Below are 112,265 nucleotides of genomic sequence, written 5' to 3'. Positions count from 1 at the left end.
CGCCATGGACGAAACCGGCGACCATGTAGCTGGCGGCCAGGTCGGCGCAGCGTGTGATGGCGCCTTGGAGGAGTTCGACCGGACCACCTTCGCTGCCATGGAGATTGGCGAGGACATAGGCGACCAGCGCTCGCATCGACTCCGCGTCCTTCTCGTACGCCAGCCGCTGGAACACGCCGATGCGGACATGGCTGTGGCTGAGCCGGACCAGCACCGCGGAGCGGGTGGGGGAGGGCTCGTCGCCACGATGGAGCGCTTCGCCGGTTTCGATCAGCGAGAAACTCTTCGAGGTGTTCACGCCGAGTGCCTGAAGCATTTCGGTGGCGAGGATTTCGCGCACGCCGCCTTTCAGGGTCAGGCGGCCATCGCCGAAGCGGCTGTAGGGCGTCTGGCCCGATCCCTTGGTGCCGAAATCCATCAGCCGGCCCGCTTCGTCGCGCATCTGGGCGAACAGGAAGCCGCGGCCGTCGCCGATATCCGGATTGTACGAGCGGAACTGATGACCGTGATAACGCAGCGCCAGTGGGCGGGGCAGGCTGCCCTCGAATGGCTGGAAACGGCCGAAATGCGCGATCCATTGCGCGTCGGTCAGGGTTTCGAGGCCGACCGTCGCCGCCGCGCGGTCATTACGGAAGCGCAGGATCGTCTGGGGAAAATCGGCCGGGGCGACCGGATCGTAAAACGGATCGCCCAGAGTGAGGATCGCCTGTTGCGGAGAGAAGTGCATACAGCGATATGGGGAGCGATGGGCGAACGGCGCAACCTGAATGGCTATTCCGACGGATATTGGTGGTCCAAGGACGGACTGCGGCTGCATTATCGCGACTATCCGGGGCGCGAAGACCGGCCGCCGATAATCTGCTTCCCCGGCCTGACCCGCAACGTGCGCGACTATGAAGGACTGGCCGAGCGGCTGGCGGGCGAGTGGCGCGTGATCCTGGTCGAGTTTCGCGGGCGTGGCGAAAGCGCGTTCGCCAAGGACCCGATGACCTATGTCCCGCTGACCTATCTGCAGGACGTCGACGCGCTGATCGACGAACTGAAGATCGACAAGTTCGTGGCGGTGGGCACCTCGCTGGGCGGGATCGTGACGATGCTGATCGCGGCGACCGACGGCGCGAAGCTGGCGGGGGCGGTGCTCAACGATGTCGGCCCGGATCTGGAACCCGGCGGGCTGGCGCGGATCCGCACCTATGTCGGCAAGGCGGTGCAGCACCCGACCTGGATGCACGCGGCGCGGGGCGTTCAGGAGGGGAATGCGGACGTCTATCCCGGTTTCGGGGTCGAGGACTGGCTGAAGATGGCCAAGCGGCTGTACCGGCTGAACAGCTCGGGCCGGATCGTGCTGGATTACGATATGAAGATCGCCGAGCCATTCCGCGTGCCGGGCAACGAGGCGGGGCCGGACATGTGGCCGACGCTGGACGGGCTGAAGGGCAAGCCGCTGCTGGTCGTCCGCGGCGCGCGATCGGATATCCTGAGCGCGGCGACCGCGGACAAGATGATCGCGCGGGTCCCCGGATCGGCGCTGGTGACGGTAGCGGATACCGGCCACGCGCCGACGCTGGAGGAGCCTGAGGTGGTGAAGGCGATCGACAAGTTGCTGGCCAAGGTGGCGAAACCGAAGACTGTCGCCTAAAGCACCCCGCCACGATGCCCATTCACATCCTTCACCTCCATTCGACCTTCAACCTTGGCGGTAAGGAAGCGCGTGCCGTCCGGCTGATGAACGCGTTCGGCGACCGGGCGCGGCATACCATCGTTTCGGCGATGCCGGACCAGCTTGCCGCGCGCGATGCGATCGACAAGGGTATCAAGTACGAAGTCGCGCAGGATCCGCCGCCGCTGACCGGGCGGCCCTCGGTCAAGCGGTACGAGGATATCGCGCGCTACATGCGGCGCTTCGATCTGGTGCTGACCTATAATTGGGGCGCGATCGACGGGGCGATGGCTGCGCGCGTGTTCGGCAAGGGCGCGCCGCCGATCGTGCATCACGAGGACGGGTTCAACGCCGACGAGGCGACCCGGCTGAACCCGATGCGCAACATGTACCGCAAGATCGCGCTGAAGGCCGCGAACGCGCTGGTGGTGCCCTCGACCGTGCTGGAAGGCATTGCGAAACAGCATTGGGGCATCGGCGCCGACCGGCTGCGGCGCATCCCCAACGGCATCCGCACCGAGCTGTACGCGAAGAAGCCCGACCCCAAGGCGATCCCGGGGTTTGAGAAGAAGCCCGGCGAGACGGTGATCGGCACGCTGGCGGGGCTGCGTCCGGTGAAGGACCTGCCGCTGCTGGTGACGGCGGTGGCCGGCATGAGTTCGCGGATGAAGCTGGTGATCGTCGGCGAGGGGCCGGAGCGGGCCGCCATCGAAGCGACGGTGAAGGCGATGGCATTGGAAGGCAAGGTGCTGATGCCCGGATTCCTGCCCGATCCGCATCGCTATGTCGGGCTGTTCGACATCTTCGCGCTGACTTCGCTGAGCGAGCAGGCGCCGATTTCGGTGATCGAGGCGATGGCGGCGGGGCTGCCGGTGGTTGCCTCCACCGTAGGGGATATTCCGCAGATGGTGGCGGAGGAAAATCGCAAGTATCTTTCGCCCGAGCGCAGCGCCGTGCTGTTCCGCGACCGCATCGAGGTACTGGCGCAGCATCCCGACGGGGCGAAGCATGTCGGCAAGGCGAACCAGGAGCGCGCTCGCGCGTTGTTCGGCGAAGCCGATATGATCCGCGCCTATGCGGCGCTCTATGGCGAGGCGATGGGCAGGCCGGGAATCCTCGGCTGACGTTAAACTGCTCGATTCCCAGCGCCGATGCGTCTAGCGTCGCGCGCGTTTTAGGTTGGAGGAACTGTGTTCAAGGGTCTTAAGCCCATCATGTACGGCGGCCGCGAGGTTTGGCCGCTGGTCGAGGGCGGCAAGGGCGTCGCAGCGACCAACCATGCCAGCGCCGGCGCCTGGGCTGCCGCGGGCGGCATCGGCACGGTCAGCGCGGTCAACGCCGACAGCTATGACGCCGAGGGCAAGATCATCCCGCAGATCTACCACGCGCTCACCCGCCGCGAGCGGCATGAGGAACTGGTCCAGTACGCGATCGAAGGCGCAGTCCAGCAGGTCAAGAAGGCATTCGAGATCGCCAATGGCAAGGGCGCGATCAACATCAACGTGCTGTGGGAAATGGGCGGCGCGCAGCGGGTGCTGCACGGCGTTCTGGAGCGGACGCGCGGGATGGTGACCGGAGTCACCTGCGGCGCGGGCATGCCCTACAAGCTTTCCGAGATCGCGGCGTCGTACAACGTCAACTATCTGCCCATCGTCAGCTCCGGCCGCGCTTTCCGCGCGCTGTGGAAGCGTGCCTATTCGAAGGCTGCGGAATGGCTGGCGGCGGTGGTTTATGAGGATCCGTGGCTGGCAGGCGGGCATAACGGCCTGTCCAATGCCGAGGACCCGCTGAAGCCGCAGGATCCCTATCCGCGCGTCAAGGAACTGCGCGACGTGATGCGCGAAGGCGGCATTCCGGACAGCGTGCCGATCGTGATGGCCGGCGGCGTCTGGTATCTGCGCGACTGGAACGACTGGATCGACAATCCGGAGCTGGGCCAGATCGTCTTCCAGTTTGGCACGCGTCCGCTGCTGACACAGGAAAGCCCGATCCCGAACGGCTGGAAGGACAAGCTGACCCAGATCGAGGAAGGCGAAGTGCTGCTGCACCGTTTCTCGCCGACGGGCTTCTATTCCAGCGCGGTCAAGAACCCGTTCCTGCGCAGCCTGGAAGCGCGCAGCGAACGCCAGATCGCCTATTCGACCGAGCATGCGGGGGATCACACCTTCCAGCTCGACGTGGGCGTGAAGGGCAAGAATTTCTGGGTGACCCGCAACGACCTGCTGCGCGCGCGCGAATGGTATGGCCTGGGCTTCACCACCGCGTTGAAGACGCCGGACAACACGCTGGTGTTCGAGACGCCCAGCGAAGTCGACATCATCCGCAAGGACCAGAAGGACTGCATGGGCTGCCTCAGCCAGTGCGCTTTCTCAAGCTGGGCGGACACCGAGACCAACTCGACCGGTCGCCTGGCCGATCCGCGCAGCTTCTGCATCCAGAAGACGTTGCAGGACATCGCCCATGGCGGCCCGACCGACGAGAATCTGATGTTCGCGGGCCATGCGGCTTACAACTTCAAGCGCGATCCCTTCTATTCGAACGGGTTCGTGCCAACGGTGAAGCAGCTGGTCGACCGCATCCTGACCGGCGACTGATCCCGAACTTCGGAAACGCGCGGCCTCCGCAGGGCGGGGGCCGATCGCGCCATTTCGGCATGGATGCCCGCTAGCCGCCAGCACAGGCGCTGCTATCTTCCGGAGGCTTTTTCCGGGGGATTTCTTATGCCTGCTCCGCAAGGTCCGACGCAGACCAACCTTGCCCACGCGATGGGGCTGGCAATGCAGAATGCGGTCAATCAGCAGAATCAGTCGGCGATACTTTCCCAGGCGGCCACGACCCAGTGCGTGATGTCGATGCTTTCGCTCGACTCCGCGGCGATCGCGCTGGGCGCGGTCAGGAAATGAGGTCGCGGCTGGTTCCGGCGTGAACCTCCAGACAGGGGAGATCGGTTTTATGAGCGACAGCAGCAGCATAGTACCCACCAACGAGTTGCTTGAGGCCGCCATGGCGAATGCGCTGGGGCTGGCGATGTACAATGCCGTCCTTGCCCAGCAGCAGAGCATGGTCGTGCGTCAGGCAGCTACCGCGATGGTATGCAGTGCGATCGTGACGCAGAATGCGACCGCCGGGGCAGTCACCAAGCCGCCGTCTACTCCTGCTGCGCCCGCTCCAACTACCCCGCCGCAAGCGGAGGAGCAGGTTGCGAAGAAGGGCGATCCGGCGGCCGCGGCTCCGAAGTCGCTCGCCGCTGCGATCGACGCGGTCGGCATGCCGCAGGCCGATTTCAACAGCATCAACGGCAAGGCCTATCAGTTCGTGGCGCTGTCGGTTGCGCTCGCGGTGCAGGATGCCGCTGATTATCTGCGCAGCGTCACCACCATCGCTGCCACTGCCAGCGGCGTGGCGCTGGCCAATATCACGAGCGAGGACTTGCTCCCGGAAGGCGAACTGATCGGGGCGGGATATACGCAGGCGGCAGTCGCGGCGGCGATCCTCAACCTGGACATGGTCGGCGGGGCAGCGGCAAATATACTTGAACGCTTCCCGCAATATGACGCGCCGCCCACGGGGGCGTGACTGCGGGCTAGAGCGATTCCAAGGTAGCGCAGACCACGGCCAGCGCGAAGAAGCCGGCGGCAACGATCCAGGTAACCGCCTGGGTTGTCGGGCCGTCCGGCTGGTTTACAGCTGACGGGAGCGATGCGATCGGGGCAGGTTGAGTCCTGTGCTCCTGTGGAGCGCGCACCTGACTGGCTGCGAAGCTGTCGTTTGCGGCTTTCAGCAGCGCGGTGAAGTTCAGCCGCTCGATCAGGCGGACGCCGAACGCCTTGCCATTCACCCAGACGGCGCGGCCGACCAGCACGAGCGAGGCCTTGCGGATCTCGATATAGTCGCCGGGCCTGGGCGGGCTGCTGCCGAGCAGCAGCATGCCATGGGGCGAGATGTTGCGGATGGTGACGTCGGACCAGTGATCGCGGCCGCGCATCTGGGCCATGACGATCACGGGCTGTCTCGATTCACGCGGCTGCATGACGTCACCCCCAGCGGAATTGCTAAGGGGAACTACTGAGCTTCAATTCTTACCGGGTTCTTGCCGGGGGTGGTTAACCGGATCCGAATTTCTCCGATCCGGAGCAGATCTGCGCCGGAATCAACGTAAACGCGTCAGATCCAGCCTTCGAGCACCTGATCGGGTGGGCGATCCCCGCCGGCCCAGACGCGGACGTTCAGGATCACCTTGGCACCCATCGCGTCGCGCGCCTCGAACGTCGCCGAGCCGAGATGGGGGAGGACGATGACATTCTCCAGCGCGGTCAGGCGCGGATCGACCGCGGGTTCGCCGACATAGACGTCGAGCCCGGCGCCCGCGATCCGTCCGCTTTCCAGCGCGTTGGCCAGCGCTTCGGGATCGACGATCTCGCCGCGCGCGGTGTTGATCAGCCAGCCATTAACCCCGAGCAGATCGAGGCGGCGGGCGTCGATCAGATATTCGGTGGCATCGGTATGCGGCGTGTGGATCGTCAGGATATCGACCGTCTCGAGCATCGTGTCGAGATCGGGATGCCAGGTGGCACCGAGCTGGGCCTCCAACACCTCGGGAACGCGGTGGCGGCCGTGATAGTGGATCTGCAGACCGAAGGCGCGCGCGCGGGCGGCTACGGCCTGTCCGATGCGGCCGAGGCCGAGGATGCCCAGCTTCTTCCCGCCGATGCGGTGGCCGCGCATGCCGGTCGGCTTCCAGCCGGTCCATTCGCCCGCGCGGACCAGCTTGTCGCCTTCGACCAGACGGCGCGGCGCGGCTAGGATCAGCGCCATCGCGATGTCCGCGGTATCCTCGCTCAGCACGCCGGGCGTGTTGGTGACGACGATGCCGCGCGCATGCGCCGCCTTCAGGTCGATATGATCGACGCCTGCGCCGTAATTGGCGATCAGCTTCAGCCGCTCGCCGGCACCTGCGATCAGTTCGGCGTCGATCGTGTCGGTTACGGTGGGGACGAACACATCCGTGTCTGCCATGGCCGTGGCCAGCGCCTCGCGGTTCATCGCGACGTCATCGCGGTTCAGCGAAACCTCGAACAGTTCGCTCATCCGCGCCTCGACCGATTCGGGCAAAGCCCGGGTGACGGTGACCTTGGGGTGCGAAGGGCGTGCCGAATGTGCCATTGCGGGCGGATTGGCCTCCTGCGAGGTCGCAGTCAACGGGTTGAAGCTGGCGGTGCGCTCGGGTTAGGGTTGCACTGCAGTATTTTGCGAGGGGGTCGCATGCGTTTGTGGAGCTGGATCATACTCGGCGCGGCTGCGCTGAGCCTGACCGTGCTCGACGCGGGCGAAGCTTGGGCACAGCGCAAGCCTCCCTATTTCGCGTCGATCGCCGCCGGCAAGGCGCGGATGCGCACCGGGCCGGGCCGCAACTATCCGGCAAGCTGGCTTTATCAGCGCGAGGACCTGCCGATCCGCGTGATCGACACCTATGGCGAATGGCGCAAGGTGCAGGATCCGGACGGCACCGAAGGCTGGATGCAGGTGAACCTGCTGAGCGACGCGCGCACCGCGATGGTGGTCGGCCGTATCGCCGAGCTTCGCGCCCAGCCGCAATTCGGCGCGCGGGTAACCTGGCGCGCGGCGCCCGGCGTGGTCGGGCGGATCAGCCGGTGCCGTCAGGGCTGGTGCTATTTCGACGTGCGCGGCCGTGGCGGCTATGTCGAGCAGAGCCATATCTGGGGGACCGACCCCAATGAAGTGGTGCCCTGAGCCTCAGCGGAACTGGTCGGCGAATTCCTTCACGAAGGCGACGCCCTCGGTATAGCTTTCGATTGGCCAGTCCCGGCCTTTGCCGTCGCAGATGACCGGCGCCATCACCCAATCGAGATAGCCGCGATACATCTCGCCCAGCGGGAAGCTGCTGTTGAGCTCTTCGCGATTCCAGTTCCGCATTGCGGAACCCATCTGCGAACTTTTGCGCGCTCCGCAATCGAAGGCGAAGGTCAGGCTCCAGTAATTGCCCGGTTGCCCCTGCCAGGCGATGATCGCGCGATAGGGGCGGGGGTTGCCCGCGCGCGGCTCGCTGACCAGCACGAGGATGTCGCGGTTCTCGCGGTCGGTCGCCATCGTCGGGTACATGGCGGTGACGGCCTGCGCGGCGGCGGGGCTGGTCGAAGCGAGCGTGACAGCGGCAATTGCAACAAAGGCAAGGCGCATCGGCATTTCCCCCGGAATGCTGGTGGTTACACCTCATCTTTAATGCAGATTTGCGTCAGGTCCACTCGGTTGGCCAGCGCATGATTTGCCAAGTGCGGGCGGGGCGCTAAGCCGGGCGCATGACCTTGATCGACATTCTCAAATGGTCTGCCTCGATCAGCGGCGTCACCGCGGCGCTGATGGTGTCGCTCGATCTCGGGCGGCGGGTGACCGGATGGGGGTTCGTGCTGTTCCTCTTTTCCAGCCTGTGCTGGATCGCAGGCGCGATGATGTCGAGCGACGAAGCGCTATGGTCGCAGAACCTGGCGCTGTTCGCGATCAATATGTTCGGCGTCTATCGATATCTGATCCGCAAGAAGAAGCCGAAGCCCGATGGTGCCTGACTGGATCTGGCCGGTCTTCCTCGGCGTGCTCGGCGCGGTGTTCGGCAGCTTTATCGCGACGATCGCGATCCGCTGGCCGCAGGAACGCTCGTCGGCTGGGATGAACCGCTCCGAATGCGATAGCTGCGGGCAGACGTTGCGCGGTTGGGAACTGGTGCCGCTGCTGAGTTTCGCAGCGCTTCGCGGGCGGTGCGCGCGGTGCCGGGCGCCGATCCAGGTGAGCCATGTGATCACCGAATTGCTGGGGCTGAGCATCGGGGTTTCCGCGGGACTGATGGCGCCGGGACCGGAAGGGGCGGCGGGCGCGGTGTTCGGCTGGCTGTTGCTGGCGCTGGGGGCGCTCGATCTGGCGGCCTTCTGGCTGCCCAATCTGTTCACCGGAGCCTTGGCGGCGACGGGGATCATGACCGCGTTCTCCGGCTTCGCGCCGCCGGTCGAGGAGCGGCTGATCGGCGGTATTGCGGGCTTCGCGACGCTGATGGCGGTGGCCGCCGCCTATCGCGGATGGCGCGGGCGCGAGGGGTTGGGCGGGGGCGATCCCAAGCTGTTCGGCGCGATCGGGCTGTGGCTGGGCTGGCAGTCGCTGCCGCTCGTGCTGCTGGCGGCGTGCATGCTGGGTCTGGGCGCGGTCGCCGCTTTGAGGCTTGGCGGAAAGCCGCTGGGCATGCAGGATCGGCTGCCGCTGGGTGTGATGCTGGCAGCGGCGGCATGGGTGACCTGGCTAGCACAGGCATATGAGAGGATGGCTTGATGCGGGATATTCTCGAGCGGCAGCGCAAGGCGTTCATGGCCGAACTGCCCGTGCCGCTGGACGTGCGCCGCGACCGGCTGAAGCGCGCCATTGCGATGGTGAGCGATCACGCCGCACGCTTCTGCGACGCGCTGAGCGAGGATTTCGGGCATCGCAGCCGCGAGCAATCGATGATCACCGATATCGCTGCGTCGGTCGGACCGCTGAAGCATGCGATGAAGCATATGGCACGCTGGGCGAAGGCGGAGCGCAAGCCGCTGATGTTCCCGCTGGGTCTGCTCGGCGCGAAGGGCAGCATCGAATATCAGCCCAAGGGCGTGGTGGGGATCATCGCGCCGTGGAATTTCCCGGTGAACCTGGTGATGAGCCCGCTGGCCGGCGTGTTCGCGGCGGGCAACCGGGCGATGGTGAAGACCAGCGAATATACGCCGGTGGTGGCCGCTCTGTTCGAGGAATTGGCCAGCCATTATTTCGCGGTGGAGGAACTGGCGTTCGTCAGCGGCGGACCGGACGTGGGCAAGGCGTTCGCCGAGCTGCCGTTCGATCACCTGCTGTTCACCGGCGCTACCGGCATCGGCAAGCATATCCTGCATGCCGCGGCCGATAATCTGACGCCGGTGACGCTCGAACTGGGCGGCAAGTCGCCGGTGATCGTCGGGCGCAGCGCCGATATCGCCCAGACGACCGAGCGCGTCGTGCTGGGCAAGATGATGAATGCCGGCCAGATCTGCCTGGCGCCGGACTACATGCTGGTGCCGGCGGAGAAGGAGGACGAGGTGATCGCGGGTCTGAAGGCCGCGGCGTCGACCCTTTATCCCTCGATCCTGGCCAATCCGGATTACACCTCGGTCATCAACGACCGGCATTATCAGCGCCTGACCACGTGGATCGACGATGCCCGCGCGCGCGGCGCGGAAGTGATCGCGGTCAATCCGGCGAACGAGGATTTCACCACCTCCAACTCGCGCAAGATGCCGCTGCACATCATCCGCGGCGCGACCGATGACATGACGGTGATGCAGGAGGAGATTTTCGGGCCGATCCTGCCGGTGCGTCGCTACGACACGGTCGAAAGCGCGGTGGAGGAAGTGAACCGGCGGGATCGTCCGCTGGCGCTCTATTATTTCGGCAAGGATGCGAACGAGCGGCGGCACGTGCTCGACCGGACGATTTCGGGCGGTGTCACCACCGACGATGTGATCTTCCATGTGAGCATGGAGGAACTGCCGTTCGGCGGGATCGGACCGTCGGGCATGGGCGCCTATCATGGCGAGTTCGGGTTCAGGACCTTCAGCCATGCGCGCAGCGTCTATCGCCAGCCGCGAATCGACGTGGCGAAGCTGGCCGGGCTGAAGCCGCCCTATGGCGCAGCGACTCGCAAGGCGATCGCGCGGCAGATGAAGGGCTGATCCTCTCCGGGGAAGTGAGCGCCGGACGGAGACGGGAGAGGGGGATGTCTCACGTCCGGCGCTCCCCGATTCGTCCTCCTATGGGGGAGGTGGAGGACGAAAAAAAATGGCCGCCCCGGAGGGCGGCCTTTGAAAGGTTTAGGAGAGGATGCCTGAAAGGCCCGATCTTTGTGCGCCGCAGCAGATGATTCCGCAATTGCGTAGTGTTACCGGTAGCATTGCAATTTTTGCAATCGTACGTTGCATTCGGTGGATTTCCCTCCGCGCGACTGGGAATTGGTGGATTCCGGGCCGCGCGTTGCATTGCCGTCCGCCCCGTACCACGGTGAAAAAATGACCACGCTGAAGCTCGACCAGTTCCTGCCCTATCGCATGTCGATCGCGTCCAACGCCGTGTCGGACGCCATCGCGACCGCCTATCGCGCGCTGTTCGACCTGAAGATCTCCGAATGGCGGCTGGTGGCGGTGCTGGCCGAAGACGGGGCGATGAGCCAGCAGGCGCTTTGCGGGCGCACGCGGATGGACAAGGTGACGGTCAGCCGCGCGGCGATCGCGCTGGCGGAGCGCGGACTGGTCGAGCGCACCCCCAATCCGGAGGATCAGCGATCGCATCTGCTGGCGCTGAGCAAGCCGGGCTGGTCGCTGTACGAGCAGGTCGCGCCCAAGGCGCTGGAGCTGGAACGGCGGATCTTCGAGGGGATCGACGCTACGGAACTGGCGCGTTTTCGCGACATGCTGGCCAGGATCGAGGCCGGCGTTGTCGCGCTCGATCCCTGAGTTCCGCAAACTATCGCGCCAAATGATGCACTTGGCGCATGATCTGGACCCATTTCCATATTGGATCGTTACGCATGCGGGATGTCCGCTATAGGGGCAGCCGGAGGAGGCACGTGCGGGTCGGTTTGAACGGGGTTGGTGTCAAAGGGGTTTGCGCTGCGCTGCTGGCCGGCGTGGCGTTCGTGCCGGATATGGCCTGTGCCCAGATCGGGCAGCCGGGCCAGCCGGGGCAGGGCGCCCCGATGCCGGCGCCTGCGCCCACGCCTGCTGAAGGAACACCACAGGACGAAACCATCGTTCCCGACACGCTGTTCGAAGCCGCGATGCCGCCCATCGGCGACGATATCGATGCGCCGCTGAACCCGATCACGCCCGTCCCCAATGCCGAGGCACTCGACAAGCTGGCCGCCGGGATCGAGGGCAAGCTGGAAGCGATCAAGCCCGACGAGCCGGAATTCGCCGCGGCATTGCCGCCGCTGTCCGAATTCGCGCTGGCGCCGCCTGCCGAGGTGACCGGCGTGAAGGACGGCAAGACCGTTGTGTTGTTCTACGACTGGGAAGTCGCGGGTCTCGAGGAGATCGGCGCCGAAGCGCGGTTCCGCGAGCTTTCGGCGCTGCGTCGCGGCAAGGGCAAGGCTGCCAACTCCGCGATGGTCTCGGCGCGTGCGAGCGAGGACGAGCGGCTGGCGGTGCGGCTGATGCAGTCGCTCGGCTATTATGATGCGACCGTGATATCGACCATCGAGCAGCGGCCGCAGAATTCGGGCAAGCTGGTGGCGGTGGTGACCGCGACGCCGGGCCCGCTCTACCGGATCGGAACGATCAGCGTGGTCGCCGACCCGACCGTGCCGGCCGACCTGATCCTGAGCGAGCTTCCGCTGAAGACCGGCGATCCGCTGGAGGCGGACCGGGTGCAGGGCGCCGAGGCCAATGTGAGCCTGCGCCTGCCGCAGCGCGGCTATCCGTTCGCGCAGGTGGGCGAGCGCGATATCCTGCTCGATGAGGAAGCGCATACCGGCGATTATACGTTGCCGGTCGATACCGGCCCGCGCGCGAGCTTCCGCGGGTTCCAGACCGAGGGGCGGCGGCCGGTATTCGATACCGATCATATCGCGATCCTTGCGCGCTTCCGCCGCGACCAGCTCTATGACGTCCGCCATGTCGACGATCTGCGCGAGGCGCTGATCGCGACAAGTCTGTTCTCAACCGTGTCGGTCGAACCGGTGCGAACCGGGGAGAAGGGGCCGGATGGCACCGAATATGTCGACCTGCTGGTGCGCCAGACCGCCGGGCGGCCGCGCACCCTTGCGGGCGAGCTGGGCTACAGCACCGGCCAGGGCATCAGGCTGGAAGGCAGCTGGACGCACCGCAACCTGTTCCCGCCCGAAGGCGCGCTGATCGTCAGCGGCGTGGCGGGCACCAGCGAGCAGGGTGCCAGCCTAACCTTCCGCCGCTCCAACTGGAGGCAGCGCGACCGCACGCTGACCCTGGCCCTGTCGGCCAATCGCAGCAATTTCGATGCGTATGAATCCTTCACCGGCGCTTTCTCGGCACGCATCTCGCGCGATTCCACGCCGATCTGGCAGAAGCGCTGGACCTATTATTACGGCTTCGAGATCGTCGGATCGAACGAAGACCGGTTCAACTTCAACCGCAACGCACGCGATCGCGGGACCTATCTGATCGGAGCGCTGCCGGGGTTCGTCGGCTATGACACGTCGGACAATCTGCTGAACCCGACGCGCGGTTTCCGCATCAAGGCCAATGTCAGCCCGGAGGCTTCGGTGCGCGGCGCGGCGCGGCCCTATGCGCGGCTGATGCTGGAAGGCACGGCCTATTATCCGGTGACGCCCAGCATCGTGATCGCGGGCCGGGCGCGGGTGGGGTCGATCCCGGGCATCGCGCGCGACGATCTGGCGCCGTCGCGGCGTTACTATGCCGGCGGCGGCGGATCGGTGCGCGGTTTCGGCTATCAGGAGCTCGGGCCGCGCTCGCCCGACGGCAAGCCGGTGGGTGGTCGCAGCCTGACCGAGTTCGCGATCGAGGCGCGCTATCGGTTCGGCAATTTCGGGATCGTGCCGTTTATCGATGCGGGTCAGGTCTATGAGGGCCTGTATCCGACCGGCAAGAATATGCGCTTCGGTGCGGGTATCGGCGGGCGGTTCTACACCAATTTCGGGCCGCTGCGCGTCGACGTCGCCACGCCGATCAACCGGCAGCCGGGTGAGTCGCGCATCTCGCTCTACATCTCGATCGGGCAGGCCTTCTGATGGTTCCCGATACCCCCGAACAGCCCGTCGAGACCGAAACCGTCACGGTCACCGAACCCGTCCGCGAGCGTGCGCCGGTGTGGCGGCGCGTGGCGAAATGGGCTGCCATCGCGGTGGTCGCGGTCGCAGTGCTGCTCGGGGCGACATTGTTCGCAATCAATACCGGGCCGGGCCGGGCGTTCGTCGCGCGGCAGATCAGCAATTACACGACCGAATCCGGGCTCAATATCCGCGTCGCGCGGATCGAGGGGTCGCTCTACGGCGCGCTGGTGCTGCGCGATGTCGAGGTGCGCGACACCAAGGGTGCGTTTGCCAAGGCGCAGACCATCTCGCTCGACTGGCGGCCGTTCCGCTATCTCTCCAACCATGTCGATATTCGCTCGGTTGCCAGCCCGCTGGTGACGTTCGACCGGATGCCGGCGCTGAAGCCCGTTCCCAGCGATCCCAACGCGCCATGGCTGCCCGATCTCGATATCGACATCGCCAAGCTGGACATCGCGCGGATCGAGATCGGGCCTGCGGTGACCGGCAAGCGGCATATCGCGAAGCTGAGCGGCAAGGCGCATATCGCGGGCGGCCGCGCGCAGGTCGACGCCAATGGCGGCACGCTGAGCGCCGCCGGTATCGCGGGCGGCGATTTGCTGTCGGTGAAGCTCGACGCGGTGCCCGATCAGAACAAGCTCGATTTCGACGTGCGGCTGAACGCGCCCGCCAACGGGCTGGTCGCGGGGCTTTCGGGTGTGGATCAGCCGCTGACCTTCTCGCTTACCGGCGACGGCAGCTGGAAGAGCTGGAAGGGGCAGGCCGTCAGCACGCTGGGTGGCGCCGAACTGGCCGATCTGGCGCTGACCGCGAAGGACGGCACCTTCTCTGCACGCGGGCTGACCAATCCCGGCCTGTACCTGAAGGGGCCGGTCGAGCGGCTGGCTTCGCCACAGCTCGACGTGTCGCTCGATGTCGCCTGGGCGGATCGCAAGGCGGCGACCAAGCTGCACCTGCGATCGAGCGCGCTCGACGTCACCGCGGACGGCCTGCTCGATTTCGCTGCGAGCCGGTTCGGCAATTTCCGCACCGAAGCGATGCTGCTGACGCCCGGCGCCATCGCGCCCAATCTGAACGGCAGCGATGTGCGGTTCGCAATGCTGCTCAACGGGCAGTTCGCGGCGCCGGTGGTCGATTACAAGCTGCAGGCCTCGTCGCTAGGGTTCGGCGAGACGCGGGTCGAGAAATTGTTTGCCGAGGGCAAGGCGCGGGTGGATGCGGATCGTATCCTGGTACCGATCCGGGCCAAGGCCGCGCGGGTCTCCGGACTGAACGCCGCGGCGGGCGGGCTGGTGACCAATCTGACCGTGGAGGGCGATCTCGCCATTTCAGGCGATCAGCTGCTGTCCGACAATCTCAAGCTCAAGTCCGACCGGATCGACGCGACCGCGGTGATCGCGGCGGATCTGGGCAACGGCCATTATGCCGGCGCGCTGAAGGGCCGGGTCAATGATTACGAGATCGACGGCGTGGGCGTGGTCAACCTGACCACCGATGCCGAACTGTATGCGCCGCAGGGCGGGGGCTGGGGCATTCGCGGCCATGTCGCGGGTACCAGCGTGAAGCTGTACAGCGACGGCGTGCGCAATTTCCTGGGCGGCAATGCCAGCGCATCGGCCAAGGTCGGGTTCGATCAGAACGGGATCGTGACCTTCACCGAACTGCGCCTGCTTGCGCCGCAATTCCGTATCACCGGCGGATCGGGCCGTTATGACCCGAGCGGCAGCCTGTTGCTCAATGCCGATGGCGTTTCGACCCAGTACGGGCCGATGACCGCGCGCATCACCGGATCGCTGAGTGCGCCGGTGGTGGCGATCCGCGCGCCGCGGCCGGGCGTGGGCGTCGGGCTGGTCAATCTCGAAGCACTGGTGAAGGGCAGCCCCAGCGGCGCCTATGCGATCGATGCCAAGGGCGACACCGATTACGGGCCGTTCACCGCGAGCGTGCTGGTGCAGACCGGCAGGTCGCTGAGCGTCGATATCCGCACCGCGCGGTTCGCGGGGATGGATATCAACGGGAAGCTCCAGCAGGTTCCGGCGGGACCGTTCGCCGGACGCCTCGAATTCGCCGGATCGGGTGTGACCGGCAGCGCGCAGCTTTCGGCGCAGGGCGATATCCAGCGTGCCGATTTCGATGCGCGGGCCAACAATGCGCAGATCCCTGGCGTGGCCGAAATCACCATCGGACGGGCGGTCGTGAAGGGCATGGTGCTGCTGACCGAGACGCCGCAGGTAGTGGCGGACGCGCAGGTCGCGGCGATGCGCAGCGGCGGCTTCACCATCAAGACCGCGCGCGTGAAGATCGATTACAAGGGCGGCAGCGGCACCGCGCAGGCCTATCTCGACGGATCGTCGGGTGTGCCGTTCAAGGTCGCGGCCAACGCATTGCTGCGCCCTGACCAGTGGCTGGTCGCGGTGGACGGCAAAGGCGGTGGCGTCGGCTTCCGCACGCCCAAGGGATCGCCGGCGCGGATCACCTTCGAGGGCAAGACCTATCGCCTGATGCCCACCCGTATCGCGTTCGATCGCGGCAGCGCGCGGATCGCGGGCACCTATGGTTCGGGCCTGACCTTTCAGACGCGCGTCGATGCACTCGATCTGGCGCTGGTCAACGCGTTCGTGCCGGGGCTTGGCGTCGGCGGATCGGCCACCGGCAGCCTCGACTTCTCCCAGCCCACGCCGAGCAGCTTCCCGCAGGCGAACGGGCGGATCGAGATTGCAAACTTCACCCGATCCAGCCTGTCGCAGGTGTCGGTACCGGTGAACGTGGTGTTCGTCGGCAAGCTGACCCCCGATGGCGGCGATGCGCGCGCGCTGATCAAGCGCGGCGACACCACCATCGGCCGGATGGTGACGACGCTCAGCCCGCTGGGGCCGAATGCCGGAAGCTGGCAGGAGCGACTGCTGGCCGCGCCGCTCTCGGGCGGCATCCGCTATAACGGCCCGGCGGCGGTGATCTTCTCGCTTGCGGGCCTGTCCGGCCAGCATGTCGAGGGGCCGATCGGGATTGCGGCGGACTTTACCGGCCGCGTGCGCTCGCCCGATTTCAGCGGCGTCGTGCGCGCCAGCAACCTGGTCTATGAGAACGAGACTTTTGGCACCCGCCTGTCGAAAATGAGCATCGACGGCACATTCAACGACGACCGGCTGGTGCTGAACAGCCTGAGCGCGGTCGCCGGGTCGGGGACGGTCAAGGCCAAGGGCACGATAGGCCTGTCCTCCGACGCGGGCTTCCCGATCAACATCACCGCCGATCTGGACAATGCCCGGCTGGCGCGCAGCGATGCGCTGTCGGCGACCGCGACGGGGCAACTCACCATCACCAGCGACGCGAATGGCGGCAAGATCAGCGGGCGGCTCGAAATCCCTGACGCGCGCTATGAAGTGATCCGTCAGGGTGCCGCCGACGTGAGCGAACTGAGCGGCGTGCGACGCAAGAGCGACGTGTTCAAGACGTCCGAACAGCGCGCCCAGGCGGCTGCATTCGGGCGGTTCGATCTGGACCTGCGCATCACGGCCGAGAACGAGATGTTCATCAACGGCATGGGGCTGGAGTCCGAATGGCGCGCCAATCTGTTCGTGCGCGGCACCAACACCGATCCGCAGATCACCGGCACCGCCAATCTGGTGCGCGGCACCTATGAGTTTGCGGGCAAGCGTTTCACCGTCAATCGCGGCACGATCCGCTTCGGCGGCGGCAACAGCTACAATCCGGCGATCGACATCAGCGCGACCACCAATGCCGAGGGCGTGACCGCGATCCTGAACATCACCGGCACCGCACAGGCGCCGCGGATCAGCTTCACCTCCACCCCGGCGCTGCCGCAAGAGGAGGTGCTGTCGCGGATCCTGTTCGGCAGCACGGTGACCAATTTGTCGGCGACCGAGGCGATCCAGCTTGCCGCATCGCTGAACGCGTTGCGCGGATCGGGCGGTTTGAACCCGCTGGGTCAGCTGCGCTCGGCGGTGGGTATCGACCGGCTGCGCATCCTTGCCGCCGACGATACCAGCGGACGCGGGACGGCCCTGGCGGCGGGGCAGTACATTACCGACGATATCTATATCGAGGTGATCACCGACGCGCGGGGCTTCACCGCCACCCAGCTGGAGATCGCGCTGAGCCGGGCGCTGTCGATCCTGTCGCAGACCGGGTCGTTCGGCGGGTCGAGCGTCAGCATCCGTTATTCGCGGGATTACTAGTCCCCCTTCCGCTTGCGGGAGGGGTTAGGGGAGGGCATGTCTCGAACGGGGGACGCAAGCCCTCCCCCGACCCCTCCCGCAAGCGGGAGGGGAGAATAGGCTTGGCTCCGCTACTTACATTCGTGTAAGCATGACGGAAAGCGGAGAGGCGAATGACTGAGCATTTCGATGTCGTGGTGGTGGGCGCGGGGCTGTCCGGTGTCGGCGCGGGCTATCATCTGCAGAAGAATTGCCCGGACCGCAGCTATGTGATCCTCGAAGGCCGCGAGCGGCTGGGCGGTACCTGGGATCTGTTCCGCTATCCCGGAATCCGCTCGGATTCGGACATGTACACGCTCGGCTTCTCGTTCAAGCCATGGACCAATGCCAAGGCGATCGCCGACGGTCCGTCGATCCTGAGCTATCTCGAGGAAACCGCCGCCGAGAACGGCATCGACAAGCATATCCGCTATCGCACGAAGGTGAAGAGTGCGGCTTGGTCGACCGCGGACGCCGCATGGGACGTGGTGGCCGAGAGCGAGGGCAGGGAAGTGCGCTTCACCTGCAATTTCCTCTTCATGTGCACCGGCTATTATAATTACGCCCGCGGCTATACGCCCGATTTCGAAGGCGTGGCGGACTTCAACGGCCAGATCGCCCATCCGCAATTCTGGACCGGCGATATCGAATACAAGGACAAGAAGGTCGTCGTGATCGGCAGCGGTGCGACCGCGGTCACGCTGGTTCCCGAAATGGCGAAGCAGGCGGCCAGCGTCACCATGCTGCAGCGTTCGCCGACCTATGTCGTATCGCGGCCGTCGGAAGACGGGATCGCCAACCGCCTGCGCAAGATGCTCCCGGCGATGACCGCCTATGGGATGACCCGCTGGAAGAATGTGCTGCTCCAGCAATTCTTCTTCCGCCTCGCGCGCAAGCGGCCTGAGAAGGTGAAGGAGCGGATGCTCCAGATGGTCCGCGACGAGTTGGGGCCGGACTATGATGTCGGCACCCATTTCACGCCGAGCTACAATCCGTGGGATCAGCGCGTGTGCCTGGTGCCGGACGCCGATCTGTTCCAGTCGATCCGCGAGGGCAAGTCGACCGTGGTGACCGGGCATATCGACCGGTTCGTGCCCGAAGGGATCAAGCTGCAGTCGGGCGAGGTGCTGCCGGCCGATCTGGTCGTGACCGCGACGGGACTCGAGCTTCAACTGATCAGCGATATCCAGCTGAGCGTGGATGGCGCCGCGGTCGATCTGAGCAAGGCGACCACCTACAAGGGCATGATGCTGTCCGACGTGCCCAATCTGGCGCTGTCGTTCGGCTACACCAACGCCTCATGGACGCTTAAGGCGGACTTGACCTGCGAATATATGTGCCGCCTGCTCAACGCGATGAAGAAGCGCGGCATGCGCCAGATCACGCCACGGCTGGCCGGTGCGGTCGAGGAGAAGCCGTTTCTCGATTTCACCTCCGGCTATGTCCAGCGCGCGATGGAGAAGTTCCCGCGTCAAGGCACGCGCAAGCCGTGGATGCTCAACCAGAATTACTCGCGCGACCTGATGGCGCTGCGCTTCGGGTCGCTCGACACCGAAATGGAATTCTCCAATCCGGTGCCGGCAGGCGTGAAGGCGGCTTAGGCGTCGGGTTCGAGCATGCGGTGGAGATGGACCACCACATAGCGCATTTCGGCGTCGTCGACGGTCTTCTGCGCCGCACCCCGCCACGCCTTTTCGGCGCTGGCATAGTCGGGGAAGATGCCGACCACGTCGAGCTTCGACGGATCCTGGAAATCGAGCGTCTGCGGATCGGTGACGCGACCGCCGAAGACGAGATGGAGTTTGCTCATACTGACCTTCCGGGGAGAGGAATTTCACCTCTCCCTTAGCAACTGCAGCATGGCGCTCAACCCCGCATCCGCCGGATATCGACTATCACGCCTTCGCAGCAGCGCCCTTGGTGGCTTCCAGCACATTCTCGATCAACTGGCTGACCTTCTCCTTGGTCGCGTCGCGATTGGGCAGCAGGCCCTCGATCTCGGCCCGGCCGGTTTCCTTGACCGCCTTCACCGTCTCGCTGGTCCGTTCCGCCAGCTTCTTGCCGACCGGGGCCAGCGCGTCGCGTTCGCGCGAGGAACGCGGCAGCAGCGCGCCGACCAGCGCACCCAGCGCCACGCCGCCCGCCAGAAGCGCCAGCGGATTATCCACTGCGACGTCGATCGCGCTCTTGTTCTTCCGGCTGGTCATGATGGCTGTCCTTTCGTCGATTTGCGGCGTCGGGGCTTCAAACCCGCCTGCGGCTTTGGAGTTGCATCGGCCGGTTTCTTCCGCCCGGCCAGAATATCGGAAATCCAGTTGCGCGACATGACCAGCCCGACCGCGCCGGCCACAGCCGCCACGGCAAGCGGGCGCTGCCGCACCGAAGCGGCACCCTTGCGCGCAATGGAAAGGGCACCCTCGGCGGCGCTGCCGATCGCGTCATGGGCGAGGGTAGAGGGCTTCAGCCGCTCCTGCACTTCGCCAAGCGTCCCGGTCAGCCGCTGGCGGGCCGCGATAGCGCGGGCGCGGGCGGCTTCCAGATCGCTCATTTGAGCAGTCCGAAGATGCGCTTGATCGATCGCCATGCGAACGTACCCAATATCCATGACGCGCCGAAGGTAATCGCGACCACGATCAGCGTCGCGAAACCGGGGCCGACCAGCGGCGACAGCGTCAGCACCAGCCCGACAATCAGCGCGATCGACGCGGCCATCATCAGCGATGCGGCCGCGGCGCCCATCCACAGGCTCGACCGCGCCTCGTCGATCTTGGTCTCGGCCAGCGCGCGATAATAATCGAGTTCGGCCTGGCCCAAGCCCTTGGCGTCGTCGATCAGGCGGCCGAACAGCTCGCCATAGCCTTCGTCGGTACCGGTTTCTGGGCCGGTTTCCGGCTCGCGATCCTGTTCAGCCACCCCCGGTTATGCTCCGTCAGGCCTTGGCGGCCGGTTCGTCGTCGTCACCATCGGCAAGGTCGGCCGCGGCGTCGATGCCCGACTTGATCAGCCGTGCCAGCACGAAGCCGATCGCGGCAGCCGCGCCGATCGCGATCACCGGACTCTTCTTCACGAAATCGGTGGCGTCGGCGACCAGATCGTCGACTTCCTTGCCGCGGATCGTGTCGGAGAATTTGGAGATGCCGTCGGCGGCCGAACGGGCATATTTGCCGTACTGCTCGCCCAGCCGCTCATCCACATCGGCAGCGGCGCCGTGCATCAGCTTGGCGACCTCGTCGAGCGCGCCGGTGGCCTTGTCCTTGTTGTCCGCCGCGAAATCGCGTGCCTTGTCGGCTGCTTTGGTGCCGAGCTTGCCGGCTTCCTCGCGGATCGTGTCCGCGGCGGTGCGCTTCGTTTCGGTGGCGGTTTCGGCCGCTTCCTTCACCAGCGTGTCGCCCGTCGTTCCTTCAACCATGCCAAGGACCTTTCATGTGTTTGCAACGACAACCACAGCCGCAATCGCGAGTTCCATGCGAAACGCGATTTGACCCGGATGCGCGTCAGCCTCTAGAGGCTCGCGCGCACCCATCGACCTCCTAAGTAGGGAGACCATTTCGTGACCGCAATCATCGACCTCCACGCCCGCCAGATTCTCGACAGCCGTGGCAATCCCACCGTCGAGGTCGATGTCATGCTCGAAGACGGCAGCTTCGGCCGCGCCGCAGTGCCTTCGGGTGCGTCGACCGGTGCGCACGAAGCGGTCGAGAAGCGCGATGGCGACAAGAGCCGCTGGCTGGGCAAGGGCGTTCAGGGTGCGGTGGACGCCGTGAATGGCGAGATCGCCGATGTGGTGCTGGGTATGGATGCCGAGGATCAGGTCGATCTCGATCACGCGATGATCAATGCCGATGGCACCCCGAACAAGGGCCGGCTGGGCGCGAACGCGATCCTGGGCGTCAGCTTGGCGGCGGCAAAGGCGGCGGCGGATGCGCGCGGCCTGCCGCTCTATCGCTATGTCGGCGGCGTTTCGGCGCATGTCCTGCCGGTGCCGATGATGAACATCATCAATGGCGGCGAGCATGCCGACAATCCGATCGACTTCCAGGAATTCATGATCATGCCGGTCGGCGCGGCGAACATCGTCGAGGCGGTGCGCTGCGGGTCGGAGATCTTCCACACGCTGAAGAAGAAGCTGCACGAAAAGGGTCTGGCGACCGGCGTGGGCGATGAAGGCGGCTTCGCACCGAACCTCAGCTCGACCACCGACGCGCTCGACTTCATCATGAGCAGCATCGAGGCTGCGGGCTACAAGGCCGGTGACGATGTGATGCTGGCGCTCGATTGCGCCTCGACCGAATATTATCGCGACGGCGCGTACAAGATGGTGGGCGAGGGCAAGACCCTGTCCTCGGCCGAGAATGCCGACTTCCTCGCCGAGCTGTGCGCCAAGTATCCGATCATCTCGATCGAGGACGGCATGGCCGAGGACGATTGGGAAGGCTGGAAGATCCTGACCGACAAGCTCGGCGGCAAGGTCCAGCTGGTCGGCGACGATCTGTTCGTGACCAATCCCAAGCGGCTGAAGCAGGGCATCGACGGCGGCTATGCCAATTCGCTGCTGGTGAAGGTCAACCAGATCGGCACGCTGACCGAGACGCTGGAAGCGGTGAACATGGCGCATCGCGCGCGCTACACCGCGGTGATGTCGCACCGTTCGGGCGAGACCGAGGATGCGACCATCGCCGATCTGGCGGTCGCGACCAACTGCGGTCAGATCAAGACCGGTTCGCTGGCGCGTTCGGACCGGCTTGCCAAGTACAACCAGCTGATCCGCATCGAGGAGGAACTGGGCGATGCGGCGGTTTATGCCGGGCGTTCGATCCTTCGCTGAGCTATTCTAGACTCAATTCGCCGCAAAAACGGTAATTTAAGCTGATATTAAGCTGCCCTATGGCTTGATTAACCCTGTTCGTTAGGCAAGAATCGGGTCCATGGGGCGCAAATCGAAATTCTGGACGATGGTTCGCGGCGCGGGTCTTCCCGCCGTGGCCATCGTTACCATGGGCTTTTTCGGCTATAATGCCGTCTTCGGTCCCAACGGCGTGATCGCGCTGAAGGACGTGAAGCAGGAAGTCGCGGTGCGCACCGCCGAATATCAGACGCTCGACAAGCAGCGCGCGGTCCTGAAGAACCGCGTCGACCTGCTCGCCCAGGCCAAGGGTGCCGATCCCGATCTGGTCGAGGAACTGATCCGCAAGCAGCTCAACGCCGCGCGGCCGGACGAGGTTATCGTCAAGTACAAGTGACGCCGGGGTTCGCTGAAATCCCTCCATTGGCGGCATCCTCGCGAAAGCAGGGATGACGAGTTGCAGCGCCTCTTGCTATGGTAAGCGGTGTCATTCGTGAACCTGCTACCCTATTGAAAGTGCGTCCGATGCCGCGTTGACGTTGCGTCCGGGCTAGGTTCGCGCCTATAGGCACCCCCCTGACACCCCCTCCCCGGGAAGAGGATCGACTGATCGTGGCAAAAACGCCGGCGAAGAAAGCCCCAAGCCAACCTGCAGTATCCAACCGCGAACGGCCAAACGAACCGGATAGGTACAAGGCGACCAAGGAAGAGCTGCTTGGTTTCTACAAGCAGATGCTGCTCATCCGCCGCTTCGAGGAGAAGGCGGGCCAGCTCTACGGCCTCGGCTTCATCGGCGGCTTCTGCCACCTCTATATCGGCCAGGAAGCGGTCGCGGTCGGCCTTCAGTCGGCGCTCGACGGCGAGAAGGATTCGGTGATCACCGGCTATCGCGACCATGGCCACATGCTCGCTTACGGCATCGATCCCAATGTGATCATGGCCGAACTGACCGGCCGCGCTGCGGGTATCTCGCGCGGCAAGGGCGGTTCGATGCACATGTTCTCGACCGAGAAGAAGTTCTACGGCGGCCACGGCATCGTCGGCGCGCAGGTCTCGCTCGGCACCGGGCTGGCGTTCGCGCACAAATATAATGAGGATGGCGGCGTCGCCATGGCCTATTTCGGCGATGGCGCGTCGAACCAGGGCCAGGTGTATGAAAGCTTCAACATGGCCGAGCTTTGGAAGCTCCCGATCATCTATGTGATCGAGAACAACCAGTACGCCATGGGCACCAGCGTCAACCGCTCGTCGAGCGAAGACCAGCTGTACAAGCGCGGCGAGAGCTTCCGCATTCCCGGCATCCAGGTCGACGGCATGGACGTGCTGGCGTGCCGTGGCGCTGCCGAGGAAGCGCTGGCATGGGTCCGCAGCGGCAAGGGGCCGATCATCCTTGAGATGAAGACCTACCGCTATCGCGGCCACTCCATGTCCGATCCGGCCAAGTATCGCAGCCGCGAGGAGGTCCAGTCGGTCCGCGACAAGTCCGACCCGATCGAGGCGGTGAAGCGCGAACTCGAAACGCTGGGCGTCAAGGAAGAGGATCTGAAGCCGATCGAGGCCGAGATCCGCAAGCTGGTCAACGAATCCGCGGACTTCGCCGAGTCCGCCCCCGAGCCGGATCCGGCCGAGCTGTATACCGACGTGCTGGTGGAGTCCTACTGAGATGGCGATCGAACTGAAGATGCCGGCGCTGTCGCCCACCATGGAAGAAGGCACGCTCGCCAAGTGGCTCGTCAAGGAAGGCGACACGGTGAAGTCGGGCGACATCCTCGCCGAGATCGAGACCGACAAGGCCACCATGGAATTCGAAGCCGTCGATGAAGGTACGATCGCGTCGATCGTCGTTGCCGAGGGTACAGACAATGTGAAGGTCGGCACCGTGATCGCGACCATCGCCGCCGAGGGCGAAGATGCTGCGGCTCCGGCGCCCACGCCGGCGCCTGCTCCCAAGATCGAGACTCCGGTCGTTCAGGCCGAGGCGCCTGCGCCGAAGCCGGTCGAGGTCAAGGCCACGGTCAGCGATCCGAGCATTCCCGCGGGCACCGAGATGGTGAAGACCACCGTCCGCGAAGCGCTGCGCGACGCGATGGCCGAGGAAATGCGTGCCGATCCGCGCGTGTTCGTGATGGGCGAGGAAGTCGCCGAGTATCAGGGTGCGTACAAGGTGACGCAGGGCCTGCTCGACGAGTTCGGCCCGAAGCGCGTGATCGATACGCCGATCACCGAATATGGCTTTGCCGGCATCGGCACGGGCGCGGCGATGGGCGGGCTGAAGCCGATCGTCGAGTTCATGACGTTCAACTTCGCGATGCAGGCGATCGACCACATCATCAATTCGGCTGCCAAGACCAACTATATGTCGGGCGGCCAGATGCGTTGCCCGATGGTGTTCCGCGGCCCGAACGGCGCGGCCAGCCGCGTCGGCGCGCAGCACTCGCAAAACTATGCCCCCTGGTACGCCAGCGTCCCCGGCCTGATCGTGATCGCGCCCTATGACGCGGCCGACGCCAAGGGCCTGCTGAAGGCCGCGATCCGCAGCGAGGACCCGGTGGTCTTCCTCGAGAACGAGCTGATGTACGGCCGCAGCTTCGACGTGCCCAAGATCGACGATTACGTCCTGCCGATCGGCAAGGCGCGCATCGTCCGCGAAGGCAAGGACGTGACGCTGGTCAGCTATTCGATCGGCGTGGGCATTGCGCTCGACGCGGCTGCGACGCTGGCTGAGGAAGGTATCGACGCCGAAGTGATCGATCTGCGCACGCTGCGCCCGCTCGATACCGCGACGGTGCTGGAGAGCCTGAAGAAGACCAACCGTATGGTGGTGGTCGAGGAAGGCTGGCCGGTCTGCTCGATCGCGTCGGAAATCCAGTCGGTGGCGATGGAGCAGGGCTTCGACGATCTCGACGCCCCGGTGCTGCGCGTCACCAACGAAGACGTACCGCTGCCCTATGCCGCGAACCTCGAAAAGCTCGCGCTGGTCGACGCCGCACGCGTGGTCGCCGCGGTGAAGAAGGTCACCTATCGCTGATCCCGATCCCCGCGCTTGACCGCGCGGGGCGTAGGAGCCAGTTTCGCGCCACCGCAACCGTCCTGGTTGCGGTGGCGCTTTTTTGCGCCGGCTCCTGATGCCGGAATGCGGTTCCGGATATTCCATGGACGATATCGAAGCAGGGATAGCCTCGATCGAGGGCGAGCTGCGACGTCTTGCCCCGCGCTATTTTCAGGGCAGCGGACGGAATTGCGAATTATACTCCACGCTGTTCCTCTATTCCGAGCTGGACCTGGGGCCGTTCGCCTGGCGGTTGCGGAACGACCCGGGCGACTCCCTGGCCCCGCGGTTCATGCTGGCCAAGGCAGGGTGGGAAAGCAGGGTCGCGCCCTATCGCCTCGATCCGGACGGGATTTCGCGATCGCTGCGTCACCTGATCGAGCAATTCGACCGGGTGAACGCGCTGATGCTGGATCAGCTACCCGTTCCGCCGCTGACCTGAGGCGAGGTGCAGCTCGAGATCGCCGCATTCTCGCTATTGTAGATGCGGGTATAGTCGCGTGCGTCGCGGACCATCATCGAAGCGTATTCGGTCATGTTGGCCGAGGGCGCGAGCGACGATTTCACCAGCGGCTGATATTCGTAATAGACTTCGACGAACATCGTGCCGCCGCCTACCGGCGCGATCGACTGGCGCCCGGTCGGGCCCATGCCGTCCATGTTGACCCCGCGATTGGTGCCAGTGGTGACGCCATAGGTACCCCAGGTCGAGGCGTGCGAGGTCAGTGTGCCGCGGCAGCGCTGCCACGTGATCCGGTATTTGCCGCTATTGTTTGGATCCGGCTCGAGGCTGGAGATGAGGACGCGGCCATAGGTGTAGAGGTTCAGTTCGCCCGCCTGCAGCCCGGCGCCGGTCAGCAGATCGTTGATGTCGGTCTCGCTGATCGTCTTGGCGGTCAGCTGTCCGCCCGAACCGATGCGCGCGGCGTTATCGGCCAGCTGCAGCGCGATCTGGCTGACGCGCATGCGGGTGATGATATAGTTGGTCAGCTCCGCGCCGGTCAGGCTCAGGACCAGCAGGATCGGCAGCGAGAAGGCGAATTCGAGCAGCGCGAGGCCGCTCGTGTCGCGGCCCAGCCGCTTGCCGGTGCGCAGCAGTTTCGCGAGCGTCTTCATGATGCGGGGCAATTCCTGACGGTCGGGGCGGCCTGATCGCCATAAGGCTGGTTGCGCAGCACGGTGGACGCGGTGACGGTGGTCGTGTTCGATCCGCCGACGAAGCGGTAGAGCGGGAAGAAGCGCGGATAGCTGACCGACACGGTGTAGACGACCGCGTCCTTGGCGCTGCCCTGGCCGGTATTGCCGCTATTGTCCCAACGGCTGTTGTTGTTGGTGTCCTCGTACGGCTCGCTACGATCGCAGGTGCCGTTGCCGTTGGTGTCGGTATAAGGCTCGTACTGCGCCACCGACGCGGCCGAGAAGGTACGGTAATATTTGCGTGTGATCGTGGTCGTCGCGTTGTTCGCCAGCGCCGAGACCTGATCCTTCACGCGATTGTCGAGCACCAGCTGCTGGTTGCTCTCCAGCCCGCTTTCCAGCGTGGCGTCGCGTGCGGTCTTCTGGACGATGCCCTGCAGCACCGATCGCATGTACAGCGTGTGCGCGACGTCGAACGCGCCGACGAGCATCAGGCACATCACCGGCGCGACGATCGCGAACTCGATGATCGTCGCGCCGCTTTCGTCACCGGCAAGCCGGCGGCGAAAGCGTGCGAACAGATGGGCGGCGCGGCCGATCACCGCGTCAGCCTCAGCTGGCTGATCTGCGATGCGATCGAGCTGAAGGTCTGCTGCAGGTCGGCCGAGTTGCGCGCAGTGAAGAAGCGTCCATCGGTCGCGCAGGTGCGCAGCATCGTCTCGATGGTCGGGTTCGACACGCCGAACCAGATCACCCACAGCGTGATATTCTTGTTCTTGATCGCGGTGCACAGCGCCGCCGCGCGCATGTTGACCTGCTGGGTCAGCGTGCCGGTGGTGGAACAGCCATCGGTCGGCGCGGTGTTGGCGGGCGTCTGACGGCGGTCCCACCAGGCGATGCCATAAGCGGTATAGTTGGTCGTGCCGGTGCAGGCGTCACCGTCAGTCATGAAGATCATGTGGCGGGCGATGTCGCCGCCGCTCGGTGTCGTCGCGTTTTCCGACGCGAAGATGCCTTCGGCCGACATGAAGCGCGCGCCCCAGATCAGGCCGATATCGTGATAGGTGTTGCCGGTCGGCGTCAGGCTGTCGACATAGGTTTCGAAGTTGCTCGCCGAATTCCAGGTCTGCAGCTTGCGCGCCTCGCGCGGGCAATAGGTGCTGGAATAGTTCACATATTCGTCGGTGGTCGTGGTCGCCGCCGTCTGCAGCGAGCCGGTATAGCCCCAGCCGCTATAGCTGACGTTGCGGTTGTAGATGATGTCGGGCAGCACCGGCCCCCACAGCGTGTCGGGATCGGACTGGTTGGGCAGTTCGTCGATGTTGAGATCGTGTGCACCGGAGGGGATCGTGCTGAAGTCGGTCGCGCGCACGGTCGTGCGTTCCTCGATGCACCCGTTCCAGGTGATCGTCTTCATCGCACCCTGGGTACCGACCGCCGACTGGAAGCTGCTGTTCCAGCTGGTGCCGTTCTTCAGGCCGCTGATGTCCTTGTCCATCTTGTCATAGGTGTAGTTGTCGAACACCTCGCGCGACGTGGTCGTGCCAGTCGAGGTGTAGCTGTAATAGCGGTAGTAATAGCCGCTGCTCTCGCGGTCGTAGAAACGGCAGCGGCCGTCGCTCGAGCGATAGTCGCGGAACGAGAATTCCATCCAGCTGGCGCTCTGGCGCGTGTTCCAGGTGGTGGTCTTGGGGTTGGTACCGGTGGTGGCTTCGTCCCGGCGGCCCGATTCCGAACCCGAGAGGGTCATGACGGTGGCCGGCACCTTCGACTGGCAATTGCTCGTGCTGGTCGCGGTGGTCTGGGTGCTGCTCGCGGCATTGTCCCAGCTGCCCCAGCTACCCTGGCTGTTGCTGGTGCCGGTCTGCGTCGTCGCGCTGTCGCTCCACGTGGTCGTGGTTTCGGTGCGGAAGTTCGCCTTGCGCGACTGATAGGGCCAGGTGTTCGCGAAATAGCTGGTGGGGAGCAGCTTTCCGACGTTCACATTGGTCGAATAGGGCATGAAGCCGAAGCGGATCTGAACCGACGCGGCGACGCCGCCGCCGGCAGGCGTGCTGGCGCAGGTCGCGGTGGTGTCGAGATTGGCGACGACTTCGTAGAAGCACTTCACCGACTTCTTCAGCGAGGTGATCTTGTCGTCGGTGTCGGTGGAAACGGCCTTGTCGTCCATCGATCCGGTGACGTCGAGGACGAACATCACGTCGGTGTTGGGCAGGCGCATTTCGGCGTCGCAGGTGACGGTCAGCGTTTCGGTGGTGCGGCCGAAGATGCGCATCAGCGTCATCGGCAGCACGGCCGAGGCCGTGCCGGTCACCTTGCCGCCGCTTTCGCTGTAGGTCTTGGTCAGCGTATCCGCGCCATAGGGGCTGGCCTGGATGTTCGAATCGAAGAATTTCTCGGCCGCGGTGCGCGGGGCATAGTTGCTCTGGCTCCACACGCCGCCGCCCATCGCCTTGCGGCCCGCAAGTGCGCCGGCGTCGCAGGCGTGTTGCAGGCGCGTCTTGACGATGTACATGCGGCTGATGTCCACGCCGCCACCGACCATGCCCGCAAGGGGGATCAGCGCGATCGCCATCATGGCGAGCGTGTTGCCCTTCTTGTCGCTGCGAAGGCGCGACAGGAACGTGGGCACGCGGTGCAGATTGGGATCCCTTGAAGCCGACATGTCTTTGAACCTTCCCCGATCAGGGGCAGCTATGCCCGCAGCAACGTTAATTTCGTCTCAATCCGGGCGGTTAAACCGCGATTACCCGCGGCCTCCGGCGGTGTGCGTAGCGCCATGACGTCACCCGATCCGGAACGCGCGCTTTTGCTTGCTTACGCACCCGAAACGGGGCGCGGGGCACTGGCCGCGCTGCTCGCGCTGGACGATGCGCTGGCACAATTGATTCAGACGACCAGCGAACCGGCGCTCGGACAGATCCGGCTGGCATGGTGGCGCGAACGCATCGAGTCGCTCGACGTGACGGCGCCACCCGCCGAGCCGGTGTTGCAGGGACTGGCGGCCGAATTGCTGCCGCGTGGCGTGGGTGGCGCGGACCTCGTTCCGATCGTCGATGGCTGGGAAGTGCTGATCGAGGACAGCCTGGACGGCATGGCCCTGAAGCGCTTCGGCGAGGGGCGCGGCACGCTGTTCAGGGCAGCCGGGCAGGCGATGGGTGCGCAGGGCGATCCGCTGGCGCAGGCCGGGCAGGGATGGGCGCTGGCCGATCTGTCCCGGCATCTGGGTACGCCGGGCGAGGCCGATGCGGCGCGGACGCTGGCCCGGCCGTTGCTTCAGGCGGCCACGGGTGCGCGGTGGAGCGGCAAGGGCAGGGCGCTGGGGGCGATGGCGCATCTGGCGCTACGCGATCTCGATCTGTCTGCCGGAGAGGCGCCGCCGGTCGGGTCGCCGCGCCGACTTTTGCGTCTGATTTGGCACCGAATGTCTGGCCGCTAGGGCAAGGCCGGGTTAGCCTGCTTGCCACTAGGGAGCGGGAGACGGACCATGTGGCGCTATTTCGCGGGCGGGGCAGGGGCGCTGGTGCTGGCGTTCGCGGCGATGTTCCTGTTCCGGGGCAGCGCCGCGCCGGAGGTGAAAGTGCCGCCCGCGCCGGTCGCGGCAGCCGGCGAGGTGCAGGAGGCGCTGCCGGACGAGGCGCCGCGTGCCGCCGACAAGACCCGCGAGCAGAAACGGTTCGACCGGCTCGACAAGGACAAGAACGACGCGGTTAGCCGCGACGAGTTCCTCAATCTCCGCCGCCGGGCCTTCGCGAAACTCGATACCAATGGTGATGGCAGGCTGAGCTTCGACGAGTGGGCGGTGCGCACCACGACTCGCTTTGCCGGGGCGGATAAGGACAAGTCGGGCACGCTGACCCGCGCTGAGTTCGCGACGACCGCGCCGAAGCGGCGGCCTGCCCAGCCGCGCTGCGCCTGTCCGAAGCCCGCGGCGGCCAAGAAGGCGCCTTCCGCACCGGTCGAGGACGAAGGTGAGGGCGGCGAGGAGTGAACCCTCGATATTCTCCCTCCGGGGGCGGACTTTAGACGACGGCCCAGCCCTTGAACGCTTCGCGCGCCCGGCTGGTGTACATCAGCTTGCGGTCGGCCTTCTTGCTCCGGCCCGGGATCGGGGGGAACAGGCCGAAATTGACGTTCATCGGCTGATAGGTCTCGGCTTCCGCGGCCCCGGTGATGTGGCCGAGCAGTGCCCCCAGCGCGGTCTCGACCGGCGGCGGGGGCAGCGTCTCGCCCTTCAGTTCCGCAGCGGCGAACCGGCCCGCGAGCAGCCCGATCGCCGAGCTTTCGACATAGCCCTCGCATCCGGTGATCTGACCGGCGAAGCGGATATGCGGCGCTGACTTCAGCCGCAGCGTGGGATCGAGCAGTTCGGGCGACTTGATGAAGGTGTTGCGATGCAGCCCGCCCAGCCGCGCGAACTCGGCGTTCTCAAGTCCCGGAATCGTCCGGAACAGAGCGACTTGCTCGGCATATTTGAGCTTGGTCTGGAAACCGACCATGTTCCAGAGCGTCCCCGACGCATTGTCCTGGCGAAGCTGGACACAGGCATAGGGCCAGCGCCCGGTGTCGGGCCGGTCAAGCCCCACGCCCTTCATCGGGCCGAAGCGCAGTGTATCGACCCCGCGTTCCGCCATCACTTCGATGGGCATACAGCCCTCGAAATAGGGGACATTCTCCCATTCGCGAAACTCGGTCTTTTCCCCCGCCATTAGCCCGGCGTGGAAGGCCAGATACTGGTCCTTGTCCATCGCACAGTTGATGTAATCCTTGCCCGTTCCCTTGTTCCAGCGCGACTGAAACCAGGCCTTTTCCATGTCGATGCTCTCGAAATGGACGATCGGTGCGATGGCATCGAAAAAGGCGAGTTGGTCCTTGCCGGTCGCGGTGCCGATGCTGCCGGCCAGGCTCTCGCCGGTCAGCGGGCCGGTGGCGACGATGGTGAGGCCGGATTCGGGCAGCGTATCGATCCGCTCGCGGACGATGGTGATGTTGGGATGGGCCTCCAGTGCCGCCGTGACGCCATCGGCGAACCCATCGCGATCCACCGCCAGCGCGGAGCCGGCGGGCACCTTGTGGATGTCGCCCTGCGCCATGATCAGCGAGCCGAGATCGCGCATTTCCTGATGGAGCAGGCCGACCGCATTGCGCTCGGCATCGTCGCTGCGAAAGCTGTTCGAACAGACGAGTTCGGCAAGCCGATCGCTCTGATGTGCTGGCGTCATGCTGCCGCTGCCGCGCATTTCGGACAGGCGCACCTTGAAGCCTGCATGTGCCAGCTGCCACGCAGCTTCCGATCCGGCGAGGCCGCCGCCGATAATGTGTACTTCGTGAGTCATTGCGCAGGCCGATAGCGAACCGCGCCGCTGCGGGCTATGCTCGTCTGACATGGAGGGGCATCGATGAAGTTGCGCAATGCCGTGCTGATCGCGGCGCTGATCGCCGGGGGCAGTTTCTACCTCACGCATTGGTTCGACGTGATCGAGCCATGGAAGACGGCGTGGAAGGGGCTGGGCGTCGGGTTGCTGGCGGTATGGGCGGCGATGAAGGCGCGTTCGACCGATGGCTGGTTGCTCGCCGCAGTGCTGGCGCTGGGTGCGCTGGGCGATGTGTTGCTGGAGGCGGTAAGCCTCACCGTGGGTGCGGTTGCTTTTCTTGCCGGGCATCTCGTCGCGGTCGGACTGTATCTGCGCAATCGCGAAAAGCCGGTGTGGCCGGCGGCATTGATCGCGGTCGTAGTCGCGGGGATCAGCTATGCGCTGCCCGCCGATCGCGCCGCCGCCCCGGGGATCGCGCTCTATGCGCTCGGGCTCGGCGCGATGGCGGGGACGGGCTGGGCCAGCCGCTTCTCGGCGAATGGCGTTGCGCTGGGCGCGTTGCTGTTTGTGATCTCGGATCTGCTGATCTTCGCTCGCCTCGGCCCCATGGCGGATAGCAGCCTGCCGGGACTGCTGATCTGGCCGACCTATTTTGCCGGACAGGTATTGATTGCGCGCGGGGTCGTCAGAACATCTGAGTAATTTCGAAGATTTCGTATAATGTTCTGCCCGAATCGGGAGATGGGCGATGGACTATCAGCTGAACATTACGATCGATCCCGTTGGTCTGAACATGATTTACGGTGCCAATTTGGCGGTCGTCATGGTGCGGAGTTGGGAATCGGATCCCGATTCTCCGCTGACCATCGCGTGGCAGATGTTCCAACCTTTAGAGATGAATCAGATCGACTGGAGCGACAGTTACCAGGTCTACGCCACCAACACCCAGCCCTTGATCGGCGCCCAGATCGAGATGATGGCGACGGCACCGGCCCAGCTGGGGTGGAGCTATACCTACGCGGATGGCCAGTTCACCGGGAGCGCAGGCGGCAGCGATCCCCAGGGCGTTGAAATCACCAATCAGCAGGACCCGGAATTGGGCCTTGGCCTTGTACAGGCGGCCAGCGTCAACAACGTGCAGGTCGAGTTCCCCACCAGCTTTCTTCGCGTGCTCGGCGGCGAATCGGCGACGATCACGCCGTACGAGACGATAACGATCTTCGTCGCGCCGATGACGAACAGCGGGTCTGTCATCCAGTCACCGCCGCCGAATGCACTGATGGTGGAATTTTCACCGCAGAGCCCGACCGCGCAGATCGGCTTTAACGACGCCACCAACAGCTTTTATCTGCAGCAGCCGAGCTAGGTGGCATAGGGGCAGGTTCCCGAGGGACGAGCGATGATTGCGTGGGGCGTCGTGACGTCGCTTGGCAGGGTGGAGGCGCGGCCATGACCTATCAATTGAACATCGCCTTCGATCCGGCTGGGCTCAAGGCCATCGACGAAGCGAAACAACTGGTTGCGATCTCGAAGATACTGCCCGGCGAAACCCGGATCTGGCTCGTGCTACATCCCTTCGAGATGAACAGCATCTATTGGGTGGACTTCGCGGTCGAGGCCTCAATCGAAAGTACGCCCGTTGCTGTTGGCGGCGGGCAACCGCATCCGCCGGTCCTGCTGCGTTCGGAGATGAGCGGCAGCGGTCCGGCGCTGATGCCGGCCAGTTCGCTCGATACGCCCAGCGGTGATGCGGAACGCGTCGCGATCTTTCTCACCGGTTCGGGCCATGCCGATACGGCGATCCCGGCAGATGCGCTCATGGTCGATATCAGCCCGGACGTGCCGGTGAGCGTTGCCTATCTCGACGCGACCCGCGGCTTCGCGGTGATGTCCTAGCCCGCGACCGGTAGCCGCACCGTGCCATCCGCCTCGCGGTGGATCGGGGAATAGGCCGTCACCGCCGACAGCGGCAGCGGCGCGTAGAGATGGGGGAATAGTTCGCCGCCGCGCGAGACTTCCCATTTCACGGCGTCGCCCAGCGCTTCGAGATCGACTGCGGCGATCCACAAATCCTGCCGCTCGGCGAAATGCTTGTCGACCGTGCCCTGAAGCTGGGTGCAGGTGGAGAGGTGGACATAGCCATCGGCGAGATCGACCGGCGCACCGGCGAACATGCCGTCATGCTCCAGCTTCTCCATCTCGTCGTCGCTCAGGATCTTGTAGGCGGTGGTTTCCATGGGCCTCTCCTAGCGCAACAACCCTTTGGCTTGAAGGAAGGTTTCGCGCACGATAGCTTCAAGAAGAGGCAGGGAGAGGTGTATGAAACCGAAGGCAATTTTGAAGATCGCCGTGGCGGGGGCGGCGTTTCTGGCGGCAGCTCCGGCTTTCGCGCAGGGTACGAATCTCAAATTCTCGCAGAATTCGCGTAACGGCGTTTGCTATTTCAGCGTGCAGGGTCCGAACGCGCCGGGCACCGACAAGCCGATGACCTTCGAACTCAGCTATCGCGTGCGCGACGGCAATATGGGCGTCGGCGTGCTGGTGAACGGCTGGCCCAAGGCGCAGGCGGCCGATCCCGAGGCCAAGCATCCCGTCACCGTGATCTTCGACAGCGGCAAGACCATAGCGTCCCGCTCGGGCGGCTATGCCAGCGGCTTCAACGATCGCGTTTGGGGCGGCTGGGGGGCGGAGAATTCGGCGCCGGTCTTCGCGCTGACGAAGAATGCGAAGACCGCCCGCGTCGAAGTCGACGGCATGAAGCTCGGGCCGTTCGACCTGCAGATGAAGGGGCTGGCCTACACCTCGCTCGACGATTGCGCCAAGCGGGTGCGGGCAGGGGGACAGTAGTCAAAACCCTCTCCCGCGAAAGCGGGAGAGGGGCAAGAAGAGGCTTACTCCGGCGAACCCTCGGCCAGATCCTCGCCGGTATCGGCGTCCGGCGTCGGTTCGCCCGCGACGGCGCCGTCGCCCAGATCCGCTTCGGCTTCGTCTTCGCTTTCCTCGATCCGCGCGGCCGAGACGACATGTTCGTTGTCGGCCACGTCGAACAGGCGCACGCCGGCCGAGCCGCGGCCGATGACGCGGGTGTCGCCCACGCTCATGCGGATCAGCTTGGCCTGATCGGTGACCAGCATCAGCTGTTCGCCATTATGCGCCGGGAAGCTGGCGACGACCGGGCCGTTGCGCTTCAGATTGTCGATATTGGTGATACCCTGGCCGCCGCGATTGGTGCGGCGATATTCGAAGGCCGAGGAACGCTTGCCATAGCCATTGGCGCAGACAGTGAGGATGAACTCCTCCGCTGCGGCAAACCGCGCCATCTCTTCGTCGCTCAGCTTCTGCTCGGGCTCGGGCTGACCTTCGCGCCGTTCCTTCCACGGGGCTGCGCGGAGATAATCCTCGCGCTCCTCGGGCGACGCAGCGAAGCCGCGCAGGACCGACAGCGAGATCACTTCGTCGCCTTCCGCCAGCTTCGCGCCGCGCACGCCGGTCGAATCACGGCTCTGGAACTCGCGCACATCGGTTGCGGCGAAGCGGATCGCCTTGCCCTGACGGGTGGCGAGCAGGACGTCGTCTTCTTCGGTCAGCAGCGAAACGCCGATCAGGCGATCTGCGGATTCATCCTCGAACTTCATCGCGATCTTGCCGCTGGTGCGGATGTTCGCGAAGGCATCCATCGAGTTGCGGCGCACATTGCCCTTTGCCGTGGCAAACATGACGTGGAGCGCACCCCACTCATTTTCGTCCTCGGGCAGCGGGAGCACGGTCGAGATGACTTCGCCCGCCGCCAGCGGCAACAGATTGATCATCGGCCGCCCGCGCGTGGCCGGGCCACCCTCCGGCAGGCGCCACACCTTCATGCGATAGACCTTGCCGTGGTTCGAGAAGAACAGCACCGGCGTGTGCGTCGATGTGACGAACAGGTTGGTGACGACGTCCTCGTCCTTGGTCGCCATGCCGGCGCGGCCCTTGCCGCCGCGGCGCTGGGCACGGAAGGTCTCGAGCGGGGTGCGCTTGATATAGCCTTCCATAGTCACGGTAACGACCATGTCCTCGCGCTCGATCAGGTCCTCGTCCTCGATCCCGTCGGCAGCGGCGGCGATCTCGGTCTTGCGCGGTGTGGCATAGAGGTCGCGGACCTGCGTCAGCTCCTCGACCATCACTTCGTACAGGCGGGCGCGATTGCCGAGGATCTCGAGCAGTTCGGCGATCACCTCGGCCAGCTTGGCCAGTTCCTCGCCGATCTCGTCGCGGCCCAGCGCCGTCAGGCGGTGCAGGCGCAGGTCGAGGATCGCGCGGACCTGAATGTCCGACAGGCGATAGCTGTCACCGGTGATGGCGGTTTCGGTGGCTTCGACCAGCTGGATATAGCCGGCGATCTCCTCGATCGGCCATTCGCGGGCGAGCAGCCGTTCGCGGGCGACGACCGGGCTGGGCGAGCCGCGGATGATCCGCACCACTTCGTCGAGATTGGTGACCGCCACGACCAGGCCGAGCAAGATGTGCGCACGGTCGCGCGCCTTGGCCAGCTCGAACTTCGAACGGCGGGTGATGACCTCCTCGCGGAACTTGACGAAGGCCTCGATGATGTCGCGCAGGTTGAGCAGTTCGGGGCGGCCGCCGCGGATCGCGAGCATGTTCGCCGGGAAGCTCTGCTGCGCCGGGGTGTTCCGCCACAGCTGGTTGAGCACCACGTCGGGCGTGGCGTCGCGCTTCAGGTCGATGACGATGCGCACGCCTTCGCGGCTCGATTCGTCGCGAATGTCGCTGATGCCTTCGATCCGCTTGTCCTTGGCGGCCTCGGCGATCTTCTCGACCAGCGCGTTCTTGCCCTGCTGGAACGGGATTTCGGTCAGCACGATCGAGCGGCGCTCGCCGCGCTGCTCGGTGGTGTGACGGCAGCGGACGAGGATCGAGCCGCGGCCCTGCTGATAGGCCGAGCGGCAGCCCGAACGGCCCAGGATGATCGCGCCGGTCGGGAAATCCGGGCCGGGAACGATTTCCATCAGCTCTTCGACCGAGATGCTGCCATTGGCGATATACGCCAGGCAAGCGTCGATCACTTCGCCCAGATTGTGCGGCGGGATGTTGGTCGCCATGCCGACCGCGATGCCGCCGGCGCCGTTGACCAGCAGATTGGGGAAGCGCGCGGGCAGCACCGCGGGTTCGCTCTCCGACCCGTCATAGTTGGGAATGAAATCGACCGTATCCTTGTCGATATCCTCGATCAGATAGGTCGCGACCTTCGCCAGACGCGCTTCGGTGTAGCGCATCGCGGCCGGCATATCCGGGTCCATCGAACCGAAATTGCCCTGACCGTCGATCAGCGGCACGCGCATCGACCAGTCCTGCGCCATGCGCGCCATGGCCATGTAGATCGAGCTGTCGCCGTGCGGATGGTATTTACCCATCACGTCACCGACCAGGCGGGCAGACTTGCGATAGGGGCGATTCGAAAGGTAACCGCCCTCCTGCGCCGCGTGCAGGATGCGGCGATGGACCGGCTTCAGGCCGTCGCGAACGTCGGGCAGCGCGCGCGCCACGATCACGCTCATCGCGTAATCGAGGTACGAGGTCTTCATCTCGTCGACGATCGAGATCGGGGTAATGTCGGAGGGGTCCGCGAGGACGGTCTCGTCGGTCAAGATAGCTGGTTTCCGATGGTTTGTTTCAGTGTTGTGGCGGCTCTAGCGGGGCTGGAACCACATGCCAACCCTCGCGTGCGCGCGTACGCGTACGCGTGAGACAGGGCGATGACCTACAGGAGCGCGCGGCAGGCGGTGGCGATGGCGAACGGGTCGCCAAGCGCCGCCGACGCGGCGATTTCGCGCGACGTCTTGGCCTGGATCGTCCGCATGTCCCGATAGCCCGCGGGAACGATCCGCTCGCCCCTCAATCGCCCCTGAAACGCGAGTCGCGCGGCCTCGGTAGCGGCGATGTCGGGATCGCCCGGATCCTCCCAGCGGCGGAGCATGCCCGCGAAAAAATTGAGCACGCCGAAGCACATGAAATCGCGGTCCAGCGCATTTGCCGGCAGGGTCGGCCGCGCCGGTCGCGCAAAGCGGCGCTCGCATTGCGGCAGCAACTGGGCGGCGGCTTCCGTATCGGGAAGCGACTGGGCGGTCTCGACGGCGCGGGCGGAGAGCCGCATCATCAAGCCATCGGGCGCGCGCCCGGGTTCCATGGCGATGATCGTGTACAGGCCCATCCGCCCGCTCCACGCGAACCGGTCCTTGCCCGTGGGTATCGAGACCGAAGTCATGGCATAATGCGCTCGCGCACAGGTCATGCCGGCCTTGGCCGAATCGGCCTCTAGCGTGGCGGTCTGGGCGGTCAGGCCGAGCAGGATGGTCGCAAGCATGTCAGGTGTCCCGTTCAGCCCGGATAGGCGGCTTCGCAGGCCTGGAAAATCGCCCGTACATTGCCGTGCTCGAGCGATGCGGTGAGGACCCGTCCGAACTCACGCGGGATATCGTTCGCCGTGCGGATGCCATGTGCGTTGTAATCTGCGTCGCTGATAAGGTCGGCATAGAAGGGCACCCGTCCCTCGACCCGCTTCTTCTCGCTATCGTCGCCTGACACCCGCGCCGATTCGCTGGCTAGGCCGAAATAGGAGCCGCTGACGAAGGTGCACATCGCGCCGCGCTCGTACGCATCGCCGGGCAGCGTGGCCGTCTGCGCGAAAGCCTTCGGGAAACGTTTGCGGCATTCGGCGATCACCGGCTTTGGATCGCCGGTCATGGCCTGAGAGCGGCGGTACATGTCGCCGCTATTCGCGCGCAGCCGGTCCGCGAACGTGCCGTCGCTCTTCTGAACGCTGGTGGCCAGCATCGAGAGGTACATGGCCGGCACCGAAATCTCGGTCGACATCGTAGTCGCAGACTTGCGCAGCGCCGCGCCGCAAGTGAGCGCGGCCTCGCCGGTATCGGCGGACAGGGCAGCGGTTTGCGCCGAAAGCGCGAGCAACAAGGTCAGCATGGTGATTGTCCCCCCGGATCCGGTTCAGTTGCCCGACTGGGCGATGCAGCTCCGCGCGATCGTCTCGAAATTGCCGAGATCGAGCGAAGCCACCACCTGCTTGCCCAGCGCGTCGATCAGCGCGGGTTCGCCGGAAATGCCCGCTTTGCCCAGCACGTCGGGCGACAGCCGCCCGGCATAGGCCTGGAATGCGGGCTGATAGCGCGTGACATCGCTCGAATCGCCGGTGTCTTCCGCCTTGCCCTGCGCTGCGCCCATCAGCACGCCCAGCGCCGCGAAGCACATCAGGTCGCGGTCGATCGGCCTGCCGGGCAGCTTCGGCGCAACGGTCTTGCGGGCGAGGGGGAAGCGGCGGTCGCATTCCACCATCAGCGCCTTGGCCTGTTCCGGCGCGGGAACGGGATCGTTGCGCAGGCTGTCGGTCACTTCGGAGATGCGCGACAGGAACGGCGTGCTGCCGCCCTCGGCCTTTACCGCGTGGCTGACATAATAGAGCAACGTCGAGACTTCAGTCATGTCGTTGCCGGGATCGCCGCGCGTCACGGTGGTCACGGCGACGGCACAGGCGCGGGCGGCCTTTACGGCTTCCGGATCGGGCGCGGGCGCAAGTGTCTGGGCAAGCAAGGCGAGCGGAAGCAACATGGACGATTCCCTTTCGGCGCACCCTATGCCGCAATCCGTGCCGCACGCTAGTGCCGGGGCGGACCCGAATTCGTTCAATGAACGTTAACGGGACGCCTGCCACGCGCAGAGTGCATCGGTGCGCTTGAATGGGGGCGGACAGGCCTTTAGAGGGTGCCCGATCCCTACGAAGCGGCGATCCGTACAGGAGAGAATTTAGATGAAGATGGTTTCGAAGCTGGCGATCGCCTCGGCTGTTGCGCTCGGCATTGTCGCGATGCCCGCGTCCGCGCAGCGCAACAAGAAGGAAGAGCCGGCACAGGGCCAGCCGCCGGTGAAGGTCAGCGAAGAGTTCCGCAAGCATGCCGCTCCCGCGGAAGCTGCACTGAAGGCTGGCGATTGGGCGACGGCTGAGCGTGAACTGACCGCGGCGGAAGCCGTTGCGAAGACCGACGACGAGAAGTTCTTCACCTCGCTGATGCGCATGCCGATCGAGATCCACAAGCAGTCGCGCCCCGGCATCATCGCCGCTGCTGACGTGCTGCTCGCCAGCCCGCGCACCCCGGCCGCCAATCTCGGCCTCTATAATTTCTATCGCGGCCAGGCGACCTTCCAGTCGCTCGAAGCCGGCAAGCGCGCGCCTGCCGAGCCGTTCTTGCTCAAGGCCCGCGAACTGGGTGTCAACGAAGTCGATGTGCCGCTGATGCTGGCGCAGATCTATGACGAGACCAATCGCCGCCCGCAGGGCGTCATCGAAATGGGCAAGGCGATCGAGGCTTCGCGCGCCAAGGGCCAGAAGCCGCCCGAGAGCTGGTACCGCTGGGTTACCTCGCGTCTCGCCGCGGCCGGCGATCGCAGCGCCACTGCCGACTGGCAGATGCGCCACCTGCGCGACTATCCGACCGTGTCGAACTGGCGTCAGGTGATCATCAATTACCGCAACGGCGCCGACAAGCAGAACCCGGATCGCGTCGAGCGCATCAACCTGTACCGCCTGCTGCGCGGCACCGGCGCGCTCGCCGATACCAACGACTATTTCGAATATGCCTCGGCGGCGCAGATCGGCGGCCTGCCCTGGGAAGCGATCTGGGTGATCGAGGACGGCCAGAAGAACGGCAAGGTCTCGAAGGACGATGCCGACTTCAACCGCGTCTACAACGCGTCGAAGACCGCAGCGGCGAACGAAGGTTCGCTCGATTCGCTCGCCAAGGCAGCGAAGACGGGCCGTGACTTCTCGGATGTGGCCGATGCCTATCTCGCCTCGGGCAACTATGCCCGCGCGCTGGAACTGTACGACACCGCACTGAGCAAGGGCGGCGCCAACACCAACGCAGTGAACCTCCATCGCGGCGTCACGCTGGTCAATCTCGGCCGCAAGGACGAAGCCAAGACCGCGTTTCAGGCGGTTACCGGTGCCGGCGCACTGACCGACATCGCGAAGTTCTGGCTGCTGTGGATGGAACTGCCGCCGCTCACCGCCTGAGCCGGCTGACAGTCGAAGAAACGGGAAAGGGCGGCCGCGAGCCGCCCTTTTTCGTGTCAGGCCGAAACCGGCACCCCGGGCAGCGCCTTCGACGTGCGGATCGTGAAGCTGGTCTTCACATGCTCCACATTCGGCGCGGTGGTCAGCCGGGTGGTCAGCATGTTCTGGAACGCCGGCAGGTCGGTCGCGGCGATCTTCAGGATGAAGTCGATCTCGCCGTTGAGCATGTGGCATTCGCGGACTTCGGGAATTTCGGCGACCAGCATCTCGAACGCGCGCAGGTCGTTCTCGGCCTGGCTCTTCAGGCTGACCAGCGCGAACACGGTGAGGTTATAGCCCAGCTGCGCGGGCTCCAGCGCGGCGTGATATCCCTGGATTGCGCCGGCTTCCTCCAGCGCGCGGACGCGTCGCAGGCAGGGCGGCGCGGTCAGCCCGACGCGCTCCGCCAGCTCGACATTGGTCATGCGGCCATTTTCCTGAAGCAGCGCGAGAATACGCATGTCGATCTCGTCAAATCGCATTTCGCGCGCCCACTCCCGGTTTCAATCGTGCTGAGACACCGGGTTAGGCATAAGATTATTACAACGCAACGGATTTGTCCCACATTGCGACGTGCCGAAATGAGGAGGTTCACAACCCCGCCCAACGAGTTAAGGAATCGTTACGGCGCGCGTTTCAGGCGCCAACAGGGGTGGGCCGGTTGCGCTTCGACGATACTCTCGAGACGGTACTTGCGGGGGATCTCGGCACGCCTGTGGGCAAACAGTCTGCCTGGCGCCAACTCGTTGATTTGATTGGACGCGGCCGCGTCTATCCCGATCCCCGTGCGCTCTCCCTGCTGCGTCGCCTGCGTGGCGAAATCCCCGCTTCGGTGCGCGCCGCCAGCGCCCGCGGCCTGGAATATGCGACCCCGCCCGCGCCGCTGGTCCGCCTGTTCGCGCTGGACGAGATCCGGGTGGCGCTGCCGGTGCTGCGCAACGCCCGGCTGACCTCGACCGAATGGGTCCAGTTGCTGCCCGAACTCGCGCCCGCCGCCCGCGCTGTGCTGCGAAATCGCCGCGATCTCAGTCCGATGGTCCGCCGCGCGCTGGAGACTTATGGCCCGATCGATTTCGTCCTGCCCGACGAATCGGTGAAGGAGATCGAGGAAGTCGCGGTCGAAGAGATCGTCGAGGTTCCGTCCGACGATGTGATGCCAGTCGCGCTGCCCGAGCCGGAACCGGTTGTCGAGGAAGTGCCCGCCGAAGTCGCGATTGCCGACGAAATCGCTGTCGAGGAAGCGCCGGTCGCCGAGGCGCCCGAGCCGGAGCAGTTGATCGACTGGACCGATGTGATCGCAGCCCGCCCTGCCGAGCCGGCATCGGTGCCCGCACCGGTGGTCGCAACTCCACTCGTCGAAATCCCGGTCGAAGCCGAGCCGGAACCGGTTGCCGAAGTCGAGGAGACGGTCGAAGAAACGGTCGAACCCGCAGAAATCGAATCCGCTTTGGATATTGCCGAGATCACCGCTCCCGAACCCGTACAGGCGCCGGTCCAATCCGTCGATGCGCTGTTGGCGCGCCTCGAATCGGTGCTGCCGCCGGTCGAGGAAGCGCCGGTTTCCGTGGTTCCCGAACAGGTTGCCGTAGAAGAGGATCTGTCCTTCGTCGCACTGGCCGGAGTCGCGGCTTCGCTGGCCGCTCCGGCGATCGTCGCGGCAATCCCGGCCACTATGGAGTCGGTGCCGATCCAATCCGGGACAGTCGAGGCAGAGACGCCCGAGCAGCCGATTGCGGAAGCCGCCGAACCGGCTCAGGAACCGGCGATGGCTTCCGCCGATACTCTTGAACCCGAAGCGCCGCTGGCCGCAATTCCCGAACAAATTCAGGAATTTGCAGATCTCGATGGCGAGGAGCAGGTCGAAGGACCGTTCCAGATCTCCGAAGTCGTGGCGCGGCTCGATTCCTTCTGGAAGGACCGTGAGGAGGGCACCGAAACGCGCCCCGCACGGCCGATGGCACCTGCCCAGCAGTTCCGCTTCGAAACCGATGCCAAGGGCGTGGTCCGCTGGGTCGACGGCGTCAGCCGCGCACCGATCGTCGGCCTGTCGCTCGACCTGCAGGCGACGCCCGCGGGCGGATCGAGCGTCGATGGTGTGGCCGCGGGCGCGTTCCGCCGCCGCGCGGGCTTCTCCAATGCGCGCATGGCGATCGAGGGCGAATCGGATGCATCGGGCGACTGGCTGATCTCGGCCATTCCGGTGTTCGATCCGGCCAATGGCCGCTTTACCGGTTATCGCGGCACCGCCCGCCGCCCGCGCATCGACGAGCGCGCCGATCCGATTCGGATGGTGCCGCCCGCGACCCCCGCCGATTCGCTGCGCCAGCTCGTCCACGAACTGCGCACGCCGACCAACGCCATCGCCGGCTTTGCCGAGATGATCGAGACGCAGATGCTGGGTCCTGTCTCCGATCCCTATCGCGAGCGGGCAGGGGTGATCCGCGGCCAGGCGCGCGAACTGCTCGGTGCGATCGACGATCTCGATCTCGCCGCGCGGATCGACAGTGCCGCACTGTCGCTGGTGCCCGCGCCGATCAAGCTGCGCCCGGTGCTGGCCGGCATCGCCGACGATCTCGCCCAGCTTGCCGCGCTGCGCGGTTCGGGCATCGCGCTGCCGATCGACGACCTGTCGGTCACCGGAGACCGGCGCGCGGTCGAACGGCTGCTGGCGCGGCTGATGGCCACGCTCGTCTCGGCCAGCGGCCCCGGCGAACGCATCGGCGTGCGCATGGCGCTCGATGCCGACGAGGTCGTGGCGATCACGCTCGACCGGCCCAAGGCGCTGTCCGACTATCCCGGCGATTCGGTGCTCGGCATCGACGACGAAGCTGGCGACGCGACCTTGCTCGGCACCGGTTTCGCGTTGCGGCTCGCCCGCAACCTGTCGCGCGAACTGGGCGGTTCGCTGGTGATCGAGCCGGAAAGCTTGACTTTGCGCCTCCCGGCATCCGTAAACACTCAGGTGGGCCAGGCACATCTGAGCTGATTATGGGGAGCGATACGCCAAGCCGGCCGCAAGGCCGGGCAGGGTATCGCGTGCCCGCGCCGCTGCCTGACGATCTGATCGTATGGCCTGCCGAGTTCGGCACCCGCTTCACCGTGTTCGTCGATACCGAAGAGGAATTCGACTGGACCAAACCGCTCGACCGCGCGGAACGCGGGACCGAGGCGATGAACGCGTTGCCCGATGCGCACCGGCGATTCGCCGAACGCGGCGTGCCGCTCAACTATATGATCGATCACCCCATCGCGACCTGCCCGCGATCGGTGGATATCCTCAAGGCCTGTCTCGCCGATGGCGTCTCGTCGGTCGGCACCCAGCTTCACCCCTGGGTGAACCCGCCGCACGAGGAAACCGTCAGCGGTCCCAACAGCTTCACTGGCAATCTTCCGGTGGCGTTGCAGGCGGAAAAGCTTCGAGTCCTGACCGAAGCGATCGGCACGGCATTCGGCGAGCGACCGCTTGCCTATCGTGCCGGGCGCTACGGCATCGGACCCGACACCGCCGCGCTGCTGGCGGCGGAAGGCTATCGGCTCGATAGCTCGATGCGCTCGGGCTACGACTATTCGTCCGAGCGGGGTCCCGATTTCTCCGCGATCCCGAATCACGCATTCCGGCTGGGCGAGTTGATCGAACTGCCCTTCACCACCGTGAATACCGGCCTGCTCCGCGCTGGCGGGGCGGGGCTCTACCGCGGCCTGAGCGGTATCTCCCATGGCCGCGGCATCGCTTCGCGGCTGGGCCTGTTCTCGCGCGTGTCGCTGACGCCCGAGGACATGCCCCAGCACGAAGCGCTGGAGGCGGTCCGCGTCGCGCTGGGCGAGGGGCTGCGCGTGCTCAACTTCTCGTTCCACTCGCCATCGGTCGATCCCGGCCGCACGCCCTATGTGCGCGACGCGGCGGGCCTGGCGGTGTTCTTCCGCTGGTGGGATGCGGTGTTCGACCTGCTCGATTCGCGCGGCGTGCGTCCCGCATCGCTGGCGGAGGTGCTGGATGCCGCTGGTGGGCCCGGCAGGACTTGAACCCGCAACCTAGCCGTTATGAGCGGCCAGCTCTAACCAATTGAGCTACAGGCCCCCCAGCGAGACGCGGCGATAGCGGATGCGCGGGGCCTGCCGCAAGAGACGCTATGCGCGCCCGATTTTCTGGTCTAAGCGCGCTGTCCGCGTCGGGGAGTGGCGCAGTCCGGTAGCGCGCCTGCTTTGGGAGCAGGATGTCGCAGGTTCGAATCCTGTCTCCCCGACCATTTTCCTTCAGATCAATATCTCGAACCGCGCGCCGCCCAGTGCGTCGTCCTTCAGTTCGATGGTGCCGCCATGCGCGAACACGATCTGGCGGACCAGGTTCAGGCCTACGCCGGTGCCGGTTGCGCGGGTGGTGAAGAAGGGGAGGAACACGTCGCGGCGCAGGGCCTCGGGCACGCCGGGGCCGTTATCGCCGACCGCGATGGCGACTTCGCCGCTCGTCAGCCGGCGCAGTTCCAGCAGCACCTTCGGCGCATCCGAATGGCCAGATGCGGCTTCGCCCGCATTGCGCAGCAGATTGATCAGTGCCTGTGCCAGCAGGTCCGGATCGGCATCCACCGCGAACACCGAGGGTTCGAGGATCAGATCCAGCACCACGTCCGGTCGCTCGGCCTTGAACAGCCGCGCCATTTCGGCCGCGAACGGCGCTGCCTCGAACTTGCGGCGTTCGATCACGGGTTCGCTCGCCACCTTGCGATAGCTGTTGATGAAGCGCGCCAGCCCCTCGGCGCGGCGTTCCAGCGTCGAGACGGCGATCCGCGCATCGTCGAGCCGCGGATCCTCGATCTGCGAGAGCAGGGTCGATGTGGTCGCGGCGAGCGACGTGACGGGGGTCAGCGAGTTGAGGATCTCATGCGTCAGCACCCGCACCAGGTCGGTCTGGGCCGCCATCTCGACTGCGTTGAGCGTTTCCTGGATCGGCTGGACGATCACCACGCGGGCGCGGCCGCTCAGCCGGGTCAGTGCCGCCGAACGCACGATCGCGCGCTTGGCGCGGCCATTCAGCGTCAGGATCAGCACTTCCTCGCGCAGCGGCGCATCCAGATCGAGCCGGCTGGCGAAGGTGGCGCCATAGATGCGGAAATCCTCGGGCGTCATGCCCTGATGTTCGGTGAACAGCCGCCGCGCCGCCTTGTTGGCCAGCGCGATGCGGCCCTCGTCGCCCAGCGTCAGCAGCGGCACCGGCGTGTCGTTGACCAGCGCCTCGAGGAAGCCGAGCTCGTCGCTGGCGGTCCGCCGCTCGTCACGCAGCTTGTGGATCGCCGAATCGAATGCCTGGCCCATCGCTTCGAAGCCCGAACCGGCGCCGCGATCGAAATGCACCGAATAGTCGCCGAAGCGCAGCGCCTCGACGAAGCGGGCGACTTCGAAATTGGTGCGCTGGACATGGCTCCACAACAGCCAGCAGGCGCCTGCCGCGATCATCCCGGCAATGATCCGCGTCGCGCCCAGGCCCGGGGTGGTCAGCGCCCAGGCAAAGCCGATCAGCGCAATCTGCACCAGCACCAGCCGGAGCAGCAGCCGGATGGTGAAGTTATAACCCATGTTTTTCCATGCGGCGGTAGAGCGCGGCGCGCGACAGCCCCAGTTCGTTTGCGGCGAGCGAGATGTTGTAGCCGTGCTTGGTCAGCGCGGCTTCGACCAGCTTCCTCTCCACCCGGTCGAGGTTCAGGTCGTCGCGTTCGGCCGCGACCACGGCTTCCTGCGCCACGCGGGGGCCACCCGCACTCAGCGAGAAATCCTCGGCTTCCAGCACGCCGCCGCGCCCGAGGATCACCGCGCGCTCGACCGCATGCCGCAGCGCGCGGACATTGCCCGGCCAGTCATGCGCGGTCAGCGCCGCCAACGCGGCGGTAGACAGGCGAGGGGTCTCGCGGTCGTAGCGCCGGGCATAATGTTCGAGGAAATGGGTGACCAGTTCGGGCACGTCCTCGCGGCGCTCGCGCAGCGGTGGCAGCACGATCTCTACGGTGTTGAGGCGGAAAAGCAGATCCTGCCGGAAATGGCTCTCGTCGTTCAGCCGGCCGTGCGACAGGTTGGTCGCGGCGATCACGCGGATATCCACTGGCACGGACTTGTTCGCGCCCACCGGCGTCACCCGGCGCTGTTCCAGCACAGTCAGCAATTTGGGCTGGAGGTGCAGCGGTAAATTGCCGACTTCGTCGAGGAACAACGTCCCGCCGTCGGCCGCCTGAACCCGCCCGATCCGGTCGCTGCGCGCATCGGTGAAGGCGCCCTTCACATGGCCGAACAGTTCGGAATCGATCAGGTCCTGCGACACCGCGCCCAGATCGACGGTCAGCATCGGCTTTTCGGCGCGCAGCGAGTGGCGGTGCAGCGCGCGGGCGACCAGTTCCTTGCCGGTGCCGTTCTCGCCCAGGATCAGCACGTTCGCGTCGGTCGGCCCGGCGCGCTCGATCAGCGAATGGACCCGCGCCATCGCCGGCGAATTGCCGAGCAGGGGAGGACCGTCGCCCGGCGCGGCGCTGGCCACCACCAGCTTGGCCCGTTCGGTCGCTACTGCTCCGCGCGAGCGGCGCAGGGTCGCGGCGGTACGGACGGTCGCCAGCAGCCGCTCGTTCGACCAGGGCTTGGCGACGAAATCGGTCGCGCCATGCTTCATCGCCTCGACCGCGATCTGCACCCCGGCATGGGCGGTGATCATCACCACCGCCATGGCCGGATCGCGCGCCAGCAATCGCGCGAGCCAGGCCAGCCCCTCACGTGCATCGGTCGCGCCGCGGGCGAAGTTCGCGTCGAGCAGCACCACGTCGGGCACCCGCCGCCCCATCGCCGCCATCGCCTCGTCGGGCGAACGCGCAGTCAGCACCTCGGCGAACAGCGTCTTCAGCAGCAGGCGCGCCGCCAGAAGGATGTCGTCATCGTCGTCGACGACCACGCATAGATCGAATTCCGGCCCGCTCATGTCCGCTCCCGTACAGACTCTGTCCGTTTCCGGACAATCAAATTGCGTGCCAGACCGGCGCGAACCTCCGGCTTCCCTCCAAAACCGCGTTTGGCACGGCTCCTGCTTTTATCCTTCCCGACAGCATGCAGGTGGCTGCGGAGGAAGACCATGCAGAGCGGACAGAACATCAGAATCTGGGGAAGGACGGTGCTGCTGCTGGCGGCCGCGCTCCTCGCCGCCATGTCGTTCAGCACGCAATCGGCGGGGCTTCAGCTCGCAGTGACCAATCATGGCGTGAAGTTCGAACTGACCGCAGCATTCGTCCGGATCGCGTTCGATATCGGACAGTCCTGTTCGAAATCGGACAGTTGCGGGGGCCTGCTGGCATGAGCGTGCTCAACCTCAAGCGTCAGGCCGAGACGAGCGGCGCGGTGTCCGGCAGCGGCATGGACAAGGTCGTCGCGCGCCGCACGATCCCGCTGACGTGGAAGATCGGTGCGGGCGCGATCCTGATCCTGATGATCGCGGCGGCCTTTTTCTGGTTCGCGCCGGGCAGCGGCAGCCAGACCGTCGATGCACGCCGCATGATCGTGTCCGAGGTCCGTCAGGGCAATTTCGACGATTTCATCCCGCTGCGCGCCCGCGTCACGCCGCTGCTCACCGTTTATATCGATGCCGTCGAAGGCGGCCGGGTCGAGACGATGCTGGTCGAGGACGGCGCCACCGTCGAGAAGGGCCAGCCGATCGCGGTGCTCTCCAACGCCGAGCTTCAGCTCTCCACGCTCGCCCGCCAGACCGAGGTCGAGCAACAGATCAACAATATGCGCAGCCAGGAATTGCTGCTCGCCCAGACGCGCCTCGCCAACGAGCGCGCGATCCTCGAGGCCGAACTCGCGGTGCAGCGCTCGCGCCGCCAGTACGAGCGCGAAAAGCCGCTGGCGCAGCGTGGCTTCGTCTCGGGCAAGCAGTTCGCCGATACCGAGGACGAATATGCCTATCAGCGCCGCCGCCTTGCCGCGCTCCAGCGTGGGCAGGCCAGCGACGAGCGGCTTCAGGGCAGCCAATATTCGCAGCAGCAACAGGCGGCCAAATCGATGCGATCGGGGCTCACCATCGCGCGCGCCAATCTCGATGCGCTCCAGCTGCGCGCCCCGGTTGCGGGCAAGCTCTCGGGCTTCTCGGTGCAGGTCGGCCAGTCGCTTCAGCGTGGCCAGCGCGTCGGCCAGATCGATTCGCCGGGCCGCAACAAGCTGATCGCCGGGGTCGATGAATTCTATCTCGGTCGCGTCCGTGTCGGCCAGCAGGCGCAGGTCGAGTTCGGCGGGAAGAATTATGCGGTGAAGGTCACCAAGATCTATCCGCAGGTGCAGAACGGCCAGTTCGAGGTCGACCTGCAGTTTGTCGGTGAGGAGCCCACGAACCTCCAGCGCGGCCAGACGCTGCAGGCGAAGCTCACGCTGGGCGATCCCGCCCCGGCGCGGCTGATCCCCAATGGCGCCTTCTACAACGAGACCGGCGGCGCCTGGGTGTTCGTCGTCTCGCCCGACGGCCGCAGCGCGGTGAAGCGCCAGGTCCGGCTCGGCCGCCGCAACACCGATTTCATCGAAGTGCTCGACGGGCTCGATCCCGGCGAGCGCGTGATCACCAGCCCCTATACCGGGTTCGCCGACAAGGATCGGCTCGACCTGACCACCAGCTGATCCACGGAGGAAACCAGATGCTTCACATGCGCAATCTCTCGCGGGTCTACCGCACCGACATGGTCGAGACGACGGCGATCGACGCGATCGATCTCGATATCGAGCAGGGCGAATTCGTCGCGATCATGGGGCCTTCGGGCTGCGGCAAATCGACGCTGCTCAACCTGATCGGCATGCTCGATAGCCCGTCCAGCGGCTCTTACGTGTTCAACGGTCAGGAAGTCGCGGGGTTGAGCGAGAGCAAACTCTCGAACACGCGAAAGGCGAATATCGGCTTCATCTTCCAGAGCTTCAATCTGGTCGACGAGCTCTCGGTCCGCGAGAATGTCGAGCTGGCCTTGCTCTATCACGACGTGTCCGCGTCCGAGCGCAAGCGCCGTGCTGACGAGGTGATGGATCGCGTCGGCATCGCCCATCGCGCCAAGCATCGCCCCAGCCAGCTTTCGGGCGGGCAGCAGCAGCGCGTCGCGGTCGCCCGCGCGCTGGTCGCCGAGCCGAAGCTGATCCTTGCCGACGAACCGACCGGCAACCTCGATACCCAGCATGGCGAGGAAGTGATGAAGATGATCCAGCAATTGAACGCGGAGGGATCGACCATCGTGATGGTCACCCACTCGCCGAGCCATGCCGACTACGCGACCCGCGTCGTCAACATGCTCGATGGCCGCATCCTGCAGGAACGCCGCCGCGCGGCTTGAGGCCCGGAAAGAGGCCAAGGTTCAGGGAAGGAATAGACCCATGTTGCGCAATTATCTGGTCGTGGGCGTGCGGGCGCTGATGAAGAACCGCACCTATGCGCTGATCAACATCCTCGGGCTGGCGATCGGCATGGCCGCGTGCCTGATGATCCTGCTCTTCGTCCGCTACGAGTTCAGCTACGACAAGTGGCTGCCGAATGGCGAGAATGTCTACCAGATCCAGAGCTGGTATCAGGGCGAGCAGACCGGCGGCGATCCCGAGCTTCAGATGACGCCCTATCCCACCGGTGCGGCGATGAAGAAGGATTTCCCGCAGATCGAGAACTGGGTCTATGCGATGAACACCACGCCGGTGTTCCGCGACAATGGCCAGGTCGTGACGCTGGAGGACTTCCTCTACACCAATGGCGATTTCCTGAGCGTGGTGCCGCTGCCGCTGCTCCATGGATCGGCGAATGCGCTCAGCCAGCCCAACACGGTGGTTCTGACCCAATCCGAGGCGGTGCGCCGTTTCGGCACCGACAATGTCGTCGGGCGCACGATGAGCGTGATCAGCCGCGGCAAGACGCGCGATTTCCGCATCACCGGCGTGCTGCGCGACATTCCAAAGAACTCGCACCTGAAGATCAACACGATCGCGCGGCTCGATTTCGAAGCCTATTACGCGGATAATCTGCGCAACCTGCAATGCTGGGGCTGCCAGAATGGCTGGATCTGGGCGAAGCTGAAGCCCGGCACCGATACCAAGGCGATGGAGGCCCAGTTCCCCGCCTGGGAGAAGCGCAACATCCCGATCGAGATGAACGGCGATGCGCGGTTCGATGCCGGCCGCGAGCAGGACTGGAAGCTGGTCAATGTGGCCGACATCCATCTGGGCGAGGCGCAGGGCGGGGCGATGACCCCGGGTAACGACAAGCGCACCATCATCACCTTCGCGATCATCGCGCTGCTGATTCTGGGCATGGCGATCGTGAACTTCACCAATCTCGCCACCGCCCGTGCCAGCCAGCGTGCCCGCGAAGTGGCGCTGCGCAAGGTGCTGGGCGCGACGCGGCGCCAGCTGATCTTCCAGTTCATCGGTGAATCGGTGCTGATCTCGGTGATCGCGATGATCATTGCGCTGACCTTCGTCGAATTGCTGATGCCCAGCCTCGCCGCGTTCCTCGAGGCCGATATCCCCGTCTATTATTTCGGCGCGGGCGGGATCCTGTTGCCGGTGATCGGCCTGATGCTCGCGGTTGGCGTGCTCAGCGGCATCTATCCGGCATTCTTCCTCTCGCGCTTCCAGCCGGCGACGGTGCTCAAGGCCAACAAGTCGGCGGCCGAGGCATCGGGCACCGGCGTGCTGCGCAACGTGCTGGTGATCGGCCAGTTCGCGGTGTCGATCGGGCTGATCATCTGCACTGCAGTGATCTTCGGCCAGACCGTCTACGCCCGTACCGCCGATCCCGGGTACAAGCGCGACCACCTGCTTCAGGTGGACGAGTTGAGCCGTTATGTCGTGCTGGGCAAGGGCGAGACGCTGGTTGCGCAGGCCCGCCGTATCCCCGGCGTGAAGGCGGTCGGCCGCACCGATATCGGCATCGCCACGCCCAACAACAATAATACCGGCGTGATGGTGCCCGGCCAGGCCGATCCGGTCTCGATCGGCAATTATGCCGCCGATCCCGGCCTGAAGGACGCGATGGGCCTGGAACTGGTCGCGGGCCGCTGGTTCGACGATCGCCCGGTGGACGACATGACGCGGCCCTATCCGCAGAATCTCGAGGTCGAGCGCGAGCTGCAGAAGCGTGGCGCCAACGTGGTGGTCAATGAGCTGGCGGCCAAGCGGCTTGGCTTCAAGACGCCGCAGGAAGCCGTAGGCAAGACGCTGCGCGCTTCGATGCTCGACAACAGCATCGGCCTGTTGCCGATCACCATTATCGGCGTGACCAAGGATGCCCGCTTCCGCTCGATCCGCGATCCGCTCGATCCGCTGTTCTTCTACTCCACCCGCGACGGGCAGAGCTACATGATGGTCCGCTTCGATGGCGATCCGGCCCAGCTCCGCTCGCGGATGGAGGCCATGTGGAAGGGCGTGGTCAACGACGTGCCGTTCAACGCCAAGTTCAGCGACGACATCATGCTCGAACTCTATCGGGCAGAGGATGCGCGAGCGAAGAGCTTTGCCGGGTTCGCGGTGCTGGCGGTGATCGTTGCCTGTCTCGGCCTGTTCGGTCTCGCTGCCTTCACCGCCGAGCGCCGCACCAAGGAGATCGGTGTGCGCAAGGTGCTGGGCGCACGCACCTCGGACATCGTGAAACTGCTGGTGTGGCAATTCTCGAAGCCGGTGGTGATCGCCAACATCATCGCATGGCCGGTCGCCTGGTGGGTGATGCGCGACTGGCTCAACGGCTTCGATGCGCGGATCGGGCTGGGGCCGGCGCCATTCCTGTTCGCCGGGCTGCTGGCGCTGGCGATCGCGGTCGGCACGATCGGCGCGCATGCCTTCCGCGTGGCACGCGCCAATCCGATCAACGCGCTGCGCTACGAATAACGCTTGAGAAGCCGATGGGCGGGAGGCCCCTATCTCCCGCCCATCGTCCTGCCGTCCGGGATTTGCCGCGCCACCTGCCTCGGTTGGCGAATCCCGGACGGTTTCATTGTGTCACAAACTCCGGACAAACAAAAAGGGCGCCCCCGCGGGGGCGCCCTTCTCGTATCGCTGTTCCGGCCCGGAAGGACCGGAATGCAAAATCAGAGCGTGTTGGCTTCCACCACGTTCGCTTCGACCGGTGCAGCAGCGTTGTCGACAACGGTGTTCGAGGTGACGTCGATATCGACGACGTTCTCGACAACAGTGTTCTCGACGACGGTGGTGTTGTTGGCGGTCGGCTGGCAGGCGGCGAGAGTCATCAGGCCGGCGGCAGCAGCAACAATGAGGACCTTCTTCATTTCATTGCTCCCAATGGAAACGTTCAAGTTTCGCGGCCGGCCCGAATGCCGACGCGAAGATCGATGCAATAACGGTCGTTACGCCTGCGTCAATTGCAATTCGATGGCCGGAATGCGGCGCGCCCTTCGGGTCGTCGCAAACTGGGTCTTCCGCATTGCAAAATAAAGGCTTTCCAACGCAAAAGGGGCGCCCCGAAGGACGCCCCTTGATCGTTCCCGGCGCCAGGCGCGCGGGAAGGAGATTACATCGCGTTCGAGACGTTCTCTTCGACGACGTTCTCGACCGGAAGCTCGGTGTTCTCGACGGTGTTGGTGTAGTCGGAAACGTTGGCTTCGACGGTGGCGTTCTCGGTGGTGTTGGTGGCGCCGCCGCAAGCAGCGAGCGACAGCAGGCCGGCCGAGGCCGCTACGATGAGGATCTTCTTCATTTCATTGCTCCCAATGCAAACCCAGTCACCCCCCCCGAGGCTAAACCCCATGGCGTGACGGGTGATTGCATACCGCACCGCGCCATAGGGTCAATCGTAAATTGAGCCGAACAGGCAGAATTGGACATAATTCTGCCCAAATTGAGACATGAGTCTGCCTTGGAATCCGCCGGACGACCGTCAATCCCCTCTAAAGACCGGGGCGCGGGGGCACCGGTCCGATCTCCTCGGGCGCATTCGCGACGATCGCCAGCATCGCGGTCCAGGCCGCGACATTTTGCCGCAACTGCTCAGGATCGATCTTGTCCAGCGTGTCGTCGGGCGTGTGGTGCAGGTCGAAATAGCGGGTGCCGTCCTGCGCCAGATCGACCGCGGCGACGCCCAGCTTCATGATCGGGCCGACATCGGCGCCGTCGCCGGCAATGTCGCGGCCGCGGGTGATGCCCAGCGGGGCCAGCGCCACCGCCAGCCGGTCCGCGATCGGCGCCGCGCTTGCCGGCAGGTTCACGTCGAACTTCCAGATCCGGTCGGCGCCGAAATCGGATTCGGCGGCCAGCACATGCTTGTCGCCCTTGTGCGCTTCGGCATAGGCCTTGCCGCCGAAGATGCCGACTTCCTCGGCACCGAACCATACGACGCGAATCGTGCGGCGCGGCTGGCCGGAATCCATCACCCGCTTGGCGGCGGCGGCGGTGATCGCCACGCCCGCGGCATCGTCGAACGCACCGGTGCCCAGATCCCAGCTGTCGAGATGGCCGCCGATCAGGATGATGCCCGCATCGGGATCGCTGCCCGGCACTTCGGCGATGACATTGCCCGATTCGCGCTGGCCGACGAACTGCGGGGTGAGCGTCAGGCGGATACGCACCGGCTGGCCGCGCTTCAGCACACGCTCGAGTTGTTCCGAATCAGGGATCGAGAGCGCGGCGGCCGGGATCGGCTTCACGCCCTCGGGCCAGCTGGTGCCGCCGGCATGCGGATTGCGGTGATAGTCGGTGCCGATCGAGCGGATGACGATCGCGACTGCACCCTTTTGTGCCGCGATTCCGGGGCCGGTGCGGCGTGCCTGCCCATAGGGGCCGTAGGACGAACCGTCCTGCGTGGCGTGCATCGAGTGGCTGACGAAGGCGATCTTGCCCTTCAGGCTCCCTTCGGGCGCCGCCTGCAGATCGGCCAGCGTCGGAAAATAGACGATCTCGGCCTCCAGCGGCTTGGCGCCGGTCGATCCCGAATTGCCGAGCGCAGTGAGGATCAGCGGCTGGGGGAAAGGCGAGACGATCTCGGCCTTCTCTTCACCGCGCACCCACACCGGCATCATGTACGTCTCGATCCGGACATTCTGGAAACCCATCGCCTTCAGCTTCTCCACCGCCCAGGCGCGGGCGCGGGCCTCGGCTTCGGTGCCGGCAAGGCGCGGGCCGATCTCGGTGGTCAGCCCTTCGGTGATGTCCCAGGCATAATTGTCCTTCAGCGCGGCATCGCGCAGCTCGGCGGGCGAGGTCTGGGCAAGGGCTGAAGCGGGCAGGGCGAAGGCGGCGATGGCCGCGAGCAGGGGGAGGCTACGCATGGCGGCATGGCTATCCTTCCGGGCCGGATTTGCCAATCGGCATCTGCCGCTTGGCGGCGGCACGCCGAACTGCCACTAGTGCCGCCCATGACGCCGCGCCCCGAAGCCATCGAAGCCCTTCTCGTCCAGGCGCAGGGCAATCCCGCCGCCTTGTACCGTGTTGCCACGCTGATGCGCCGGTCGGGCATGGAGACGCGTGCGGTGGCGCTGTGCGGCGAGGCGATGGCGGGTGCCGATGCCAGGCTGCGCGGCGAAATCCGCCGTTTTCTGGGGGAGGGCGTGCCCGAATGGCATTTCGGCATCGTGCGGGATCATGTGCGCAACGCCGCCTATGACGCCGCGATCCGCCGCGCGGTGAAACCCGGCATGCGCGTGCTCGAAATCGGCACCGGCACCGGCATCCTTGCGATGATGGCGGCGCGGGCAGGGGCCGCGGAAGTCATCACCTGCGAGATGAACCCGGCCATCGCCGAGGCCGCGCGCGAGAATATCGCCCGCAACGGCTATGCCGACCGCATCCGCGTGATCTCGAAGCATTCGGATGCGCTCGATCTCGCCACCGATCTGGGTGGCAACCGCGCCGACCTGCTGGTGTCGGAGATCATCAGCAACGACATGATCGGCCAGATGGTGCTGCCCGCGCACGAACGTGCGGCGCGTGATCTGCTCGTTCCCGGCGCACCGGCGATACCCGCACGCGGCACGATGCGCGTCGCGCTGATGGAAGACATGCAGGATGGCGGGACGAAGCTGGGCGAGATCGACGGGTTCGATCTGTCCGCCTTCAACCGGCTGGCGCCGCAGGTGCGACCGATCCATCCCGGCGCGACCCGCATCGCGCTGCGCAGCGATTCCGCGGACCTGTTCCACTTCGATTTCTCCGGCACCGCGCTCAAGCCCGACGCCGCCTCGGTCGAATGCCGCTCGACCGGCGGACGCGTGACCGGCGTGATCCAGTGGATCGCGCTCGCGATGGATGGCGAGACCGATTACGAGAACGCACCCGCACCGCGTGCCACGGCCTGCTGGTCGCCGCTTTACTATAGCTTCGCGCAAGCGATCGAGACCGCGCCGGGGCAGATCATTCGGGTCCATGGCGATCATGATTGCCGCAATCTGACGATCTGGTCCGACTAGCGGCCTCGTCCGCCGCGCGCGCGTTGCCAACGCGCCGCCCCGTCGCTACATCGCGGCCAAATTCCTGCAGACCATTTTCGTAGAACGGAGCTTCCCGTGGCCGCTCAATACGCCTTCGTCATGAAGGACATGACCAAGACCTTCCCCGGCGCCCCCAAGCCGGTGCTGAGCAACATCAACATCCAGTTCTATCAGGGTGCCAAGATCGGCATCGTCGGGCCGAACGGCGCCGGCAAGTCGACCCTGATGAAGATCATGGCCGGCGTGGACAAGGATTTCACCGGCGAGGCATGGCCCGGCGAGTATATCACCGTCGGCTACCTGGAGCAGGAACCCCAGCTCGATCCGACCAAGACCGTGCTGGAAAACGTCAAGGAAGGCGCGCGCGAGACCGCCGATCTGGTCGATCGCTTCAACGCGATCTCGGCCGAAATGGGCGATCCGAAGGACGACACCGATTTCGACGCCCTGATGGAAGAGATGGGCACGCTCCAGGAAAAGATCGACGCGGTCGATGGCTGGACGCTCGACAACCAGCTCGAAGTGGCGATGGAGGCTCTGCGCTGCCCGCCGGGCGACTGGCCCGTGGAGAATCTTTCGGGCGGTGAAAAGCGCCGCATCGCGCTCACCCGGCTGCTGATCCAGAAGCCGTCGATCCTGCTGCTCGACGAACCGACCAACCATCTCGATGCCGAAAGCGTCGAGTGGCTGGAAAACCATCTGAAGGAATATGCCGGCGCGGTGCTGATGATCACCCACGATCGCTACTTCCTCGATAACGTGGTCGGCTGGATCCTCGAGATCGATCGCGGCAAATATTTCCCGTACGAGGGCAATTACTCGACCTATCTGGAGAAGAAGGCCAAGCGCCTTGAGCAGGAGGACCGCGAGGAATCCGGCCGCGCCAAGGCGATCAAGGACGAGCTGGAATGGATCCGGCAGGGGCCGAAGGGCCGCCAGACCAAGTCCAAGGCGCGTATCGCCAAGTTCGACCAGCTGGTCGAGCAGCAGAAGAACCGTGCGCCGGGCAAGGCCCAGATCGTCATCCAGGTACCCGAGCGTCTGGGCGGCAAGGTGATCGAGGTCGAGAACATCTCCAAGGCCTATGGCGACAAGCTGCTGTTCGAGAATCTCTCGTTCACGCTGCCCGCGGGCGGCATCGTCGGCGTGATCGGCCCGAACGGCGCCGGCAAATCGACTCTGTTCAAGATGATCACCGGTCAGGAAACCCCGGATTCGGGCACCATCGAAATGGGCTCGACCGTGCGTCTGGGCTATGTCGACCAGAGCCGCGATCATCTCGATCCGTCGAAGAATGTCTGGGAGGAAATCTCGGACGGTCTCGATTACATGAAGGTCAACGGCCACGACGCCTCGACCCGCGCCTATGTCGGCGCGTTCAACTTCAAGGGCGCCGACCAGCAGAAGAATGTCGGCAAGCTCTCGGGCGGCGAACGCAACCGCGTGAACATCGCCAAGATGCTGAAGCGCGGCGGCAACGTGCTGCTGCTCGACGAACCGACCAACGATCTCGACGTGGAAACGCTGGGCGCACTCGAAGAAGCCATCGAGAATTTCGCAGGCTGCGCCGTGGTGATCAGCCACGACCGCTTCTTCCTCGATCGCCTGGCGACGCACATCCTGGCGTTCGAAGGCAATTCGCACGTGGAATGGTTCGAGGGGAACTTCGAGGCGTATGAAGAGGACAAGCGGCGCCGTCTGGGTGACGCTGCGGATCGGCCTACTGCGCTTTCGTACAAGAAGCTGACGCGGTGATGACGAACCGGGCGCTTGCGTAATGCCTCGCAAGTCGCCCGGCTTCGGCGAAACGCTCGACCAGTGGCTGGTCGCCGAGGGACTGGTTCCGTCCGACGACAACGGCGCGTCCGCCATCGCCGACGTTCCCCGTGTTCGCGCCATGCTGATCGAGGCCGCGCGCGAACGCCGCGTACTCAGCTATTCCGAAGCGCTGGGCGGGCTGGGTCTGCGCTTCACCCGGCCCAAGATGCGCGCCTTTTGCAAGACTCTCGACAAGATCGACGAGGCGGGCGCCGCCGCGGGCGAACCCGGCCTTGCGGTGCTGGTGGTCCGCGAAAGCGACCGGTTGCCGGGGCAGGGCTGGTGGACCGGCGCGCGCGAAGCCCATGGGTATGAGGGCGAATGGACCGGGCCGGAGGCGGCTGCGCTGGTAGCGCGGTTGCAGGCCGTTGTGTTCGAGCATTGGGCGGGATGAAGACCCGGCTGGCGATACTGGCGCTGGTCGCGCTGATTTTCGCCACGCCCGTTCTGGCGCTGTTGTGGATGACGGCGGTGCCCGGCCGTTCGCATGAAGGGCCGCTTCCGGCGCTGACGCCCGCGCAGGTCCAGCTCTCTACGCGGCTCAGGACCCATGTCGAGGCGATCGCCCGCGAACCGCATAATCTCGGCCATCCCGAAGCGCTCGAACGCGCGGCGACCTATCTCGAAGCGACGCTGGCGGGGATGGGCTATGCTGTGATCCGTCAGCCATTCGACGGCGGCCGCGCCCGCAACCTCGAAGTCGTGATCGATCCGGCCGATCCCAAGGCACCCACGCTCGTGGTCGGCGCGCATTACGACAGCGCGTTCACCGCGCCCGGCGCCAATGACAATGCGACCGGCACCGCCGCCGTGCTGGAACTGGCCCGCACCCTCGCCGATCTGCGCGGCAAGGCCGCGGTCCGCATCCGGCTGGTGCTGTTCGTCAACGAAGAACCGCCCTTCTTCCAGACCGACCGGATGGGCAGTCTGGTCCATGCCAACCGGCTGAAGGCATCGGGCGAGCGGGTGGACGGCATGTTCTCGCTCGAAACGCTCGGCTATTACAGCGACCGGCCCGGCAGCCAGCGTTACCCGTTCCCGCTGAGCCTGCTTTACCCGGACACCGGCAATTTCGTCGCCTTTGTCGGCACGACCGGTTCGCGCAATCTCGTGCGGCGCACCGTCGGCGCCTTTCGCGCGGTCGCACCCTTTCCCAGCGTCGGCGGCACGGCACCGGCCTTCGTACAGGGCATCGACTGGTCGGATCACTGGGCGTTCGAGCAGAACGGCATTCCGGCGCTGATGATCACGGACACCGCGCCATTCCGCTATCCGCACTATCACCGCCGCACCGATACGCCCGACAAGATCGACTATGACCGGCTCGCCCGCGTGGTGACCGGGCTGGAGCAGGTGATCCGGCGCTGGCGCGCTGCGGATTAGGGCTGGACCAGCCCCGTTACGCAGCCGCCTTCGAGCTTCACCGTGCCGACCTGTTCGGGCTGACCGGCGATCTGGGTGCGGATCGTCACGCTGTCCTTTTCCGATGCCGGGGTGGCGTCGATCAGCTTCAGCTGCGCACCCCGTTCGCCGATCATGCCCAGCGTCTCGACCAGGTCGAAATCGATCTGCTGCGACGGGCTGAGATAGCGTGAGCCGGCCTTCACCATCGTGCCCAGCACGGCCTGATCATTGGCATTGATCGCCGCGAAGAACGAGCGGGTGGTCGCTACATCGGTCTTCGCCGGCTGGGCGACGGGTACGCAACTCGCGGTGACGGCAAGCAGGCTGAGCATCAACGGCATCGAATCTCTCCTCGTTTCCGGAAAGGTGGTGGCATTTCCGTGGCTTGTCGAGCCTGCCTGAACGTGCAGCTGCGGCTGGACCCCATATCGCCGGAGACGGAGCCTTCCTCCCATGATAGGAACGGGCAACGAACCCGGAGAGAATGATGCGGAAATTGGCGACGATCTTTGCGCTGGCGGTGCCCCTGTTCGCGGCCGCCCCCGCGGCGGCGCAAGGCTATACCGAATGGAAGGACGGTCCCTGGAACGTCTACCAGATGGAGCCGAACGACTGCTGGATCGCCTATACCCTGCCCGAGGGTGACGACCTGACCTTCCAGGCCACCAGCGCGGATCGCATGATGTATATCTGGGTCGAGCGGCCGGGCTGGACCTTCGCTGCGCCGAACCAGGAATATCCCCTGCGCGTGCGGTTCGGCAATGTCGATCGCCGCGAGACCGGCGGGGGGCTGGATACCGATCCCGGCGTTTCGGCGCTGCTGGACGAGATGCAGCCGCAGGAAGTCGAAGCGCTGCTGACTGCGCCTTCGGTCGTGGTGACCGTGCGCCAGAACGACAATTTCGAAGTCCGCTTCAGCCGCGCCGCGCAGAACGAGTTCCGCAAATGCATCGCCAGCATCGGCGGCGTAGGCGGTAATCCGACGCGCTAACGCCGCGCGGCGGCGCTAGCCTCTCGAACCTTCTCGAACTCGAATCCCGGACGCCAGCGCGGCCATTCGCGACTGTTGGCCAGCCTGCCGCCCATCGCGAGGAACAGGTCGACGTCCTGTGCCGCGGCGGCGAAGTTCCAGCTCGCGTCCCAGGCGTCGCAGGCCTGATGATAGCATTTCATATAGCCATCGAGCCAAGCCTGCCCGGCGGTCAGTCCGCCCTCGCGCAGATCCGGCGCGCCGCCCAGCTGCATCAGCAGCAGCGCGGGCACGCCGCGCCGTGCGACCGGGAAATGATCGGCGCGGAAGAACAGGCCGCGTTCCGAAAAGGTCTCGGGTGCCACCACCCGGTCCTGCGCTTTGGCCGCGTCCGCCAGCAGATCGTCCAGCGTGGAATTGCCGTTGCCGACCAGCACGACATTCTTCGAGAAGCCGCCGGTATTGAGGATATCCAGCGTCAGGTTCGCGACGGTCTTTTCCAGCGGGTAGAGCGGATGGCTGCCATAATATTCGGAGCCGAGCAGTCCGCGCTCCTCGCCCGTCCATAGCGCGAAGACCATCGTCCGCTCGGGCCGCTTGCCCGCCTTGAACAGCCGGGCCAGTTCCAGCACCCCGGCCGTGCCCAGCGCATCGTCGTTCGCACCCGGGCGCACCGTGCCGTCGGCGGCCTTGCCATAGGCATCCCAGTGCGCGCCGAACATCAGCGTCTCCTGCGGATATTTGCTGCCGGTCAGCTTGGCGATCACATTGGCGGTCTGGATGCGCTCGACATTCACCTTCAGATCGGCGGTGAAGCGCACGCCCTTCAGCTCGACCGGTGCGAAATCCGCCTGCCGCGCCTCGATCCGCAGCGCGTCGAGATTGAGGTTGGCCTTGGCGAACACGGCATTGGCCACGTCATGTTCGATCCAGCCCTGCAACGGGATGCGCAGGTCGCCTGCCGCGCGGACAATGTCGTAATTCTCGCCATTATTGGCGACGACGGTAGACCAGCCATAGCCTGCGCCGCCGGTATCATGGACGATCAGCGCCGCCACCGCGCCGCGCCGTGCGGCCTCGTCGAACTTGTAGGTCCAGCGGCCATAATAGGTCATCCGCCGGTCGCCGAACTTCCCCTTGGCGCCATCGTCCGCCGTGGCCTCGAAATCGGGATCGTTGACCAGGAAGACGGCGACCTTGCCCTTCAGATCGACGTCCTTGAAATCGTCCCATCCGGCCTCGGGCGCATGGGTGCCGTAGCCGATGAACACCATCGGCGCGTCCACCGCGATCTTCTCCTTCGCGCCCACCGTAGTGACGCTGATCGTCTTGCCCTGTTCGGCCGCCATGTCGCCGAACGCCATGGTGCCGCCGGTGATCTTGGTGTGCACCATCGGCACGCGCTGGACATAGGTGCCGTCCTCTCCGCCCGGCTCCAGCCCCAGCGCCTTGAAGCGCTCGGTCAGATACGCGACCGTCTTCGTTTCGCCCGGCGTGCCCGGCCCGCGCCCCTCGAACTCGGGAGAGGCGAGGGTCTTCACCATCTCGGACAGCCGTGCCGGGTCGGTCTTGGGCTGCGGCGCGCTGGCCGCGGCCAGCAGCAGCAGGGGGAGGGACAGGGCAACGGACAGGACGGGCAAACGCATTACTTACGCTCCAGCAAACTCACACCGACAATCGCGATCCATGCGGCGACGAAGCCGGGCACGATCTCGTACAATTGCTCGCTCCAGCCGAGCTGGATCCACGCGATCACCACCGCGGCGCCGACGATCATCCCGGCCATCGCGCCGTTCCGCGTCATCCGTTCCCAGGTGAGGCTCAGGATGATGACCGGCCCGAACGCCGCGCCGAACCCGGCCCAGGCATTGGCGACCAGCGACAGCACCGACGAGTTCGGGTCCCATGCCAGCACCAGCGCGATCACCGCGACCAGCATCACCGAAAGCCGCCCGGCGGTCACCAGCTCGCGCTGGCTCGCGTCGCGGCGCAGGAAACGGCGGTAATAATCCTCGGTCAGCGACGCGGATGTCACCAGCAGCTGTGCCGCGATGGTCGACATGATTGCGGCGAGGATCGCGGCATAGAGGAAGCCGGTGATCAGCGGATGGAACAGCAGCTTCGCAAGGATGATGAACACCGTTTCCTTGTCCGCGATCGGGATGCCCTTGATCGCGGCATAGGCGAAGCCGCTCATGCCCACGCCGATCGCGCCGATCAGCGCGACGGTCATCCACACCATGCAGATGTTCCGCGCGATCGGCATTTCCTTGACGTCGCGGATCGCCATGAAGCGGACGATGATGTGCGGCTGGCCGAAATAGCCAAGGCCCCAGGCGAGTGCGGAAACCACGCTCAGCACGCTGGCGCCCGCGAACCAGTCGAGCCGCGCCGGGTCCGCCATGCGGATCGCGTCCGCCGCCGGCCCGATTCCGCCGATCTCGCTCAGCGCGATCACCGGCACCAGGATCATCGCGACGAACATGATGCAGCCCTGCACGAAATCGGTGAGGCTCACCGCGAGGAAGCCGCCGAACACGGTGTAGAGCACCACCACCGCCGCGGTGATGAACAGCCCCGGTGCATAGGCCTGGCCGAACGCGCTTTCGAACAGCTTGCCGCCCGCGACCATGCCGCTGGCGGTGTAGATGGTGAAGAACAGGATGATGACGGTCGACGAGACGAGCCGCAGATTGTCGCCATTGGCCCAGCGCTTGCCCAGATAATCGGGGATGGTGAGGGCGTCGCCCACTTCGACCGTGCGGGTCCGCAGCCGTGGCGCGACGATGATCCAGTTGAGCCAAGCGCCGGCGATCAGGCCCACCGCGATCCACCCGGCCGAGAAACCGGTCGCGTACAACGCGCCGGGCAGGCCCATCATCAGCCAGCCCGACATGTCGGAAGCACCCGCCGCCAGCGCGGTGACCGCCGGGCCGAGCGAACGGCCGCCCAGCATGTACCCGTCGATATCGCTGGTCGATTTGCGCCAGGCATAGACGCCGATGCCCAGCATCAGCGCGAAATAGATGCCCAGGCTGATGATCACGCCGGTTTCCATGTGCGTTCCCCCCTAGTTGATCCGCTTTACGAACATCCGCCCGTCGCGCAGTTCGGACTGGAAGTTCGGCACCTTCTTCATCAGGTCCGAAAGCCGCTTGAAGCCATAATTGCGCACGTCGAAGCTCGAGCGGTTGCCCGCGAGCGATCCGATCTCGGACAGCGCCGCGAAGCCGCGTTCGTCTCGCTTGGCGGCGTTATAGGCGTCGATCAGCAGGGTCAGCAGCGCGGGGTCCACGCCACTCTCGGCCTTGGCTGGTGCGGCGGGCATTTCCGCCTCGTGCGACTTGGTGAGTGCTGCGACATCGATGAAGCGGGTACAGGCTTCGCGAAAGCCCTCCGGCGTCTTCATCGTGCCGAAGCCATAGACTGGGATGCCCTCCTGCCGGATGCGCATCGCCAGCGGCGTGAAATCTGAATCGGACGACATGATGCCGAAACCGGTGACGCGCCCGCCGAACAGCAGGTCCATCGCGTCGATGGTCATCTTCATGTCGGTGGCGTTCTTGCCCTTGGTCAGGTCGAACTGCTGATACGGCTCGATGCCATGGCTCAACGTCTTGTCCGCCCAGGTCTTGAGCGCAGGCTTCTTCCAGTTGCCATAGACGCGGCGGATATTGACCGTACCCAGCTCGGCGAGAACGGTGAGTACCGGATCGAGCGATGCGGGCGAGGCATTGTCCGCGTCGATCAGCAGCGCAATATTGCCCGAAGCCGGTGGGGCTGCTGCCATCGAAACGCTCTCCTCGGCGTCCGGCCGGAAAGCGGCCGGGCGCCCGACACCGCTACTGCGATGCGAGCGCCCGGGGCAAGTTCAATCAGGCTTTTCCGAGCTTTGCGTCGACGCTCAGCGTCCCGCCGCCCGCCGCCGCGAGATACAGGAAGATGAAGCAGTAGAGCAGGATCGTCTCGCCGCCATTGTTGATCGGCAGGAAGTCCTTGGGCGCATGCGCCATGAAATATCCGACCGCGCTCATGCCCGATGCGATGAAGGCCACCGGGCGGGTGAACAGGCCGATCACGATCAGCGCGCCGCCGACCAGCTCGATCACCCCCGCGCCGGTCAGCAGCGGGTTGAGCGGCATGGGGAAGGGCGGAAAACCGAGCAGCTTCGAGGTGCCGTGCTGCATGAAGGCGAGGCCGGACATGATGCGCAGCACGCTGAGCAGCCAGCCGGACCAGCTTGCGGGAATGGGCATGGGAAATCCTTCCATTGTGACGATGGCGAAACGTCACACGGACGGCGGTATCGGTCAATAATACCAAGGGAAACCCAGCGTTTCCCTTCATATGAGCCCTCTCCCATCTTCATGGGAGAGGGTTGGGTGAGGGTCTTCTTCTTCTGCCTTGCCCAGGCCGAAGAAGAAGACCCTCACCGCTGCGACTAGGCAGCAAGCTGCCAAGTCTCGCTGCCTCTCCCGCGAAAGCGGGAGAGGGGGTCTCATCAAATGCTCGCCGTGAACCGCTTGGTGAACCCCTTGCCCGGCTTGTCGGTGTCCGGCACCGCGGAGACGTGATCGACCCGCGCCAGCGGCGGGCCTTCGCGGCATGCATCGACCAGTTGGCCGATCGCCTCATCTTCTCCATCCGCCAGTATTTCGACCCTGCCGTCGCTCAGATTACGCACCCAGCCGACCAGGCCGAGCTTCTTCGCGGTGCGGATCGTCCAGTCCCGATAGGTTACGCCCTGCACACGACCCGACACGATGATACGCTGTGTCGCCATCTTCCCCTCGCTATACGCTCCCGCCGGAATACGCCCCGGCCGGATCACGCTAGCAGGACGGGCGAATAAGACAGCCAGGCAGGGCCGCGACTTACCGCAAACCCGCCATTTTCCGGCGCTTTTCAAGGATAAGTGACGGTCATCACCTCATATTCACGCTCGCCCGCAGGCAGCATCACGCGGCGCAGATCGCCCACCGCGGCCCCGCGCAGGGCCCGCGCCAGCGGCGAATTCCACCCGACCCGTCCCGCGCCCGCCTCGGCCTCGTCATCACCGACAAGCGTGAGCGTGCGGTGATTGTCGTCCTCATCGGCAATGGTGACCGTCGCGCCGAAGAACACGCGGCTGCGGTCCTCCTGCCGGCTGGGATCCACCACCTTTGCCGCCTTCATCCGCTTCGAGAGCCAGCCCAGCCGCCGGTCGATCTCACGCAGGCGTTTGCGGCCATAGATATAGTCGCCATTCTCGGAGCGATCGCCATTGCCCGCGGCCCAGCTGATCGTCTCGACCAGCTTCGGCCGCTCGCCCGAGAAGAGCGCGTCATACTCGGCTTTCAGCGCGGAATATCCGGCAGGAGTGATGTAGTTGGGGCGGTCCATAAGCCTCGATCGTCGCCCCAGCGAAGGCTGGGGCCTCCAGCCGTAGCGCACCTGCCTCACGAGATGCCAGCCTTCGCTGGCATGACGGAACGGGATCAACCCGGCTGGTTCTTCCCCAGATACCAGCTAAGATTGTTCGGCCCCTGACTGCGCGCGCGCTGCGGATTCATAAGGTCGTAGACCACCGCATTCTCCAGCACGCGCTGGACATAATTCTTAGTCTCGAAGATCGGGATCAGCTCGACCCAGCGGACCATGTCGGCACCCGGCAGGCGCGGGTCGCCATTGGCGCGGATCCACTTGTTCACATTGCCCGGCCCGGCATTGTACGCCGCCACCGCCAGCGGATAGCTGCCATATTGCCGGTACATCTGCTTGAAATAGGTCGATCCGAGCTGGATGTTGTAATCGGTATCCACCGTCAGCGCGTCGCGATTATATCCCAGCCCGATCTTGCCCGCGGTCTCGCGCGCGGTGCCCGGCATCAGCTGCATCAGACCGCGTGCGCCGGCATGGCTGATCGCGGCGCGGTCGAACTGGCTTTCCTGCCGCGCGATGGCGTGGATGATCGTCCAGTAATCCTGATGTGCATCGGGGACCCGCACCGAAGGATATCCCGCCGCGGTATAGTCCGAGAAGCCGTTCTGCAGCGCGCTGCGGCCCACCATCACGCCCAGATCGGGCCGGCCGATGGAGCGGCTCAGTTCGGCGGCGAGCAGATGATCGGTATCGCTGGTCGCGTCCGCCGCGATCTGGCGGATGAACATGCCCTGCTCGTCATAGCGGTTGAGCGTGCCGAGCAGCTGCGCCGCACGCACCGTCTCGCGCTTGTAGAAAGCGTCGCGCACCGCTGGATCGCTCACCCGCCCGACAAAGCTGGGCGGCGCCTTGAGCGGCTGGCCGGTCCGCTCGAGCGAGAGCTGGCCGTAATAGAGATCGGGGAAGCCGCCTGCCTTCTGGTAGAAACCGTTGGCGACCGCGGTCTGCCCGGCCGCCTCGGCGGCGCGCCCGGCCCAGTACAGTCCCTTGGAATTGGTCTGCGGCGTCTTCGATCCATGGCCATAGCGATCGAACATGCCCACCGCATCGGCAGGCCGGTTCAGATTGTAGAAGGCCACGGTGCCGGCCAGCCAGGTCAGGCTGGTATAGTCGTCGCGCTCGCCATAGGGCCGGTCGCTCACGTCGGTGCCTGCCGGATAGGCGTCGTCCACCTGGCTCGCGATGCGATAGGCCAGGTCGTACTGACCATCGGCCTGCGCCCCGCGCGCGGCGGTGAGCAAAACTTCGTACCATTTCTCGACATTTGCCGGGCGCGCCGAAAGCCGCCGCGGCTGGCCGAGATAGGAGCGGGCGGCCATGCCCTGATTGTTGGCGCGCAGCCAGCTTGCCCGGTCGGCGATATAGCCTGCATCGCTGCGGCCCGCAGGATCGACCAAAGCCGCCTTCTCGGCAGCGTCCGGCGCGTTCAGGCGGAACGCGATCCGAGCATCGTACAGCGCGCGCTTGCCCTGCGGCACCATGCCCAGCAGCCGCGACGCAGCCGTGGTGGAACCGTTCCAGATCAGCAGGTCGGCGCGGACGTCATGATCGTCGGCCGTCAGCACGCCGGGGAAGCGCGCCAGCAGCGCGGTTTCGTCCACCGGCCGCATCGATCCTTTGCGCCATGCCTGCCGCGCCTGATCCTCGGCCTCGCCGCGCCGTCCCGACGCCAGCAGCGCCTCCGCAAAGCGCAGCCGCCCGGCGGAAGTCAGCGGCGGGAAGCGATCGAAGTAGCGGATCGTCAGCCCGGGCGAATTGGCGCCATCGGCCAGCACCGTCTCGGCGGCGGCGCGGCGGCTCGTCTCGCCGGGCCAGCCGGGATGGGCGATCAGGAAATTGGCATAGTCGGAGAACGGCCAGTTGTCCGACTGCTGCAGGCGGCGCCACTCGTCGAGCGCGGGGGCGAGCTGGTCGCTCTGGATATAGGATGGCGCGGCGTTCGGGATCCCGCTCTCGATGGCAGTGCGATACCATTCGATCTGCCCCTGCGTCATCTGCGAGGAGACGGCGAGGGTGGAGACGCCCACGAATAACGCTGCGCTCTTGATCACGGGAGCAAGCATGCTGGACATGATACGGAATCGGAGCCTATTGGCCACCCCTGATTTCAAGAATTAAGGACATTTTCGGGACCATGTTCTCGGGTTCTATTCCTGCGCTCGTCACGCCGTTCCGTAACGGCAGTTTCGATGAAGCATCCTATCGCGATCTGGTTGAATGGCAGATTAGCGAAGGTTCGGCGGGCCTCGTGCCCTGCGGCACCACCGGCGAAAGCGCCACCATGCCGAAGGACGAGCATTTCGAGGTCGTCCGCGTCTGCGTCGATCAGGCGAAGGGCAGGGTGCCGGTGATCGCGGGCGCGGGATCGAACGACACCGCCGTCGCCATCGCCAACTGCAAGGCGGCGAAGGAAGCCGGCGCCGATGCGGTCCTGATGGTCCCGCCCTATTACAACCGCCCAAGCCAGGAAGGCATCTTCCGCCATTTCGAGGCGGTTCAGGCGCAGTGCGACCTGCCGATCATGCTCTACAACGTGCCCGGCCGCACCGTGACGGATATCCAGCCCGCCACCATGGCGCGGCTGGTCAAGGCGTTCCCCGGCAAGTTCCCGGCAGTGAAGGACGCCACCGGCAACCTCACTCGCGTCAGCGAACAGCGCGCGGGCTGCGGCGCCGACTTCATCCAGCTTTCGGGCAATGACGAGACCGCGCTGGCGTTCAACGCGATGGGCGGGGTGGGGTGCATCTCGGTCACCGCCAATGTAGCGCCGAAGCTGTGCGCGGAGTTTCAGGCGGCGATCGCGGCTGGCGATTATCCCAAGGCGCTGGAATATCAGGACAAGCTGTTCCCGCTTCACCTCGCCATGTTCACCGATGCCTCGCCGGGTCCGGTGAAGTACGCGCTGGGCAAGGTCCGCCCGGGTTTCCCGCAGGAACTGCGCCTGCCGATGACCCCCGCGGGCGAAGCAAGCCGCACCGCGGTGGACGCGGCGCTGGCGCATGCGGGATTGATCTAGCAGGCGGCGAACGCCCGGCCGTTATTTCACCCGGGCGTTGGCGGCGGTCGCGCGCCCGGTGATCATCCGGCAGGGGGAGCGCACTTCCGTCCGCTCGAACTTGACCATGCAGCCATCCTGGAATGCCAGATAATTGTAGATGCCGGAGCCGGAAAGCTTGTCTCCGTTCCGCACCCAGGTCGCGAATTTCCACGGGCCCTGCATCAGTCCGTTCGAGAAGCGCCCGATATGATCGGCGTAGAGTTCCTCGCCGTCCTGCGTGAAATAGATGCCGAGTTCACCTTCTCCCTCTGCCAGTCCGTCCTTCCCGCATGCGCCGGACCAGCTGATTTTGGTGACGTGGCTGTTCACCAACCCATAGACCGCACCCGCGTTGATCACGACCTTGCAGTTGCCGGCAGGCTGGACGATCCAATGGTTGGCGTACTTCGTGTTGACCTGAGCCGATGCCGTGTTCGGCAGTACGAACAGGATCGGAATCAGCAACAGCCCCAGAACTCGCAACATCGGTTTATCCCCCCTGTCTCGATACCCTCATATTGATGATTGTATGACACACCTTGCCGGTCAAGCATGGGGCGGTGGCTGAACGGGACGATCAGGCTTTCCCTTTCCCCCCCGCGTCCCTACATCGCCCGGATCATGTCCCGTCCGCTTCCCACGAAATTCGAGAAAGTTAAGACCGTCGCCGAGAACCGGCGCGCACGGTTCGATTATTTCATCGAGACCGTTTACGAGGCGGGCATCGCGCTGACCGGCACCGAAGTGAAGTCGCTGCGCTTCGGCGAGGGATCGATCGCGGAGAGCTATGCCGAGGTCGGCGATACCGGCGTGTGGCTGATCAACGCCAACATTCCCGAATTCTCGCACGGCAACCGCTATAATCACGAAGCCAAGCGTCCTCGTAAATTGCTCCTTCATGAGCGCGAGATAAACAAGCTCCATGGCGCAGTGGCGCGGGAGGGGATGACCCTGGTTCCGCTGTCCATCTATTTCAATGGACGGGGACGCGCGAAGGTCGAGCTCGCGCTCGCCAAGGGCAAGAAGACGCATGACAAGCGCGAGACCATCAAGGAACGGGACTGGAAGCGGGACCAGCAGCGGATCATGCGCGATCGTGGCTGATGAACCCCGGTTCCGGCGTGGATGGGCGTGGTTCGCATCCCAGATGCCCACGCGCGAGGAGCTCGAGAAGAGCCGCATCCTCCGCCCGATCGCGCATCGCGTGCTGCATTCGTCGCTGTGGCGCTTCACCCGCCGTTCGGTCCCGCGCGGCGTTGCGCTGGGCCTGCTCGTCGGCATTTTCCTGCTGATCCCGGGCCTGCAGATCGCGGGCGCGGCGCTGCTGGCGCTGCCGTTCCGCGCGAACGTGCCCATTGCGGCGGCGATGACCTTCCTCAGCAATCCGGCGACAACGCCGTTCATCCTCTATCTGTCGATCTGGTGGGGCAATTCGCTGCTCGGCCGTCATGCCGATCTGGCGGGCCTGATGACGCTGATCGATTCCGGCGCGCCGATTTCGGCGTGGGCGAGCTGGTTCTTCTCCGACGCGGCACCGTCGCTGCTGCTCGGCCTGACCATCATCTCGGTTCTGTGCGCGGTGGTCGGCTATATGCTCAGCATCTTCGGCTGGCGCTGGTGGATCGCACGAAAGTGGAAGAAACGGCAGGATTTACGCAACGAACGTGCGTTGAATGCCCAATTTCTGGAATAGTTTAACCCGCTGACCGGCTCGATTGACGAGCCGTGATAGCGAGCTAATACGGCGCATCCTTTTTCCAGGGGAATGATGATGCGTTTTGCCCTCCTCGCCACCACGATGCTCGCCGGTTCGGCGCTGCTCGCTTCCTGCGCCACCAACGAAGCCCCGGCCCCCGCGCCGGTCGCGGTCGTCGAGACGCCTGCTCCGGCGCCCGAGCCTGCCAAGCCCGCGCCGCAGATCGGCTCGTTCGGCTTCGACGAAGTCGGCATGGACAAGGGCATCACCCCCGGCGACAGCTTCTACAATTATGCCAACGGCAGCTGGGCGAAGAACACGCCGATCCCCTCGGATCGTTCGAACTACGGCATGTTCACCGTCCTCGCCGACCTGTCGCAGAAGCGCACCCAGGGCATTCTCGAGGAAGTGAAGGGCGATCCCAATTCGAAGATCGGCACCGCCTATTCGACCTATCTGGATACCGCCGCGATCGAGGCGAAGGGCCTCACCGCGATCCAGCCCTGGCTCAATCAGGTAAAGGGCCTGAAGTCGAAGGCGGGCTATGCCGCGCTGGTCGCGCAGGCGGACCGCAACGGCGTGGGCATTCCGTTCGGCAGCTATGTCGGCCAGGACGACAAGAACCCCGAAGTCTATGCGCTGAACCTGTTCCAGGGCGGCCTGGGCATGCCGGACCGCGACTATTATCTCTCGCCGGATGCCAAGCAGGTGGCGAACCGTGCGGCTTATGAGAAGCACCTCACCAATGTTCTGACGCTGGCCGGCGAGCCGAACGCCGCGGCGCGCGCCAAGGCGATCCTCGCCTTCGAGACCAACATCGCCAAGGTCCACTGGACCCGCGTCGACAGCCGCGACGCGACCAAGACCTACAACAAGATGACCGTCGCCGAGCTGACGAAGAAAGCCCCGGGCTTCGACTTCAAGGGCTATTTCGCGGGCATCGGCGCGAACGTCGATTACGTCCTCGTCTCGCAGCCCAGCGCGGCCACCGGCATCGCCAAGCTGATCCAGTCGACCCCGATCGCGGTGCTCAAGGATCAGCTGCTGGTCCGCAGCCTCGATCGCTTCTCGTCGGTGCTGCCCGAGGCGTTCGACAAGGAGAATTTCGCGTTCTACGGCACCACCCTGTCCGGCACGCCCGAGCAGCAGGCCCGCTGGAAGCGCGCGACCGACTGGACCTCGGGTGCGCTCGAGGACGAAGTCTCGAAGATCTACGTCGCCAAATATTATCCGCCCGAGACCAAGGCGGTGATGGACGAGATGATCAAGAACATCATCGCCGCGATGGGCCGCCGTATCGACGCGCTCGAGTGGATGTCGCCCGAAACCAAGGTGAAGGCCCATGCCAAGCTGGCCGCCTTCACCCCGAAGATCGGCTATCCGGATCGCTGGCGCGACTATTCCAGCCTGAACATCGTTTCGGGCGATGCGCTGGGCAACGTGATCCGCGCCAACAACTGGGCGCATGAGGAAAATGTCGGCCATCTCGGCAAGCCGCTGCAGCGCTGGGAATGGGGCATGACCCCGATGGAAGTGAACGCCTATGCCAATTTCGGCATGGTCGAGATCGTCTTCCCCGCCGCCATCCTCCAGCCGCCCTTCTTCGATCCGAACGCCGATCCGGCGGTGAACTATGGCGGTATCGGCGCGGTGATCGGTCACGAACTGAGCCACCATTTCGACGATCAGGGCGCGAAGTACGACGCTTCGGGCACGCTCACCGACTGGTGGACCCCGGCCGATGTCGCGGCGTTCAAGTCGCGCACCGATGCGCTGGTGGCGCAGTACAATCAGTATGAGCCGCTGCCGGGCCTGCACGTTCAGGGCGCGCTGACGCTGGGCGAGAATGTCGGCGATCTCGCCGGCCTCACCGTCGCCTATGACGCCTATCGCCATTCGCTGAACGGCAAGCCGGCGCCGGTGATCGACGGCTATTCGGGCGACCAGCGCTTCTATCTGGGCTGGGCCCAGGTGTGGCGCCGCAACTTCCGCGAGCCGGCGATGCGCCAGCGCGTGCTGACCGATCCGCACAGCCCGTCGGAATTCCGCGCCGCGGTCGTGCGTAACCTCGATCCCTGGTACGCAGCCTTCGCCCCCCAGCCGGGCCAGAAGCTGTTCCTCCAGCCCGACCAGCGCGTCCGGATCTGGTGAAGTTCACGAACTGAACTGAAAAGTGCAGGGGCCGCCCCGTGAGGGGCGGCCTTTTGCTTGTCTGGAACGCGGAGCGAAACTGTGCCAGCTTCGGATATGGACGTCGGCAAGCTGATAGAGACCGAAATCGCGCCGACCCTGAAGGCGCTGGGTTTCTTGCCCGTATCGATAAAGTCCGATGTCTGGCGATATGTCGGTCGATACTTCGAACTGCTCTTTTACTATGATCCTCGCGGTGAACTCACGATCACTGTCAACGCGACGAGTGGGGGGGCGCAAGTTCCACTTTGGATGATGCTCGGCAAAGCGGATGCGGATTGGCCGTTTGCGAGCTCAATTGTCGGCGGCAGCGAAGAATGCCTTGCAGCGGGGCTGCGGCGGCTGGCTGGGCTGATCCAGCGACACGGTACTCTGCTCACGTCGCAGGATGATCAATTGCTGCCACGTCTGCGTGAAGTGCAGCTTGAGCTTGCGAAGGAGGGCTGGCGAAATCACGACCGTGATAGAGCGCTCGCAGCTGCTGAGCAGCTATGGAAAGCCGAGCGCTACGTGGAATATATTGCTATGCTTGATCCTTGGGAAAGAGATCTCTCCGCGGCCAAAGCCGCCAAGCTTGAATTTGCCCGCCGCAAGATCGCTTGACCCGTCAAGCCCAACCGAACATCGGTAAGTCCATGGCGACCATTCCGGCATCCTCCTCCGCATCCAGACCGATGATGCCCTTGCTGGCCGCGATCCTCGCCGGGTTCGCGGCCGCGGCCGTCGTCCTGCTGTCGCTGAACGAGCGCGCCATCGCGATCGGTTTCGTCGCGGCGGGCATCCTCGCTGCCGGCGCCATCTTCGCCGCGCGCCGCCTGTTGCAGCAGGACGAAGCCCCGGAAGCCGTGATCGACTGGTCGGTGGCACAGGCGCTCGCCGCGGCCAGCGACGATGCGCTCGCCGTCACCGATCGCGCGGGGCGCCTGGTCTGCGCGAATGACCGCTACGAAATCCTCTTCGCCGGCTTCCCGACTCCGCCGGGCCTGCCGGTCAACGATGCCGCCAATCAGCGCCTTACCGAAGCGGGCCACACCGCCTGGCGCGACGGCGAAGCGCGGCTTGAGGGGATCGACGTGTTCGGCGCACCCGTCGCCGCGCGCATCGCCCGGGTTGGCGATGAAACGCTCGTCTGGCGCTTCATCGGCGTGCAGGCGCTCGATCTCGCGGCGCAGGTCGAGGCGCTGATCGCGGGCCATACCGGCGACCGGATGGGCGGGGCGGGGATCATGACCGTGATGGTCTCGCCCGAAGGCCGCATCCGCTCGGCCAATCGCGTGTTCCGCGCCCGCGCCATGGGCAATAGCGAGGCCAATGTGGAGGGCCGCGATTTCGCGCGCCTGCTCGTCACCGACACCAATGGTCTGGTCCATTTCGAGCGCGAGGGGCTGACCGGCACCCCGCTGCGCGTGCTGCAGATCCCGTTCCTCGATGGCGAGGATGCGCCAATGCTCGTTGCCTTGCTCGACGAGGAGCCGGGCCATGCCGTCACCCCGGCGATCGGCGCCTCGGCCAGTGCGCATGTCCGCTCGCTGATTGCGCTGCTGCCGTCGGGCATCGCGCTGGTCGATCGCGACGGCCGGTTCGTCAGCATGAACGATGCGTTCGTCCGCGCCGCGCGGATCAACGCTGCCGCGCCGCCGCTCTATCCGGGCGATCTGGTGGTGCGTGAGGACAAGGGCGCGCTGGCCGATGCGGTGCGCAAGTTCGGCAGCGGCGCGCCGCAATCGGTCGAGATGACTGTCCGCTTCACCGATGCGCCCGACGAAGGCGTCGCGATCAAGATCGCCGGTGCGCGCGGTCTTGGCGATGCGGCGGTGCTGATCAGCCTCAAGGATTCGGGCGAGGAGGGCAAGCTCAAGCGCCAGGTCGCGCAGGCTACCAAGATGCAGGCGGTCGGCCAGCTCGCCGGCGGCGTTGCGCACGACTTCAACAATATCCTGACCGCGATCATCGGCCATTGCGATCTGATGATGTTGCGCCATTCGCCCGGCGACAGCGATTATGATGACATCCAGCAGATCCGCGCCAATTCGAACCGCGCCGCGTCACTGACGCGCCAGCTGCTCGCCTTCTCGCGCCAGCAGACGCTGCGCCCGCAGGTGCTTCAGCTGCCCGACGTCATTTCCGAGGTTTCGAACCTGCTCAAGCGGCTGCTCGGCGAAACCGTGCGCCTCGAAGTGAATCACGGCCGCAATCTGGGGCCGGTCCGCGCCGATCCCGGTCAGCTCGAACAGGTGATCGTCAATCTGGCGGTCAATGCGCGCGACGCGATGCTTTCGAAAAGCCCCAATGGCGGCGGCACGGTGACGATCGAGACTGCGGGGGTCACCGCGGCGCAGGTACGCCAGATGGACGACGATATCCTGCCGGTCGGCGATTATACCGCGCTGCGCATCGCCGACACCGGCACCGGCATCCCGCCCGAACTGCTCGGCAAGATATTCGAGCCGTTCTTCACCACCAAGGAAGTCGGCAAGGGCACCGGTCTCGGCCTCTCGACCGTTTACGGCATCGTCAAACAATCCGGCGGCTATATCTTCGCCGACAATATCCCGGAGGGCGGGGCGGAGTTCGTCATCTACCTGCCGGTCCATACCGCGCCCGAAGCGACTGTTGCCAAGGCGCCGCTTCCGGCCAAGGAAAAGCCCGCCGACACCTGGGGCAGCGGCACCGTGCTGGTGGTCGAGGACGAGGACATGGTCCGCGCCATCGCCGAACGCGCGCTCAGCCGCCAGGGCTATACCGTGATCACCGCCGAAAATGGCGAAGTCGCGCTCGAATTGCTCGAGACGGTCGAGAAGCCCGACCTGCTCGTTTCGGACGTCGTCATGCCGCTGATGGACGGCCCAACCATGGCCCGCCATGTCCGCGCAAAATATCCCGATCTGCCGATTCTGTTCATGTCGGGCTATGCCGAGGAACAGCTGCGCAAGTCGATCGATCTCGATAATGTCGCCTTCCTGCCGAAACCCTTTTCGGTTCAGCAGCTTGCGGAAGCCACTCGGGACGCCTTGGCAACGAAATAGGCTTGGCGCGCGGAATCGAATCTGCAAAACGTTCCGCCATGCCTGGCCCGCACAATATCCTGATCGTCGAGGACGAACCCCTGATCGCGATGATGCTCGAGGATTTCCTCGAAATGCTCGATCGCCAACTGGCGGGCAGTGCCGACAATGTCGCCGCCGCGCTCGATCTGATCGCCGCGGGCGGGATCGATGCAGCGATCCTCGACGTGAATCTGCGCGGCGGGGAACAGAGCTGGCCGATCGCGGACAAGCTCGCCGAACTCGGCATCCCCTTCGTCCTCGCCACCGGCGGCAGCGGCGATAGCGTGGCGGAGGCGCATCGCGACCGTCCGGTGCTGTCCAAGCCCTTCACGATGGACGCGGTGGAAAAGGCGCTCGACGCGCTGGGCTGACCGCTACTTCCCCGGCGGCACGAACGCCCCGCGCCGCCAGATCGGGTCCGCCGGACCTTCGGGATCGCCGCTCACGCCCTTCAGATAGCCGAACCGCGACGCGATCACCCGCTCGTCCGTATCCAGCACGCGCGCGCGGCCATGCATGAAGCGGCTATTGTCGAGCAGCAGCAGGTCGCCGTCCTGCCAGCACACTGCCTGAGTCAGCTTCCTGCTGGTTTCCTGGATCGCCGCAACCCATTCGTCCGGCACGCGGCGGCCATTGGCCAGCAGCGGATAGTCGAGGTTGCGGTGCATCTCGCGCGCGAACAGCAGGAAATTGGCCAGCACCGGTTCGTCGCCGAACAGCGATCCGGGCAGGGCAGGCCGGGTAAACACGCTGACCACGCCATTCTCGCGCCGGATGAAGCGGAACGGGCATGCCGCGGGCGGATTGGCGAGTTGCTCGGCGCTCGGCGTCTCGGTGCCCAGCCAGAACTCCAGCACGCGGGTCGACACGTTCCGCATGTAGAGGAAGCGCTGCCGCAGCAGCCCGTCGCGCACTTCGGCCGGCAACGCGCGGACGATCTCGCGGCCGTCGCAGATCGTCGTCTCGCCCCCGCTCGATGGCGCGCGGACGCAATAGAAGAAGCAGATATCCGGCCGCCACGGCGCGCGCGACATTTCCGAATGGAGCGAGAAGGGATCGCCGCCCCGATCGACCGACTGGATATTATGTTCCGGATCGATCAGATCGCGATTGGGCGCTTCGTTCATCACCCAGCTGCTGCAAAACGGATCGCTGAACGCGCGGAAGGCGGCGACGTCGGGCGCGAAACCGCGGATCAGCACAGCGCCATGGGTCTTCAGCGCCGCTTCGACCGCGGCCATCGGCACGTCGGCGAGGCTGCCTGCGCCGGTCGCGTCGCCGATCGCCAATGCGCTGCCATGCTCCGGTGCGCGAATGTCCGTTATCATGCCCACATGCCCTCATGGCATCGCCGTGCGGATCATGCCAGCGACGTATTGGACACTTTTTGTTCCATTTTGGCTGTTCCGCTCTTGTTCTTGTGGAACAAACGCGATACGAGGCGTTCCAACAGCAAACGAATGGTGGACAACTTCACGTGGCGAGGGCATCGAAAATGGCAGCATCCCTGAAGGTCATCGACAACAAAATGGCACCCCCCACCAGCGAAAAGCAGAAGGCGCTCGACGCCGCACTGGCGCAGATCGATCGCGCCTTCGGCAAGGGCAGCGCGATGCGCCTCGGCTCGAAGGAGACGATGCAGGTCGAGGCGATCTCGACCGGCTCGCTCGGCCTCGATATCGCGCTGGGCGTCGGCGGCCTGCCGCGCGGCCGCGTGATCGAAGTCTATGGTCCGGAAAGCTCGGGCAAGACCACGCTTGCTCTCCATGTCATCGCCGAAGCGCAGAAGGGTGGCGGCACCGCGGCATTCGTCGACGCCGAGCATGCGCTCGATCCGGTCTATGCCAAGAAGCTGGGCGTCAACATCGACGAACTGATCGTGTCGCAGCCCGACACCGGCGAACAGGCGCTCGAAATCGTCGATACGCTGGTCCGCTCCAACGCGATCGACGTGCTGGTGGTGGACTCGGTCGCTGCGCTGGTTCCCCGTGCCGAGATCGAGGGCGAAATGGGCGACAGTCATGTCGGCCTTCAGGCCCGCCTGATGTCGCAGTCGCTGCGCAAGCTGACCGGCTCGATCAGCCGCTCGCGCTGCATGGTGATCTTCATCAACCAGCTGCGCATGAAGATCGGCGTGATGTACGGCAATCCGGAAACCACGACCGGCGGCAACGCGCTGAAATTCTACGCGTCGGTCCGTCTCGACATCCGCCGCACCGGCCAGATCAAGGACCGCGACGATATCATCGGCAACACCACCCGCGTGAAGGTGGTGAAGAACAAGGTCGCCCCGCCGTTCAAGCAGATCGAATTCGACATCATGTATGGCGAAGGCATCTCGAAGATCGGCGAGATTCTCGATCTCGGCGTCAAGGCCGGGCTGGTCGAAAAGTCGGGCGCCTGGTTCAGCTATGACAGCATCCGCATCGGTCAGGGCCGCGAGAATTCGAAGACGTTCCTCAAGGAAAATCCGGACGTCTGCACCCGTCTCGAATCCGCGATCCGCAACCGCACCGCGCAGGTCGCCGAGGAAATGATGACCGGCCCCGAGCCGGATGCCGAGGGCAGCGAAGACGATCTGTAAGACCGGCCCCGCGTGCGCGCACGCGTAGCCAGTGTGACTCTTGTGACTCTGTGAGATGTTTTTCGGCCGCTCCGGCGCTTGATGCGTGAGGGCAGCGGTCACGGGCAGGTCCCATCGGGAGGCCCGGCGCGTTGCCTCGCGCCGGGCCTTTCCGGCGTCAAAATTCCTCTCCCTTTGGGAGCATCGGGTCGGCCATGCCCCCGGCATGGCCTAAACAGTGCGGGGCACTGTTTACCCGATGCTGAGGGAGCCGGCGAAGCCGGCGGAAGGTGAGGGTGAGCCGCGAGCCTCGCGGAACCGCTTGAGACGCTCCCCGATCCCGCTACGCTGCCCCAAACAGGCGAGAGGATCCGGCCCCATGACCATCACCGTCCACCATCTCGAGAATTCCCGCTCGCAGCGCGTCCTCTGGCTGCTCGAGGAACTTGGGCTTCCTTATGAGGTGGTCCGCTACGAGCGGAACAAGAAGACCATGCTCGCTCCGCCCGAGCTTCGCGCGGTCCATCCGCTCGGCAAGTCGCCGGTCATCACCGATGGCGCGAACACCATCGCGGAGACTGCGGCGATCGTCGAATATATCGTCGAAAAGGCCGATGGCCGCCTCGGATCGCCTGCACATCGCGAGGATGCGCTGCGCTACCGCCACTTCATGCACTATGCCGAGGGTTCGCTGATGCCGCCCTTGCTGGTCAAGCTGGTGCTGACCCGCATCCCGATCTTCGGCAAGGCCGGTCAGAAGCGCATCCAGCCGATGATCGACGTCCATCTCAACTGGATCGAATCCGAACTGGCCGGCCGCGACTGGTTCGCCGGCGACAGCTTCACCGCCGCCGACGTGATGATGAGCTTCCCCCTCGAAGCCGCCGTCGCCCGCGCCGGTGCCACCGAAGGCCGCCCGCACATCGCGAAGTGGCTCAAGACCATCCATGCCCGCCCGGCCTATCAGGCCGCACTCGCCCGCGGCGGGCCGTACGCCTACGCCTGACGGCATCTGCTTCTCGACCGAGCCGGAACCACCGGCTTGAAATGTTGGATTTCATCCGCTCCAAACGGAAAGAGCCGGCAGCCTTGCGGCCGCCGGCTCTTTGAACCTTCAAACCAGATCCGCGGTTACGACTTGGCGCCGTAATCCTCGAAACTGTCTGCATTCGCGGTCCCGACCGGCGTGCCCGCGACGGCAACGCTGAGTTCTGCCGGCTGCGGCGGATCGAGTTGACCCTCCCAGCGCGCCACGACCACGCTGGCGACCGCATTGCCCACCACATTGGTCGCGGTGCGGCCCATGTCGAGGAAGTGATCGACCGCCAGGATCAGCAGGATGCCTGCTTCCGGAATGTCGAAATGCGCCAGCGTACCGGTGATGACGACCAGGCTGGCGCGCGGCACGCCGGCGATGCCCTTGCTGGTGACCATCAGGATCAGCAGCATCGAGATCATCGTCGGCCAGTCGAGATGGATGCCATAGGCCTGTGCGATGAAGATCGACGCGAAGGTCATGTACATCATCGAGCCGTCGAGGTTGAACGAATAGCCCAGCGGCAGCACGAAGCTGGCGATCTTGGGCGGCACGCCGAACCGGTCGAGCGCGTCGAGCGTGCGCGGATAGGCGGCTTCGGACGACGCGGTCGAGAAGCCCAGCAGGATCGGATCGCGCAGATAGCGGAACAGCTGTCCCGTCCGCCGGCCGATCACGAGGAAGCAGGCACCCAGCAGCACCGCCCACAGGATCGCGAGGCCGATATAGAAGCTGCCCATGAAGTAAGCGAGCTGGCCGATCACCTCGACGCCCTTGGTCGCCAGTGTCCGCGCCACGGCGCAGAACACCGCGATCGGCGCGAACATCATGACATATCCGGTGACGGTCAGCATCACCTGCACCAGTGCTTCCATGCCGCGCACGATCGGCGCGCCCTTCTCGCCGACAGCCGCCAGACCGACGCCGAAGAACAGCGAGAAGATCACGATCTGGAGGATGTCGTTCTTGGCCATCGCGTCGAGCGCCGAGGTCGGCACGATGTGGATGAAGAATTTGGCCACGTCGAAGCCGGAGCGATCCACGCCGCTCGACGCCGCGATATCGGGCAAAGGCAGGTTCACGCCGACGCCGGGCTGCAGCACATTGACCAGCACCAGGCCGAGCGAGAGCGAGATCAGGCTGGCCGTGACGAACCACAGGAACGCCTTGGCGCCGACCCGGCCGATCGCGCTGCCGCCGCCCATATGGGCGATGCCGACCACCAGCGTGGAAACGACCAGCGGCGCGATGATCATCTTGATCAGATGCAGGAACATCTGGGTCGGGATATCGAGATAATAGGCGGCCTTTTCGAGCACGGCCTTCCCGGCATCGCCCTGCGGCGCGTAGGTGATGTTCAGGCCATAGCCGATCAGCCCGCCCAGGATCAGGCCGGCTATGATGAACCAGGTAAGTCGCTTGCCCACGCGGGAATCCCCCAAAATCAGTTATTGGCGCGCAAGGAAGGGGATTGTTGCCGCCGGGTCAAGGACCGTATCGCTTGGGGTCAGGAGGATCGACATGTTCAACCGCCGCGCTCTGCTCGCCGCCGCTGCCACCGCCCCGCTGCTCGCGACGCCGGGCCTGCTCCGCGCCGCCGAGCCGGACCTGTCCGATCTGAAGGACCTGACCGGCGGCGCGGTCCCGATCGGCCGGGACGAACGCCGCGCCCGCATCGCCCGCGCACAGTCGCTGATGAAGGCCAACGGCATCGGCGCGGTGCTGATCGAACCGGGTTCGTCGCTGATCTATTTCACCGGCGTCCATTGGTGGCGCAGCGAGCGGCTGACCGCCGCGATCCTGCCGGTCGAAGGCGATCCGTGCATCGTCACGCCCTTTTTCGAGGAGCCGTCGGTCCGCGAATCGCTCGGTATTCCGGCCGAAGTCCGCGTCTGGCAGGAGCATGAGGATCCGCTCGCGGTGGTCGCGGGCTTCCTGAAGGACCGCAAGCTCGCGAACCGTCCCATCGGGATCGAGGAGACGGTGCGCTTCTTCGCGGTGGACGGGCTGCGCAAAGTGCTGCCCTCGACGCGGCTCGTTTCGGCGAACCCGGTCGTGCGCGGCTGCCGGATGATCAAGACCGCGCCCGAGATCGCGCTGATGCAACTCGCCACCGACGTGACCATCGCCGCCTATCGCTGGACATATCCGCGGATCGAGGCGGGGATGAGCAACACCGATATCGGCGCACTGATGGCCGCGGCCACGGTCAAGCTAGGCGGTGGTGTCGAGTTCAACCTGATCCTGCTGGGCGAAGCTGCGGCCTATCCGCACGGCACCGGCAAGCCGCAAAAGGTGGTGAAGGGCGAAGTCGTGCTGATGGACTGCGGCGCCAATGTGCATGGCTATCAGTCCGACGTCTCGCGCAGCTTCGTCTTCGGCGATGCCAGTGCCGAACAGCGCAAGGTGTGGGACCGGATGCGCCGCGGCCAGCAGATCGCGTTCGAGGCGGCAAGGCCCGGCGTGCCCGCGGGCAGCGTCGATGACGCGGTGCGCAGCTACTATACGTCGCTAGGCTATGGTCCCGATTACAAGCTGCCTGGCCTGTCGCACCGCACCGGGCACGGCATCGGCATGGACGGTCACGAGCCGATCAACCTCGTCCGCGGCGAGAAGACTCCGCTCGCCCCGGGCATGTGCTTCTCGAACGAGCCGGGCATCTACATTCCGGGCAGCTTCGGCATCCGTCTGGAGGATTGCTTCCACATGACCGGAGCCGGGCCGAAATGGTTCAGCCAGCCGCCCGCTTCGATCGAGCGGCCGATGGGCTGAGCGCCGCGCGGGCCTGGGCAAGATCGCGCTGCGAGGCGGCGTTGTTGCCGAGCTTCGCCTGAGCCTTGCCGCGTATCTCCAGCGCTGCCGGATCGTTGGGCCGCAGGTTCAGCGACGCGGTGGCTTCGCGAACCGCACCCGCCGCATCGCCCTTGGCGAGCAGTGCCGCGGCGATGTCGCGGCGGACCGGGTACCACCAGATCGGCGGATCGGAATAGGACTTGATCGGATCGACTTCCTCGATCGCCGCGGCCTTGCCGAACAGCTTGGCGGCACGGTCATACCGCCCTTCGAGCATCGCGGCGCGGCCTTCCAGCACGTACCGGCTGATCCGCAACACGCGGCTGGCAACGCCGCTCTTGTCCCCGGCCAGCCTGCCCGGCACCGCCCGGGCCTCGGCACGGATCGCCTTTGCATCGCCCTTGCGCGCCAGTGCTTCGCCGCGGGCATAGTGCCACAGCGCCTGTGCCGCGGCATTCTCGTCGCTGGGCCGCGGGATCGCCAGCATCTCCTCCACCGGCGCGAACTTGGCCACGGTGACGAAGGCCTGGCCCAGCACGAGCTGCTGGAAATTGCCCAGCTTGCCCGATCGCTTCGACATTTCGATCATCGGCCGCGCCAGCGCGAGGCCGGTGGTGGCGTCGCCGGACATCAGCGCGCCGCCCATGCCGAAATGCACATTGTGGCCATGATAGATGAGCGTCCACACGCCATCCGGCTCCGGCAGTTTCAGCCGCTTCGCATTCTCGATGCCCAGATTGACCGCGCGCAGGTTCGACGTCGCGGCATCGGCATAGCGGCCGATCCAGTAATAGGTGTGCGACGGCATGTGTACGAGATGGCTGGCCGAGGGTGCGACGCGTTCCAGCCGGTCAGCGAACACCTCAGCTCGGGCAGGGTATCCGGCGATCTCGGTCGCATGGATGTAGAAATGGATCGCGGGCGCATAATCGTCGTCGCGCTTCAGCACCGTCTCGAGCAATTCCACCGGCCGCGCCAGTTCGGCCGCCCAGTCCTTGCCCGACGAGGCGAGCATCAGTGCTTCGGCCGCCAGCACGTTCACCGCGTCATTGTCGGGGTGCGCCTTGGCCAGCGCGTCCATCGCGGTGGCATAGGCGGCAGCGTCGACCTTGCCGGCCGGATAGCGCTTCACCATCGCTGCAATCAGCTCGCGCTCCAGCGGCGGCGCGCCTTCGGACAGGCTTTGCGCCCGGGCCGCGATCTTGGTCAGTTCTGCGGCTTCGGTATCCGACACGCCATAGTTGAGCGTCGGCCCCTTCGACCACGCCTCGCCCCATGCGCACATCGCGCAGTTCGGATCGATCCGCACCGCTTCCTCGAACGCCTTGATCGAGGCCTTGTGCGCAAAGGCGTGGCCCAGCTGGACGCCATTGTCGAAGAATGCCTGTGCCTCGGGCTTCGCAGTGCGGATCGGGAACCCGCCCTGGCCATAGCCGGTGAGCAATTCGGTCTTGTCCGCGGCCGGTTCGCCGGGGCCGCCGCCGCAATATTGCATCAGGCTGGCGAGATCGAAGGGCTGCTCGGGCGGCGGTGCCGCGCTGGTGAGCAGCAGCAAGGTCGGTGCGATCATCCAGCTGCGCAAATCGATATCCCCCGTGGCCAGATTGCAACGATAGCTGCAGGATCGCATTGCTGCCACCCCACCGCTTGTCGATGAAGTGTTGCTCGCCTAAGTCGCATCCATGACGTCCACCAACGATATCCGCCGCTCGTTCCTCGACTATTTCGAAGGGCAGGGGCATGCCCGCGTCGCATCGGCGCCGCTCGTCCCGCACAACGATCCCACGCTGATGTTCGTCAACGCGGGCATGGTGCCGTTCAAGAACGTGTTCACCGGCCAGGAAACGCGTCCCTATTCGACCGCGACCTCGTCGCAGAAGTGCGTCCGCGCCGGCGGCAAGCACAATGATCTGGACAATGTCGGCTACACCGCGCGGCATCACACCTTCTTCGAAATGCTCGGCAATTTCTCGTTCGGCGATTATTTCAAGGAACAGGCGATCACTCACGCCTGGACCCTGCTGACCAAGGAATGGGGCATCCCTGCGGAGCGGCTGACCGCCACCGTCTATCACACCGACGATCAGGCGTTCGACCTGTGGAAGAAGATCGCAGGGCTCCCTGAGAGCCGGATCATCCGCATCCCGACCAAGGATAATTTCTGGGCGATGGGCTCGGACGGTCCGTGCGGTCCGTGTTCGGAAATCTTCTACGATCATGGCGATCACATCTTCGGCGGCCCTCCCGGTTCGCCGGACGAGGATGGCGATCGCTTCGTCGAGATCTGGAACCTCGTCTTCATGCAGTTCGTGCAGGAGAATGACGAGATCATCGGCGACCTGCCCAAGCCGAGCATCGACACCGGCATGGGGCTGGAGCGCGTTGCGGCGGTGCTTCAGGGCGTCACCGACAATTACGATACCGACACGTTCAAGGCGCTGATCGCCGAGAGCGGCGCACTGACCCGCACCGCGACCACTGGCGACAATCAGGCGAGCCACCGCGTGATCGCCGATCACCTGCGCGCCTCGGGCTTCCTGGTTGCGGACGGCGTGCTGCCCGCCAACGAGGGCCGCGGCTACGTCCTGCGCCGGATCATGCGTCGCGCGATGCGCCATGCGCATATCCTGGGCGCGAAGGAACCGTTGATGCACCGGCTCGTCCCGTCGCTGGTGACCGAGATGGGTGCGGCGTTCCCGGAACTGCTCCGTGCCCAGCCGCTGATCGAAGCGACCCTGCTGCAGGAGGAAACCCGCTTCCGCCAGACGCTGTCCAACGGCCTGCGCCTGCTCGACGAAGCGACGCAGGGCATGGCCGAGGGCGATACGCTGCCCGGCGCGACCGCGTTCAAGCTCTACGACACGTTCGGCTTCCCCTATGACCTGACCGAGGACGCGCTGCGTGGTCAGAACCTGCTGGTCGACCGCGCCGGTTTCGACGTGGCGATGGCCGAGCAGAAGGCCAATGCGCGCGCCGCCTGGAAGGGCTCGGGCGCCAAGGCCAGCGAAGACGTGTGGTTCGACATCGCCGACGAACTCGGCGGCACCGAATTCACCGGCTACACCTCGACCACCGGCGAAGGCCAGGTCGTCGCGCTGGTGAAGGACGGTGCGCGGGTCGAAAAGGCCGGGGCGGGCGACAGCGTCATCATCCTCACCAACCAGACGCCCTTCTATGGCGAATCCGGTGGCCAGATGGGCGATGCGGGCGTGATCTCGAACGACAAGCTGCGCGCGCTGGTGGACGATACGTCCAAGCCGCTCGGCCGCTTGCACGCGCATCATGCGACCATCGAAAGCGGCGAGATTGCGGTTGGCGACAGTGTCCAGCTCAGCGTCGATGCGGTGCGCCGCGATCAGGTCCGCGCCAACCATTCCGCGACTCACCTGCTCCACGCGGCGCTGCGCAACCGGCTCGGCGCGCATGTGACGCAGAAGGGCAGCCTGGTCGCGCCGGATCGCCTGCGCTTCGACTTCTCGCACCCCTCGGCGCTCAGCCCCGAGGATATCGCGGCGATCGAAGCCGAGGTGAACGGCCATATCCGCGGAAATGACGGCGTCACCACGCGCCTGATGACTCCGGATGACGCCATTGCGGCGGGCGCCATGGCGCTGTTCGGCGAGAAATATGGCGATGAGGTCCGCGTGCTCTCGATGGGCCATACGGATGACGCGCACTACTCGGTCGAGCTGTGCGGGGGCACGCATGTCAACGCGCTGGGCGATATCGCGATCTTCAAGATCATCTCGGAAAGCGCAGTCTCCTCCGGCGTTCGCCGGATCGAAGCGCTGACCGGCGATGCCGCGCGCCTGTGGCTGGTCGCCCGCGACGAGCGGCTGCGCGAGGCTGCGTCGGTGCTGAAGTCCTCGCCGGAGGAAGTCCCGGCCCGCGTCGCGGCGCTGATGGACGAGCGCAAGCGGCTCGAACGCGAACTGGCCGAGGCGAAGAAGGCGCTGGCGCTGGGTGGCGGTGGTGCGGCGGCACCGGCCGGTCCGGAGCAGGTGGCTGGCATCAATTTCGTCGGGCAGGTTATCGACGGACTCGATCCCAAGGCGCTGCGCGGTGCGGTGGACGAAGCCAAGGGCCGGATCGGCTCGGGCGTCGCAGCCTTGGTCGCGGTGAACGAAGGTCGCGCCTCGGTCGCGGTCGGCGTCACCGACGATCTGGTCGCGAGCCTGAGCGCGGTCGAGCTGGTCAAGGTCGCGGTCGCCGCGCTGGGCGGGCAGGGCGGCGGTGGCCGTCCCGACATGGCTCAGGGTGGTGGACCCGATGGCGGCAAGGGCGCCGAAGCGCTCGACGCGGTCAAGGCTGCGCTGGCGGAGGCCAAGGCCGCCGCATGATCGAATTGGCAGCGCTGGCGCTGATCGCCGGCCAGACGACGCCCGCTTATGCGGAAGCGCTGCGCTGCGACGCGCTGACGACCATCGAGGCCGCACGGCTGGACGTCGGTTCGCCGGATCATGCCGCGGTGTTCGATGCATCGGTCGAGTGGCACATGGCGGTGGTGCGCCTTGTGGTGCTCCAGCAGATCGCTTCCGAGCGCTACGGCCAGGATCTGGGGGCCGCGCTCGATACCGCACGTGCCGATCTGGCTCGTGGTAGTGCTCCGGTCCGTGACGAACTGGCGGCGTGTATCAAGACGGCCCCGCCGATCCCGCGCTGAGCGTCAGGGCTCCCAACCGACGGTATAGCCGTCCTCGGGCCGTACCCAGAGGAAGCTGAGCTTCATGTCGGCGCGCGGCGTGCCGTCGATCTCCGCTTCGGAGACCATCAGATCGCCTTCCGCGCGGAAGCAGGTGCAGATCTTCCTTCCGAAATTCTCCTGCAGCCCGTCGATCATGCGATCGATCAGCGGCGCCGCGTCCGCCGGGGACATGGGCTGCCCGTCGATCCGGACCGTCGCCGCCAGAATATCCTCATGGCGCAGGACGCCGCACACTGCCTCGCCCTCCGTCGTCCCCTCCGAACTCATCTCCATGGTGACCAGCGGCGCGGCCGAGATGATCACGGTGGTCGTGTTGCGATGGCCGGTGGGCGTCGGCGTATAGCGGGTCATCGCGAGGCACTTCTTCTTCGCGACGTTCGGCATCGTGCATTGCAGCTTGCCCTCGCGCGCCGGCGCCAGCGGATCCGGCGCGGACTGCACCAGCGCCATCAGCAGCAATCCGCCGAGGATCACGCTTCCGCTTCCCTCCGCACGCGGCGGATGCGCGGTTCGCGTTCCATGCCGACGGCTTCCTTAATCGCCTTGCGCATCTTGTCGCGCTCCTCATGGATCGAAGCGATCACCGGGCCGACCGCGATGCCCAGATCGACGAGCAGCGCCTCGGATAGCTGGAGCGAGCTTTCGAGCGTCTCCGGCACCGCGTCGGTCGCGCCGGCCTTGTACAGCTCTGCGGCATGCGTCGCATCGCGGGCGCGAGTGATGATCGGCAGGTCCGGCACCCATCCGCGCACGCGGCGGGTGAGTCGCACGGTCAGCACCGGATCGTCCATCGTCAGGATCAGCGCCTTGGCATGGCCCAGGTTCAGCCGGTCGACCAGTTCGCTGCGCGTCACGTCGCCGAACAGCACCGAATAGCCTTCCTTGCGGGCGGCGTTCACATTGTCGATGTCCGCATCGACGCCGATATAGGGCAGGCCGTGACGTTCGAGCATGTCGGCCACGGTGCGGCCGACGCGGCCAAAGCCGATCACCACCGTGCCGGGGCCGGCTGCGTCGATTGCGGCTTCGGGCGAATCCTCCTGCGCCTCGCGCCGCTCGATCAGGCGCGACACCAGCTGGCCGCCCTTGGCGAGCAGCGGCGTTGCGGTGAGGCCGATGGCGGTCACCGTGGTCCAGAAGGCTGCGGTGGTGCCGCCGATCAGGCCCGCGGCAGCCGCGACGCCCAGAACGATCAGCGTGGTTTCGGACGGGCTGGCCATCAGCACGCCGGTTTCCGCGGCAGTGCCGGTACGGGCGCCGGAGAGCTTGAGCAGCCCGGTGGTCACCGCGACCTTCACCGTCATCACCAGCACGACCGCGCCGAGCAGTTGCGCCCAGTTGGCGAGGACGAACTCAAGGTCCAGCCGCATGCCCACGGTGAGCAGGAACACACCGAGCGCGAGGCCCTTGAACGGTGCGGTGATTGCTTCGACTTCGGTGTGATATTCGGTTTCGGCGATCAGCAGGCCCGCGATCAATGCACCGACGATGGGCGAAAGGCCGGATGCGGCGGTGGCGAGGCTGGCGACGATCACCACGAGCAGGCTGGCCGCGAGGAACAGTTCCGGGCTCTTGGTCCGTGCCGCCTGTCCGAACATGCGGGGCAGCAGGAAGCGCCCGCCGACGAACAGGATCGCGACGGTCACCGCGCCCTTGCCGAGGATAAGCAGCAGCGGCCACCAACCAGCCTCGCTCGCTGAGGGTGCCATCGCGCCGAGCAGGAAGATGATCGGGACCAGCGCGAGATCCTCGAACAGCAGCATCGCGAACGCCGCCTTGCCGACCGGGCTGCTCGTCCCCGCAATCGGCACCACCAGCGCGGTGGAGGACAATGCAAGCGCAAGGCCCAGCCCGATTGCGCCGCCTGCGCTCAGCCCGGTCAGGTAAATCGCAGCCGCGAGGATCAGGCCCGCGCCGAACAGTTCTGCCGCGCCCACGCCGAACACCAGGGTTCGCATCGCCCATAGTCGCTTGAACGACAGTTCCAGGCCGATCGAGAACAGCAGCAGGATGATGCCGAATTCGGCGAACGGCTCGATCGAGTGCGGATCGCTGATCGTCAGATAATAAAGCCAGGGCTGGCTGCCGACGAGCGTGCCGAGGCCTGCCGGTCCGACGAGGATGCCGACAAGGATGAACCCGATCACCGGGCTGACGCGGAAGCGGGCAAAGGCCGGAATGACCAGCCCCGCCGCACCCAGAATCACCAGGGCGTCACTGAAGCTGCTATTTTCCAGACTGAGCATGGCGCCATTAAAGCGGCTCAGCGCGGGCTTGTCATGGGGAACAGGGCAAAAAACCTGCCCTTCGCGCAGATATTGTTACGGACGCGGTGCCGGAGCGGTTGTCGCCTTGGGTGCGGGCAGGGTGAAGCTGCGCTGCGGGCGGCTGCCCGGCGCGGGTTCTACGGTCACCGGCAGCGGCGTGACGGCAGGTGGTTCCTTGCGGCGGACTCCGCTCAGCCCGCTCGGGCCGGTGGCGTTACCATCGGGCGAAACCGGTGCGGGTTCGGCGGGCACCGCGGCAGGGCGGGCCAGCGGCTGCGCGCGCATGCACTGGACCGGGCTGGGCCGCTGATACTGTTCGCAATTCCACAGCGCCTTGGCGAAGCCCTGATTCTGGTCGCGCAGATAGCTGAACGACATCGACGCGACCTGCGACGAACCCAGCGGCAGGTTACGCGGCGTCTTGGCCGGATCGGCCCAGGCCATGAACTTGCAATAAGGACGGTCGCCACAGGTGCGGATGGCCAGGCTGGCGAAATCGTTGGGGCTCATGCCCTTCGGAATCGTCATCAGGAAGCTGTTGCCGTCCGGCTGCGGGCCGGGAACGTCGCCGGCCTTGATCGCCTCGGGGTTCACCGATGCGAGCGGATCGAGCGATTCCGGCGTCGCGGTCGTCAGCGCCAGCGACGGATCGAGCGGCGCGCCGGTATGGGCGGTCGAGATCAACGCCATCTTGCCGATATTCGGTTCGATCCCGGCATAGGCACGGGTGAAGGCAGGCGGGGTGCCCCACCAGCCGGTCCAGCGGAAGAAGAGGTGGGTGTGCACCTCGGTGATCTTCTCAAGGCTGGCGCTCCAATAGGGCACGACCCAGTCGGTATGGTAATGTGTGGCGTGCCCGACCGGGGCATAGACCGACCCGTTCAGCGCCATGCGGGCGACGGCCTGCGCGCGGACCCATGCCGCGGCGGTCGGCTTGTAGCGGAACATCGCGCCGTCGCAGGTGAAGGTGAACTGGCAGCCGGTGGTGCGCTCCTGCCCCTGGAACACCACGCCGCACACCGTCTTGGGGAAGGCGGGATGGCGCATGCGGTTCAGGATCACCTGAGCCACCGCGCGCTGGCCGATCGCGTCGTCGCCGGCTTCGTAATAGACGCCGGCCGCAAGGCAATCGATCGCGCGGGCCTGGCTATCCATGGTGCCGAAGATGCGGAAGGCGCGGGCGGCCGGGTTCGGCTCGGTCGAGAAGGGGATGGCGTCGTTGATCGTCTTGGCGTCGGTCGGCGCGACTTCCTGCAGCTTGACCGGCTCGACCGTGGGCAGCTCGTTGCGCGGGACCACGCGGGTGGCGAGCACGACGCGGGGCGGCTTGTGGACCACGGTGCGCGGGGTATTCGCGACGATCAGCGCAGGCAGCGCCAGTGCGGCGAGTGCGATGACCAGCAGGATGCCGAGCAGCGGCAAGCTCACGCCGAAGCGGCGCGCAAGATCCGAAGGCTGAAGGAAGGTCGTCGCCATGCGCAGCCGTTCGTCTCAGCAGTCGGCGGTCGGGTGCGAAGGAAACGAAGGTACGCGCAACTTGGTGCTCCTGGGCGGAGTGAGGACGACGCCCATAACGCACAAAGATGACAGTTGGAACCATGGCGAAATAATCGCCATGGAATCAAGTTAGTGGATAATGCCGCTCAGGCTTATTCGGGCCAGAAGCCGGTGGCTTCGCACATATCCCAGTGATCGGCGGCGCCCAGGCGGCAGGCCGCGCTCGATCCGCCCTTGCACTGCATAATCTCGCGCTGATAGCGCTTGTAGCAGCTTTCTGGCTTGGCCGGCACGGAAGCCGCTGCAACCTGAACCGGCTTCACCTCGGCAGCCGCCACCGGCGCGAGAATGGCGCTTGCCTCCGCCCGGCTCTGTTCGAGCGTCGGAGTCCCCCCGTTGCCAAAGGCAAGCGGCCAACCAAGAAATACCGCCAGCATCACACTGACGCAGATCATCGCGTTACGCACGTGAGTTCCCCCCGGAATCCCCGACTCGCGTACGATACTGTTAATCTGGAATTAATGTCGAGTCGGTTCAGCTCTCCGGAAGGAAGTCCGGAACGCTCAAATAACGCTCACCTGTATCATAATTGAACCCTAGCACCCGCGTTTCGGCGGGCAGGTCGGCAAGCTTCTGCTGAATCGCGGCAAGAGTCGCACCCGAAGAGATACCGACGAGCAGCCCTTCTTCACGCGCCGCGCGGCGTGCGAAATCCTTCGCAACTGCAGCATCGACCTTGATCACACCGTCGATCGCGTCGGTATGCAGGTTCCGTGGCACGAAACCGGCGCCGATACCCTGGATCGGGTGCGGCCCGGGCTGCCCGCCGGAGATGACAGGCGACAATTCCGGCTCGACCGCGAAAACTTTTACGTTCGGCCACGTTTTTTTCAGTGTCTCGGCAACGCCGGTGATGTGTCCGCCGGTGCCGACTCCGGTGATCACGACGTCGATCGGCGAATCGGCGAAGTCGCTCAGGATCTCCTGCGCGGTGGTCCGCGTGTGGACTTCGATGTTGGCCGGGTTCTCGAACTGCTGAGGCATCCACGCGCCCGGGGTCGATGCGACGATCTCCATCGCCCGCTCGATCGCGCCCTTCATGCCCTTTTCACGCGGGGTCAGGTCGAAGGTCGCGCCATAGGCCAGCATCAGGCGGCGGCGTTCCAGCGACATGCTCTCGGGCATGACGAGGATCAGCTTGTAGCCCTTCACTGCCGCGACCATCGCCAGGCCGACGCCGGTATTGCCGCTGGTCGGCTCGACGATGGTGCCGCCGGGCTTCAGGCTGCCATCGGCTTCCGCGGCTTCGACCATCGCCAGCGCGATGCGGTCCTTGATCGATCCGCCGGGGTTCGAACGCTCCGACTTGATCCAGACTTCGGCGTCCGGAAACAGCTTCGAAACGCGGATATGGGGCGTGTTACCGATCGTCTCGAGGATCGTGTTCGCCTTCATGTGGTCATCTCCTTGGGGGGTATTTCGAGATTGGCCGGTGGATCGAATGTACGCGCCCGGCGCAGTTCGGGGAAGAGCCTCGCCCACAGCAATGTGACAAGGATCGCGCCGATGCCGCCGCCAACGACTGCGGCGACCGGGCCGATGGCCCAGGCGAGGAAGCCGGATTCGGCCTCGCCCAGTTCGTTCGACCCGGAAATGAACAGCGTCGAGACGGCGCCGACGCGGCCGCGCATCTCGTCGGGCGTGTAGAGCTGGATCAGCGACTGGCGGATATAGACCGAGATCATGTCCGCCGCGCCCAGCACGAACAGTGCGGCGAGCGCCAGCAGCACCGCCGGTGCGAAGTCGCTGCCGATCGCGGAGGGGCCGAGGATCGGGACGAGCAGTGGCGCCGACAAGCCGAATACGATGGTCGCCGCGCCGAAGGTGGCGACGCCGACCAGCATCTTGCGGCCCACATCGGTCTTGAGCGGGCGCAACGAGAAGAGCAGCCCGACCGCGACGGCGCCGAGCGCGGGGGCGGCGCGAAGATGGCCGAGGCCATCGGCGCCGACCTGAAGGATATCGCGGGCATAGACCGGCAGCATCGCCGTCGCGCCCCCGAGCAGCACCGCGAACAGATCGAGCGAGATCGCGCCGAAGACGAGCCGGTTGTGACGGACATAGCGGAGCCCGTCGATCATCTGCCGCCAGGGGCTGGCTTCGCTGTCCACGACGGTGCGCTCGATCCGGCTGATCAGCAGCAGCATCAGCAGCGACAGCAGGAACAGCCCTCCGGAAACGGCATAGGGCAGCCATGCGCTGGCCGCGTACATATAGCCGCCCAGCGCCGGGCCGATCACGCTGGCGGTCTGCCAGGCGAGCGCGCTCATCGCGATCGCGGTGGGCAGCAGCGCCTTGGGCACCAGATTGGGGGCGAGCGCGCCGAGCGCCGGACCGGCAAAGGCACGCGCGACGCCGAGCAGCGCGGCGATGGCGAAGATCGCCGGCAGGGTGACCGTCTGATGCCAGGTCAGCCAGGCGAGGCTGAGCGCGCAGAATGCCTCGAGCGCGACCGATGCGCGGGCGATCCAGCGCCGGTCGATCCGGTCGGCAACCCAGCCGCTGAACAGCGACAGGAACAGCAGGGGCAGGAACTGGGCCACGCCGATCAGCGCGAGCTGGGCGGCAGCGGCCTTGATGCTCATCGTCTCGCGGGCGATGTCATAGACCTGCCAGCCGATGATCACGACCATCGCCTGCTGTGCCAGCGAGGCCGAGAAGCGGGCGATCCAATAGGCGCGGAAATTGTGGATGGCGAAGGGATGGGCGGCTGCCATGCCCCGCCTCTAGGCGCTTCGATGACGGAACCGCAACGAGCGTTTGTGCCAAGCCTCCAACTTTGCCTTTCGCGGGCCCGTGTACGGTGCCAGCATCACACCCACGATATCGGGAGAGTGACAATGCGAGTCGGATTATTGGCAGGGGCCGCGCTGCTGGCGCTGGCCGGATGCAGCGGTGGCGGCGGCGCAGGCAACAACAGCAGCGCGGCGGCCGAAACGCCTGCCGCCGCGGCCGATTGGGGCAAGTTCCGCGACGCGACGATCGAGCGCTGGTTCGTGCTCGACCCCTCCTTCGCGGTCTATCAGGGCCGACACGATTTCGACGGCAAGCTGCCCGACTGGAGCGCGGCCGGGCTGAAGGCCAAGGGCGATTTCCTGCGCGACACGATCAAGCAGGCCAAGGCGTTTACCGGGCTGACCGGCGACGATGCGTTCGAGCGCGACTATGTGGTGCAGGTGGCCGAGGGTCAGCTGTTCTGGCTGGAGGATGCCGATCAGCCGCACAAGAATCCGAGCTTCTATGTCGGCGGTGGGCTCGATCCGAACACCTATGTGTCGCGCGAATATGCCGGGGCGGACGTGCGGATCCGGGCGATGACGGCGTTCCTTCAGGGCGTGCCGGCGGCCGCGAAGAATATTCGCGCGAACCTGAAGGCGCCGATGCCGGTCAGCTTCATCAAGTTCGGCCGCGCAGCGTTCGGCGGCTTTGCCGACTATTATTCGGGCGATGCGGTGGCGGCGTTCGCTTCGGTGAAGGACCCGGCGCTGCAAAAGGCGCTGAAGGAAGCGGGCGAAGGTGCCAGCAAGGCGATGCGCGAGCTGGATGCCTGGCTCAAGACGCTCGAAGCGACCGCGACGCAGGACTATGTGCTTGGCGCGGATCGTTTCTCGCGCATGCTGAAGGCGACCGAGGCGGTGGACATGCCGCTCGACCAGCTCGAAGCGGTCGGCCAGGCGGACCTGAAGCGCAACCGCGACGCGCTGATCGCCGAATGCGCCAAATATGCGCCGGGTGCGGACATTCCCGGCTGCATGGCCAAGATGAATTCGGAGAAGCCCGAGGGCGGCCCGGTGAAGGCGGCGACGGCGCAGATTCCCGAACTGCGTGACTTTGTGGTGAAGCACGATCTCGTCACCATCCCCGGCACCGAGCAGGCGCTGGTGCGGGAGAGCCCGCCCTATAACCGGCAGAACGCCGCGTACATCGATCCGCCGGGACCGTTCGAGAAGGGCATCCCCTCAATCTATTATATCTCGCCGCCCGACCCGAAATGGTCGCCGCAGGAACAGGCCGCCTATATTCCGGGTGAGGACGACCTGCTGTTCACCACCGTGCACGAAGTGATGCCGGGGCATTTCCTCCAGTTCGTGCACGCGAACCGCTCCAAGTCGCTCTTCGGGCGGTTGTTCGTCGGGTACGCCTATGCCGAGGGCTGGGCGCATTATACCGAGGAGATGATGTGGGAAGCGGGCCTGCGGGACGGCGATGCCGCGACGCATATCGGCCAGCTTTCCAACGCGCTGCTGCGCAACTGCCGGTTCCTGTCGGCGATCGGGCTGCACGCGCGGGGCATGACGCAGGAACAGTCGGAAACGATGTTCCGCGAGCAATGCTATCAGGATGCGGGCAACGCCCGGCAACAGGCGGCGCGCGGCACCTATGATCCGGCCTATCTCAACTACACGCTGGGCAAGCTGATGATCCGGCGGCTGCGTGAGGACTGGACCGCCAAGCATGGCGGGCGGAAGGCGTGGAAGGCGTTCCACGACCAGTTCCTGAGTTATGGCGGCCCGCCGATCCCGCTGGTGCGCCGCGCGATGATGGGCGAGGACGCGCCCAAGGCGGTGTTCTAGGTTCAGGTCCCTCGACCCGGCTCAGGGCCGGGTTGAGGTGCCGGGACCGCGAAACTTCACACTAACTTCACACTGATCCGCACTTCTCGCTCCTGGCGGCAGCACCCGATACAAAATGTCAAAGAGCGGCGGAGCAATGCCTCGCCCGAGCAGCCAAGCAGGCGAAATCCTACATTTCAACCGCCTAGCGGACCTGTGGTGCAGGCTGGGCATCCTCCGTTTCCTCTTTCGCCGGATTGCGGATCGAGGGGCGGAGGCGCGCGATGCTGCACAGGCCGGCGATCAGCGCGAGCCCGGCACCGATCAGCGGCGGGGTCGATCCGTCGCCGATGCCGAGCGCGAGCAGGGTGGCGACCAGAGTCGCGCCGATGGTCTGGCCGACCATGCGCGTGGTCGATACCAGTCCGCCGGCCGCTGCGGCGCGCTCGATCGGGACCGAACCGATGATCAGCCGGGCATTGGGCGACAGGAAGATGCCGAAGCCTGCGCCGGTCAGCGACATGCGCCATGCCAGATCGATCCAGGCCGGATCGGCGGGCAGGAATGCCATCGACACCAGCCCGGCAATGGCCAGTGACATGCCGATCCCGCCCATGATCCCGGCCGGGTAGCGATCCGACAGCCAGCCGGCCATCGGTGCGACGAACAATGTGGTCAGCGGCCATGGCGCGATCGCGGCGCCCACTTCGGTCGGCGAGAAGCCGAACTCGTGCTGGAGGCGGAAGGGCAGCGACAGCAATAGCGTCATGGTGGCGACGAAGGCGGTGAACGCGCCGATCACCGAGAGCGCGATCACCGGGCGGCCGATCAGGTCGACCGGCAGGATCGGCACCGCCTCATGCCGCTCGCGCCGGACGAACAACACGCCGATGAAAATGCCGGCGAGCACGATCGCTGCGCTGACCACGGGGCTGTCTCCATGGACGGCACTTTCGAGGCCGCCGATGAACAGGCCGAACATCGCCGCGCACAGCACCGCGCCCAGCACGTCATAGGGTTCGGCGCGGGCGGGCGGGTCGGGCAGGGCACGGCCCAACGCAAGGCTGATCACCGCGAAGGGCAGGGCGCAGGCGAATACCCAGGGCCATGGCCCGAAGGCGAGGATGATGCCGCCAAGCGTCGGCGCAAGCGCGGTGAAGCTCGACACCACGACCGAATTGACGCCCATGCCGCGTCCCAGATGCGCCTGCGGATAGATGCGCCGGAGCAGCGCCACCGAGACGCTGAGCACTGCCGCCGCGCCCGCGGCCTGCACCGCGCGGACGAGCAGCAGGAAGGGCAGGCTCTTGGCGAAGAAGCAGAGCAGGGTGGCGATGGTGAAGACGATCTGGCCGAGCTGGTAGAGCCGTTTCAGCCCGATGCGGTCGCCAAGGCCCGACATGGGCAGGAGCAGCATCACCAGTACCAGCTGATAGATGGTCACCACTGCGACTGCGGCCGAACTGTCGACGTTCAGGTCCTGCGCGATAGTCGGCAATGCGACGGTGGCGATCGCGCCGTCGATCACCACCAGCGCCGTGCCGAACGAGATCGCCGCGATGGCGACGAGGCGGCGGGGCTGGGGCAATCCATCGGTCATGCATGCGAACCTTATGGGCGGGGTTGGAACCGCGGGCGGTGATGCGGGTTCTTACGCCAACGAAATCAAGTTTTTAGGAGTATCGAGATGGGCAAGGGCATTCTGCTTTGGCTGTTGGGGATTCCGATCCCGATCATCATCCTCCTGCTGATTTTCTGGCACTGACGCAATCGGTGGCGAGTCGCCACTATTTTGCGGAGTAACCATCAAGGCATCTTGCTGCGATGCAGCATAATCCCTATGATAATGCCATGAATTCGACGAGCGAGCCGGACGCGCCTGAGGCGGCAGCGAACCCCACCATGACTCTGTTCGAGGCACTGGTGCGCCGCCGCTGCGTGTCCGTGACCTATAACCGCAAGCGCATGATCCTGGCGCCGCATATCCTCTATACGCGCCGGGACTCGCTCTACATGGACGCGGTGACGGTCTCGCTCGAGGGCATGCTGCCGCGCGAAGTGAAGCTGGGCACGTTCAAGGCCGATGGCCTGAGCGAAGTGAAGCTTGTCGAGCGCGGGTTCGAGATCAATCCGATCTTCGAGCCCGAGGCCGAGAAATATGCCGGCGTGACGATGATGAAGGTCGAGCCGGAAAGCGCCGACGCGGCCTGACGGCCAACCCATTTCATGGCTTCGAAGTATCAGTGCTCCGGCGAAGGCCGGAGCGGTGGTCGTATGGTGATCCGTTGATTGCCAACGCTCCGGCCTTCGCCGGAGCACTGATCTATCCATGCGCAACGACCCCCTTACCCTTTCGGGGTCGCAAGAGTCACAAGAGTCACACTGACATGGCGCGCGGCGCCACGCATCGATTTGCTGTCGGCTATTACCCTGTGCGGGAAATTCTTGCGGGTGCTACAACCTGTCAAAGAGCGGCCGGATAGTGATCCGGCGCGCTGACTGCAGCAGCCGAAATCCTACATTGCAAGCGGTGCCGGGAGGCTCAAACGATCTCGTCGGCGATCAGGAAAACCGGGTTCTCCACCCGGCTGGCGAAATCGCCCATAATCCCCTGGATCACCGCGCCGGGCATGTCCTCGCTGGTGAAGCCTTCGAAATCCGGAATGTCGAAGATCTCGATATAATCCATCTCCGGTTCGCCCTCGCCGATCAGCAGGCCGCGCACGCGGTGATTGGCGAAGGAGGCGACCCGCGAGATGCCGCGCATCGTGGGATAATCGGTCGTCCGCACCCACGCTTCGAACTCGTCCTTCGTGACGCCGGGCACGAGCCGGTATTGCAGGATCACCTTGGCCATGACGCTCTCCGTTTCACGCGACTGTGGCGTGCGGGTGGAGGGCTGGCAAGGCTTGGGGCGCCGCCACGATGGCGGCGCCCCGATCCCTCAGCGGCAGCGGATCTGCTGGTTCTGCTGATTGTTGGCGTTACGCTCGATCGCCGAGCCGGCGACCGCGCCAACCACCGCACCAAGCAGCGTGCCCGCGGTGCGCGAATGGCCGCCGTCGATCAGGTTGCCGAGCACGCCGCCGGCCACCGCGCCGACGATCAGGCCGGTCGTGCCGTCGTTGCGCTTGCAATAATAACGGCCGTCGCGGCCGCGATAGACGCGCTCGTCGGCGGTCAGGACGCGCTCCTGATAGCGCGGGCCTTCGCGATAATATTGGGCGGCGTCGTAATCGCCTTCGTCGCGCTGGTCGTAGCGATCGTCATAACCGCCGCGGGGCGGGTTATAGCCGCCGCGCGGATCATTGTAGCGCGGATCGCGGCGGGCGTTGCGATAGCGCTCCAGCGCCTGCTGATAGAGGGCGAGTTCGTTCTCGAAGCGCTGCTGCGCGGTGTTGAAGCGGGATTCTTCCTGCTGCGGCGTGCCGTAAGCCGGGCCGCGCTGGGCCATGGCGGGCGCCGAGACGGTGAGGCAGGCCGCGGCGAGCGCTGCGAAGGGGGCAATGGTCTTCATAAAGGTCCTCTCTCTGGCGACTGGCGCTGGTAACGATACGGTTGAGCCATAGGCTTCGTTCCGTGTTGTTACATAGGTGGAATATGATCCGGCTTCACCAAACCTAAACGCTCGCTCCGGTATCGGGGAATGTCACCGCAAGAACCGCGGGACGATGTGTGAGCAGAGTAATGGGTCGAGGCTCCTCTCCGGGCAAGGATCCCGGTGCTGTGGAAGCGGTCAATCGCCGGTCCTCCCCGCTCGTCCGCGCGCCCTGGGCGACGGCTGCTTCGCGCGACGCCGCCGTCCGCGACCAGCATTCGCGGCTGCTGCGCAATTACGAGGATATGGAGCTCGGCTGGTTCTGGTCGACCAATGCCGAAGGCGAGATCACCTATGCCAGCGAAGCGGCGAGCACCAGGCTGACTGGCGATCCGGCGGGACTGCTGGGGCAGGACCTGATGTCGATGTTCCGCTCGCCCGATGGCGCGGACCGGCGGCGGACCCTGCCGTTCCAGCTGATCCGCCAGTCGCGGTTCGAGCATGTGCTGGGGCTGATCGAGGTCGAGGGCGAGGAGCGGTGTTGGTCGCTGTCGGGCGAGCCGCAGACCGACGCCAAGGGGAATTTCGCGGGCTATCTGGGCCATGGCACCGATGTGACCAGCGAGCATCGCTCGGCACTGGCCAGCTCGCGGCTGGCGCTGCTCGATCCGCTGACGGGACTGGCCAACCGGGTGCGCATGGCGAACCTGCTGGAAGGCATCGTTGCGGCGATGCGGGCGCAGGTGCGGCCGTGCGCGGTGATGCTGGTCAATCTGGACCGGTTCAAGCAGGTCAACGACACGATGGGCCATCCGGTCGGCGACGCGCTGCTCAAGCAGGTCGCGACCCGGCTGACCAAGATCGTCGGCGATGCCGAGAAGGTGGGCCGGATCGGCGGCGACGAGTTCCAGATCCTGTTGCAGGACTCGCACGATCGCGGCGCGCTGGGCGAGATGGCGACGGCGATCATCGAGGGGCTGTCGCAGCCCTATTCGATCAACGGCAGCCGTTGCATCGTCAGTGCGTCGATCGGGATCGCGGTGACGCCGTTCGACGGCGCGACTGCCGAGGAAGTGATGCGCAACGCCGATCTGGCGCTGTACGCGGCCAAGACCGGCGGGCGCGGCGGGTACCGTTTCTTCTCGACCGAGTTCCTGAAGGCCGCCAACGAGCGGCGCGAGCTGGAGCATGACCTGATGGACGCGCTCGCCAAGGGCGAGATCGCGGTCCACTATCAGCCGGTCGTCAGCGCGAAGACCAACCAGGTCAGCGGGTTCGAGGCGCTGATGCGCTGGAACCACCCCAAGCGCGGCCGGATCTCGCCCGCGGTGTTCATCCCGATCGCCGAGGAAGCGAACCTGATCCCGGCGCTGGGCGAATGGACGCTGCGCCAGGCGTGCAAGGATGCAGCGAGCTGGCCGGGCGATCTGCGCGTGGCGGTCAACGTCTCGCCGATCCAGTTCGCCAATGAAGGACTGCCGCAGATCGTGATGAGCGCGCTGGCCAATTCGGGGCTGCCCCCCGAGCGGCTGGAGCTGGAGATCACCGAGAGCGTGTTCCTGGGCGACAGTTTCGAGACCGATGCGCGCTTCTCCGCACTCAAGCGGCTGGGCGTGCGGCTGGCGCTCGACGATTTCGGTACCGGCTATTCCTCGCTCGGCTATCTGAAGACGGCGCCGTTCGACAAGATCAAGATCGACCAGAGCTTCGTGCGCGGCACCACCGAGGAAGGCGCGCGCAACCAGGCGATCATCGCCGCCATCGTCGCGCTGGCCAATGCTCTGGGGATGGAGACCACCGCGGAAGGCATCGAGAGCTTCGACCAGCTCGAGACGATGCAGGCGTTGCACGTCAGCCATGTGCAGGGCTTCCTCTACAGCCGCGCCGTATCGGCCGAGGAGCTGAAGACATACATCCATGAAGGCCAGTGGGTGATCAAGCCGAGCGGCCCGGCCAAGCAGCGCCACAGCCGCCACGCGACCTTCCGCAAGGTGGGTGTGATCCACGACAATCACTATTACGCCGCGGTGCTGCGCAACTTCTCGGCATCGGGCGCGCTGATCGACGGGATCGTCGACGTGCCCGAGGGTACCCAGTTCGTGATCGATCTGGGCGACGGCCAGCTGATCGTTTCCACCGTGCGCCGCGCGATGACCAGCCAGCAGGGCGTGGAATTCGAGCAGCATCTGGTGGACGATGGCAGCGGCGGGCTGTGCACCCGGCACCGCGTCTCGCCGCATCTGCTGGCCGCGGCCGGACTGACCGGTGACCCGACCAACCCGAACAGCAATCTGGTCGCCAAGAATGGCGACGGGCAGCTGACCCTGCCGGCGTTCCATACGCTGACCGAATGGAAGGCGGCGATCGACGGGACCTACGTCTGAGGCCTGCCGTCGACCGGCGTCAGCGGCAGCGTATCTCGTGGTTCAGCCGGTCATAGGCCTGGCCTTCGATCTTCGCGACATAATCGGCGACCAGCGTGCCGACGGTGCGCGAATGACCGGCCTTGATCGCATCGCCCAGCATATAGCCGTCGATCGCACCGGTGAGCAGCCCGGCGGTGCCATCGGGGCGGCGGCAATAATAGCTGCCGTCGCGGCCGCGATAGACGCGATCGGCGGGGGCAAGGATGCGCAGCGTGTATTTCGGGCCTTCGCGATAGCGGGCGGCGGGATCGAAACCGCCTTCCTTGCGCTCGTCCGCGAAATGCGGGGCCTGCTGCGCCAGCGCGGGGCTGAGCGCGAGCATGCCGGCGAGCGGCAGGGGGAGGGGGCGGAGGAGCGCGAACATCGCATGACCGATGCACGCATAGCGGCTTGCCGGGCGTTAAGCGGGGGATCCGGAGGAATACTTGGTAAGGGCCGTGGCTTGAGGCGGACCGCCGCCTGTGCTGAGTTCCGGCCATGAACTTCATGAACCTGCTCAAGTCGCTCGACGATCTGCTGTTCGAGATCATGGGCTGGCTCGTCTTCTATCCGATCACCTTCTGGCGGACGATCCGGCATCCGTGGAAGATGATGGACTATGCCAGCCGCGAGCTGCGCGCGGAGGAAGACAAGCAATATGACGACACGCTGAGCCCGCCGCTGTTCCTGCTGCTGACGCTGTTGCTGGGCCATGCGGTCGAGCTGGCACTGGTCGGGCAGAGCACGCTGATCGCGGACAAGCACGGGCTGGCGGCGCTGGTGAGCGACGATACCAGCCTGTTGCTGCTGCGGTTGCTGATCTTCAGCATCTTCCCGATGATCATGGCGCTGCGGCTGGTGCGCAAGATGAAGGGCGGGGTGAGCCGCGAGACGCTGCGGCGGCCCTTCTATGCGCAATGCTATCTGGCCGGGCCGTTCGCGCTGCTGGTCGGCTTTGGCGGGCTGGTGAGCCAGCTTGGCTGGTCTTGGACGCATGGCGCGGGCCTGTCGCTGATCGCGGTGGCCTTTCTCTGGTATGGCGGGTTTCAGGCCCGCTGGTTCTCGCGCAAGCTGCATGTTTCGATCTGGCGCGGCTTCTGGATCGCTTCGGTCGGCATGATCGAATGCGTGGTTGCGATCCTGCTGGTGGCGCCGCTGCTCAGTTGAGCAACGACGCCGCGTTCAGCATCAGAACTGGCCGCCGCCACCGCGCCAGTTGCCGGCCTCGCAACGGCCGTTGAAGGGCTGGGGGCCACGGATCGTGATCGCACCGCTGCGGCGGTCGATCGTCACCGTCGGACGGTTGAGACCGTTGAGGCGATAGCGTCCGGTGATGCGGTCGGGCCCGATTACGAGATCGGTCAGATCCCACCAGCCATTGTCGCCGCCCGAGCGGATCGCCGGGACCATGTTGCCGCCCAGATGGATGCGGCCGCGGCCATGCCAGATCTCGATCTGGATATCCGATTGATAGCCCTGACGACCGAGCCCGGTTTCCGAATAGGGTTCGAACTTGTGGCTGTCGTAATTGTAGCGATAGCCGGAGCGATAGTCGGTCGTGACCTTGGTGCCGCCGCCGAAGCAGATCAGGGTGAGCGAATTGTCGCCATTGTCGCCATAGCCGCCGCCGGGGCCGGGGCCGTAATCGGGGCGGCCGCCGCCCGGGGGTGGGCCGTAGTCGGGACGACCGCCCTGGGGCGGGCGGTTGTCGGACGGCGGGCGCGGACCGCCCTGTTGCGAGCAATTGGCGTCGGGTACGCGATTGATGCTGGCATAGCGGCCGTCGCGGGTGGCGATGCTGACGCAGGTGCGGCCGTTCCACCAGAAGGTCCAGGAAGTACCATCGGTGCGCGAGGAGCCAGTGTTGGTGTAACCGCGCGACTGCATCTGGGTTTCGCCCCCGGCAGCGCGCGCGCCGACCAGATCGGCGAGTTCGGGTGGGGTCTGGGAGGACTGGGCCATTGCGGGTGTGGCCAGCGTCGCGAACAGCGCTGCGGCCGGAATCGTGAAAGCGGTGTACTTCGCCATCATGTGTCTCCCGTTTTGGTCCCACCCCGGTAGACCGCTTGTCTAGCCGGGGTGGCATTGCGCAACAATTTTTGTGCGGGGTTAACTCGCTTTAGGAATGCCCGGATGAATGTGAGATTCTTGCACGATCTCAGCCACCGGTGCGGATGCGTCAGTCTAGACGCCCAATATCGGCATCATAACGCATATGGCGAATGAAATGCCTTGCGAATTCGGTCTGTATCTGCATCTTTCTGTTGAGCGCGTCGAGCAGAACCGGGTCGATAGGTTGCCATATCTTCGCCGTTTCGGTGGGCTCGCAAGTTGGTGACTATATCGGAATTCATTGATCTAGGAATTCTCGATTGTGTCCCCGGCGGTATCATCCCAAAGCATCTCGATTGGAACGACCCGATCGTCGTTATCCACCACGCAAATATGGGCGGAAGCGATCTTTTGCGAACGGAGTGCTCTGCCAACGCTACGCATAACTTCCTTCGTATCCCTATTGGGAAGAAGATGAATAAGTTCGCAACCTAAAGGTGTGAGGGCGTAAATCTGACAAGATATCTGCAATCCAGGATCGCCTTTCAGTGATAATACTAATTCTCCTTCCTGAAGGAATATGAAGCCGTTAGGAGAAAAATTCCACCTTTGTTCAAGTCCTGATCCGGAACCAATGTTTATAAGGCCGGCGGCTTCCAAATGTAATAGCGGAGTGATATCTTCATTATATTTGGATAGAGATTTCGGCATAAAATCATTCATAAAAAAGCTTGCAATGCTTTCGAACAATATTGCGTCTGCTTGAGAAAACTCCGATAGAAATCGGAGTGTTCTAACCGAAAATCGACCAGGTTTGCGGATTTCCCCGGATAAAACTCTACTCCAGACACTCCTCATTCTATCTGTAGATGCGTCCTCGATATATCGCTCGAAAATATTCAACCAATCGTCATCAAGCTCTTCTGGAGTAATATTTGATGCTGTATTTTCTGATATGGATTCCTTTAGAAGAAGGATCGATTCAGAAACCACAGCCTCTCGGTTGTCTTGCCTTCTGTATTCTTTGCGGACTAGCGTCTCTACTGCCCGTCGAACGATGTCGGAATCACCAGATGCTTCGCTCGCAGCAACCGATGCAATCGAAGACTCGACGAGCGCTAATGCAGCTGTCTTCGTCTTAATTTGTGCCGTTTTTTGCTCGATTAGCGCTACTGGATAATCAACAGCTGCACCGATCAGACGATCAACCGCCTTGAGGCTCGAAGGTATGAGAGCCTTTGGAATACCAACAATCCATGTCGATGCGCCAGTTGCAACAGCTGGAACAGAGCTATCGGGATCTGACATAGACTGGCTCACTCGTATTCAAGACTTGGTCAACGCTACCCCACCGTAACAAACGAATCCATCACCCGCTTCCGTCCCGCAGTCTCGAAGTCGATCTCCAGCTTGTTCCCCTCGATCTCCACGATCGCGCCGTAGCCGAACTTCTGGTGGAACACGCGCATGCCCAGGGACAGGTCGTCGCGGGGTTTGGCGCCGAAACTTACCGCGGAGGCGCGGCTTTCGAGGACGCGGGGGGCTTCGCGGGTGAAGGTTCGGCTGGTGAAGCTGCCGCCGGGTTGCTTGGGGTCGTAGGCGCTGGTGGTGCCCGCGGCGCGTTGCCAGCCGGGGCCGCGGCCGGTGCCTCTCGCGACGTCGGCGAAGGGATCGCTGCGGTCGCTCCAGTTGGCCTGCCATAGCGAGGCGCCGCCGGTCATGGTGGATTCGCTGGTGTGGTGCTCGGCCGGAAGCTCGGCGACGAAGCGGCTGGGGATGCTGCTGGTCCACTGGCCATAGATGCGGCGATTGGCGGCGTGGAGGATCGTCGCGAGGCGGCGGGCGCGGGTGATCGCGACATAGGCGAGGCGGCGTTCCTCCTCGAGGCTGGCGAGGCCGCCTTCGTCGAGCGAGCGCTGCGAGGGGAAGATGCCTTCCTCCCAGCCGGCGAGGAAGACGGTGTCGAATTCCAGACCCTTGGCCGCGTGGATGGTCATGATGGTGACCTTGGGCTCATCGGCCTGGGCTTCGTTGTCCATCACGAGGCTGACATGCTCGAGGAAGGCGGTGAGGGACTCGTATTCCTCCATCGCGCGGACGAGTTCGTTGAGGTTTTCGAGGCGCCCGGCGGCTTCGGCGGTGCGATCGGCCTGCCACATCGCGGTATAGCCGCTCTCGTCGAGGATGATGCGGGCCAGTTCGGGATGGGGCAGGGTGTCGCCCATCGCGCGCCAGCGGGCGATGTCGCCGACAAGGTTGCCGAGGCTGCGGCGGGCCTGTGGCGTCAGTTCGTCGGTATCGAGGATGCGCGCGGCGGCGACGGTCAGCGGAAGCTGTTCGGCACGGGCGAGCATATGGACTTTCGCCAGCGCCTTGTCGCCGAGGCCGCGTTTGGGCGTGTTGACGATGCGTTCGAAGGCGAGGTCGTCCGCCGGCTGGGCGACGGTGCGCAGATAGGCGAGGGCGTCGCGGATTTCGGCGCGTTCGTAGAAGCGGAAGCCGCCGACGATGCGATAGGGCAGGCCGATCGCGATGAAGCGGTCTTCGAACTCGCGGGTCTGGTGCTGGGCGCGGACGAGGATCGCCATGGCGTCGAGGGAGAGGCCGCCGCGTTGCGCGCCTTCGATCTCCTCGCCGACGCGGCGGGCTTCCTCGGGCCCGTCCCACACGCCGAGGACCTTGACCTTCTCGCCTTCCGAATGCTCGGTCCACAGCGTCTTGCCGAGGCGGCTGCCATTGTTGGCGATCACGCCCGATGCGGCGGCAAGGATGTGCGGCGTGGAGCGGTAATTCTGCTCGAGCCGGATCACCTTCGCGCCGGGGAAGTCCTTTTCGAACTTCAGGATATTTTCCACCTGCGCGCCGCGCCAGGAGTAGATCGACTGGTCGTCGTCGCCGACGCAGCAGATGTTCTTGCGCTCCTGCGCGAGGAGGCGGAGCCAGAGATACTGGACGCTGTTGGTGTCCTGATACTCGTCGACCATGATGTAGCGGAAGCGCTGTTGATATTGCTCCAGCACGTCGCGATGCTTGCGCAGGATGACGAGCATGTGGAGCAGCAGGTCGCCGAAATCGCAGGCGTTGAGGGTGCGGAGGCGATCCTGATAGGCGGCGTAGAGGCTTTTGCCGCGGCCATTGGCATATTGCTCGCTCTCGCCGGCATCGAGCATATCGGGCGTGAGGCCCTTGTTCTTCCAGCTGTCGATGAGCCCCGCGAGCTGGCGGGCGGGCCAGCGCTTCTCGTCCAGTTCCTCGGCGGTGATGAGCTGTTTCAGCAGGCGGAGCTGATCGTCGGTATCGAGGATGGTGAAGTTCGACTGGAGCCCGACCAGCTCGGCATGGCGGCGGAGCATCTTCGCGCCGATCGCGTGGAAGGTGCCGAGCCAGGGCATGCCCTCGACCGCATCGCCGACGAGGCGGTGGACGCGCTCCTTCATCTCGCGCGCGGCGCGATTGGTGAAGGTGACCGAGAGGATTTCGCTGGGATAGGCCTTCCGCGTCCATAGCAGATGGGCGAGGCGCGCGGTGAGCGCGGCGGTCTTGCCCGTGCCGGCGCCGGCGAGGACGAGGACCGGGCCTTCGGTGGTGAGCACGGCTTCGCGCTGCGGCGCGTTGAGCCCGCGGAGATAGGGCGGATCCTGGGTATCGACGGGGGCGGACATCGGCGAACAGTTAGGGAACGCGCGCCGGGGTGGCAAGCGCCGAGGAGTGGCCATGGAGGCGGGCGCGTAACGATCCTCATATTGTCATCGATATGTCATCACACTGTCACACGTCCCAGCCAGAGGCGGCGCATCATGGCGCTCGCACTTGACCAGGCCCCACAGGCTGAAACGCCCACGGCCCCTCGATTCGATTACGAAACCCACCCCCTCGCAAAGCTGCTCTTCGCCGGTCTTCTGATCGGCGGTTTGCTTTTTGCGGGATGGAGCGTGATGACCGACACGGCGATGGCCGGGGAGCATCTCGCGCTGGGCGTGTTCGCATTCCTGGCGGTGGCGCTGCTGATCGCGCTGGGATTCGAGTTCGTGAACGGGTTTCACGATACCGCGAACGCCGTTGCGACGGTGATCTACACAAATTCGATGCCGGCGCATTTCGCGGTCGTTTGGTCGGGCTTCTTCAACTTTCTGGGCGTGATGTTCGCCAGCGGCGCAGTCGCTTACTCGATCATCACGCTGTTGCCGGTGGACCTGATCCTCAACGTGGGCAGCGCCGCTGGCTTCGCGATGATCTTCGCGCTGCTGCTGGCGGCCGTGCTGTGGAACCTCGCCACCTGGTATGTCGGCCTGCCCAACAGCTCGAGCCACACGCTGATCGGATCGGTGCTGGGCGTGGGCTTTGCCAACCAGCTGATCCAGGCCGGTTCGCGCGGCGGCACGGCTGGCGTGGACTGGAGCCAGGCGCAGAAGGTGCTGACGGGCCTGTGGATGGCGCCGCTGATCGGCTTCTTCGCCGCGGTGCTGCTGTTCTTCGTGCTCAAGATGCTGGTGCGCAATCCCAAGCTGTACAAGGCGCCGGAAGGCAATACGCCGCCGCCCAAGGGCATCCGCGCGCTGCTGATCCTGACCTGTACCGCCGTGTCGTTCAGCCATGGATCGAACGACGGCCAGAAGGGCATGGGTCTGATCATGCTGATCCTGATCGGCTGCGCGCCCACCGCCTATGCGCTGAACCGCACGCTGCCCGCCAGCGAGACCCCGGCCTTCGTCCAGAGCGCAAATACCGCGACCGCCGTGTTCGACGCGCGCAGCGGTACGATCGACATTCCGGTGGATCAGGCCCGCGCCTCGCTGACCAGCGCGCTGCAGAACCGCAAGATCGAAGCGCCGCAGACCTTTGCCGCGCTCGAGTCGCTGTCGCGTGACCTGACCGCGCGGGTGCAGGGCTATGGCTCGCTGAGCGCGGTGCCGGCCGAAGCGACCTCGAACGTCCGCAACGACATGTATCTGGTGCTCGACAGCCTGAGGCTGGTCGACAAGAAGCCGCCGTCGGACTTCACCGATAGCGACAAGGCTGCGGTGAAGGGGTTCCAGTCGAAGCTGGAAGCCGGCACGCGCTTCATTCCGCTGTGGGTGAAGATCGTGGTGGCGATCGCGCTGGGCCTTGGCACCATGATCGGCTGGAAGCGGATCGTGATCACCGTGGGCGAGAAGATCGGCAAGAGCCACATGACCTATGGCATGGGCGCGTCGGCCGAGATCGTGGCCGCGGCGACGATCCTGTCGGCGGACCGTCTGGGCCTGCCGGTTTCGACGACGCATATCCTGTCCTCGGGCGTGGCCGGTGCTTCGGTCGCCAATGGCGCGGGGCTTCAGGCGAGGACGCTGATGCAACTGGCTGCGGCATGGCTGCTGACGCTGCCGGTGGCGATGGCGCTTTCGGGCGGTCTCTACTGGCTGCTGCTGACGGCGGTTCAGGCGAGCGGCGCGCACTGATCGCCCAAGCATTCGCAAGTTTCGGGAAGGCCGGGTTCACGCCCGGCCTTTCCTTTTGTGGCGTCCGGTGGCCGCTTTTCCGGCGCGGCCGGGCGTGCGCCGTGGAACCCGAGGTTGGTGTGGATCGTGTTTGCGCGATGATCGCGAACCATGATCGGAAGCCGGCCCGTCTGCCGGTATTGGTCCGGACCCTGTGCGGCCTTGCCGCTGTGGCGCTGGTCGCCGCCTGCTCGCCGCAGGGCAATGTCACCAACGGCGCCGAGGATGTGCCGGTGATCACCGAGGTGAATATCGGCGAGGCTACGGGCACGGTGCCGCTGCCCGACAATGGCGCGCCCGCCGGGAATGTTTCGAGCGAGACGGAAGGTGGGGATGGATCGGCGATCGTGCTTTCGACGCTGACTGCTGTGGATATCGAGGGTGCGAAGCTGGACGGCGAACTGGCGTGCAGCTTTGCGACTTCGACGGGGGTGTCCCCGCTGCTGTTGGCGAAGGGCAATGCCGGGACCAAGGATCCGTCCTTCGGCGTGGTGAAGGTCGGCGATTATGTCGAGGCGGTGAGCGCGCCGGGCGGGTTCAATGCGATGGTTCGCGGGGCGACCTTTGCGGGCAAGGGCAAGACCGTCCGCATTGCACCGACGGGTGCGAAGGTGGTTGGCGGCGGGGAGTCGCCGGCGGTTCCGGCGACGCTGACCTATGATCGCGCGGATGGCGCGAAGCGGGTGATCGAGGGGTTTTGGACCTGCGGGCCGTGACGCCGACCCGTCTTATCCGGTTGTGACAAAGTAGCTGTGCTCCGGCGAAGGCCGGAGCCGTGGCGATCTGTTCCCAATCTCTCCAACGCTCCGGCCTTCGCCGGAGCACGGCGGAGAGTTAACCCAGAAGGCGCGAGGTATATTCCAGGCTGAGCACGAAGCCGTTGGTGTCGGCGCGGACATCGGCCTTGATCCGGTCGACCGGGTTCGAGAACCACACCAGTGCACCGGCGGCGATTGCGAACAGCACGCCGACGGCCAGTCTTTTCCTCGTGTCGTAGTGCATTCCCGCCTCCCTTGCGTCGATGCAGGCCTGTTCGGCCGGGTGCATGACGGATAGGTTCGCTTGGCTGTCGCGCAGATGAACGAGGCTTGACCCCGACCCCTGCAATCGCGACGACGCGCAGCATGGGAGAGGCGAATTGACCGCAGAAACCGTGCCCGCGTCGCATCGGCGCATCCTGTCCGCGAGCCTGGTCGGCACCGCGGTCGAATTCTACGACTTCTACATCTATGCGACCGCGGCGGCTTTGGTGTTTCCGGCGCTGTTCTTCCCGGCTGAGGATCCGGGCGTGGCGACGTTGCTGTCCTATGCCAGCTTCAGCATCGCCTTTTTCGCGCGGCCGCTGGGCGGGATCGTGTTCGGCCATTTCGGCGACCGGATGGGGCGCAAGTCGACCCTCGTCGCGTCGCTGATGCTGATGGGCGTCTCGACCGTGCTGATCGCCTTCCTGCCGACCTATGCGATGATCGGGATCACTGCGCCGATCCTGCTGTCGATCATGCGGTTCGGGCAGGGCTTTGGCCTTGGCGGCGAATGGGGCGGGGCGAGCCTGCTCGCGGTCGAGAATGCGCCGAAGGGCTGGTATTACCGCTATGGCAGCTTCCCGCCGATGGGCGCGCCGGTGGGCTTCATCGCCGCCAATGGCTTTTTCCTGATCCTGGGCATGATCCTCACCGACGACCAGTTCCGCGACTGGGGCTGGCGCATCCCGTTCCTGGCGAGCGCCGTGCTGGTGGGTGTGGGCCTGTGGGTGCGGCTGAAGATCACCGAGACGCCGGACTTCGTCGAGGCCCAGCAAAAGGCGCCGCCGCCGCGGGTGCCGATCGGCGAGCTGCTGCGCGATCACCTGCGCCCGACACTGGCGGGCACAGTAGGCGCGGTGGCCTGTTTCGCGATGTTCTACATCTCGACGGTGTTCATCATCGGATATGGCACGAAGACGCTGGGCTATGACCGCGAGACGTTCTTGGCCGTCGAGCTGGTCGCGATCCTGTTCATGGCGCTGGGCATCGTCGTCGCCTGCACCTGGGCGGACAAGAGCAAAGCCGGGGGCAGCGGCGTGCTGCGCTGGGGCTTTGTCGCGACGATGGCGGCGGGTCTGCTGATGAGCGCGCTGATGATCGGCGGGACGCTGTGGAGCGTGTTCGCATGGCTGGCGCTGGCGCTGTTCGTGATGGGGCTGGTCTATGGCCCGCTCGGCGGCTGGCTGCCCAGCCTGTTCCCGGCGCGGGTGCGCTATACCGGCGTGTCGGTGACGTTCAATCTGGCCGGAATCATCGGCGGCGGGCTGACCCCGCTGATCGCCGAGACTTTGGTGAAGCAGGGCGGGATCGGACTGGTCGGCTATTATCTGGCCGCGGCCGGGATTTTGAGCACCATCGGGCTGGCGTTTCTGCCGAAGCGGGTGGTGGACTGATTCCGTCACCCCGGCCGAAGTGCCGGGGTCCACTCAGCCTCGCGGGCTGACCCATGAGCCTCTTGCTTCGCCCTCGTCTCCCGGTGGACCCCGGCACTTCGGCCGGGGTGACGGCTATTGGGTGGTGCGCAGCAGGGTCAGGCGGGCCTTGCCGTAGACGCGGGTGGCGTCGATCTCGAAGCCGGCGATCTCGACTTCCTCGTCCTTCTGCGTCTCGATGCTGACCCATGTCGCCGGGCCGGTCCAGCCGAGGCGGGCGAGCTTGTCGAGCGCGACTGATCCGGCACCGGTGCCGTAGGGCGGGTCCATCAGGATCAGGTCGAGCGGTTTCGGTGCGGGGCCGAGGGCCATGACCGAGGTAGCGCGGATATCGGCCTTTGCACCGAGCTTGGCGACATTGGTCTTCAGCGCTTCGAGTGCGGCCTTGTCCTGCTCGACGAACAGGCAGGTGGCCGCGCCGCGCGACAGCGCCTCGAGGCCGAGCGCACCGCTGCCCGCGAAGAGATCGGCGACGGCCAGATCCTCGAAGCTGCCAACGCGGCTGACCAGCATCGAGAACAGCGCTTCGCGGGTGCGGTCGGCAGTGGGGCGGGTGGCATCCCCCTTCGGCGCGACGAGCGGACGGCCGCGCCATGTGCCGGCGATGATGCGCATTACTTGCGGGTCCGCGGGGTGCGCGGCTTGCCCGAGGGCTTGCCGCGGCCACCGGAGGGGCCGCGCGGGGGACGG

General features: G+C 65.3%; 106 protein-coding genes and 2 tRNA genes (1 of these 108 running past the window's edge). 56 read left to right on the top strand and 52 right to left on the bottom strand.

The window, feature by feature from the left end; genetic code table 11:
• A protein-coding gene (locus tag P1X14_RS04735; RefSeq protein ID WP_277314166.1) for a protein adenylyltransferase SelO family protein crosses the window boundary here: on the bottom strand, positions 1 to 727 show its 5' portion. It extends 611 nt beyond the left edge of the window; 727 of the gene's 1,338 nt are visible here — the first part of the coding sequence; it begins with the start codon at positions 725 to 727; the stop codon falls past the left edge of the window.
• Between the two features lie 36 nt (positions 728 to 763).
• On the opposite strand from P1X14_RS04735, the gene P1X14_RS04730 reads away from it, so the two are divergent.
• From P1X14_RS04730 to P1X14_RS04710, 5 genes are all read left to right on the top strand, one after another.
• The gene (locus tag P1X14_RS04730) at positions 764 to 1,639 is read left to right on the top strand and encodes an alpha/beta hydrolase (RefSeq protein WP_277314181.1); all 876 of its coding nucleotides are present in this window, start codon (positions 764 to 766) and stop codon (positions 1,637 to 1,639) included.
• Positions 1,640 to 1,653: 14 nt separating this feature from the next.
• Positions 1,654 to 2,784 carry a glycosyltransferase family 4 protein gene (locus tag P1X14_RS04725; RefSeq protein WP_277314165.1) on the top strand — a complete coding sequence of 377 codons (1,131 nt, stop codon included), beginning with the start codon at positions 1,654 to 1,656 and terminating at the stop codon, positions 2,782 to 2,784.
• A gap of 66 nt (positions 2,785 to 2,850) precedes the next feature.
• A complete protein-coding gene (locus tag P1X14_RS04720; protein WP_277314164.1) occupies positions 2,851 to 4,254 on the top strand; it encodes a nitronate monooxygenase in 1,404 nt (467 codons plus the stop codon).
• Positions 4,255 to 4,380: 126 nt separating this feature from the next.
• Positions 4,381 to 4,563: a RebB family R body protein gene (locus P1X14_RS04715; protein WP_277314163.1), complete on the top strand. Its 183-nt coding sequence runs from the start codon at positions 4,381 to 4,383 to the stop codon at positions 4,561 to 4,563.
• A gap of 49 nt (positions 4,564 to 4,612) precedes the next feature.
• Positions 4,613 to 5,236 carry a RebB family R body protein gene (locus tag P1X14_RS04710; protein ID WP_277314162.1) on the top strand — a complete coding sequence of 208 codons (624 nt, stop codon included), beginning with the start codon at positions 4,613 to 4,615 and terminating at the stop codon, positions 5,234 to 5,236.
• A 7-nt stretch (positions 5,237 to 5,243) separates the two neighbouring features.
• On the opposite strand, the gene P1X14_RS04705 is transcribed toward P1X14_RS04710, so the two are convergent.
• Together P1X14_RS04705 and P1X14_RS04700 are read right to left on the bottom strand one after the other, a co-directional pair.
• On the bottom strand, positions 5,244 to 5,654 hold the full coding sequence (locus P1X14_RS04705) for a hypothetical protein (protein WP_277314161.1): 411 nt from the start codon (positions 5,652 to 5,654) through the stop codon (positions 5,244 to 5,246).
• A 170-nt stretch (positions 5,655 to 5,824) separates the two neighbouring features.
• Positions 5,825 to 6,823, bottom strand: coding sequence for a D-glycerate dehydrogenase (locus P1X14_RS04700; RefSeq protein WP_277314160.1), 999 nt, complete (start codon positions 6,821 to 6,823; stop codon positions 5,825 to 5,827).
• Between the two features lie 99 nt (positions 6,824 to 6,922).
• Here P1X14_RS04700 and P1X14_RS04695 point away from each other — a divergent pair, with 99 nt between their 5' ends.
• Entirely contained in the window at positions 6,923 to 7,411 is a 489-nt protein-coding gene (locus P1X14_RS04695; protein ID WP_277314159.1) for an SH3 domain-containing protein, read from the top strand.
• Between the two features lie 3 nt (positions 7,412 to 7,414).
• On the opposite strand, the gene P1X14_RS04690 is transcribed toward P1X14_RS04695, so the two are convergent.
• Positions 7,415 to 7,858 (bottom strand): hypothetical protein, encoded by a 444-nt coding sequence (locus P1X14_RS04690; protein WP_277314158.1) that lies wholly within the window; start codon positions 7,856 to 7,858, stop codon positions 7,415 to 7,417.
• A 119-nt stretch (positions 7,859 to 7,977) separates the two neighbouring features.
• On the opposite strand from P1X14_RS04690, the gene P1X14_RS04685 reads away from it, so the two are divergent.
• The 7 genes from P1X14_RS04685 (at position 7,978) to P1X14_RS04655 (ending at position 19,308) form a co-directional block, all read left to right on the top strand.
• A complete protein-coding gene (locus P1X14_RS04685) occupies positions 7,978 to 8,241 on the top strand; it encodes a hypothetical protein (protein ID WP_277314157.1) in 264 nt (87 codons plus the stop codon).
• Positions 8,231 to 8,992, top strand: a complete 762-nt coding sequence (locus P1X14_RS04680) for an A24 family peptidase (RefSeq protein WP_277314156.1) — start codon at positions 8,231 to 8,233, stop codon at positions 8,990 to 8,992. The genes P1X14_RS04685 and P1X14_RS04680 overlap by 11 nt, the downstream gene beginning before the upstream one ends.
• Entirely contained in the window at positions 8,992 to 10,401 is a 1,410-nt protein-coding gene (locus P1X14_RS04675) for a coniferyl aldehyde dehydrogenase (RefSeq protein WP_277314155.1), read from the top strand. Before P1X14_RS04680 ends, P1X14_RS04675 begins: the two co-directional genes overlap by 1 nt.
• A 333-nt stretch (positions 10,402 to 10,734) precedes the next feature.
• Complete coding sequence (locus P1X14_RS04670) at positions 10,735 to 11,178, top strand: MarR family transcriptional regulator (RefSeq protein ID WP_277314154.1); 444 nt, start codon at positions 10,735 to 10,737, stop codon at positions 11,176 to 11,178.
• 113 nt (positions 11,179 to 11,291) lie between these two features.
• Positions 11,292 to 13,448: a BamA/TamA family outer membrane protein gene (locus tag P1X14_RS04665; protein ID WP_346770442.1), complete on the top strand. Its 2,157-nt coding sequence runs from the start codon at positions 11,292 to 11,294 to the stop codon at positions 13,446 to 13,448.
• Entirely contained in the window at positions 13,448 to 17,689 is a 4,242-nt protein-coding gene (locus tag P1X14_RS04660) for a translocation/assembly module TamB domain-containing protein (protein WP_277314153.1), read from the top strand. The genes P1X14_RS04665 and P1X14_RS04660 overlap by 1 nt, the downstream gene beginning before the upstream one ends.
• Before the next feature lie 152 nt (positions 17,690 to 17,841).
• A complete protein-coding gene (locus P1X14_RS04655; RefSeq protein WP_277314152.1) occupies positions 17,842 to 19,308 on the top strand; it encodes an NAD(P)/FAD-dependent oxidoreductase in 1,467 nt (488 codons plus the stop codon).
• On the opposite strand, the gene P1X14_RS04650 is transcribed toward P1X14_RS04655, so the two are convergent.
• The 5 genes from P1X14_RS04650 to P1X14_RS04630 all read right to left on the bottom strand — a co-directional run bounded on the left by P1X14_RS04650 (position 19,305) and on the right by P1X14_RS04630 (position 21,116).
• Positions 19,305 to 19,517, bottom strand: coding sequence for a DUF4170 domain-containing protein (locus tag P1X14_RS04650; RefSeq protein ID WP_277314151.1), 213 nt, complete (start codon positions 19,515 to 19,517; stop codon positions 19,305 to 19,307). The two genes, P1X14_RS04655 and P1X14_RS04650, sit on opposite strands and share 4 nt — an antisense overlap.
• Positions 19,518 to 19,602: 85 nt before the next feature.
• A complete protein-coding gene (locus P1X14_RS04645) occupies positions 19,603 to 19,914 on the bottom strand; it encodes a hypothetical protein (protein ID WP_277314150.1) in 312 nt (103 codons plus the stop codon).
• Positions 19,911 to 20,255, bottom strand: coding sequence for a DUF3618 domain-containing protein (locus P1X14_RS04640; RefSeq protein ID WP_277314149.1), 345 nt, complete (start codon positions 20,253 to 20,255; stop codon positions 19,911 to 19,913). Before P1X14_RS04640 ends, P1X14_RS04645 begins: the two co-directional genes overlap by 4 nt.
• Positions 20,252 to 20,620 (bottom strand): phage holin family protein, encoded by a 369-nt coding sequence (locus P1X14_RS04635; protein ID WP_277314148.1) that lies wholly within the window; start codon positions 20,618 to 20,620, stop codon positions 20,252 to 20,254. The genes P1X14_RS04640 and P1X14_RS04635 overlap by 4 nt, the downstream gene beginning before the upstream one ends.
• Before the next feature lie 16 nt (positions 20,621 to 20,636).
• On the bottom strand, positions 20,637 to 21,116 hold the full coding sequence (locus P1X14_RS04630; RefSeq protein ID WP_277314147.1) for a hypothetical protein: 480 nt from the start codon (positions 21,114 to 21,116) through the stop codon (positions 20,637 to 20,639).
• 141 nt (positions 21,117 to 21,257) lie between these two features.
• Between P1X14_RS04630 and eno the strand changes: the two genes are divergently transcribed.
• The 5 genes from eno (at position 21,258) to P1X14_RS04605 (ending at position 26,041) form a co-directional block, all read left to right on the top strand.
• A complete protein-coding gene (eno, locus tag P1X14_RS04625) occupies positions 21,258 to 22,532 on the top strand; it encodes a phosphopyruvate hydratase (protein WP_277314146.1) in 1,275 nt (424 codons plus the stop codon).
• A 100-nt stretch (positions 22,533 to 22,632) separates the two neighbouring features.
• Positions 22,633 to 22,947, top strand: coding sequence for a septum formation initiator family protein (locus tag P1X14_RS04620; RefSeq protein WP_277314145.1), 315 nt, complete (start codon positions 22,633 to 22,635; stop codon positions 22,945 to 22,947).
• A gap of 215 nt (positions 22,948 to 23,162) precedes the next feature.
• On the top strand, positions 23,163 to 24,212 hold the full coding sequence (pdhA, locus tag P1X14_RS04615) for a pyruvate dehydrogenase (acetyl-transferring) E1 component subunit alpha (protein WP_277314144.1): 1,050 nt from the start codon (positions 23,163 to 23,165) through the stop codon (positions 24,210 to 24,212).
• Position 24,213: 1 nt separating this feature from the next.
• Positions 24,214 to 25,578 (top strand): pyruvate dehydrogenase complex E1 component subunit beta, encoded by a 1,365-nt coding sequence (locus P1X14_RS04610; RefSeq protein ID WP_277314143.1) that lies wholly within the window; start codon positions 24,214 to 24,216, stop codon positions 25,576 to 25,578.
• A gap of 124 nt (positions 25,579 to 25,702) precedes the next feature.
• Positions 25,703 to 26,041, top strand: a complete 339-nt coding sequence (locus P1X14_RS04605; protein WP_277314142.1) for a hypothetical protein — start codon at positions 25,703 to 25,705, stop codon at positions 26,039 to 26,041.
• Here the strand turns inward: P1X14_RS04605 and P1X14_RS04600 are convergent.
• Genes P1X14_RS04600 through P1X14_RS04590 form a run of 3 tightly spaced genes read right to left on the bottom strand, consistent with a single transcriptional unit; the run spans position 26,014 to position 29,401 of the window.
• Complete coding sequence (locus P1X14_RS04600; RefSeq protein ID WP_277314141.1) at positions 26,014 to 26,715, bottom strand: pilus assembly protein; 702 nt, start codon at positions 26,713 to 26,715, stop codon at positions 26,014 to 26,016. The two genes, P1X14_RS04605 and P1X14_RS04600, sit on opposite strands and share 28 nt — an antisense overlap.
• Positions 26,712 to 27,338, bottom strand: coding sequence for a TadE/TadG family type IV pilus assembly protein (locus P1X14_RS04595; RefSeq protein ID WP_277314140.1), 627 nt, complete (start codon positions 27,336 to 27,338; stop codon positions 26,712 to 26,714). Before P1X14_RS04595 ends, P1X14_RS04600 begins: the two co-directional genes overlap by 4 nt.
• Positions 27,335 to 29,401: a TadE/TadG family type IV pilus assembly protein gene (locus P1X14_RS04590; protein WP_277314139.1), complete on the bottom strand. Its 2,067-nt coding sequence runs from the start codon at positions 29,399 to 29,401 to the stop codon at positions 27,335 to 27,337. Before P1X14_RS04590 ends, P1X14_RS04595 begins: the two co-directional genes overlap by 4 nt.
• Positions 29,402 to 29,515: 114 nt before the next feature.
• On the opposite strand from P1X14_RS04590, the gene P1X14_RS04585 reads away from it, so the two are divergent.
• The gene (locus P1X14_RS04585) at positions 29,516 to 30,175 is read left to right on the top strand and encodes a squalene/phytoene synthase family protein (protein ID WP_277314138.1); all 660 of its coding nucleotides are present in this window, start codon (positions 29,516 to 29,518) and stop codon (positions 30,173 to 30,175) included.
• A gap of 48 nt (positions 30,176 to 30,223) precedes the next feature.
• Positions 30,224 to 30,727 carry an EF-hand domain-containing protein gene (locus tag P1X14_RS04580; RefSeq protein WP_277314137.1) on the top strand — a complete coding sequence of 168 codons (504 nt, stop codon included), beginning with the start codon at positions 30,224 to 30,226 and terminating at the stop codon, positions 30,725 to 30,727.
• Between the two features lie 31 nt (positions 30,728 to 30,758).
• On the opposite strand, the gene trmFO is transcribed toward P1X14_RS04580, so the two are convergent.
• Entirely contained in the window at positions 30,759 to 32,072 is a 1,314-nt protein-coding gene (gene trmFO / locus P1X14_RS04575; protein WP_277314136.1) for a methylenetetrahydrofolate--tRNA-(uracil(54)-C(5))-methyltransferase (FADH(2)-oxidizing) TrmFO, read from the bottom strand.
• Positions 32,073 to 32,135: 63 nt separating this feature from the next.
• Between trmFO and P1X14_RS04570 the strand changes: the two genes are divergently transcribed.
• The 3 genes from P1X14_RS04570 (at position 32,136) to P1X14_RS04560 (ending at position 33,947) form a co-directional block, all read left to right on the top strand.
• Positions 32,136 to 32,753 carry a lysoplasmalogenase family protein gene (locus tag P1X14_RS04570; protein ID WP_277314135.1) on the top strand — a complete coding sequence of 206 codons (618 nt, stop codon included), beginning with the start codon at positions 32,136 to 32,138 and terminating at the stop codon, positions 32,751 to 32,753.
• A 46-nt stretch (positions 32,754 to 32,799) separates the two neighbouring features.
• Entirely contained in the window at positions 32,800 to 33,417 is a 618-nt protein-coding gene (locus P1X14_RS04565) for a hypothetical protein (protein ID WP_277314134.1), read from the top strand.
• A gap of 83 nt (positions 33,418 to 33,500) precedes the next feature.
• The gene (locus P1X14_RS04560) at positions 33,501 to 33,947 is read left to right on the top strand and encodes a hypothetical protein (protein ID WP_277314133.1); all 447 of its coding nucleotides are present in this window, start codon (positions 33,501 to 33,503) and stop codon (positions 33,945 to 33,947) included.
• Here P1X14_RS04560 and P1X14_RS04555 read toward each other — a convergent pair.
• Complete coding sequence (locus P1X14_RS04555) at positions 33,944 to 34,288, bottom strand: DUF952 domain-containing protein (protein ID WP_277314132.1); 345 nt, start codon at positions 34,286 to 34,288, stop codon at positions 33,944 to 33,946. The two genes, P1X14_RS04560 and P1X14_RS04555, sit on opposite strands and share 4 nt — an antisense overlap.
• Before the next feature lie 82 nt (positions 34,289 to 34,370).
• Here P1X14_RS04555 and P1X14_RS04550 point away from each other — a divergent pair, with 82 nt between their 5' ends.
• Positions 34,371 to 34,898 carry a hypothetical protein gene (locus P1X14_RS04550; protein ID WP_277314131.1) on the top strand — a complete coding sequence of 176 codons (528 nt, stop codon included), beginning with the start codon at positions 34,371 to 34,373 and terminating at the stop codon, positions 34,896 to 34,898.
• Positions 34,899 to 34,942: 44 nt separating this feature from the next.
• Here P1X14_RS04550 and gyrA read toward each other — a convergent pair whose 3' ends face one another.
• The 4 genes from gyrA to P1X14_RS04530 form a co-directional block, all read right to left on the bottom strand.
• Positions 34,943 to 37,696 carry a DNA gyrase subunit A gene (gyrA, locus tag P1X14_RS04545; RefSeq protein WP_277314130.1) on the bottom strand — a complete coding sequence of 918 codons (2,754 nt, stop codon included), beginning with the start codon at positions 37,694 to 37,696 and terminating at the stop codon, positions 34,943 to 34,945.
• A gap of 113 nt (positions 37,697 to 37,809) precedes the next feature.
• On the bottom strand, positions 37,810 to 38,412 hold the full coding sequence (locus P1X14_RS04540; protein ID WP_277314129.1) for a hypothetical protein: 603 nt from the start codon (positions 38,410 to 38,412) through the stop codon (positions 37,810 to 37,812).
• A gap of 14 nt (positions 38,413 to 38,426) precedes the next feature.
• On the bottom strand, positions 38,427 to 39,029 hold the full coding sequence (locus P1X14_RS04535) for a hypothetical protein (RefSeq protein ID WP_277314128.1): 603 nt from the start codon (positions 39,027 to 39,029) through the stop codon (positions 38,427 to 38,429).
• A gap of 24 nt (positions 39,030 to 39,053) precedes the next feature.
• Positions 39,054 to 39,671 (bottom strand): hypothetical protein, encoded by a 618-nt coding sequence (locus tag P1X14_RS04530; RefSeq protein ID WP_277314127.1) that lies wholly within the window; start codon positions 39,669 to 39,671, stop codon positions 39,054 to 39,056.
• A 199-nt stretch (positions 39,672 to 39,870) separates the two neighbouring features.
• Here P1X14_RS04530 and P1X14_RS04525 point away from each other — a divergent pair, with 199 nt between their 5' ends.
• Positions 39,871 to 41,133 (top strand): hypothetical protein, encoded by a 1,263-nt coding sequence (locus P1X14_RS04525; RefSeq protein WP_277314126.1) that lies wholly within the window; start codon positions 39,871 to 39,873, stop codon positions 41,131 to 41,133.
• A gap of 56 nt (positions 41,134 to 41,189) precedes the next feature.
• On the opposite strand, the gene P1X14_RS04520 is transcribed toward P1X14_RS04525, so the two are convergent.
• Positions 41,190 to 41,654: an Lrp/AsnC family transcriptional regulator gene (locus P1X14_RS04520; protein WP_277314125.1), complete on the bottom strand. Its 465-nt coding sequence runs from the start codon at positions 41,652 to 41,654 to the stop codon at positions 41,190 to 41,192.
• A gap of 269 nt (positions 41,655 to 41,923) precedes the next feature.
• Here P1X14_RS04520 and P1X14_RS04515 point away from each other — a divergent pair, with 269 nt between their 5' ends.
• Both P1X14_RS04515 and P1X14_RS04510 read left to right on the top strand, forming a co-directional pair.
• Positions 41,924 to 44,158 (top strand): histidine kinase dimerization/phospho-acceptor domain-containing protein, encoded by a 2,235-nt coding sequence (locus tag P1X14_RS04515; protein ID WP_277314124.1) that lies wholly within the window; start codon positions 41,924 to 41,926, stop codon positions 44,156 to 44,158.
• A 50-nt stretch (positions 44,159 to 44,208) separates the two neighbouring features.
• On the top strand, positions 44,209 to 45,195 hold the full coding sequence (locus P1X14_RS04510) for a WalW protein (protein ID WP_277314123.1): 987 nt from the start codon (positions 44,209 to 44,211) through the stop codon (positions 45,193 to 45,195).
• Here P1X14_RS04510 and P1X14_RS04505 read toward each other — a convergent pair.
• A tRNA-Ile gene (locus P1X14_RS04505) sits at positions 45,174 to 45,250 on the bottom strand. The two genes, P1X14_RS04510 and P1X14_RS04505, sit on opposite strands and share 22 nt — an antisense overlap.
• Positions 45,251 to 45,342: 92 nt before the next feature.
• On the opposite strand from P1X14_RS04505, the gene P1X14_RS04500 reads away from it, so the two are divergent.
• Positions 45,343 to 45,419, top strand: a tRNA-Pro gene (locus tag P1X14_RS04500).
• 7 nt (positions 45,420 to 45,426) lie between these two features.
• Here P1X14_RS04500 and P1X14_RS04495 read toward each other — a convergent pair.
• On the bottom strand, positions 45,427 to 46,743 hold the full coding sequence (locus P1X14_RS04495; protein WP_277314122.1) for an ATP-binding protein: 1,317 nt from the start codon (positions 46,741 to 46,743) through the stop codon (positions 45,427 to 45,429).
• Positions 46,733 to 48,124: a sigma-54 dependent transcriptional regulator gene (locus P1X14_RS04490; RefSeq protein ID WP_277314121.1), complete on the bottom strand. Its 1,392-nt coding sequence runs from the start codon at positions 48,122 to 48,124 to the stop codon at positions 46,733 to 46,735. The genes P1X14_RS04495 and P1X14_RS04490 overlap by 11 nt, the downstream gene beginning before the upstream one ends.
• Positions 48,125 to 48,313: 189 nt before the next feature.
• On the opposite strand from P1X14_RS04490, the gene P1X14_RS04485 reads away from it, so the two are divergent.
• The 4 genes from P1X14_RS04485 to P1X14_RS04470 are packed head-to-tail and all read left to right on the top strand — an operon-like array spanning position 48,314 to position 53,040.
• On the top strand, positions 48,314 to 48,496 hold the full coding sequence (locus P1X14_RS04485) for a hypothetical protein (RefSeq protein ID WP_277314120.1): 183 nt from the start codon (positions 48,314 to 48,316) through the stop codon (positions 48,494 to 48,496).
• Positions 48,493 to 49,806, top strand: a complete 1,314-nt coding sequence (locus P1X14_RS04480; protein WP_277314119.1) for an efflux RND transporter periplasmic adaptor subunit — start codon at positions 48,493 to 48,495, stop codon at positions 49,804 to 49,806. The genes P1X14_RS04485 and P1X14_RS04480 overlap by 4 nt, the downstream gene beginning before the upstream one ends.
• A gap of 17 nt (positions 49,807 to 49,823) precedes the next feature.
• Positions 49,824 to 50,504, top strand: a complete 681-nt coding sequence (locus tag P1X14_RS04475; protein WP_277314118.1) for an ABC transporter ATP-binding protein — start codon at positions 49,824 to 49,826, stop codon at positions 50,502 to 50,504.
• A 40-nt stretch (positions 50,505 to 50,544) separates the two neighbouring features.
• Entirely contained in the window at positions 50,545 to 53,040 is a 2,496-nt protein-coding gene (locus P1X14_RS04470; protein WP_277314117.1) for an ABC transporter permease, read from the top strand.
• Positions 53,041 to 53,240: 200 nt separating this feature from the next.
• On the opposite strand, the gene P1X14_RS04465 is transcribed toward P1X14_RS04470, so the two are convergent.
• The 3 genes from P1X14_RS04465 to P1X14_RS04455 all read right to left on the bottom strand — a co-directional run bounded on the left by P1X14_RS04465 (position 53,241) and on the right by P1X14_RS04455 (position 55,433).
• Positions 53,241 to 53,438: a hypothetical protein gene (locus P1X14_RS04465; RefSeq protein ID WP_277314116.1), complete on the bottom strand. Its 198-nt coding sequence runs from the start codon at positions 53,436 to 53,438 to the stop codon at positions 53,241 to 53,243.
• A 242-nt stretch (positions 53,439 to 53,680) separates the two neighbouring features.
• A complete protein-coding gene (locus tag P1X14_RS04460) occupies positions 53,681 to 53,866 on the bottom strand; it encodes a hypothetical protein (protein ID WP_277314115.1) in 186 nt (61 codons plus the stop codon).
• 190 nt (positions 53,867 to 54,056) lie between these two features.
• Positions 54,057 to 55,433 carry a M20/M25/M40 family metallo-hydrolase gene (locus tag P1X14_RS04455; RefSeq protein ID WP_277314114.1) on the bottom strand — a complete coding sequence of 459 codons (1,377 nt, stop codon included), beginning with the start codon at positions 55,431 to 55,433 and terminating at the stop codon, positions 54,057 to 54,059.
• Positions 55,434 to 55,520: 87 nt separating this feature from the next.
• Here P1X14_RS04455 and P1X14_RS04450 point away from each other — a divergent pair, with 87 nt between their 5' ends.
• The 4 genes from P1X14_RS04450 (at position 55,521) to P1X14_RS04435 (ending at position 59,792) form a co-directional block, all read left to right on the top strand.
• Positions 55,521 to 56,570 carry a 50S ribosomal protein L11 methyltransferase gene (locus P1X14_RS04450; RefSeq protein WP_277314113.1) on the top strand — a complete coding sequence of 350 codons (1,050 nt, stop codon included), beginning with the start codon at positions 55,521 to 55,523 and terminating at the stop codon, positions 56,568 to 56,570.
• A gap of 96 nt (positions 56,571 to 56,666) precedes the next feature.
• Positions 56,667 to 58,346, top strand: a complete 1,680-nt coding sequence (gene ettA, locus P1X14_RS04445) for an energy-dependent translational throttle protein EttA (RefSeq protein ID WP_277314112.1) — start codon at positions 56,667 to 56,669, stop codon at positions 58,344 to 58,346.
• 22 nt (positions 58,347 to 58,368) lie between these two features.
• Positions 58,369 to 58,803 carry a ribose-phosphate pyrophosphokinase gene (locus tag P1X14_RS04440; RefSeq protein WP_277314111.1) on the top strand — a complete coding sequence of 145 codons (435 nt, stop codon included), beginning with the start codon at positions 58,369 to 58,371 and terminating at the stop codon, positions 58,801 to 58,803.
• On the top strand, positions 58,800 to 59,792 hold the full coding sequence (locus P1X14_RS04435) for a M28 family peptidase (RefSeq protein ID WP_277314110.1): 993 nt from the start codon (positions 58,800 to 58,802) through the stop codon (positions 59,790 to 59,792). Before P1X14_RS04440 ends, P1X14_RS04435 begins: the two co-directional genes overlap by 4 nt.
• Here P1X14_RS04435 and P1X14_RS04430 read toward each other — a convergent pair.
• The gene (locus tag P1X14_RS04430) at positions 59,789 to 60,154 is read right to left on the bottom strand and encodes a hypothetical protein (protein ID WP_277314109.1); all 366 of its coding nucleotides are present in this window, start codon (positions 60,152 to 60,154) and stop codon (positions 59,789 to 59,791) included. The genes P1X14_RS04435 and P1X14_RS04430 overlap by 4 nt on opposite strands.
• A 146-nt stretch (positions 60,155 to 60,300) precedes the next feature.
• Between P1X14_RS04430 and P1X14_RS04425 the strand changes: the two genes are divergently transcribed.
• Positions 60,301 to 60,804, top strand: a complete 504-nt coding sequence (locus tag P1X14_RS04425) for a hypothetical protein (RefSeq protein WP_277314108.1) — start codon at positions 60,301 to 60,303, stop codon at positions 60,802 to 60,804.
• Here P1X14_RS04425 and P1X14_RS04420 read toward each other — a convergent pair.
• The 7 genes from P1X14_RS04420 to P1X14_RS04390 all read right to left on the bottom strand — a co-directional run bounded on the left by P1X14_RS04420 (position 60,801) and on the right by P1X14_RS04390 (position 68,267).
• Positions 60,801 to 62,429, bottom strand: a complete 1,629-nt coding sequence (locus P1X14_RS04420) for a M28 family peptidase (RefSeq protein ID WP_277314107.1) — start codon at positions 62,427 to 62,429, stop codon at positions 60,801 to 60,803. The two genes, P1X14_RS04425 and P1X14_RS04420, sit on opposite strands and share 4 nt — an antisense overlap.
• Positions 62,429 to 63,841 (bottom strand): sodium/proline symporter PutP, encoded by a 1,413-nt coding sequence (putP, locus tag P1X14_RS04415; RefSeq protein ID WP_277314106.1) that lies wholly within the window; start codon positions 63,839 to 63,841, stop codon positions 62,429 to 62,431. Before putP ends, P1X14_RS04420 begins: the two co-directional genes overlap by 1 nt.
• A 12-nt stretch (positions 63,842 to 63,853) precedes the next feature.
• Complete coding sequence (locus P1X14_RS04410; protein WP_277314105.1) at positions 63,854 to 64,573, bottom strand: NYN domain-containing protein; 720 nt, start codon at positions 64,571 to 64,573, stop codon at positions 63,854 to 63,856.
• An 85-nt stretch (positions 64,574 to 64,658) separates the two neighbouring features.
• Positions 64,659 to 65,039, bottom strand: coding sequence for a DoxX family protein (locus tag P1X14_RS04405; protein ID WP_277314104.1), 381 nt, complete (start codon positions 65,037 to 65,039; stop codon positions 64,659 to 64,661).
• 245 nt (positions 65,040 to 65,284) lie between these two features.
• A complete protein-coding gene (locus tag P1X14_RS04400; protein ID WP_277314103.1) occupies positions 65,285 to 65,566 on the bottom strand; it encodes an acylphosphatase in 282 nt (93 codons plus the stop codon).
• Positions 65,567 to 65,688: 122 nt separating this feature from the next.
• Positions 65,689 to 66,165 carry a transcription elongation factor GreB gene (gene greB, locus P1X14_RS04395; protein WP_277314102.1) on the bottom strand — a complete coding sequence of 159 codons (477 nt, stop codon included), beginning with the start codon at positions 66,163 to 66,165 and terminating at the stop codon, positions 65,689 to 65,691.
• Positions 66,166 to 66,260: 95 nt separating this feature from the next.
• On the bottom strand, positions 66,261 to 68,267 hold the full coding sequence (locus P1X14_RS04390) for a lytic transglycosylase domain-containing protein (RefSeq protein ID WP_277314179.1): 2,007 nt from the start codon (positions 68,265 to 68,267) through the stop codon (positions 66,261 to 66,263).
• A 71-nt stretch (positions 68,268 to 68,338) separates the two neighbouring features.
• Between P1X14_RS04390 and dapA the strand changes: the two genes are divergently transcribed.
• Positions 68,339 to 69,220, top strand: coding sequence for a 4-hydroxy-tetrahydrodipicolinate synthase (dapA, locus tag P1X14_RS04385; protein ID WP_277314101.1), 882 nt, complete (start codon positions 68,339 to 68,341; stop codon positions 69,218 to 69,220).
• A gap of 21 nt (positions 69,221 to 69,241) precedes the next feature.
• On the opposite strand, the gene P1X14_RS04380 is transcribed toward dapA, so the two are convergent.
• The gene (locus tag P1X14_RS04380; protein WP_277314100.1) at positions 69,242 to 69,727 is read right to left on the bottom strand and encodes a hypothetical protein; all 486 of its coding nucleotides are present in this window, start codon (positions 69,725 to 69,727) and stop codon (positions 69,242 to 69,244) included.
• A 135-nt stretch (positions 69,728 to 69,862) separates the two neighbouring features.
• Between P1X14_RS04380 and smpB the strand changes: the two genes are divergently transcribed.
• The 6 genes from smpB to P1X14_RS04350 all read left to right on the top strand — a co-directional run bounded on the left by smpB (position 69,863) and on the right by P1X14_RS04350 (position 76,545).
• On the top strand, positions 69,863 to 70,345 hold the full coding sequence (smpB, locus tag P1X14_RS04375; protein WP_277314099.1) for an SsrA-binding protein SmpB: 483 nt from the start codon (positions 69,863 to 69,865) through the stop codon (positions 70,343 to 70,345).
• 43 nt (positions 70,346 to 70,388) lie between these two features.
• Positions 70,389 to 70,934: a DUF2062 domain-containing protein gene (locus P1X14_RS04370; protein ID WP_277314098.1), complete on the top strand. Its 546-nt coding sequence runs from the start codon at positions 70,389 to 70,391 to the stop codon at positions 70,932 to 70,934.
• 78 nt (positions 70,935 to 71,012) lie between these two features.
• A complete protein-coding gene (locus P1X14_RS04365; RefSeq protein WP_277314097.1) occupies positions 71,013 to 73,088 on the top strand; it encodes a M13 family metallopeptidase in 2,076 nt (691 codons plus the stop codon).
• 96 nt (positions 73,089 to 73,184) lie between these two features.
• Positions 73,185 to 73,730 (top strand): hypothetical protein, encoded by a 546-nt coding sequence (locus tag P1X14_RS04360; protein ID WP_277314096.1) that lies wholly within the window; start codon positions 73,185 to 73,187, stop codon positions 73,728 to 73,730.
• Between the two features lie 32 nt (positions 73,731 to 73,762).
• Complete coding sequence (locus tag P1X14_RS04355) at positions 73,763 to 76,153, top strand: response regulator (protein WP_277314095.1); 2,391 nt, start codon at positions 73,763 to 73,765, stop codon at positions 76,151 to 76,153.
• Positions 76,154 to 76,191: 38 nt separating this feature from the next.
• Entirely contained in the window at positions 76,192 to 76,545 is a 354-nt protein-coding gene (locus P1X14_RS04350) for a response regulator (RefSeq protein ID WP_277314094.1), read from the top strand.
• A gap of 3 nt (positions 76,546 to 76,548) precedes the next feature.
• On the opposite strand, the gene P1X14_RS04345 is transcribed toward P1X14_RS04350, so the two are convergent.
• Positions 76,549 to 77,502 carry a TauD/TfdA family dioxygenase gene (locus P1X14_RS04345; protein ID WP_277314093.1) on the bottom strand — a complete coding sequence of 318 codons (954 nt, stop codon included), beginning with the start codon at positions 77,500 to 77,502 and terminating at the stop codon, positions 76,549 to 76,551.
• A gap of 167 nt (positions 77,503 to 77,669) precedes the next feature.
• Between P1X14_RS04345 and recA the strand changes: the two genes are divergently transcribed.
• Entirely contained in the window at positions 77,670 to 78,758 is a 1,089-nt protein-coding gene (recA, locus tag P1X14_RS04340; RefSeq protein ID WP_277314092.1) for a recombinase RecA, read from the top strand.
• Between the two features lie 358 nt (positions 78,759 to 79,116).
• Positions 79,117 to 79,743 (top strand): glutathione S-transferase, encoded by a 627-nt coding sequence (locus tag P1X14_RS04335; protein WP_277314091.1) that lies wholly within the window; start codon positions 79,117 to 79,119, stop codon positions 79,741 to 79,743.
• A 125-nt stretch (positions 79,744 to 79,868) separates the two neighbouring features.
• On the opposite strand, the gene P1X14_RS04330 is transcribed toward P1X14_RS04335, so the two are convergent.
• Positions 79,869 to 81,200 (bottom strand): dicarboxylate/amino acid:cation symporter, encoded by a 1,332-nt coding sequence (locus P1X14_RS04330; RefSeq protein WP_277314090.1) that lies wholly within the window; start codon positions 81,198 to 81,200, stop codon positions 79,869 to 79,871.
• Between the two features lie 94 nt (positions 81,201 to 81,294).
• On the opposite strand from P1X14_RS04330, the gene P1X14_RS04325 reads away from it, so the two are divergent.
• Positions 81,295 to 82,545: a Xaa-Pro peptidase family protein gene (locus tag P1X14_RS04325; RefSeq protein WP_277314089.1), complete on the top strand. Its 1,251-nt coding sequence runs from the start codon at positions 81,295 to 81,297 to the stop codon at positions 82,543 to 82,545.
• Here P1X14_RS04325 and P1X14_RS04320 read toward each other — a convergent pair.
• Complete coding sequence (locus P1X14_RS04320) at positions 82,505 to 84,136, bottom strand: hypothetical protein (protein ID WP_277314088.1); 1,632 nt, start codon at positions 84,134 to 84,136, stop codon at positions 82,505 to 82,507. The genes P1X14_RS04325 and P1X14_RS04320 overlap by 41 nt on opposite strands.
• Before the next feature lie 112 nt (positions 84,137 to 84,248).
• Between P1X14_RS04320 and alaS the strand changes: the two genes are divergently transcribed.
• On the top strand, positions 84,249 to 86,906 hold the full coding sequence (alaS, locus tag P1X14_RS04315; protein ID WP_277314087.1) for an alanine--tRNA ligase: 2,658 nt from the start codon (positions 84,249 to 84,251) through the stop codon (positions 86,904 to 86,906).
• Positions 86,903 to 87,229, top strand: a complete 327-nt coding sequence (locus P1X14_RS04310; RefSeq protein ID WP_277314086.1) for a hypothetical protein — start codon at positions 86,903 to 86,905, stop codon at positions 87,227 to 87,229. The genes alaS and P1X14_RS04310 overlap by 4 nt, the downstream gene beginning before the upstream one ends.
• A 3-nt stretch (positions 87,230 to 87,232) precedes the next feature.
• Here P1X14_RS04310 and P1X14_RS04305 read toward each other — a convergent pair whose 3' ends face one another.
• The 6 genes from P1X14_RS04305 to P1X14_RS04280 form a co-directional block, all read right to left on the bottom strand.
• Entirely contained in the window at positions 87,233 to 87,745 is a 513-nt protein-coding gene (locus P1X14_RS04305; RefSeq protein ID WP_277314085.1) for a hypothetical protein, read from the bottom strand.
• A complete protein-coding gene (locus P1X14_RS04300) occupies positions 87,742 to 89,517 on the bottom strand; it encodes a cation:proton antiporter (RefSeq protein WP_277314084.1) in 1,776 nt (591 codons plus the stop codon). The genes P1X14_RS04305 and P1X14_RS04300 overlap by 4 nt, the downstream gene beginning before the upstream one ends.
• 75 nt (positions 89,518 to 89,592) lie before the next feature.
• Complete coding sequence (locus tag P1X14_RS04295) at positions 89,593 to 91,014, bottom strand: cell wall hydrolase (protein ID WP_277314083.1); 1,422 nt, start codon at positions 91,012 to 91,014, stop codon at positions 89,593 to 89,595.
• Between the two features lie 173 nt (positions 91,015 to 91,187).
• On the bottom strand, positions 91,188 to 91,502 hold the full coding sequence (locus P1X14_RS04290) for a hypothetical protein (RefSeq protein WP_277314082.1): 315 nt from the start codon (positions 91,500 to 91,502) through the stop codon (positions 91,188 to 91,190).
• A 67-nt stretch (positions 91,503 to 91,569) separates the two neighbouring features.
• Positions 91,570 to 92,490 (bottom strand): cysteine synthase A, encoded by a 921-nt coding sequence (cysK, locus tag P1X14_RS04285; RefSeq protein ID WP_277314081.1) that lies wholly within the window; start codon positions 92,488 to 92,490, stop codon positions 91,570 to 91,572.
• Complete coding sequence (locus tag P1X14_RS04280) at positions 92,487 to 93,812, bottom strand: MFS transporter (protein WP_277314080.1); 1,326 nt, start codon at positions 93,810 to 93,812, stop codon at positions 92,487 to 92,489. The genes cysK and P1X14_RS04280 overlap by 4 nt, the downstream gene beginning before the upstream one ends.
• Before the next feature lie 123 nt (positions 93,813 to 93,935).
• Here P1X14_RS04280 and P1X14_RS04275 point away from each other — a divergent pair, with 123 nt between their 5' ends.
• Complete coding sequence (locus P1X14_RS04275) at positions 93,936 to 95,669, top strand: DUF885 domain-containing protein (protein ID WP_277314079.1); 1,734 nt, start codon at positions 93,936 to 93,938, stop codon at positions 95,667 to 95,669.
• Positions 95,670 to 95,853: 184 nt separating this feature from the next.
• Here P1X14_RS04275 and P1X14_RS04270 read toward each other — a convergent pair whose 3' ends face one another.
• Positions 95,854 to 97,248, bottom strand: coding sequence for an MFS transporter (locus tag P1X14_RS04270; protein ID WP_277314078.1), 1,395 nt, complete (start codon positions 97,246 to 97,248; stop codon positions 95,854 to 95,856).
• Between the two features lie 251 nt (positions 97,249 to 97,499).
• Here P1X14_RS04270 and P1X14_RS04265 point away from each other — a divergent pair, with 251 nt between their 5' ends.
• Positions 97,500 to 97,859 (top strand): hypothetical protein, encoded by a 360-nt coding sequence (locus P1X14_RS04265; protein ID WP_277314077.1) that lies wholly within the window; start codon positions 97,500 to 97,502, stop codon positions 97,857 to 97,859.
• A 331-nt stretch (positions 97,860 to 98,190) separates the two neighbouring features.
• Here P1X14_RS04265 and P1X14_RS04260 read toward each other — a convergent pair whose 3' ends face one another.
• Together P1X14_RS04260 and P1X14_RS04255 are read right to left on the bottom strand one after the other, a co-directional pair.
• Positions 98,191 to 98,505: a hypothetical protein gene (locus P1X14_RS04260; RefSeq protein ID WP_277314076.1), complete on the bottom strand. Its 315-nt coding sequence runs from the start codon at positions 98,503 to 98,505 to the stop codon at positions 98,191 to 98,193.
• Between the two features lie 87 nt (positions 98,506 to 98,592).
• Positions 98,593 to 99,165 (bottom strand): glycine zipper 2TM domain-containing protein, encoded by a 573-nt coding sequence (locus P1X14_RS04255; protein WP_277314075.1) that lies wholly within the window; start codon positions 99,163 to 99,165, stop codon positions 98,593 to 98,595.
• 209 nt (positions 99,166 to 99,374) lie between these two features.
• On the opposite strand from P1X14_RS04255, the gene P1X14_RS04250 reads away from it, so the two are divergent.
• Positions 99,375 to 101,570 carry an EAL domain-containing protein gene (locus tag P1X14_RS04250; RefSeq protein WP_277314074.1) on the top strand — a complete coding sequence of 732 codons (2,196 nt, stop codon included), beginning with the start codon at positions 99,375 to 99,377 and terminating at the stop codon, positions 101,568 to 101,570.
• 19 nt (positions 101,571 to 101,589) lie between these two features.
• On the opposite strand, the gene P1X14_RS04245 is transcribed toward P1X14_RS04250, so the two are convergent.
• Positions 101,590 to 101,976, bottom strand: a complete 387-nt coding sequence (locus P1X14_RS04245) for a hypothetical protein (RefSeq protein ID WP_277314073.1) — start codon at positions 101,974 to 101,976, stop codon at positions 101,590 to 101,592.
• 113 nt (positions 101,977 to 102,089) lie between these two features.
• Between P1X14_RS04245 and P1X14_RS04240 the strand changes: the two genes are divergently transcribed.
• Positions 102,090 to 102,758, top strand: coding sequence for a hypothetical protein (locus P1X14_RS04240; RefSeq protein ID WP_277314072.1), 669 nt, complete (start codon positions 102,090 to 102,092; stop codon positions 102,756 to 102,758).
• A gap of 21 nt (positions 102,759 to 102,779) precedes the next feature.
• Here P1X14_RS04240 and P1X14_RS04235 read toward each other — a convergent pair whose 3' ends face one another.
• From P1X14_RS04235 to P1X14_RS04225, 3 genes are all read right to left on the bottom strand, one after another.
• Complete coding sequence (locus P1X14_RS04235) at positions 102,780 to 103,619, bottom strand: hypothetical protein (protein WP_277314071.1); 840 nt, start codon at positions 103,617 to 103,619, stop codon at positions 102,780 to 102,782.
• Between the two features lie 330 nt (positions 103,620 to 103,949).
• Positions 103,950 to 104,951 (bottom strand): DUF2806 domain-containing protein, encoded by a 1,002-nt coding sequence (locus P1X14_RS04230; RefSeq protein ID WP_277314070.1) that lies wholly within the window; start codon positions 104,949 to 104,951, stop codon positions 103,950 to 103,952.
• A gap of 35 nt (positions 104,952 to 104,986) precedes the next feature.
• A complete protein-coding gene (locus P1X14_RS04225; protein WP_277314069.1) occupies positions 104,987 to 107,305 on the bottom strand; it encodes a UvrD-helicase domain-containing protein in 2,319 nt (772 codons plus the stop codon).
• Positions 107,306 to 107,440: 135 nt separating this feature from the next.
• Here P1X14_RS04225 and P1X14_RS04220 point away from each other — a divergent pair, with 135 nt between their 5' ends.
• A complete protein-coding gene (locus tag P1X14_RS04220) occupies positions 107,441 to 109,081 on the top strand; it encodes an inorganic phosphate transporter (protein ID WP_277314068.1) in 1,641 nt (546 codons plus the stop codon).
• 137 nt (positions 109,082 to 109,218) lie between these two features.
• Positions 109,219 to 109,836, top strand: a complete 618-nt coding sequence (locus P1X14_RS04215) for a hypothetical protein (RefSeq protein ID WP_277314067.1) — start codon at positions 109,219 to 109,221, stop codon at positions 109,834 to 109,836.
• A gap of 118 nt (positions 109,837 to 109,954) precedes the next feature.
• Here P1X14_RS04215 and P1X14_RS04210 read toward each other — a convergent pair whose 3' ends face one another.
• Positions 109,955 to 110,122 (bottom strand): hypothetical protein, encoded by a 168-nt coding sequence (locus P1X14_RS04210; protein ID WP_277314066.1) that lies wholly within the window; start codon positions 110,120 to 110,122, stop codon positions 109,955 to 109,957.
• Positions 110,123 to 110,258: 136 nt separating this feature from the next.
• Between P1X14_RS04210 and P1X14_RS04205 the strand changes: the two genes are divergently transcribed.
• The gene (locus tag P1X14_RS04205) at positions 110,259 to 111,536 is read left to right on the top strand and encodes an MFS transporter (protein WP_277314065.1); all 1,278 of its coding nucleotides are present in this window, start codon (positions 110,259 to 110,261) and stop codon (positions 111,534 to 111,536) included.
• 114 nt (positions 111,537 to 111,650) lie between these two features.
• Here the strand turns inward: P1X14_RS04205 and rsmD are convergent, their stop codons facing one another.
• Positions 111,651 to 112,190 (bottom strand): 16S rRNA (guanine(966)-N(2))-methyltransferase RsmD, encoded by a 540-nt coding sequence (gene rsmD / locus P1X14_RS04200; protein WP_277314064.1) that lies wholly within the window; start codon positions 112,188 to 112,190, stop codon positions 111,651 to 111,653.
• Between the last annotated feature and the right edge of the window lie 75 nt (positions 112,191 to 112,265).

The sequence above is a fragment of the Sphingomonas sp. AOB5 genome, assembly GCF_029433115.1.
Taxonomy (GTDB): Bacteria; Pseudomonadota; Alphaproteobacteria; order Sphingomonadales; family Sphingomonadaceae; genus Sphingomonas.
The sequence above is the reverse complement of the archived record's forward strand: the minus strand, read 5'-3'. Positions and strand labels throughout refer to the sequence as shown.

Excerpts from the sequence above, each read along its gene's own strand:
- P1X14_RS04725 (WP_277314165.1), top strand. The coding sequence starts at position 1,654 with ATGCCCATTCACATCCTTCACCTCCATTCGACCTTCAACCTTGGCGGT.
- P1X14_RS04715 (WP_277314163.1), top strand. The coding sequence starts at position 4,381 with ATGCCTGCTCCGCAAGGTCCGACGCAGACCAACCTTGCCCACGCGATG.
- P1X14_RS04710 (WP_277314162.1), top strand. The coding sequence starts at position 4,613 with ATGAGCGACAGCAGCAGCATAGTACCCACCAACGAGTTGCTTGAGGCC.
- P1X14_RS04705 (WP_277314161.1), bottom strand. The coding sequence starts at position 5,654 with ATGGCCCAGATGCGCGGCCGCGATCACTGGTCCGACGTCACCATCCGC.
- P1X14_RS04700 (WP_277314160.1), bottom strand. The coding sequence starts at position 6,823 with ATGGCACATTCGGCACGCCCTTCGCACCCCAAGGTCACCGTCACCCGG.
- P1X14_RS04695 (WP_277314159.1), top strand. The coding sequence starts at position 6,923 with ATGCGTTTGTGGAGCTGGATCATACTCGGCGCGGCTGCGCTGAGCCTG.
- P1X14_RS04690 (WP_277314158.1), bottom strand. The coding sequence starts at position 7,858 with ATGCGCCTTGCCTTTGTTGCAATTGCCGCTGTCACGCTCGCTTCGACC.
- P1X14_RS04685 (WP_277314157.1), top strand. The coding sequence starts at position 7,978 with ATGACCTTGATCGACATTCTCAAATGGTCTGCCTCGATCAGCGGCGTC.
- P1X14_RS04680 (WP_277314156.1), top strand. The coding sequence starts at position 8,231 with ATGGTGCCTGACTGGATCTGGCCGGTCTTCCTCGGCGTGCTCGGCGCG.
- P1X14_RS04675 (WP_277314155.1), top strand. The coding sequence starts at position 8,992 with ATGCGGGATATTCTCGAGCGGCAGCGCAAGGCGTTCATGGCCGAACTG.
- P1X14_RS04670 (WP_277314154.1), top strand. The coding sequence starts at position 10,735 with ATGACCACGCTGAAGCTCGACCAGTTCCTGCCCTATCGCATGTCGATC.
- P1X14_RS04660 (WP_277314153.1), top strand. The coding sequence starts at position 13,448 with ATGGTTCCCGATACCCCCGAACAGCCCGTCGAGACCGAAACCGTCACG.
- P1X14_RS04655 (WP_277314152.1), top strand. The coding sequence starts at position 17,842 with ATGACTGAGCATTTCGATGTCGTGGTGGTGGGCGCGGGGCTGTCCGGT.
- P1X14_RS04650 (WP_277314151.1), bottom strand. The coding sequence starts at position 19,517 with ATGAGCAAACTCCATCTCGTCTTCGGCGGTCGCGTCACCGATCCGCAG.
- P1X14_RS04645 (WP_277314150.1), bottom strand. The coding sequence starts at position 19,914 with ATGACCAGCCGGAAGAACAAGAGCGCGATCGACGTCGCAGTGGATAAT.
- P1X14_RS04640 (WP_277314149.1), bottom strand. The coding sequence starts at position 20,255 with ATGAGCGATCTGGAAGCCGCCCGCGCCCGCGCTATCGCGGCCCGCCAG.
- P1X14_RS04630 (WP_277314147.1), bottom strand. The coding sequence starts at position 21,116 with ATGGTTGAAGGAACGACGGGCGACACGCTGGTGAAGGAAGCGGCCGAA.
- P1X14_RS04620 (WP_277314145.1), top strand. The coding sequence starts at position 22,633 with ATGGGGCGCAAATCGAAATTCTGGACGATGGTTCGCGGCGCGGGTCTT.
- P1X14_RS04610 (WP_277314143.1), top strand. The coding sequence starts at position 24,214 with ATGGCGATCGAACTGAAGATGCCGGCGCTGTCGCCCACCATGGAAGAA.
- P1X14_RS04605 (WP_277314142.1), top strand. The coding sequence starts at position 25,703 with ATGGACGATATCGAAGCAGGGATAGCCTCGATCGAGGGCGAGCTGCGA.
- P1X14_RS04600 (WP_277314141.1), bottom strand. The coding sequence starts at position 26,715 with ATGAAGACGCTCGCGAAACTGCTGCGCACCGGCAAGCGGCTGGGCCGC.
- P1X14_RS04590 (WP_277314139.1), bottom strand. The coding sequence starts at position 29,401 with ATGTCGGCTTCAAGGGATCCCAATCTGCACCGCGTGCCCACGTTCCTG.
- P1X14_RS04585 (WP_277314138.1), top strand. The coding sequence starts at position 29,516 with ATGACGTCACCCGATCCGGAACGCGCGCTTTTGCTTGCTTACGCACCC.
- P1X14_RS04580 (WP_277314137.1), top strand. The coding sequence starts at position 30,224 with ATGTGGCGCTATTTCGCGGGCGGGGCAGGGGCGCTGGTGCTGGCGTTC.
- trmFO (WP_277314136.1), bottom strand. The coding sequence starts at position 32,072 with ATGACTCACGAAGTACACATTATCGGCGGCGGCCTCGCCGGATCGGAA.
- P1X14_RS04570 (WP_277314135.1), top strand. The coding sequence starts at position 32,136 with ATGAAGTTGCGCAATGCCGTGCTGATCGCGGCGCTGATCGCCGGGGGC.
- P1X14_RS04565 (WP_277314134.1), top strand. The coding sequence starts at position 32,800 with ATGGACTATCAGCTGAACATTACGATCGATCCCGTTGGTCTGAACATG.
- P1X14_RS04560 (WP_277314133.1), top strand. The coding sequence starts at position 33,501 with ATGACCTATCAATTGAACATCGCCTTCGATCCGGCTGGGCTCAAGGCC.
- P1X14_RS04555 (WP_277314132.1), bottom strand. The coding sequence starts at position 34,288 with ATGGAAACCACCGCCTACAAGATCCTGAGCGACGACGAGATGGAGAAG.
- P1X14_RS04550 (WP_277314131.1), top strand. The coding sequence starts at position 34,371 with ATGAAACCGAAGGCAATTTTGAAGATCGCCGTGGCGGGGGCGGCGTTT.
- P1X14_RS04540 (WP_277314129.1), bottom strand. The coding sequence starts at position 38,412 with ATGCTTGCGACCATCCTGCTCGGCCTGACCGCCCAGACCGCCACGCTA.
- P1X14_RS04535 (WP_277314128.1), bottom strand. The coding sequence starts at position 39,029 with ATGCTGACCTTGTTGCTCGCGCTTTCGGCGCAAACCGCTGCCCTGTCC.
- P1X14_RS04530 (WP_277314127.1), bottom strand. The coding sequence starts at position 39,671 with ATGTTGCTTCCGCTCGCCTTGCTTGCCCAGACACTTGCGCCCGCGCCC.
- P1X14_RS04525 (WP_277314126.1), top strand. The coding sequence starts at position 39,871 with ATGAAGATGGTTTCGAAGCTGGCGATCGCCTCGGCTGTTGCGCTCGGC.
- P1X14_RS04520 (WP_277314125.1), bottom strand. The coding sequence starts at position 41,654 with ATGCGATTTGACGAGATCGACATGCGTATTCTCGCGCTGCTTCAGGAA.
- P1X14_RS04495 (WP_277314122.1), bottom strand. The coding sequence starts at position 46,743 with ATGGGTTATAACTTCACCATCCGGCTGCTGCTCCGGCTGGTGCTGGTG.
- P1X14_RS04490 (WP_277314121.1), bottom strand. The coding sequence starts at position 48,124 with ATGAGCGGGCCGGAATTCGATCTATGCGTGGTCGTCGACGACGATGAC.
- P1X14_RS04480 (WP_277314119.1), top strand. The coding sequence starts at position 48,493 with ATGAGCGTGCTCAACCTCAAGCGTCAGGCCGAGACGAGCGGCGCGGTG.
- P1X14_RS04475 (WP_277314118.1), top strand. The coding sequence starts at position 49,824 with ATGCTTCACATGCGCAATCTCTCGCGGGTCTACCGCACCGACATGGTC.
- P1X14_RS04470 (WP_277314117.1), top strand. The coding sequence starts at position 50,545 with ATGTTGCGCAATTATCTGGTCGTGGGCGTGCGGGCGCTGATGAAGAAC.
- P1X14_RS04465 (WP_277314116.1), bottom strand. The coding sequence starts at position 53,438 with ATGAAGAAGGTCCTCATTGTTGCTGCTGCCGCCGGCCTGATGACTCTC.
- P1X14_RS04460 (WP_277314115.1), bottom strand. The coding sequence starts at position 53,866 with ATGAAGAAGATCCTCATCGTAGCGGCCTCGGCCGGCCTGCTGTCGCTC.
- P1X14_RS04455 (WP_277314114.1), bottom strand. The coding sequence starts at position 55,433 with ATGCGTAGCCTCCCCCTGCTCGCGGCCATCGCCGCCTTCGCCCTGCCC.
- P1X14_RS04450 (WP_277314113.1), top strand. The coding sequence starts at position 55,521 with ATGACGCCGCGCCCCGAAGCCATCGAAGCCCTTCTCGTCCAGGCGCAG.
- P1X14_RS04440 (WP_277314111.1), top strand. The coding sequence starts at position 58,369 with ATGCCTCGCAAGTCGCCCGGCTTCGGCGAAACGCTCGACCAGTGGCTG.
- P1X14_RS04435 (WP_277314110.1), top strand. The coding sequence starts at position 58,800 with ATGAAGACCCGGCTGGCGATACTGGCGCTGGTCGCGCTGATTTTCGCC.
- P1X14_RS04430 (WP_277314109.1), bottom strand. The coding sequence starts at position 60,154 with ATGCCGTTGATGCTCAGCCTGCTTGCCGTCACCGCGAGTTGCGTACCC.
- P1X14_RS04425 (WP_277314108.1), top strand. The coding sequence starts at position 60,301 with ATGCGGAAATTGGCGACGATCTTTGCGCTGGCGGTGCCCCTGTTCGCG.
- P1X14_RS04420 (WP_277314107.1), bottom strand. The coding sequence starts at position 62,429 with ATGCGTTTGCCCGTCCTGTCCGTTGCCCTGTCCCTCCCCCTGCTGCTG.
- putP (WP_277314106.1), bottom strand. The coding sequence starts at position 63,841 with ATGGAAACCGGCGTGATCATCAGCCTGGGCATCTATTTCGCGCTGATG.
- P1X14_RS04410 (WP_277314105.1), bottom strand. The coding sequence starts at position 64,573 with ATGGCAGCAGCCCCACCGGCTTCGGGCAATATTGCGCTGCTGATCGAC.
- P1X14_RS04405 (WP_277314104.1), bottom strand. The coding sequence starts at position 65,039 with ATGCCCATTCCCGCAAGCTGGTCCGGCTGGCTGCTCAGCGTGCTGCGC.
- P1X14_RS04400 (WP_277314103.1), bottom strand. The coding sequence starts at position 65,566 with ATGGCGACACAGCGTATCATCGTGTCGGGTCGTGTGCAGGGCGTAACC.
- greB (WP_277314102.1), bottom strand. The coding sequence starts at position 66,165 with ATGGACCGCCCCAACTACATCACTCCTGCCGGATATTCCGCGCTGAAA.
- P1X14_RS04390 (WP_277314179.1), bottom strand. The coding sequence starts at position 68,267 with ATGCTTGCTCCCGTGATCAAGAGCGCAGCGTTATTCGTGGGCGTCTCC.
- dapA (WP_277314101.1), top strand. The coding sequence starts at position 68,339 with ATGTTCTCGGGTTCTATTCCTGCGCTCGTCACGCCGTTCCGTAACGGC.
- P1X14_RS04380 (WP_277314100.1), bottom strand. The coding sequence starts at position 69,727 with ATGTTGCGAGTTCTGGGGCTGTTGCTGATTCCGATCCTGTTCGTACTG.
- smpB (WP_277314099.1), top strand. The coding sequence starts at position 69,863 with ATGTCCCGTCCGCTTCCCACGAAATTCGAGAAAGTTAAGACCGTCGCC.
- P1X14_RS04370 (WP_277314098.1), top strand. The coding sequence starts at position 70,389 with ATGCCCACGCGCGAGGAGCTCGAGAAGAGCCGCATCCTCCGCCCGATC.
- P1X14_RS04365 (WP_277314097.1), top strand. The coding sequence starts at position 71,013 with ATGCGTTTTGCCCTCCTCGCCACCACGATGCTCGCCGGTTCGGCGCTG.
- P1X14_RS04360 (WP_277314096.1), top strand. The coding sequence starts at position 73,185 with ATGGACGTCGGCAAGCTGATAGAGACCGAAATCGCGCCGACCCTGAAG.
- P1X14_RS04355 (WP_277314095.1), top strand. The coding sequence starts at position 73,763 with ATGGCGACCATTCCGGCATCCTCCTCCGCATCCAGACCGATGATGCCC.
- P1X14_RS04350 (WP_277314094.1), top strand. The coding sequence starts at position 76,192 with ATGCCTGGCCCGCACAATATCCTGATCGTCGAGGACGAACCCCTGATC.
- P1X14_RS04345 (WP_277314093.1), bottom strand. The coding sequence starts at position 77,502 with ATGATAACGGACATTCGCGCACCGGAGCATGGCAGCGCATTGGCGATC.
- recA (WP_277314092.1), top strand. The coding sequence starts at position 77,670 with ATGGCAGCATCCCTGAAGGTCATCGACAACAAAATGGCACCCCCCACC.
- P1X14_RS04335 (WP_277314091.1), top strand. The coding sequence starts at position 79,117 with ATGACCATCACCGTCCACCATCTCGAGAATTCCCGCTCGCAGCGCGTC.
- P1X14_RS04325 (WP_277314089.1), top strand. The coding sequence starts at position 81,295 with ATGTTCAACCGCCGCGCTCTGCTCGCCGCCGCTGCCACCGCCCCGCTG.
- P1X14_RS04320 (WP_277314088.1), bottom strand. The coding sequence starts at position 84,136 with ATGATCGCACCGACCTTGCTGCTGCTCACCAGCGCGGCACCGCCGCCC.
- alaS (WP_277314087.1), top strand. The coding sequence starts at position 84,249 with ATGACGTCCACCAACGATATCCGCCGCTCGTTCCTCGACTATTTCGAA.
- P1X14_RS04310 (WP_277314086.1), top strand. The coding sequence starts at position 86,903 with ATGATCGAATTGGCAGCGCTGGCGCTGATCGCCGGCCAGACGACGCCC.
- P1X14_RS04300 (WP_277314084.1), bottom strand. The coding sequence starts at position 89,517 with ATGCTCAGTCTGGAAAATAGCAGCTTCAGTGACGCCCTGGTGATTCTG.
- P1X14_RS04295 (WP_277314083.1), bottom strand. The coding sequence starts at position 91,014 with ATGGCGACGACCTTCCTTCAGCCTTCGGATCTTGCGCGCCGCTTCGGC.
- cysK (WP_277314081.1), bottom strand. The coding sequence starts at position 92,490 with ATGAAGGCGAACACGATCCTCGAGACGATCGGTAACACGCCCCATATC.
- P1X14_RS04280 (WP_277314080.1), bottom strand. The coding sequence starts at position 93,812 with ATGGCAGCCGCCCATCCCTTCGCCATCCACAATTTCCGCGCCTATTGG.
- P1X14_RS04275 (WP_277314079.1), top strand. The coding sequence starts at position 93,936 with ATGCGAGTCGGATTATTGGCAGGGGCCGCGCTGCTGGCGCTGGCCGGA.
- P1X14_RS04270 (WP_277314078.1), bottom strand. The coding sequence starts at position 97,248 with ATGACCGATGGATTGCCCCAGCCCCGCCGCCTCGTCGCCATCGCGGCG.
- P1X14_RS04265 (WP_277314077.1), top strand. The coding sequence starts at position 97,500 with ATGAATTCGACGAGCGAGCCGGACGCGCCTGAGGCGGCAGCGAACCCC.
- P1X14_RS04260 (WP_277314076.1), bottom strand. The coding sequence starts at position 98,505 with ATGGCCAAGGTGATCCTGCAATACCGGCTCGTGCCCGGCGTCACGAAG.
- P1X14_RS04255 (WP_277314075.1), bottom strand. The coding sequence starts at position 99,165 with ATGAAGACCATTGCCCCCTTCGCAGCGCTCGCCGCGGCCTGCCTCACC.
- P1X14_RS04245 (WP_277314073.1), bottom strand. The coding sequence starts at position 101,976 with ATGTTCGCGCTCCTCCGCCCCCTCCCCCTGCCGCTCGCCGGCATGCTC.
- P1X14_RS04240 (WP_277314072.1), top strand. The coding sequence starts at position 102,090 with ATGAACTTCATGAACCTGCTCAAGTCGCTCGACGATCTGCTGTTCGAG.
- P1X14_RS04235 (WP_277314071.1), bottom strand. The coding sequence starts at position 103,619 with ATGGCGAAGTACACCGCTTTCACGATTCCGGCCGCAGCGCTGTTCGCG.
- P1X14_RS04230 (WP_277314070.1), bottom strand. The coding sequence starts at position 104,951 with ATGTCAGATCCCGATAGCTCTGTTCCAGCTGTTGCAACTGGCGCATCG.
- P1X14_RS04225 (WP_277314069.1), bottom strand. The coding sequence starts at position 107,305 with ATGTCCGCCCCCGTCGATACCCAGGATCCGCCCTATCTCCGCGGGCTC.
- P1X14_RS04220 (WP_277314068.1), top strand. The coding sequence starts at position 107,441 with ATGGCGCTCGCACTTGACCAGGCCCCACAGGCTGAAACGCCCACGGCC.
- P1X14_RS04215 (WP_277314067.1), top strand. The coding sequence starts at position 109,219 with ATGATCGCGAACCATGATCGGAAGCCGGCCCGTCTGCCGGTATTGGTC.
- P1X14_RS04210 (WP_277314066.1), bottom strand. The coding sequence starts at position 110,122 with ATGCACTACGACACGAGGAAAAGACTGGCCGTCGGCGTGCTGTTCGCA.
- rsmD (WP_277314064.1), bottom strand. The coding sequence starts at position 112,190 with ATGCGCATCATCGCCGGCACATGGCGCGGCCGTCCGCTCGTCGCGCCG.